Source organism: Streptomyces sp. ITFR-6 (genome assembly GCF_031844725.1).
Taxonomy (GTDB): domain Bacteria; phylum Actinomycetota; class Actinomycetes; order Streptomycetales; family Streptomycetaceae; genus Streptomyces.
Genome location: NZ_CP134612.1, coordinates 3,317,638 through 3,429,436 on the forward strand (window position 1 = coordinate 3,317,638; position 111,799 = coordinate 3,429,436).

Sequence of the window (111,799 nt, forward strand, 5' to 3'; positions counted from 1 at the left end):
CCTGACGCTCCGTACCGGGGGCGACCTCGATCACCAGGCCCCGGTAGTAGTCCTGTTCGTCCGTGCCGGGGAAGATCGCGTGCGGGCTGTCGACCATGCCTTCCTCCAGGCCCGCGAGCAGCTCGTCCTTGGTGTAGATGAGGCTTTCGCGGGTGGTGTTGGCGAGCTCGAACTCGTTGGTCATCGTCAGCGCCCGGGTCGGGCAGGCCTCGATGCACAGTCCGCACAGGATGCAGCGCGCGTAGTTGATCTGGTAGACGCGGCCGTAGCGCTCCCCCGGGGAGTAGCGCTCCTCCTCGGTGTTGTCCGCGCCCTCGACGTAGATCGCGTCCGCCGGACAGGCCCAGGCGCACAGCTCGCAGCCGATGCACTTCTCCAGGCCGTCCGGATGGCGGTTGAGCTGGTGCCGGCCGTGGAAGCGCGGCGCCGTCACCTTCGGCGTCTCCGGATACTGCTCGGTCAGCCGCTTCTTGAACATGGCCTTGAAGGTCACGCCGAAGCCGGCCACCGGATTCTGGAACTTGTCGTCCGAGGACTGCGGGGACTGGGCGGACCCGCCGGCCCCCGAGCCCCCGGGAGCCACGCCCGACCCCGTCGGCCCGGCGGCCTCCGGGGGCCTCTGGGGCTCCCGCGACTCAGGCAGTTCAGACATGGTCGGCCTCCTTTCCGTCACTCGGATTTCCGTCACTCTGAGTATCCACGCCGCCACTGACAACGAGCTCGCGCTCACGGCGCGGCACTCGCCTCGGCACCGGCGGCAGGGCCTGTCCGGGCAGCGGTGGCACCGGGAACCCGCCCGCCATCGGGTCGAACGCCGGTTCCGGCTCCGCCTCCGCCGCGTCGGCCCGGCCCTTGCGGTCGCGGAACATGTCGACGACGAAGGAGATCAGCAGGATCGCGATCACGGCCCCTGCCACGTAGAGCAGGATCTTCGAGTAGTCGTAGCCCTCGTTGCGCAGCGCCCGCACCGTGGCGACCAGCATCAGCCAGACCACGGAGACCGGGATCAGGACCTTCCAGCCCAGCTTCATCAGCTGGTCGTAGCGGACCCGGGGCAGCGTGCCGCGCAGCCAGATGAAGAAGAACAGCAGCAGCTGGACCTTGAGGACGAACCAGAGCATCGGCCACCAGCCGTGGTTCGCGCCCTCCCAGAAGGTGCTGATCGGCCACGGGGCCCGCCAGCCGCCCAGGAACAGGGTGATGGAGACCGCGGAGACGGTGACCATGTTGACGTACTCGGCGAGCATGAACATCGCGAACTTGATGGACGAGTACTCGGTGTTGAAGCCGCCGACCAGGTCGCCCTCCGACTCGGGCATGTCGAACGGGGCACGGTTGGTCTCACCGACCATCGTGATGATGTAGATGATGAACGAGACCGGCAGCAGCAGGATGAACCAGCGGTCCTGCTGCGCCTCCACGATCTTCGAGGTCGACATCGACCCGGAGTAGAGGAACACCGAGGCGAACGCGGCGCCCATCGCGATCTCGTAGCTGATCATCTGCGCGCACGAGCGCAGACCGCCGAGCAGCGGGTACGTCGATCCGGAGGACCAGCCCGCCAGCACGATGCCGTAGATCCCGACCGAGGCGACCGCGAGGATGTAGAGCATCGCGATCGGCAGGTCGGTGAGCTGCATCGCCGTACGGTGCCCGAAGATCGAGACCTCGTTGTCGGACGGGCCGAACGGGATCACCGCGATCGCCATGAACGCCGGTACGGCGGCGACGATCGGGGCGAGGATGTAGACGACCTTGTCCGCCCGCTTGACGACCAGGTCCTCCTTCAGCATCAGCTTGACGCCGTCGGCCAGCGACTGGAGCATGCCCCAGGGTCCGTGCCGGTTGGGGCCGATGCGCAGCTGCATCCAGGCGACGACCTTGCGCTCCCACACGATGGAGAAGAGCACGGTCAGCATCAGGAACGCGAAGCAGAAGACCGCCTTGACGACGACGAGCCACCAGGGATCGGTGCCGAACATCGACAGGTCCTCTGCGGCGAGCACCGCGCCGTGCGGGGCCGCGGCCAGTTGAGCGAGGGCAGTCACGCTCGCACCTCCGGTGTCTCGTCGGGAGTACCCGGTGCGGTGGGGCCGATCCGCACCAGACCGCCGGGCCGGGCACCGGTTGTGGCCGGCACGCCCCGTCCGGTGGAGTTCAGCGGCACCCAGACCACCCGGTCCGGCATGTCGGTCACCTGGAGCGGGAGTTCGACGCTCCCGGCCGGGCCGCTGACGGCCAGCAGATCGCCGTCCTTGACGCCGGTCTCGGCGGCCGTGACGGCGGAGAGCCGGGCGACCGCGGCGTGCCGCGTCCCGGCCAGCGCCGTGTCGCCCTCCTGGAGCCGGCCCAGGTCGAGCAGCATCCGGTGGCCCGCCAGGACCGCCTCGCCGTCACCGGGCCTGGGCAGCGGCTGGGCCGGTTCGCGCGGGTCCGCCGTGTGCGTGCCCTGCCAGCCGCCGAGCCGGTCCAGCTCGCGGCGGACCGACTTCAGGTCCGGCAGCGCGAAGTGGACGTCCAGCGCGTCGGCCAGCATGTGCAGCACCCGGGCGTCGCCCGGCGCGAGGGTCCGGGTCATCTGCTCCGGCTTCAGCGCGGCCTCGAACATCCGCGCCCTGCCCTCCCAGTTGAGGAAGGTGCCGGACTTCTCCGCGACCGCGGCCACCGGGAACACCACGTCGGCGCGGTCCGTGACCTCGCTGGGGCGCAGCTCCAGCGAGACCAGGAAGCCGACCCGGTCCAGGGCCTCCAGGGCCCGGCCGGGCTCCGGCAGGTCGGCGGTCTCGACCCCGGCGACGAGCAGCGCGCCCAGTTCGCCGGAGGCCGCGGCCTCGATGATCTGGCCGGTGTCGCGGCCGAACCGGGACGGGAGTTCGGCGACGCCCCAGAGGGCCGCCACCTCGTCCCGGGCCCGCGGCTCTGTGGCCGGGCGGCCGCCGGGCAGCAGCGACGGGAGAGCGCCCGCCTCCACCGCACCGCGCTCGCCGGCCCGGCGCGGGATCCACACCAGGGTGGCGCCGGTGGCGGTCGCCGTCCGTACCGCGGCGCTCAGCCCGCCCGGCACTCCGGCCAGCCGCTCCCCCACCACGATCAGGGCGCCGTCGCCGCGCAGCGCCTCGGCCGCGGCGGCTCCGTCGCCGTCCAGGCCGACGCCGCCCGCGATCGCGTCCAGCCACTCCGTCTCGGTACCGGGGGCGGCCGGCAGCAGGGTGCCGCCCGCCTTCGTGAGGCCGCGGGTGGCGTGCGAGGCGATCCCGAAGGTCCGCTGGCCGCTCTTGCGGTTGGCCTTGCGCAGCCGCAGGAAGACGCCGGGCGCCTCCTCCTCGGACTCGAAGCCGACCAGCAGCACGGCCGGGGCCTTCTCCAGCGAGGTGTACGTGACCCCGCTGCCGTCCAGGTCGCGGCCGCGCCCGGCGACTCGGGCGGCCAGGAAGTCGCCCTCCTCGCTGCTGTGCACCCGGGCCCGGAAGTCGATGTCGTTGGTGTCCAGGGCGATCCGGGCGAACTTGCTGTAGGCGTACGCGTCCTCGACGGTCAGCCGGCCGCCCGTGAGGACGCCGGCCCTGCCTCGGGCGGCGGCGAGCCCGGCGGCCGCCGCCGCCAGCGCCTCGGGCCAGCTCGCCGGCTCCAGCTCGCCGGACTCGCCCCGTACCAGCGGGGTGGTGAGCCGGTCGCGCTGCTGGGCGTAGCGGAAGCCGAAGCGGCCCTTGTCGCAGAGCCACTCCTCGTTGACCTCGGGGTCGTTGGAGGCGAGGCGTCGCATGACCTTGCCGCGCCGGTGGTCGGTGCGCGTCGCACAGCCGCCTGCGCAGTGCTCGCACACCGAGGGCGAGGACACCAGGTCGAAGGGGCGGGAGCGGAACCGGTAGGCCGCCGAGGTCAGCGCCCCGACCGGGCAGATCTGGATGGTGTTGCCGGAGAAGTACGACTCGAACGGGTCGCCCTCGCCGGTGCCGACCTGCTGGAGCGCGCCGCGCTCGATCAGCTCGATCATCGGGTCGCCCGCCACCTGGTTGGAGAACCGTGTGCAGCGCGCGCAGAGCACGCAGCGCTCACGGTCCAGCAGCACCTGGGCGGAGATCGGGACGGGCTTCTCGAAGGTGCGCTTCTTCCCGTCGAAGCGGGAGTCGGCGCCGCCGTGCGACATCGCCTGGTTCTGCAGGGGGCACTCGCCGCCCTTGTCGCAGACCGGGCAGTCCAGCGGGTGGTTGATGAGCAGGAGCTCCATCACCCCCTTCTGGGCCTTCTCCGCGACGGGCGAGGTGATCTGCGACTTGACGACCATGCCGTCGGTGCAGGTGATGGTGCAGGACGCCATCGGCTTGCGCTGGCCCTCGACCTCGACGATGCACTGGCGGCAGGCGCCGGCCGGGTCGAGGAGCGGGTGGTCGCAGAAGCGCGGGATCTCGATGCCGAGGAGTTCGGCGGCCCGGATGACCAGGGTGCCCTTGGGCACGCTGATCTCGATGCCGTCGATGGTCAGCGTGACGAGGTCCTCGGGCGGGAGAGCCGCCTCGCCGCCCCCGGAGGGCGCACTCGTGGTGACTGTCATGCGTTCACCCCCCGGTGAGCGGTCTTGTCGTCTTTGTCGTCGGCCCAGACGGTCGACTTGGCGGGATCGAAGGGGCAGCCCTGGCCCGTGATGTGCTGCTCGTACTCCTCGCGGAAGTACTTGAGCGAGGAGAAGATCGGTGAGGCGGCGCCGTCACCGAGGGCGCAGAACGACTTGCCGTTGATGTTGTCGGCGATGTCGTTCAGCTTGTCCAGGTCGGACATCTGCCCCTTGCCGGCCTCGATGTCGCGGAGCAACTGGACGAGCCAGTAGGTGCCTTCGCGGCAGGGTGTGCACTTGCCGCAGGACTCGTGGGCGTAGAACTCGGTCCAGCGGGTGACGGCGCGCACGACGCAGGTCGTCTCGTCGAAGCACTGGAGCGCCTTGGTGCCGAGCATGGATCCGGCGGCGCCGACGCCCTCGTAGTCGAGGGGGACGTCGAGGTGCTCCTCGGTGAACATCGGGGTGGAGGAGCCGCCCGGGGTCCAGAACTTGAGCCGGTGGCCGGGGCGCATGCCGCCGCTGATGTCGAGGAGCTGGCGCAGGGTGACGCCGAGCGGGGCCTCGTACTGGCCGGGTCCCGCGACGTGTCCGCTGAGCGAGTAGAGCGTGAAGCCCGGGGACTTCTCGCTGCCCATCGACTTGAACCAGTCCTTGCCCTTGTTCAGGATCGCGGGAACCGAGGCGATGGACTCGACGTTGTTCACCACAGTGGGGCAGGCGTACAGACCGGCGACGGCGGGGAAGGGCGGCCGCAGCCGGGGCTGGCCGCGCCGTCCTTCGAGGGAGTCGAGCAGCGCCGTCTCCTCACCGCAGATGTAGGCGCCGGCACCCGCGTGCACGGTGAGTTCCAGATCGAGACCGGAGCCCAGGATGTCCTTGCCGAGATAGCCCGCCTCGTACGCCTCGCGCACGGCCTCGTGCAGCCGCCGCAGTACGGGGACGACCTCGCCGCGCAGGTAGATGAAGGCGTGCGAGGAGCGGATCGCGTAGCAGGCGATCACGATGCCTTCGATGAGGCTGTGCGGGTTGGCGAAGAGGAGCGGGATGTCCTTGCAGGTCCCCGGCTCCGACTCGTCGGCGTTGACCACCAGGTAGTGCGGTTTGCCGTCGCCCTGCGGGATGAACTGCCACTTCATCCCGGTGGGGAAGCCGGCGCCGCCCCGGCCGCGCAGACCGGAGTCCTTGACGTACGCGATGAGGTCGTCCGGGGGCATGGCGAGGGCCTTGCGCAGTCCCTCGTACCCCTCGTGGCGGCGGTAGGTCTCCAGGGTCCAGGACTCGGGCTCGTCCCAGAAGGCGGACAGGACCGGTGCCAGAAGCTTCTCGGGGCTGGTCCCGTTCTTGTCGATTTCGGCGGCCAACGTCATCACTCCCCCTCCTCGGCGGCGGGACCGGCCGGGTGGTCCGGGTCGGATGCCGAGGTCTCTTGTGGTGCGTCGTGGGAGCTGAGGTGTTCGGCACCCTTCTGCGGTTCGTCGCGCGGTGCTTCACCGCGCGGGCTCACCACGCGGGGCTGCGGCGTGGCCTCGCCCTTGGCCAGCTTCAGGCCGATCAGCGAGGCGGGTCCGGCGCCGCCGGTCGCCTCTACCGCGCCGGGGCGCTCGTCGGGGAAACCGGCCAGGATCCGGGCGGTGTCCTTGTACGAGCACAGCGGGGCGCCGCGGGTCGGCTCGACGGTGCGTCCGGCGATCAGGTCGTCGACGAGCCGGGTCGCGCTCTCTGGCGTCTGGTTGTCGAAGAACTCCCAGTTCACCATCACGACGGGCGCGAAGTCGCAGGCGGCGTTGCACTCGATGTGTTCGAGGGTGACCTTGCCGTCCTCTGTCGTCTCGTCGTTGCCGACGCCGAGGTGCTCCTTGAGCCGGTCGAAGATCGCGTCGCCGCCCATCACCGCGCAGAGCGTGTTGGTGCAGACGCCGACCTGGTAGTCGCCGCTGGGCTTGCGCCGGTACATCGAGTAGAAGGTGGCGACGGCCGTGACCTCGGCGGTGGTGAGACCGAGCTGCTCGGCGCAGAACGCCATGCCCGTACGGGAGACGAACCCCTCCTCCGACTGCACCAGGTGGAGCAATGGCAGCAGCGCGGAGCGGCTGCCGGGGTAGCGGGCGATCACCTCCTTCGCGTCCGCTTCGAGCCGGGCGCGCACCTCGGCCGGGTAGGCGGGGGCGGGGAGCTGCGGCATCCCCAGACTGACTTCGCTGCGTGCTTCGGTCACCGGTCGACGCCTCCCATCACGGGGTCGATGGACGCGACGGCGACGATGACGTCAGCGACCTGGGCGCCCTCGCACATCGCCGCCATGGCCTGGAGGTTGGTGAAGGACGGGTCGCGGAAGTGGACCCGGTAGGGGCGGGTGCCGCCGTCCGAGACGACGTGCACGCCGAGTTCGCCCTTGGGCGATTCGACGGCGGTGTACGCCTGCCCGGCGGGGACCCGGAAACCCTCGGTCACCAGCTTGAAGTGGTGGATCAGGGCCTCCATGGAGGTGCCCATGATCTTCCTGATGTGGTCGAGCGAGTTGCCGAGTCCGTCCGGTCCCAGCGCGAGCTGCGCGGGCCAGGCGATCTTCTTGTCGGCGACCATGACCGGTCCCGGCTCCAGCCGGTCGATGCACTGCTCGATGATCCGCAGCGACTGGCGCATCTCCTCAAGGCGGATGAGGAAGCGGCCGTAGGAGTCGCAGCTGTCGGCCGTGGGGACGTCGAACTCGTAGTTCTCGTACCCGCAGTAGGGATCGGTCTTGCGCAGGTCGTGCGGGAGTCCGGCGGAGCGCAGGACGGGACCGGTGGCGCCGAGCGCCATGCAGCCGGTCAGGTCGAGGTAGCCGACGTCCTGCATACGGGCCTTGAAGATGGGGTTGCCGGTGGCGAGCTTGTCGTACTCCGGCAGGTTCTTCTTCATGGTCTTCACGAACTCGCGCAGGTGGTCGACCGCGCCCGGCGGCAGGTCCTGGGCGAGCCCCCCGGGCCGGACGAACGCGTGGTTCATCCGCAGTCCGGTGATCAGCTCGAAGAGGTCGAGAACGAGTTCACGATCGCGGAAGCCGTAGATCATGATCGTCGTGGCGCCGAGCTCCATGCCGCCGGTGGCGATGCACACCAGGTGCGAGGAGAGCCGGTTGAGCTCCATCAGCAGCACGCGCAGGACGGTCGCCCGGTCGGGGATCTGGTCCTCGATGCCGAGGAGCTTCTCCACCCCAAGGCAGTACGCCGTCTCGTTGAAGAACGGCGTGAGGTAGTCCATGCGCGTGACGAAGGTGGTGCCCTGCGTCCAGTTCCGGAATTCGAGGTTCTTCTCGATGCCGGTGTGGAGGTAGCCGATGCCGCAGCGGGCCTCGGTGACGGTCTCGCCGTCGATCTCCAGGATCAGCCGGAGCACACCGTGGGTGGACGGGTGCTGAGGACCCATGTTGACGATGATGCGCTCGTCGTCCGAGGCGGCCGCCGACTGGACGACCTCGTCCCAGTCGCCGCCGGTGACTGTATATACAGTCCCCTCGGTCGTTGCCCTGGGCGTTGCGTGGGGAGTGGTCATCAGGAGTACGACCTCCGCTGGTCCGGAGCCGGGATCTGGGCGCCCTTGTACTCGATGGCGATGCCGCCGAGCGGGTAGTCCTTGCGCTGCGGGAAGCCCTGCCAGTCGTCCGGCATCATGATCCGGGTGAGGGCGGGATGCCCGTCGAAGACGAGCCCGAAGAAGTCGTACGTCTCGCGCTCGTGCCAGTCGTTGGTCGGGTAGACCGCGACGAGCGACGGGATGTGCGGATCGCTGTCCGGCGCGGACACCTCCAGCCGGATGAGCCGGCCGTGGGTGAGCGAGCGCAGGTGGTAGACGGCGTGCAGCTCGCGTCCCTTGTCACCGAGGAAGTGGACGCCGCTCACCCCCGTACAGAGCTCGAAGCGCAGTGCCGGGTCGTCGCGCAGGGTCTTCGCGACGGTGGGCAGGTGCTCGCGGGCGATGTGGAAGGTGAGCTCGTCGCGGTCCACGACGGTCTTCTCGATGGCGTTGTCCGGGAGGAGGCCCTGTTCCTCCAGGGCTCCTTCGAGCTCGTCGGCCACCTCGTCGAACCAGCCGCCGTACGGGCGCGAGGTGGCGCCCGGCAGCGTGATGGTACGGACGAGCCCGCCGTAGCCGGAGGTGTCGCCGCCGTTGTTGGCGCCGAACATGCCCTTGCGTACGCCGATGACCTCGCCGGTCTCGTCGCGCGGGGAGGGGACGCCGTTGGCGCCGGGCTCCTGGTCGCTCATCGCAGCAGCCCCTTCATCTCGATCAGGGGCAGTGCGTTGAGCGCCGCTTCCTCCGCCTCGCGGGCGGCCTCCTCCGCGTTGACCCCGAGCTTGGAGCCCTGGATCTTCTGGTGGAGCTTGAGGATCGCGTCGATCAGCATCTCGGGACGCGGCGGGCAACCCGGCAAATAGATATCAACCGGCACAATATGATCAACACCCTGAACAATGGCGTAATTATTGAACATCCCGCCCGATGACGCGCAAACCCCCATGGAGATGACCCACTTGGGATTCGGCATCTGGTCGTAGACCTGCCGCAGGACGGGCGCCATCTTCTGGCTGACCCGTCCCGCCACGATCATCAGGTCCGCCTGCCGCGGCGATCCGCGGAAGACCTCCATCCCGAACCGGGCCAGGTCGTAGCGACCGGCCCCGGTCGTCATCATCTCGATGGCGCAGCAGGCGAGGCCGAAGGTGGCCGGGAATACGGAGGACTTCCGTACCCAGCCGGCGGCCTGCTCGACAGTGGTCAGCACGAAGCCGCTGGGCAGCTTCTCTTCGAGTCCCATGGTGTGCCCCTCAGCCCCTCAGTCCCATTCCAGGCCGCCGCGACGCCACACATACGCGTAGGCGACGAAGACGGTGAGCACGAAGAGCAGCATCTCGACGAGCCCGAAGATCCCCAGGGCGTCGAAGGTGACCGCCCAGGGATAGAGGAAGACGATCTCGATGTCGAAGACGATGAAGAGCATCGCCGTCAGGTAGTACTTGATCGGGAAACGGCCGCCTCCGGCTGGAGTGGGGGTGGGTTCGATACCGCACTCGTACGCTTCCTGCTTTGCCCGGTTGTACCGCTTGGGGCCGATAAGCGTGGCGCTGACCACGGAGAAGATCGCAAACCCTGCCCCGAGGGCGCCGAGCACGAGGATGGGCGCGTAGGCATTCACGCTCCTCGCTCCTTCCAGTCGTCCTTGACCGTTGGACCGCATCGGGCGATCTGGCTCGCCACCTCACCAAGATCGTGCACATGTGAGGCAGTTCACAAGCCCGACTGCCCCGCATCCTATGCCCGCCGTCCTGTGATCTGCGACACGGGGTACGACAACGCCTTTGTGATCTCCACCACCTGACGAACGATCATCAAGTCGGATGAGCGGTGATCTTCATACACGAAGCGGCCGAGCGATCACGAGACGTGACATCCAGTGCCGTCATGACTGGTCAAGGAGGTGTTGCCGTATCAAGCGATGGCATCTACAGCCAAATTGGCAATGGACGCGATGCGGTGATATAGGGATCTGCCCCACTCTGCGGCGGGGGCGGGCCGTCAGGGATCGCCAGAGGGGGGGCGGGGGCCGACCCGAGGTGACGCGATGGAGAAAATACCAGCATCCGGACATCAATCTACTTCCGGACGAATGGGCCATCACACGCGGCCAGTTCGACGCCCACACCACGCTTCTCGCGCGAGGTGCCCGTATGCCCATCACACCGAGACCATGCTGTGACCTGCATCACTCCACAGCCACCGTCACATAAGCGGGCTTGGCCAACGGTGTGAACGGATGGTAAGTGGCGGGCAATTCGGGCGTATTGCCGAAAACCCGTGATCACAGCCGTGATCACGCCCGTCCGATTTGCCCGTTACGGCGTCAATAAAGGCCCCGGGAAAGCGGATTCACAGATTCCGGACGTAATTGTGTCGCAACACACGTTTCTTGATGGGACCCCTGGGGCCCTGATAGCGCTAGTACCCATGTCCCACACCGCTCTCATACCCAGCCACCGGAAGCCCCGCCAAAGCGCCTCGAAGACGGCGCTGCGGGCCGGAGTTGCCGGTGGCGTCCTCAGCACCATCGCGGTCGCAGGCGCTGCCGGTCCGGCCCAGGCCGAGCCGGTGACCCAGACCATCGAGATGCCCACCATCACGGCCGGCCTCTCCACCACCGTCGCGGCGTCCGCGGAGGCCACGCAGCAGGTCGCTCTCGACCTGGAGACGCAGGCCAACGAGGACGCGGCAGCCGCCACCGCCGCCAAGGCCGCCAAGAAGGCCAAGGCAGAGGCCGTCCGCAAGGCAGAGGCCAAGAAGAAGGCCGAGGCCGCCGCGAAGGCCAAGGCGGAGGCCGCCGAGCGCGCCTCCCGCTCCGCCGAGCGCACGACGCTCAGCGCCCCCTCGGGCTCCTCCTCGTCCGGCTCCTCCTCGTCCGGCTCCTCCTCGTCCGGCTCCTCCTCGTCCGGCTCCTCCGTGTCGACCGCCTCCGCGCCGGCCTCCTCCTCCGCATCGGGCTCCGCGGCCTCGGTCGTCTCGTTCGTGCAGATGCAGGTGGGTGACGCGTACGTGTCCGGCGGCACCGGCCCCAACTCGTGGGACTGCTCCGGCCTCGTCCAGGCCGCGTTCCGCACGGTGGGCGTCGACCTGCCGCGCGTCTCGCAGAGCCAGTCGACCGCGGGCACCCAGGTCGGGCTCGGCAACCTCCAGCCGGGCGACATCCTCTACTGGGGCGGCGCGGGCAGCGCGTACCACGTCGGGGTCTACGTGGGCGGCGGCCAGTTCGTCGGCGCGCAGAACTCCTCGACCGGCGTGGTGCAGAAGTCCCTGGACTACGACCCGCCGTCGGGCGCGGTCCGCGTCCTCTGATTCACGTCACCTGAGTTCACGGATTCACAAGCGCCTCGGCGCACATCGGATGGCCGTCGCTCCCCCGCTCGGGAGCACGGCCATTCCTCGTTTCCGGGCGCTGTCTCCGACGGGGGCCCGACATCACCCCCGGCGGTCACCGCTGACGTCGCGAACCTGCCGGACTCCGGCCGCGTGCGCTTGTGAACGGAGCGAACAGCCGCTCCACCGAGCACAGGACGGCCCCGTCGTGCCCACCGAACTCATCACCCCCACCAGCAGCACCCCACGCCACACGTCCTCACGCGGCTGGTGGGCCGTGTCCGCCGTGACTCTGGCCCTCTTCGCCATCGTCACCACGGAGATCCTGCCGATCGGTCTCCTCACCCCGGTCGGTGCCGAGTTCGGCGTCACGGACGGCACGGCGGGCCTGATGATGACGATGCCCGGCCTTCCTCGCCGCCGTCGCCGCCCCGACGGTGACCCTCGCGACGGCGCGCGTCGACCGCAGGCTGATGCTCTGCGCCCTGGTCCTGCTGCTCGCGGTGGCCAACTTCCTCACCGCCGCCGCGACGGCCTACTGGCTCGTGCTGGTCGCCCGAGTGCTGGTCGCCCGAGTGCTCGTCGGCATCACCATCGGCGGCTTCTGGTCGATCGGCGTCGGGCTCGCCGCCCGGCTGGCCGGCCCCGCGTCGGCCGGGCGGGCGACGGCGGTCATCTTCGCGGCCGTACCCCTCGGTTCGGTCCTCGGCGTCCCCGCCAGCACGTTCATCGGTGATCTGGCGGGCTGGCGCACCGCGTTCGCGTCGATGGGGCTGCTGAGCACCGGCGCGCTGACCCTGCTGCTCCTGACGCTCCCCGCCCTGCCCCCGGCCGAGGTCACCCGCCCCTCGGTGCTCCGCGCCCTGCTGCGTGGCACGGGCACCCTGTACGCGCTGCTGATGACGTTCCTCATCGTCATCGCGCATTTCGCTACGTACACCTACGTGACCCCCTTTCTCCGACAGACCACCGGCACCGATCCGGCGCGGATCACCGGGTACTTGCTGCTCTACGGCGTCGCCGGGGTGGCCGGCAACTTCATCGGGGGCGCACTGGTCACGCGCGCCCCCCGCCTCGCCTTCGGGACGGCCGCCGCCACGATCGCCACCGCGACCGCCCTGCTCCCCGTCCTGGGCCGCACCGACGCGGGCGCCCTCGCCCTGCTCATCGTCTGGGGACTCGGCTACGGCGCGGTCCCGGTCTGCCCCCCAGACCTGGTTCGCCCGCGCGACCCCACAGCACCCGAGGCCGCCACGGTCCTGTTCACCGCGTCCTTCCAGGTAACACTCGCCGCCGGCGCGCTCACCGGCGGCGCGATCGTCGACCACACCTCGCTCCGGGCGGTCATGTGGTGCGGGGCGAGGGGGGTGGTGCTCGCGGCGGGCGCGAGGCGCGCGGAGCCGCGTACGCCGGGCCGTTGACGACGCGGGTACGTCCGCCGGTTCAGCAGCGGTCCGGGGCGGATTCGACGAGGACGAACCAGACCGTCTTGGCGTTCCGTACCCGCCCGCCGCGCGTCGTGGTCCCCCACCGGTCCGTCAGGCTCTCCACGATGACGAGCCCGCGCCCGCTCTCCGCGTGCGGCGCGACGCCCGGCCTCGGGAGCCGGCCGGGCTCGTCGTCCGTCACGTAGACCATGACCTGCCGCCGGTTCACCGTCACATCGACCCGGATGCGCGCGGACCGCGTATGGCAGTGCGCGTTGGGCACCACCTCGCTCACGCACAACCGGGCGTCGTCGACCAGACCGGGATGCTCGGTGGCCCGCAGCAGCGTGCCTACGAAGTCCCGCGCGACCCGGGGCGCGGTGGGGCTGTTCGGCGCGACGAGCCGGTATCGCTCGCCGCGCTGCGGGAGGTACGGGGCGGGCGGGGGCGGAACGGTTACGGGGGTCATGGCGCGGTCTCCCTACGGGTGCGGGTCTCCGGTACGTCGCCGGACCGTTCCGGTGAACCGTGGCATCGGCCGGGTCCCGGGCAAGGTGAACTCGCTTACGGGTGGCTGCACTTCGGAGCACCGAACCGTTTCCGGTCGATATGCCAGGACACTAGGGCGCAACATTGGGACGGCGTAACAATGGGACGGGCGTAGCACCCATACGAGTGGACCAGCGGCACAGTGGCGCGGCACACTCGTACCCGCACGAAGGGGAGGGCCGATGCCACCAAGGAGCTACCCGACCGCCAGGCAGAAGCGATTGGGCGCGGAGCTTCGCAAGCTGCGCGAGCGCGCCGGAATGTCCGGGAGCGAGGCCGCCGCGTTCCTGGGCGGCGAGCGCGCACAGATCAGCCACATCGAATCCGGTCGCTACGGCGTGAGCGACCAGCGTGTCCGTCGCCTCGCCGCTCATTACTCGGCCGGTACGAAACATCTGGTGGACGCACTCGCGAGTATGGCCGAGGAGCGCACCAAGGGCTGGTGGGAGGAGTACCGGGGGATACTCTCGCCCGGATTCCTGGATTTGGCCGAGCTGGAGCATCACGCCATATACATCCGCACTATTCAGATGCTCTATGTACCCGGCGTGTTCCAGACGGAGGCATACGCGAGAGCGCTCATTCAGGGCGGTCTTGCCGACCTCCCGGCCTCGGAACTGAACACGCGCGTCGAGCACCGAACCAGGCGACGCGAGATCTTCGACCGCCCCCAGCCCACCCCGTTCGAAGCGTTCATCCACGAGGCCGCACTCCGTATGCGGTACTGCGACGCCGACACGATGCGCGAGCAGCTGGATTTTCTGCGCACGGTTTCCACTTGGCCATCCGTGACCGTCCGCATCATCCCGTTCTCCGCGCAGATCACCAGTTCGGTGCACTCGATGCTGTACGCCGGAGCCACTATTCCGGCACTCGACACAGTCCAGATCGACAGCTCGTTCAACTCGGGCTTCCTGGACGCCGAGGCCCAAGTCGCCAAGTATCGCGCACTGCTCGAATCCGTCGGGTCGATCGCCCTCGGCCCGAAGGAATCAGACCAATTCATCCAACGCGTCGCAAAGGAAATGTGAGCCAACGGGCATGACAGAGGCAATCAACTGGCAGAAATCCTCTTTCTCGGGACCGGACGACAACCAGAGCTGCATCGAACTTGCGCCCGTGGACGGCGCGATCAAGATGCGCGAGAGCGATGACCCCGACCTGGTCGTCACGACGAGCGTCGCCAAGCTCCGCGCCTTCGTCCTGGGCGTCAAGGCCGGCGAGTTCGACCACCTGATCTGACCAACATGGCCGAGCGCCCTCCGCCTGAACGCCAGGTGGAGGGTGTTTCGCATGAACCGGCACAACTTTGGGACGTCCCACTGTTGCACCCCGCGCGTCGGTGACGCTACGGTCACCGTACGTCGCCACCTCGGCCGAGCGCACCGCTCACCCGTACTGGGGCGACGCCGTAACTTCCTCTGCTTTCAGACTAGTTGAGGGCCACACTCAACTTCCGCGCGCCCACACGCTGTGATCGGACGGTCGACCATGCGTACGTCACCCCGCCCCACCTCCGTGGAGGCCCGCGTCCAACATGGCTTCCGGTTCGAAGTGCTTCGGTACGGGCCCGCGACCGGCTTCGTCCCGGAACCGGTCGACCCGCGCGTCCTGCCCGGCCCCCGCGAGGCGATCCGCGCCATCCGCCTCCAGCTCCGCGCGCGCCACGTCCTCGGGCTCACCCCCCGCGAGGCGGCGCGGGCGCTCTACTGAGCGGACCAGGGCGGCTGGGTACAGGCGCTCGGCGCGCTCCATCGCGGCGAGCCGTGCGGGTTCACGCTGCTGCTCCGCAAGGGGCGCCACATCGAGTGGCACGTGCGCCCCCTGCTGCACCTGACGCTCACGCCCTCGGCGTCTCCGCCGAGGGCGCACTGATCCGGGGTCAGCCAGGCTCGCGCGTGAGGGCTCTCCACCTCAAAGCCCTTCTGCGGCACCCGTCAGCGGGAAGCTTCCGTCGCCTGCGGGTCTCCCTGTTCGGCCACGCGGCGGTATTCGGCGTTGATGCGCCGGGCCTCTTCGAGCTGGTCTTCGAGGATCACGATGCGGCAGGCGTCTTCGATCTTCGTGCCCTGGTCGACGAGTTCACGGGCTCGGGCGGCGATGCGCAGCTGGTAGCGGGAGTACCGGCGGTGACCACCGTCCGACCGCAGAGGGGTGATCAGCCGGTTCTCGCCGAGGGCACGGAGGAAGGCGGGGGCAGCGCCGAGCATCTCGGCGGCTCGGCCCATGGTGTAGGCGGGGTAGTCGTCATCGTCGAGGTTGTCGGTGGGACGGGGACTGCGAGGGGGCATAGCACCTCATCTTTCGGGGACATGATCGAGGGGCCCGAGCGCCTTGCGGCACCCGGGCCCCGAGCTTTCAACACCATCTACCGGCTGACTGCGCCGGCCTTCTTGTTCCGCTTGTCCGCCTGGGAGGGCAGAGGTGCGGAGATCGCATCTGCGTGACCGGGGACCACCTTCCGTTCCGGGGTCTGCGGTACCCGAGCGGCGCTTCTTCTCACCCGGGCGATCCTGATGGCGTCGGCTCCTTACCTCGTACGAACATCGGCCGTTCCTGCGGTCGCTGCGGGTGCTGCTCGCGACCCCTGGGGTCGCTCGGCCCGGCTGCCAGCGAGGGAGCCCACCACTTCCGGCTCCGCCACTCCACCGCCGTTCCGCACCCTGTTGCGGTCCTGCACACGGCAGTTCGTGTCTGCCGTGCCGTCTTTGCCGTCCTGGTTACGAGGAAAACACTACCCACGCCACCAACCAGATGTCTACTCTCGTCATGACAGTTTTTCTTCGTTGCACAGTCTGCATCTTCTTGCTGTGTCCATGTGAGGGAACTTGCTCCACTGTGGGTGTGAAGTCCGATGGGCCGGGCATGGGCACCTCTCAGCCGTAAAACCGACGCAGTGGGGTGATCGCGTATGAACGGCACGGCGACGACCAGCGCGGCAGCGCCCGCAGCCCTGGTCATCGAGGACGACAGCCCATCCGGCGTGGCTCGCGCCCGCGATGCCACCCGCACCTTCGCGCGCGGGCTCGACCCGGCGCTGGAAGCCGAAGCGGCGGAGACTCTCACCCTGGTGGTGTCCGAACTCGCCACCAACGCGGTGCGCCACGGGGGCGGCAGCTACACCCTCCGACTCGACGCCACCGCCGAGTCGGTGCACGTGGCGGTCAGCGACCCCAGCGCCTCGCCACCGCGCGAACGCGCCCCGGACCTGAGCGGTGGCACGGGGGGCTTCGGCTGGCACATGATCCGCCGTCTCACCGACTCCCTGACCACTGCCCCCGGCCCGGGTCAGGGCAAGACCATCTACGCCCGCCTGAACCGACGCCACGCCGAGGAGGGCGGCGCCGCCACCGCCCAGCTGTCCTGGTGATGCGCGGCCGCTGCCATCCGGCCGACGCGACGGCGACGAGGAAGGCCGGGCGTGAGCCACGTACGGGGACGAGCCCTGCGGGGGTTCACGCTGCTGCTCCGCAGGGGGCGCCACGCCGAGTGGCACCTACGCGCCCTGCTCCACCTGCCGCTCACGCCCTCGGCGCCACCACTCAGTGCGCGATGCCGTCGATCAGCTCACGCGCGCCCTGACGCAGCAGGCTGACGGCGACGGACGTGCCGAGGGTGGCCGGGTCGAGGGGACCCGCCCACTCGTGGGCGTTGAGGACGGTCTTGCCATCGGGGGTGAACACCCCCGCCCGGAGGGAGAGTTCGCCACTGCTTTGGACCTGGGCGTATCCGGCAATCGGGCTGTTGCAGTGCCCTTGCAGGACATGCAGAAGCATCCGCTCGGCGGTCGTCTCGCGATGAGTACTGGCGTCACCCAGCTCGCTGATCACGTCGATCAGGGCCGTGTCGTCCTCGCGGCACTGGAGAGCCAGGACCCCCGCACCGATCGGCGGACACATCAGCTCGGGCGGCAGCACCTCGGTGATCACGTCGGTACGGCCGATGCGTTCGAGCCCGGAGAGCGCCAGCAGCAGCGCATCGGCCTCCCCGGCGGGGGGCTTCTCCAGGCGGCGGTTGGCGTTGCCCCGCATCGGTACGCAGTCCAGGTGCGGGTGCGAGGCGGCCAGCTGGGCGATGCGCCGGACCGACGAGGTGCCGACGCGGGTGCCGGCCGGGAGCTCGTCGAGGCGGAGGCCCTCCGGGTGGATGAGCGCGTCCCGGATGTCGTCCCGGGCGAGGAACGCGGCGAAGACCGTACCGGCGGGCAGCGGCCGGTCGGCGGGGATGTCCTTCACGCAGTGCACCGCGAGATCCGTCTTGCCCGCGAGGAGCGCCTGGTCGACCTCCTTCGTGAACGCGTCCTTCCCCTCGACCGCCGCGAGGTCGCCCATCTACTTGTCGCCGGTCGTCCTGACCGGGACGACCTCGGTGGCGGTGTCCGGGTACCGGGCGGCCAGCAGCGCGCAGACGCGCTCCACCTGGGCGAGGGCCATGGGCGAATCGCGGGAGACGATGCGGATCGGATTCAGTTCAGAGGCGGGTATAGCGCCCACGATAGACCTCGGTCCGGGGTGTGGGGCGTCAGGCCACCGGGTCCATCTCAGCTATGTGGCAAGCGGATTGAGGGCATCGGGCAGCTGTGCCAGAACGTGATCGACGCGCCGCCTCTGCTGGGGTCATCGGGATCGCAGACGGTCGATGAAGTCGGCCACGCCCTCCACCTGTCGGTAGGGCTTGAACGCCGGGGCCAGTTCACGGACGAGGGTGACGCACCGCTCGGCGCCGATCCTGGTGGCGAGGTCCAGCGATTCGGTGGTGACGGCCAGGGCCTGTTCGATGTCGTTGGCCCGGAGGAAACCCTTGGCCTGGTAGGTCAGGAAGATGCCGCGTGTCTTGTCCCTGGCCCTGGGCAGCAGGGCCATGCCCTCGGTCATCTTGGTACGGGCCTCCTCCGCCCGGCCGAGGTCGAGCAGACACTGCCCCGAATCCACCGCCAGGTCCGCCGGACTCATCCACGCGCACCATCCCGGCGCGGGATCGGTGGTCCGCACCGACAACTCGGTCTCGGCCGAGGACAGGTCCCGGTAGCACGCGGTCCGCCGGCCGAGGGCGGCGTAGGCCCTGGCCCGCCGCACGAACAGCAGTGACCGGGCGGTGGGGTGTCTGGTGCCCGAGATCGCATGGCCGAGCTGGTCCACGGAGACGTCCGGCTTGCCGAGCCAGTTCGACTGGTAGGCGAAGTCGGAGAGCACCCCGGCGCCGAAGTCGCGGTCGCCTGCGGCGTGCGAGGAGTGCAGGGCCGCGGTCCAGAGCTTGCCTGCCGCGTAGTGCTTACCCTGGTCGAAGCGGTACCAGCCGCAGGTGGTGGACAGTGCCGCGGCCAGGGAGTGCAGGCGTCTACCGGTCCGTTCGGTGCACCGGCCGCCGTCGATCAGATCGGTGACCGTGGCAAGGTGGGCATCCGCCAACTTGATGGTGTGCTGACGCTGTTCGGTCGGTAAGGCCGTCAGCTTCGCGCTGGTGCCCTCCAGCCAGTCGATGAGTTCGGTATCGACAGCCGTCCGCCCGCTGAGTGCGGCGGTGAGGCGGTCCGTCTCGATCGTGGCCCACTGGGCGGCGAGGCCGGCCAGCGCAGCCGCGCTGTAGGTCATGAAGCTGCGGCGGTCCATGGCGGCTTTCTGTGCGTCTCGAAGTACGTGAACCGTGTGCGCCGTCCCGAGCGGCATAGGGAGATCCCGGCCGGGCAGCCAGTCGGGCCAGCCGCACAACTCCAGTTCCTTCACGGGGACGCCGAAAGCTTCGGCTATCAGGACCTGCGAGTCGGGGCCGGGCTTCTTGCGTCCGTTCTCCCACCGGCTGACGGCTGTCTTGTCGGTACCGGAACGGAGTCCGTGTCTGCGGGCGACCCGGTCGAGTTGCGCGGCCAAGTCACTCTGCGACCACCCGCGCAGTTCGCGGGCGTAGGCGAGGGGGTGCCGGATCGGGTCGTCCACGCGTCAATTCCATCATCGACAGTGACCGCAAGCGTACTGCGAGCGAGGGCTGGACAACCCCGGGACTACAGATTGCGGCTGTCCGGGGCACTTCCTTTCGGCTGTACTCAACACACGCCGACAAGTTCCCGCACGAAGTGGAAGGAGTCTGTCCATGAAACGACGAGCCGCAGCCACCGGCCTCGGACCCACGCCGATCGAGGACCACCCGCTGGGCCTGCTCACAGCGGGCAAAGGGATGAAGGAGACCCCGATGTTGATCGCTGTCCAGCCGTGGGGCGTCAAGCGCCTGGCCCCTTACCCCACCACCGTGCGGTACCCGTTCACCCGGACCGAGGTCGATCCCGAGACGCAGACGACGCGCTACTTCGACGCGGTGGGCCTGACCGTCGACATGACGGCCGGGCACGGCACCAGTCAGTCGACGTCCTCACCGACCTCGACCGGTGCCGACGGCGGGGGCTCGCAGCCGCCCGCCCCCGCAGACTCGGACGCCCTTGAAGACCACGTACCGGACTGACATGACCGACTCGCCGGTTCTCGTCATCACCGCACTCGGTGACGTCACAGCGGATCTGGTGCTGAGTGAGCTGTACGGCCGAGGCGTCCCGGCCGTACGGCTCGACCCCGCCGTCGACTTCCCCGAGCACGCACGCATGAGCGTCCGGGGCGGGGAGGCCCCGTTCACGGGGGACTTGAGCACAGCTTCCAGAAACGTCGGGCTGTCCGCTGTCCGCTCGGTCCACTGGCGGCGTCCCACGCCCTACGGCGACCCGCGGCAGAGCGAGTCGCTCCAACGGCGTTTCGCCCTCGAACAGTCACGCGCCGGATACACGGGGATGCTGACCGCGCTCCCCGAGGTGCCGCACGTCGACCACCCCATCCGCAACCGCGCCGCCGACCACAAGCTCGCCCAGCTCGGCACGGCCGAACGCCTCGGCTTCTCCGTACCCGAGACCCTGATCACGAACGTGCCCCGGGACGCCCGCGCGTTCGCGGCCGAGCACGGGACCGTGATCTACAAACCGGTTCATGGCGTGCACCTCACAGGGGAGGACGGCCGCAACCGGACCATCTGGGTTCGCCCTGTCCACGCCGACGAGCTCGACGACTCGATCGGCCTATGTCCCCACCTGTTCCAAGTCTGTGTTCCGAAGATCGCGGACATCCGGCTCGCCGCTGTCGGTGACAAGTTGTTCGCCACACGGATCGACACCGCCGGCGATCACTTGGACTGGCGGCAGGACCAGCGTCTGATCACCTGCTCGCCCGTACCGGTCCCGTGCCAGGTCCGTGAAGCCGTCGGACGCTTCCTCCGTGCGTTCGGGCTCACGTTCGGCGCGTTCGACTTCGCCCTCGACGAGAGCGGCCGATGGTGGTTCCTCGAATGCAATCCGAACGGTCAGTGGGCATTCGTCGACGAGCCCACGATCCGAGCCATCGCGAGCGCACTCGCTGACATCCTCCAGAAGGGCGCACCCGCATGACACCCGAGCAATCCGCAGCCCTGCGCTGTCGCCTCGTCCAACAGGTCGTCGGCGAGGGCCTGCTGCACAACCCGGACGTGCTCCGCGCGGCCCGGACCGTACCGCGCGAGACGTTCCTCGGTCGCGCGGTCTACCTGCCGAGCGACCCGCCGGGCGTCACCGTGTGGACGCCGACTCGGCGCGCCGACGTCCCGGCCGAGGAGTGGCTGCGCCTCACCTACCGGAACACGACGTGGGTCACGCAGATCGATGGCGTACTCGCGGAGGACGCCGCCGCGCCGATCACCGGCGGCACGCCGACATCGTCCTCGACCCTCCCCGGGCTGATCCTGTGGATGATCGAGCAGGCCCGAGTCTCGGCCGGCGACCGGGTCCTGATCATCGGCGCCGGTACGGGGCTGTCGACCGCGTACGTGTGCGAGATCGCGGGCGGGGGCCGCACCACCGCGATCGAGGCCGACCCCGCCGTCACCGAGCGCGCCCGCGGGGCCCTTGCAGAGGCCGGGTACGCACCGACCCTGATCACGGGCGACGGTCTGCGCGGACACGCCGACCGGGCCCCGTACGACGTCGTCCTCGCGTTCTGCTCCATGCGCCATGTCCCGTACGGCCTGCTTCGGCAGATCGAGGACGGGGGCACCCTGCTCGTCACCCTGGCCGGATGGGGGTTCGGGCACGGACTGGTGCTCCTCACCGCCGGCGGCGAGGGCGGAGCAGCAGGCCGGTTCCTGCCCGGGTACACCTCGTTCATGATGGCCCGCACACATGACCGGCCCCCGCACGGACCCGTCGAACTGCTGCCGGGTGAACAGCGGCGGAGCAGAATCGACCCCGCCCTGCTCGACGACTGGAACGGCCGATACGTCGCCCAGCTCGCCACGCCATCGGCCGAACGGCTCGGCGCGGGACACGAGCAGATCCTGCTCGACGTCGCCACGGGCTCGCAGGCGCGGACCCAGGCGGCCGAGGGCGGCGACGGGTGGACCGTGATCCAGCGTGGCCCGCTCAAGCTGTGGGACGCCGTCGAGGACTCGGTCGCCCTCTGGCAGGCCCATGGTTCGCCGCACCTCTCCGAGTTCGGTATGACGATCACTCCCCGCGCCCAGCAGGTGTGGCTGGGGTCTCCGGACGGTCCCGGCTGGACGCTGCCCGTCTAGGCAGTTCTCGAAGACCCCAGCCCGCCCGCTCAGGCCTTCGGGGCCACCTTGGAGAGGCCGTTGATGATGCGGTCCATCGCGTCGCCGCCCGTCGGGTCGGTGAGGTTGGCGAGCATCTTGAGGGTGAACTTCATCAGCAGCGGGTGCGTCAGGCCGCGCTGGGTGGCGACCTTCATGACCTTCGGGTTGCCGATCAGCTTCACGAAGGCGCGGCCCATCGTGTAGTAGCCGCCGTAGGTCTCCTTGAGCACCTTCGGGTAGTTGTTCAGGGCCAGTTCGCGCTGGGCCGGGGTCGCGCGGGCGTGGGCCTGGACGATGACGTCGGCCGCGATCTGGCCCGACTCCATGGCGTACGCGATGCCTTCGCCGTTGAACGGGTTGACCATGCCGCCCGCGTCACCGACGAGCAGGAGGCCCTTGGTGTAGTGCGGCTGACGGTTGAAGGCCATCGGGAGGGCGGCGCCGCGGATCGGCATCGTCATGTTGTCCGGGGTGTAGCCCCAGTCCTCCGGCATCGACGCGCACCACGCCTTGAGGACCTCGCGCCAGTCCAGCTCCTTGAAGGCGGCGGAGGAGTTGAGGATGCCGAGGCCTACGTTGGAGGTGCCGTCGCCTTCCGAACGAAGGCACCCGGGCCACGGCTCCGCCTTCACTGAACCGCCAAGGCAACGTGCCTCGGAGGAAACTTGCAACACCCCAGGCTTTTGGAACCCGGCGCAACCCCCAGCAACGCTCGCCGGCCCCGAACCTTCCTGCAAGGACGAACCCTAGTGAACCGACCATCAGGCGAACAGGGCGCCGTCACCGAAGAACCGAGGTTGGTGCGGGTTCTGCTTATTCTACGAGGTCCGGAGCTACAAGAACTTGACAGAATCTTTGAGAAATCGAAATAGCTTTTGGAGAATAGTCGCCGACTTACGCCAATCGATTTCCTCAAAAAGACTCGCCTTTGTCACCCCCGCCTCCCCCTCCGGATTATGCGCGGGCGACAAATGGTCCACGGCGATCAGTACGCTAATTCGACCTATGGAAACACCCAAAATCCGAGCAGCCTCACGTTGCGACACCCAATCATCTACGGAAACGTTCGGGACATTTAGCAGGCCCTTCGGGTACCCCTCGCCGACAGCCACCCACCACACCTTCCTCGGTACACCTGTTTAATGGAATCTGCGGAATAGTCAACACCTAATCGATTCAACCCCTCCGACCGTCGAGAAAAAAGACTCGAGGTGCGGAAAAGGAAAACTTTTCCGCACCCCAGATATCTCAACTAGAAAGCGTAATCCCTTATTACCCGAAGGGACACCCTCAGCGCCTCGCGAGGAATCTGTAGTCTCCCCACACCGGCCAGAGGGGTTCCGGCCTTTGGCCCGAAGGTGAGACACCCTCCTGGCCCTCTACCGCAGAGAGCGCCTGCCGCAATCCCCTTGACCTCAGAAACTGCCGTTCTCTTGATAAATTTCGCCCCACCATCAGCCCGCTCGTCAGGGGTGGACACCACCATGTGCGCACCTAGACCGGCTACAAACACTGCCCCAGCACCGACCAAAAACATCCCACCGCCGCACACTACACTCGCAATACAGGCGGCAGTACCAATGGCGGCGATAGCCGTGATCCCAATATCTACGAGCTTGTGATTTCGCCAGCCGGAATCTCCTAGGCTATTGTCCCAGGCAGCGCGGAAATTACCTTTCTTAATATTTCCCCATATGCCATCCTTTTTGCGACGCTCGGCATCCGCTCTGGCATGAGCTGCCGCCTGCGCCTGTTCCGTGGCCGCAGCCACCTTATTTGCATTGTAGTGGTAGACCTTGTAGCTGCTCGGGTTTGCTACGTATGCCTGGTAGCGGGGGCTGAACCAGGACTTGGGTGTCTGGTGCCAGACCCACTTTCCGCTCTTGTAGGTGTACCCCGCGTTCATTCCACGGTCGGCCGCCCAGCGGTCGTCGTTGTACGAAGCGCCGCCGGCCGGGCCGTCCGGGCGGAGGCCGTCCGGGTCGGACTTGGTGAGGGGGCTGTTGTGGGCGTAGCTGTAGGCGTTCATCTGGGCCGGGTCAGCGGTGTCGATGATGGGGTCGACGCCGAGGAAGCGGCCGAGGGTGGGGTCGTATTCGCGGGCGCCGAGGTGGGTGAGGCCGGTGGGGTCGTTGGGTCCGCCGACGAAGCCGCGGGTCCCGAAGGCCGTTGACTGCTGGGATCTGAGCTGACCGAAGGGGAGTTGTTTCCTTCGGGTGATGGCGAGGGGTCCGACAGCGAAGGCGCTCATCGCGGTTCCCTGGTGGTCGCTGATGAGGTAGGAGATGGTTCCGCCGGTGCGGACCGCGACGGTTTCCCCGTTGTGCGTGTAGAAGCGGGTACCGGTATATCGGGTCGTACCCGCATGTCCGCGTCGAGGGCGGTGGTCGGGCGGTGGTCTCGCAGGCTGGGGGCGTGCTGCTGGTCGAGACGGTCCGTAGGGGCTTGCCCGGGACTCCAGGAACTTGCATAAGCCCGCACCCGGATTTGCCTGACAGATCGGGGTACTGACGCTGGAGCAAGTGCCTGAGATCAACGAGAGCACATCACGCTGACAAGAATGAATAACGCGTAAAACGGCCCTTTAGCCTTGATCATTCGTGAGTCCCCGTCAGTTCGCTGATGATTGCTTGGCGTTGGGGTGGTGCAGTCTTTTCGGGTGCGGGGCGGGCCGAGGGCCCGACGGTCGCGTCGGGTGTGCGCCGGGTTCCACTTTCCCGGGTGGTGGTGCGGGTTGTCGGGACGGTCGGGCCAGCTGGTCAGCCGGGGTTCGGGAGGGCTTGGAGCCGGTCGATCGCGTGGGAGATGACCTCGGTCCAGGGCCATCTGGCGGTGAAGCGGAGCCGGCGGCGGCGGCCGGTGTGGATGAGCTGCGCGGCGGCGGAGAACAGGCGGAGCCGGAGTCGTTTGGGTTCCCAGCGCCGGGCGTCGCCGGTCAGGGCGAGCATCGGCATCCAGGCCAGCAGGTCGAGGGCGATGGAGATGATCTCCAGCCAGATCCGGTTCTGTGCGGTGTCGTGCGGGGGCAGGTTGCGCAGGCCGGTGTCGCGGGCGTTTCGGATCCGGTCCTCGCAGCGGGCCCGCCTTCGGTGGCGGAGTTCAAGGTCGGCGAGCTGGCCGCCTTTGGTGTTGGTCGCGAAGCAGGTCAACCGCAGTCCGTCGAGGTCGGTGGAGCGCAACTGGGCGCCGGGGTGAGGCCGTTCCTTGCGGACGATCAGCCGCATCCCCCTCGGCCAGCTGGTCAGGTCGGGCATGTCGGTGATCTCCGCGACCCAGGCGCCGGGCCGCTCCGTGCCGCCGGAGTCGTAGGCCGGCGTCCACGCCTCCTTCGGGATCTTCAGCACCGCCTGGTGGATGGCGTCGGTGATGGTCATGCCGACGGAATACGACAGCCACCGGCCCCGGCGGGTCAGCCAGTCGAGGAAGGCGTGAGTGCCGCTCGGCGGAGTCGGTGCGGATCAGTGTCTGGCGTCCGCGCCGCAGGTTCCTGGGCAGTTGGGCCAGGGCGAGTTGGGTGGTTTCGATGTGATCGCTCGCGGTGTTGGAGCCCGCATTGCCGGGCCGCAGCAGTGCGGCCATGGGCTCTCCGGCCCCGGCCTGGCCGTGGTCGACGAACGCGACGAGGGGGTGATGACCGAAGGTCTTCTTCCAGGTCGCGGTGGCGTCCTGCTTCTCGGAGTGCGCCAGGACCAGCACTCCGTCGATGTCCACGATCACGCTGCCGTCGGCGGCCGGACCGTTGCCCCCGGCCAACTCCCGGACTCCGCAGCGCACTTCCGCTCGGGCCGTGCGGATCGCGGTGAGCGCCTTGGGCCCGGCCGCGGCCAGGGTATCGATGAGGCGAGAGACGGTGGGATCGGAGGCCACCGGGCCGAACACGTCGGGCTCGGCCCTCAGCATGGCGACATCGGCCAGGCAGTCCCCGCCGAGTGCGACGGCCAGGGCCACATCCAGAAGGATCTTGCCCGGATCGTGCACCGCCCGCGGCTTGCTCCACGACGCCAACGCCGCCGATATCGCCTCATCCAGCCCGGACTTGCGGACCGTCTCCACCAACAGCACCGCCCCGGCCTGCGAGACCACCGAGCGGCCACCGCCCTCGACGCGGACAGGCGGATAGGACCCGATAGTCTTCTTCACTTGAGAAGTGCCTCCGGCGATGGCAGGAACAAGGACCTCGACAATCCTCATTCTTGCTGGTCAGAGGCACTTCTCGCTTACGCGGTCACCCATCGGACAGCCCGGTTCATGAAAGCGCGAGGCTAGAGAGGCTGGTGATCCAGCGGTGGCCGCGGTCCCAGTCGCCGCGGCCACCGTCGATCGCCTTCTGCATGGTGCGGCCGAGGCCCAGGGTGTGGTCCGCCTCGTGGAAGTCACGGAAGACTGGAGTCGTGGCGCGCAATGTCTCAACGCGGAACCCTGCTTGTTCGGCGAGGCTGCGTCCGATGGTCGCGTTGTGGACCGCTTCTTCAGTGGTGTAGCGGGTGAAGGCGCGGCTTGTCTCAAGATCCTCAGCGTCGACGATCAAGGTGTCCCAGTCAGGTTCGACAAGGCCGATCCGGGCATCCGGCCGGGTCGCGAGGTAGACCTGTGCAAGAACCTCCGAGGGTTCGGCAACATGCATGAGGACTCGATCGATCTTGGCTCGGTCCACGGTCCCCGCTCGACAGGGAGGTCGTGCGCGTCGCCTTGGCGAATGCCCACGCCCAGGCCGTCCGTGCGCTCGCGGGCCCGGGTGAGCATGGCTTCGTCATGGTCGACGCCGATCACGGTTCCACTGGCACCGACACGTTCCGCCAACGCCGGTAGATCGGTGCCGGGGCCGCATCCCAGGTCCAGGGCGGTCTGGCCCGACTGGATGTCCAACAGGTCAAGTAGCTGCTGCTTGTACGTGCGGGCGGCATCGCTGGCCGCGCCTCGCAGCATGTAGGAAGCCTGGTCAGGTCGGGACCGGACCCACCAAGAGCTGATGACATGCGGTCCAGTCAAGTATGCGCACGCCTGCCTCCGCCCTCGCAGTGCTGTCGAGCACGAGCTCACGTGGAGGACGTGACCGGGGCCCGCAAGCCGAGCCATTGCTCGGCGTCCCAGGCCTCGAACCGCTCGACCTCGGTGAACCCCAGCTTCGCCGCGAGACGCATGGAGGCGTAGTTGGCGCTCTGCGTGGTGAGAACCACCGGCTCGCCGGGAAGGACGCCGTCGAGCCAGCCGAGTGCCGCTGCGCACGCCTCGGCCGCATACCCGAATCCCCACGCCTGAGGCAGGAAGAGATAGCCGAGATCGACCTTCCCCGCGGCAGCCGGGCGACGGTGCCCTGTTGCTCTCCTGAGCAGGATGTGGCCGATCATCGACCCGTCGAGCTCAACGACGAAACTCCCGGGCCACCGCTCGGGCACCTTGGGTATCTCACGCTCAAGTGCGTCACTGGGGCGGGGGCCGCCGAGGTAGGTATGCACCTCTGGCGACGCGAGCAGCTCGATGAACACCGGACGGTCACGGGCCCGGGCTCACGGAGCACAAGCCTCTCGGTCTTGATCGGGGCAGGCGGCCAGGCAAGATCATTTATGCCGACCACTCAATCAGCAGACTCGGCAGCGATCAATGGCCTCACCAACTCGTCGGCCCTCCTGGGACGAGCGCGGTCACCGTCTAAGGACTGCGCCGCCCGCCAGGATAAGGACGATACCGGCGAAGAACCGCTAGCGGTCGTCGTGATCGGGCAGCTGGTGCACGATCTTGCTTGCCGCAGGCAGCCTCCTCCAGGCTGTCAGATTGTCTCAGACAGCTCTGCGAGCCAGGCACCAGCGCTCAGCGGCCACGGTGGATCAACTTCCATACCCAGCTCAGCGAGTGCCAGCACATAGTCGGACTCTCCCAGCGGGAGCGCGAGTAGATCACGCAATTCGCCGGCCAACTGCGCGAGCAGGCCCGGGTCAGTCTCGTTCGTGTAGTCCTGGAGCGCCAGATCATGGTCACCGAACTCGTCCACCATGTCCTGCGAGAACCAGCCGCCGAGAAGCTGCCCCAGCTCGGGGAACCGGGCATGCCATTCCCAGTGGGTGCGGGGGGTCGCGGGCCTCGGGGCCGCTCCGTTGTCGACGCTCTGGCTCAGGCGGTCGGCAAGGGTGAGCAGCCAGACTTGAATCTCCGAGTCAGGAAGCCCCACGTCCGGCACCGGGTAGAACTCCCCCAGGCGCAGCCGCAGTCGTCCCGGGGGAGTCCGAGCGTATTCGCGCAGTTGGTACGCGGCTGTTGCGATAGCCCATGGGCGAGTCCGCCAACTGTGCCGGAGATAGGCCTCCAGAGCTTCCTCGTCATCCGGCGTGCGGCCCAGATGGGCCCGGACTACTTGGTCCAACTCGCCGAACTTCCGGTCGTGTTCAATCGGGCTGAGCGACACGGCGCCCCTAGAGATAGATCGGAAAGGTGGAGTGGACGCTGAATCCGTGCGGACTCTCATCATTCCTCTTGAGCGTGACCCTGGCAGCCCGCACGTCCACGGGGCCTCTGCCTGCAAGCATCATCGCCTGCAATACGACGCGCCCGACGGGTTCCGCACGTGAGGGCCAGGCCGCCTCGACCGTGAGCCGCCGACGGGTGGACTGGGCCAGCCACCGATGGATCAACTGCTCGTTACGTGTGATCACCTGTTGCGTGGCCCACTGGGCCGTTACTCGGTCGGGGTAACTTGCGGCACGGTTCTGCCGAATGGTCACGAGTGCTCTCGCTGCATGTGGTCGTTGACAGTGTCGATGATCTCGTGAAGCCGTTCCCGGGTCGCCCATGAGAGATGCTTCTTCATCCCGTCCGGCCCGGGGAAGATAACGAGGGCGCGCTGCGCCTCAGTGGTGTAGGAAACCGCCCGTTCGGTGCAGTACGGATGCTCATCCGTCACGGACGAACGAATAAGATCCACGAAATCACGATCCCCCTCATCTGTGAGGATGGCACCGAATCCGAACAGGTAAGGGAATGTTTGCAGGAATTCTCTCGACCCCATTGCCAGATCCCCGTACTCCGGAGCACCCTGCCGATCGGCCATACGCACCAGTTCCGCCAAGGTGCCCAGGTACTCCGCCGGATCCATATCACCTGCTACGCGCTGCACCTTTCTTCTAAATTCTGACGGATGCGAGTCCAACATTCCGAGCCGTTCGAGAGAGTCCGAAACAGCATCCAAGACTCCGGACGAAGAATACACCGAGCAATTCCAGTTAGCCACCCAATCGTAACGGATCAAGCGAATGTAGCGTCGAAGTTCTTCGTCGAGAGAAAGCTTTCCATTAGACTCCTGGACCGCGACAGCAATTTCGAGAAGTCTTGACACGGGCCCATCGGAAAGCAATGACGGCGGAAAGATTTGCAAAGGATCAACCTTCCTCAAGGGGCCGCATGCGGCATGGCTGTCAGGACAATAAAGGGCGGCTCCAGCCCTTCCTTGTAGATGAGTCGAACCTGAACCCAATCCCTTTCCTCTGCCGATGCGCTCATTCCGTTCGCATCGTATTCCGCACGCGAAACCGTGCGCCCGACCGATTGCCCGGAAAACTCCAGGTAGAGTGGCGGCTGTATCTCGGATCTGTTCGGGTTGTACCCGGGCCTGTCTCTGACCTTTTTCTCGACGCTATCGATCCAGGCTGCGATCCTGTTCTCGTTGGCGTCATCACGCAAGACATCTTGGGTGTATTTTTGGGCTGACGACAGGTCTGTGAAGGACGACGCATCCGGAACGTTCGGCTGGTCACGCAGGCGCATTATCATTTGGTCGTCAGCCAGTCCCACATGTTTATCGATGGGATGACTCCCGAACATCCCTTCCTGGGCCGCAAGGTCCATCGGATAGTACATATCGTCTGGATCCTGACCCGGAACAGAAAAATGGTGCTCCGGTTTGAACTCGTTCAGTGAGCGGGCTCCGAAGGCCTGGGACCGCGCCTCCTCCGAATGGTAGGTAGGCGCACTACGGTACGCTTCGTCCAGTGCAGGAATAAGCCTGTTGAGATCACTCGTCAAGCCCAGTAATTCACCTTCATATAATGAGACTGCTGCATTGATTGCCCCGGTATCAATTTTGAGGGTGATTCCGATACCGAGCTCACGCCCCAACCCAAGAATTCCTTTTCCGATCTTCTTTACGTCGTTCATGTCGAGGCCGTCCGCGATGTCGGGCAGCGCGTCCCAGACTGCCTCACGGTAGACGCGTGCCACTTCCCTTCCCATCTTCTCGCCGGCTTCTGCGTACGCCCGCATGATCTGACTGACTTCCTGGGTGGTGTCCCACAGCACGGACATGACGGGATGGCTGCCGGCTCCCTGCCCTCCCGCGCTGTCGTGCTTCCACTCATAGCCCGCGGTCGACGTCCCCCATGCAGTGGTGCCCCACAGAGAGCTGGCGAACTGCCGCATCGCCGCCTGCCATTCGCCGTTGTTGGGGTCTGATATGGACCCGATGGTCCAGGTCAGCGTGCTCTCAATCTGGGTGATGGCAAATCCCGGCTTGAGCCAGGCCAGCGCTATCTTGTCCAGCTGCAAGTAGTCTGGCAGCGGCAGGATGTCGCCTGCCTTGCCCCACCTGTAAACGTTGTCAAACAGGTCACGGACGATGTCCATCGCCCAGTCGGGAACGCCCTCCAACAGCCAGGAGATGAGCCCCGAGCTGTAGTCGTCCATGTCGCCCCACTTCGGATCAGGGATCCGCTGGTACCTCGGCGGCGTGTCGATCACCTGAGGCAGGGGGAACTGAACCGGCGGGGCATTACCCGACGGATGACTCGCGGCCTCCGCCATGGAGTAGTTGTTGGCTGTGGTGACGAAGCCGACTGCGACGCCGCCGACGCCGGTCACGGTCTTTGCCCAGACATCGAGGAAGCGATTGCCCACCTTGACGTAGGCGGTCGACACCATCTCCGCAGCTGTCCCGTACCCGCCGCAGTCCATGAACTCGACCAAGTCGTACACCAGGTCGTTGGCCGCCTTGTGCAGCATGCCCTGCTGTAAGGCCACGCTCTTCGCGACTGTGTTGAGTTCCGAAGGCTCGACGTCAAATCCGAGACTAGAGCCGGAGGTGCTGGGTGGCCGGGTCAAGGTCTCGCTCCCCAGCCGCGAAGTACGGCTCGATGCGCCGCGCCGTAGTTCGACTGCCCGGTCGACACGACTTCGTGCAGCCACTTCTGGGCAGCCTGGAGGTCCTGCATCTCTTGGTCCCACCGGTCGAGTTCGTCCACAAAGCTGCTGCGCGCCTGTCCCTCCCAGCTCAGGACTGCCTTCTCGACCCGTGCGTACAGCTCGTCGAGCCGAGCGTTGAGCTGTCGCAAAACGTCCTCCAGCTCTTCCGACAGACTCTGGAGCGTCGCGAAATGAACACCTATATAGTCATCACCCATCAGGGCCGCCCGTCCATATGTCGGCGATGCTGCTAGGTGGCGCCGCCGAACCCGCTCTCAAGCCCTCCGCCTGGAGCTTCTCGGCCTCCGCTGCTACATCCACAGCACTCTGCACCCGACTGAAGCTGCGCAGCTTTTCCAACTCGTCTTCGGTGAAACCGTCTCGGCTCATGCGTATGGCTTGCTCAAGCACCGCGAGAATGCCTCGTATTCGTACGGCGTCCTCGGCGGCTCCACGATGGAGGGCCCGGTATGCCTTCCCGGTCCTACCCTGCCAGCCGGCCTCCACCTGGTCGACGATGCCGTCCATGCGCCGCACCTGTTTGTCCAGATATTCGCGCATGACCCCCATATCCTTGGCCAACTGTGTCAAGTCGTCCTCAGAAAAGGCCAGATCATCATTGATGTTCACGTCCCCCCTCTCGCCCCTCTGATCAACGTACCAAGAGCCCCCTGCATCTCGCTGACGTGGACCGGGACTGTAAAACGTTCGGTGTAACTCCCGATCATGGAAGATGCATCGATGACCAGCAACAACGTGACCGAGGCCGAGACTGTCGAGCCGTCTGAGCCGGTGCCGCCGAAGTCTGTGGATGACCGGCTGATCGACGAGCTCGTGGGCCGGGCTCAGGCCGAGGGCCTGCAGCTGACCGGCGAGGGCGGGCTGCTCCAGCAGCTGACGAAGCGACTCCTGGAGTCCGCTCTCGAGGGTGAGATCACCGACCACCTCGGCTATGACAAGCACGATCCTGCCGGGAAGAACGGCGGCAACAGCCGCAACGGGACCCGAGCCAAGACCGTGCTGACCGACGTCGGCCCGGTGGAGATAACCGTGCCCCGCGACCGCGAGGGTTCCTTCGAGCCGAAGATCGTCAAGAAGCGCCAGAAGCGCCTTTCCGGCGTCGACGAGATGGTCATCTCGCTCGCCGTGAAGGGCCTGACGACCGGTGAGGTCCAGGCCCACCTGTCCGAGGTCTATGGCGCCGAGGTGTCCCGTCAGACGATCTCCACGATCACCGACAAGGTCCTCGAAGGCATGGCCGAATGGCAGAACCGGCCCCTGGACTCAGTCCATCCGGTGGTCTTCATCGACGCTATCCACGTGAAGATCCGCGACGGCGCCGTGGCGAACCGGCCCATCTACGCTGCCCTGGCCGTCACGGCCGAGGGCCGGCGGGACATCCTCGGGCTGTGGGCCGGCGACGGCGGCGAGGGTGCCAAGCACTGGATGCACATCCTCACCGAGATCAAGAACCGCGGAGTGAACGACGTCCTCATGCCCGTCCGCGACGGGCTCAAGGGCCTGCCCGAGGCAGTCGAGGCCGTCTGGCCCCGCACCACCGTCCAGACCTGCGTGGTCCACCTGCTGCGGAACTCCTTCCGCTATGCAGCCCGCCAGGACCGGGACAAGATCGCCAAGGTACTCAAGCCCGTCTACACCGCGGCGACCGAGGAGGCCGCACTCGAGCGGTTCGCGGAGTTCGCCGACACGTGGGGCAAGAAGTATCCAGCGATCGTCCGGCTCTGGGAGAACGCCTGGGAGGAGTTCACTCCCTTCCTCCGCTTCGACACCGAGATCCGACGCATCGTCTGCACCACCAACGCGATCGAGTCCGTGAACGCGCGGATCCGACGGGCGGTGAAAGCCCGCGGCCACTTCCCGAACGAGCAGGCCGCCCTGAAGTGCGTCTACATGGCGATCATGTCGCTGGACCCGACCGGCAAGGGCCAGGCCCGCTGGACCATGCGCTGGAAGACAGCCTTGAACGCCTTCGACATCACCTTCGACGGCCGACTCTCCGCAGCACGCCAGTAACCCTCAACAACCCGAGTTACACCGCTCGTTTGACAGACCCCATCGGTGACGGCGCCTGGGCCAACTACGAGATGGTCGCTCCCGGCGACGTCAACGGCGACGGCAAGGTCGACATGGTCGCCAGACAGAAGTCGGACGGACGGCTCCGTCTCTACACCGGCGCCGGGCCGGCCGGAGAGGGACTGGGCCACACGACCGTCGACCTCAAGGCCAGCGGCTGGGACGCCAAGACGCATCCGTTGATCACGTCAGAGGGTGACAGCAACGGGGACGGCAAACCCGACCTCTTCGTCGCCAGCCACGACACCGACAAGGGCCTCTACTTCTACCCCTCCATCACTCCCACCGGCATCGGCACACCCACCGTGGTCGGCGCCACGGGCTGGCTCAACTTCCAAGCACTGAGCTGAACCAGCCTGACAACGACCTGTGGGCCGCGCCTTCTCGGTGCGGCCCACGGTCTCGTCCGGTTCCTCGCGAGCCGGAAGCTCAGGGCTGTCCCGTGCATTCCTCCGAGCTCGGCAACCCCGCCCCGTCAGGCCTTCGGGGCCACCTTGGAGAGGCCGTTGATGATGCGGTCCATCGCGTCGCCGCCCGTCGGGTCGGTGAGGTTGGCGAGCATCTTGAGGGTGAACTTCATCAGCAGCGGGTGCGTCAGGCCGCGCTGGGTGGCGACCTTCATGACCTTCGGGTTGCCGATCAGCTTCACGAAGGCGCGGCCCATCGTGTAGTAGCCGCCGTAGGTCTCCTTGAGCACCTTCGGGTAGTTGTTCAGGGCCAGTTCGCGCTGGGCCGGGGTCGCTCGGGCGTGGGCCTGGACGATGACGTCGGCCGCGATCTGGCCCGACTCCATGGCGTACGCGATGCCTTCGCCGTTGAACGGGTTGACCATGCCGCCCGCGTCACCGACGAGCAGGAGGCCCTTGGTGTAGTGCGGCTGACGGTTGAAGGCCATCGGGAGGGCGGCGCCGCGGATCGGCATCGTCATGTTGTCCGGGGTGTAGCCCCAGTCCTCCGGCATCGACGCGCACCACGCCTTGAGGACCTCGCGCCAGTCCAGCTCCTTGAAGGCGGCGGAGGAGTTGAGGATGCCGAGGCCTACGTTGGAGGTGCCGTCGCCCATGCCGAAGATCCAGCCGTAGCCGGGCAGCAGGCGGTCCTCGGTGCCCCGGCGGTCCCAGAGTTCCAGCCAGGACTCCAGGTAGTCGTCGTCGTGGCGGGGCGAGGTGAAGTACGTACGGACCGCGACGCCCATCGGGCGGTCCTCGCGGCGGTGCAGGCCCATCGCGAGGGAGAGGCGGGTGGAGTTGCCGTCGGCGGCGACGACGAGCGGGGCGTGGAAGGTGACCGGGGTCTTCTCCTCGCCGAGCTTCGCGTGTACGCCGGTGATCCGGCCGGTGCGGGGGTCGGTGATCGGGGCGCCGACGTTGCAGCGCTCGTACAGCCGGGCGCCGCCCTTCTGCGCCTGGCGGGCCAGCTGCTCGTCGAAGTCGTCGCGCTTGCGGACCAGCCCGTAGTCCGGGTAGGAGGCCAGGTCCGGCCAGTCCAGCTGGAGCCGGACGCCGCCGCCGATGATGCGCAGGCCCTTGTTCCGGAGCCAGCCGGCCTCTTCGGAGATGTCGATGCCCATGGAGACGAGCTGCTTGGTGGCGCGCGGGGTGAGGCCGTCGCCGCAGACCTTCTCGCGGGGGAAGGCGGTCTTCTCCAGGAGGAGGACGTCCAGGCCCGCCTTGGCGAGGTAGTAGGCGGTCGTGGAGCCGGCTGGGCCTGCCCCGACGACGATCACATCCGCGCTGTGTTCGGACAGGGGCTCGGTCACGGTCGGATCTCCCGAAGACTCGAAATCGCGTGCCGCGCGGCACATGTCCCGTGCAGTCTATGGGGGCCCTCCGGTCAACCTCCCGAAGGGCTCCCTCATGTCGACCGCGCCCGGCGCCCCGGCGCCGGGGGCCGTCAGGCGCGCACGCCCCGGTGCAGCGCGACCACGCCGCCCGTGAGGTTGCGCCAGGCGACGTCCGACCAGCCGGCCCGCTGGAGCTTCGCCGCGAGCCCGGCCTGGTCGGGCCAGGCGCGGATCGACTCGGCGAGGTAGACGTACGCGTCGGGGTTGGACGACACCGCGCGCGCGACCGGCGGCAGCGCCCGCATCAGGTACTCGGTGTAGACGGTCCGGAACGGCGTCCAGACCGGCTGGGAGAACTCGCAGATGACGACCCGGCCGCCCGGCTTCGTCACCCGGTACAGCTCGCTCAGCGCCGCGTCCGTGTCCTGGACGTTGCGCAGCCCGAAGGAGATGGTGACCGCGTCGAACGTCTCGTCCCGGAACGGCAGCCGCGTCGCGTCGCCCGCCGTGAACGGGAGCCAGGAGTTGCGCTTCTTGCCCTCCTGGAGCATGCCGATGGAGAAGTCGCACGGCACGACGTACGCCCCGGTCGCGGCGAACGGCAGCGAGGACGTCGCGGTTCCGGCGGCCAGGTCGAGGACCTTCTCCGCTGGGCGGGCGTGGACCGCCTTGGCGACCTCCTTGCGCCACAGCCGGGCCTGGCCGAGCGAGAGCACGTCGTTGGTCAGGTCGTAGTTCGCCGCCACGTCGTCGAACATCGAGGCGACTTCGTGCGGCTGCTTGTCCAGGGAGGCTCGGGTCACGTCTCCCATTCAAGCAGTCCGCCCGTGGAGCGAGGGGGCGGGCCCGCCGTCGGGAGACCGGGGGCTCGGGGCGGCAGCGCGGTGTCCGGCATGTGTCCGGCACGGCGGGCGCCCCGTACCCGGCCCGGCAATGCCTCGCCCCTCTTCGCACCGTCCTGTCCGGGATTCGGACACGAGTTTGGATTCGGCTTCAACCTTTCCGAACCGTGCGCTCTCAGTAACAGGGGAGAGACCACCGACGGACCGTGAAGGGGGCCGGATGAGCGCGGGGCCCAGCCGGGACGCCGGCGACAGCTTCGAGGAGTTCGCGCGGGCGAGCCAGCGCCGGCTGTACCGCACCGCGTACCTGCTGTGCGGCGACGCGGAGGCGGCCCGTGATCTGACCCAGACGACGCTGGCCAAGCTGTTCCAGCACTGGCACCGGGTGAGCGCCGCCGACCATCCGGACGCCTACGCCAGGACCGTGCTGACCCGCACCTACATCGCCGAGCGCCGCAGGCGGCTGCGCGACTTCCGTGCCCATACGCCGATCGCCGCGCACGCACCGGCGGTCGGACCCGAACTGACGGTCACCCTGCTGGCCGCGTTGGCCGAACTGCCGCCCCGCGCACGGGCGATGGTCGTACTGCGCTACTGGGAGGACCTGAGCGTGGAGACCGTGGCCGAACTGCTGCGGTGCAGCCCGTCCACCGTGAAGAGCCAGTGTTCGCGCGCGCTCGCCACCCTGCGTACGCGGCTGGGCGACGCACACCTCTACACCACCCGAAGCTGAGGAGAACCGTCGTGGACATGTCTTCTGACCGCTTTCCCGGCCGGGGCGCGGACGACGGGGCCGAGGCCGCCGCCGAAGCGGAGGTGGCCGAGACCCTGCTGATCAGGGCCGCCATGGAGCAGGCGACCGACGGTGCGCCGACCCTGCCCGACCTGGTGCCCGCCGCCCTGGTCCAGGGCCACCGCCGCCGCACCCGGGCCCGCGCGACCATCGGGGCAGTGGTGACGGGCGTGGTGGTACTCGGCACTCTCGGCGCCGTCCTGCCCCTGTGGAGCGGGAACGGGAACGGGAACGGCGGTACGGAACCGGCCCGGACGTGGTCCGCCGCCGCGCGGCCCACGAGCATCGCGCCGACGCCGAGCCCGGAGAACGTCCCGGCGAACACACCGACGAACGCGCCGTCACCCGTGTCGTCGGACGCGCCCTCGGAGGCGTCGTCGGTCCCGACGTCACCGGTGCCCACGGATGCGCCGGAAGCGTCCACCGTGCACATCGAGCCGTCCCCCGGACAGTCGTCCATGGCCGACCTGCCGGCCGCCGAGCGGGCCCGGCAGCAGAAGTTCCAGCGCCATATCGCGCTATTGCTCAGCGAGTTGCTGCCACGGAAGGTGGGCTCGGTCCATCCGGTGGACCTTGCCGTCAGCCAGTACCAGGCGGGGATCGGCGGCGAGGTCTACCCGGTCGTCCTCTCGGTGCGCCCCGAAAGCGGCCGGAGTGTCGCTCCGCAGGAGGCGCCCTGCCCCCAGTACCCGGACGACCTGCCGCACTGCCGGCGGGCGACGCTTCCCGACGGGACCGAGGCCCAGGCCGTGGCGTCGGTCGCCGGACCTGACGGGTCACCGGCCGCCACGCGCACCCTGGTCCGCTTCACGTACGGCGACAGCGCGGTCGTCCTCTCGGTCGGCGGTGACGACGGCACAGGGGGGCCGTCACCCGTCACCGCCGGTCAACTGCTCGCCGTCGCGGGGGACTCCAGGTTCCTGGAGCTCGTGAAGTACGCGGCGGCACACCCCATGGAATCGAAGGAGTACGCGGATCGTGTCGGCTGAGGTACGGAGACAGCAGGGGCAGCGACGGGGTGGCCGAGGGGCCCGGCGGCGCTCACGGCAGGAACGTCGCCGTCGCGGCCGGATACGGCTGCTGGTCGCGGTCCTCGTGCCGACGGCCGTGATCTGCGTGGCGGTGGCCGCCTCGCCGCTGTGGACCGGCGGGGACGATCTGTCGGCCGTTGCTGCGGCACCCGGATCAGCCAATTCCGGTTCGGGTTCGGGCTCCGTCTCCGGTTCCGGCGACAAGCCGGGGGCCGAGGCCGCCGGTTCCGGTGCGAAGGGCGGGACGGGTACCAAACCCAAGGCGCGTGCCGAGCCGAAGGTGAGCCCGAAGGCAAAGTCCAGCTCCGACACCGGCTCCGGTACCAAGAAGGGCGGCGGCCATCCCGCCATCCCTTCCCACGGCCCCGGCACCTTCACGGTCGCTCGGACGGGCGCGACCTCGGGCGGTGGCAACGCCTACCGGGTCGAGGTGGAGGATGGCACCGGCGTCGAACCGGACGCGGCCGCCACCCAGATCGCCGGGTTCCTCGCCGCGCCGCGCGGCTGGGCGCACGGCGGGAAGCACACGTTCCACCAGGTCACGAAGGGCCCTGCGGGGCTGGTTGTCCGGATCGCCACGGCGGCGACCGTCGACAGGATCTGCGGGAGCAGCGGGCTCAACACCCATGGCGAGGTCAACTGCCGCGTCGGCGTGAACGTCATGGTCAACCTCAAGCGCTGGCAGACCGGTTCACCCGAGTTCAACGGCCCCCTGGCCGAATACCGCGCCCTCATCATCAACCACGAAGTCGGCCACTGGCTCGGCCACGGCCACGAAACCTGCCCCGGCAAGGGCCGGCCCGCCCCCGCCATGATGCAGCAGATCTACGGACTCAAAGGCTGCGTCGCCAACGCCTGGCCCTATGACGTCAAGGGCCAGTACCTGGGCGGCCCGTCGGTGCCGTGAGGCTCCTGCCCGCGGTGCCCGACGTGCTCAGCGCCGCCGGTACACCAGTCGCCCGCCCAGAACGGTGACCAGGCAGGACCCGGCACCCGCCGCGACGAGCGCGGCCTCGTCCGGTACGTCGAACACCGCGAAGTCGGCGCGGGCTCCGGTGACGAGCGGGGCGTGCACGGCGCCCGGCAGGTCACGGCCCCCGGCCAGCGGATCGAGATCCGCCGCCCGGCCGATGGAAACGCTCCCCGGAACACCCTTCTCAGCGCTCTCCGGAACCTCCACCAGACCGGAGCGGGACACCGCCGTCCGCACAGCCGGGTCGCGGAACGGGCCGGTGAGGTGCGTCGTCCCGTACCGCAGCATCTGCTGGAGGCCCCGGCGTACGCTGCCCGCCCACCGGGTCGCGTCCAGCTCCCCCGCCAGCCGTGCGAACGCCTCGCCCGACAGCGGATCGGTCCCGAGTTCGTCCGCCTCGCGCGGGTCGGGGTGGTAGCAGCGGGTCAGCAGCCACTCCGCGTGCCGCTGCCGAAGCCCGGGGGCGATGACGCCCGGCCACTGCCGTACCCGCGCCGCCGGATGAGCGGCGGCGACCGCCTCGTACGGGCCGAGGCCGACGATCCGGTCCCCGTCCACGGCGACCGCGCCCCGCTCGACGGGGGCCGCGCCGACCGGAAGGACCAGCGGCGCGGCGTGGACGGTCAGCACGACGTCGTCAGTTGGCGTTCAGGAGCTTGAGCTCCGGGTGGGCGGTGCCGCCCTCGATCGCGGTGGACGAGATGTGCGAGACGACGCGCTCGTCGACCGGGTCGTTCGCCGGGTCGTCGTGGACGACGAGGTGCTCGTACGTGGTGGCGCGCTGGGCCGGGACCCGGTCGGCCTTGCGGATCAGGTCGATGATCTCCAGCCGGTTGGAGCGGTGCTTGGCACCGGCGGAGGAGACGACGTTCTCCTCCAGCATGATCGAGCCGAGGTCGTCCGCGCCGTAGTGCAGCGACAGCTGGCCGACCTCCTTGCCGGTGGTGAGCCAGGAGCCCTGGATGTGCGCGACGTTGTCCAGGAAGAGCCGGGCGATGGCGATGATCCGCAGGTACTCGAAGAGCGTGGCCTGCGTCTGGCCCTTCAGTTTGTTGTTCTCCGGCTGGTACGTGTACGGGATGAAGGCGCGGAAGCCGCCGGTCCGGTCCTGGACGTCGCGGATCATGCTCAGGTGCTCGATGCGCTCGGCGTTGGTCTCGCCCGTGCCCATCAGCATGGTGGAGGTCGACTCGACACCGAGACCGTGGGCGATCTCCATGATCTCCAGCCAGCGCTCGCCGGACTCCTTGAGCGGGGCGATCGCGGTACGCGGCCGGGCGGGCAGCAGCTCGGCGCCCGCGCCCGCGAAGGAGTCGAGCCCGGCGGCGTGGATGCGGCTGATGGCCTCCTCCGCGGAGACCTTCGAGATCCGGGCCATGTGCTCGATCTCGGAGGCGCCGAGCGAGTGGATGACCAGCTGCGGGAACGCCTTCTTGATCGCGGAGAAGTGCTCCTCGTAGTACTCCACGCCGTAGTCCGGGTGGTGGCCGCCCTGGAACATGATCTGGGTGCCGCCCAGCTCGACGGTCTCCGCGCAGCGGCGCAGGATGTCGTCGAGGTCGCGGGACCAGCCCTTGGCGGTGTCCTTCGGCGCGGCGTAGAAGGCGCAGAACTTGCACGCCGTCACGCACACGTTCGTGTAGTTGATGTTGCGCTCGATGATGTACGTCGCGATGTGCTCCGTACCGGCGTAACGGCGTCGGCGTACGGCGTCGGCGGCCGCGCCCAGCGCGTGCAGCGGGGCGGAGCGGTAGAGGTCGAGCGCCTCCGCCGGAGTGATCCGCCCGCCTTCGGCGGCTCGGTCGAGGATGGGCTGGAGGTCGGCCTTCTCGGTCACCGGGCTGTCACCTTTCGGCGGTTTTTCAACGGATCTACGGACCGGTTCAGCGTACGCCAGCCCTGCCGCAGGTCAGCCGCCGGACCGGTCGAGCGTGCCGTAGGGGAGCCCGGCGCCCCGCTCGTCGGACCGGAAGCGGAGGGTGTCCTCGTCGACGCGGGTGAAGTGGAGGTCCGAGTCGGCGGTCGTGCACAGGCCCGCCGTGCCGGGGCGTTCCGGATCGACGCGCTCCCGGAACATCAGCTCCTTTTCCGTGCCGGAGGTGAAGGACGCGACGCTGTGGCAGCTGATCTCGACGCCGAGGGTGGAGATCGTCGTGCTCGCACGCATCACGTCGGCGCCCTTCTTCCCCTTCCTGATCACCACACTGAGCGTGCCGTGCGGCTGACCGGTCGTCTTCTCGGTGAGCGGCCCCTTCCAGGTGCCGATGAAGCTCTTCGGCACCTCGCTGACCTGGCCGCCCGGGGTGGCGGCGCTGTCACCGGGGCCGGTCGGCCTGGGCGAGGCGGTGGCGCCCGGGGTGCGGTCGGTGCCTCCGTGGTCCGCGGTGTCGCTGCCGCCACCGCCCGGCATCAGGTCGAAGACGTAGGCGCTGCCCACGGTCACCGCGGCGAGCGCACCGGCCACCGCGAGGGCGACGGTGCAGCTCAGCCTGCGCCCCCGGTGCTCGCCCGGCCGGGAGTCGGTGCTCACCCCGACGGTGAACCGGGGGCCGGGCGCGCGCTGCCCCGGCACCCCGTCCGCCCCGGGACCGGGCGGGTACGGCGGCGGGCTCGTCGCCGGTCCGGTCAGGTGGGCCGCCGGTTCGACGGGCGGGCCGAACACCCCGACGGCGGGGCCCCCTTCGAACCCGTGCGAGGCGTTGGTGAACGGCACCGGCCCCGACCGCACCGGGGCGTCCTGCGGTTCCAGGTCCAGCAGCGCGACCGCGGAGCGGCTGACCTCGCGGACCAGGGGTCCGGGCAGCCAGCCCGCCGCCACCCGGGGAGCCGCGCCGCCGGGCGCCAGCCGCTCCGCGAGCCGGGCCGGGCTGGGCCGGTGCGCCGGGTCCTTCGCCAGGCAGGAGGCGACGACCTCGCGCAGCTCGCCCTCCAGATCGCCCAGCTCGGGCTCCTCGTGCACCACCTTGTAGAGCAGTACGGCGGACGAGTCACCCAGGAAAGGCGCGGCACCGGTGGCCGCGTACGCCAGCACCGCACCCAGCGAGAAGACGTCGGCCGCGCCCGAGATCTCCTGGCCCCTGATCTGCTCCGGCGCCATGTAGCCGGGCGAGCCGACCGAGACCCCGGTGGAGGTGAGCGAGGCGGTGGCGTCGATGGCCCTGGCGATGCCGAAGTCGATCAGCCGGGGGCCGTCGAGGGCGAGCAGCACGTTGGAGGGCTTCACGTCCCGGTGGATCAGGCTCTGCTCATGGACCGCGCCGAGCGCCTCTGCCAGCCCCGCGCCCAGGGTGCGTACCGCCTGTTCGGGCAGCGGGCCGTGCTCGGTCACCGCGGTGGAGAGCGGGGGCCCGGCCACGTAGCCGGTCGCGACCCACGGGACGGGGGCGTCGGGATCGGCGTCCAGGACGGGCGCGGTCCATTGCGCGCCGATCCGCCGCGCCGCGTCCACCTCGCGCCGGAACCGGGCGCGGAACTGCTCGTCGAGCGCGAAGTGCGGATGGACCACCTTGACCGCGACGGTGCGGCCGCCGGCGCTGCGCCCCAGGTAGACGCGCCCCATGCCGCCGGCACCGAGTCTGCCGATCAGCCGGTAGGCACCGATGCTCAGTGGTTCGCCGGCTTCCAGCGGCTGCATATGCGGACTCCCCCTGTGGACACCGGCCCGGACCTCCGACCGAAGCCTAGAGGCGGGGGTCTTGAAGTCCCAGGCAAACCATCCGCCGATATCGCCCCCGAGGGAACGAACGGCGCCATTCATCACAAGAAAAGAACGCGAATGTGTCGTTCCCGGGTGACGGACCGATTGACGGAAGCCACCGGGGCGCACTCCCGACGCTTCCCACTAATCGGCCATTCAACGCGTATTCACTCGAATCGATATCCCGAGGGAAGACCGGCCCGAGGGAAGGCCGGAAGGACGGAAGGGCGCGGAAAGGGCGGCGGGTAGGTGGAATGATGCATTCCACCTACCCGCCGCCGCATACCCTCGTGTGCGCTCAGCCGCCGAGCAGCTCCACGTTCACGTCCGCGGCGAAGCCGGTCGTCGGGCCGGTCCGGCGGGCGAACTCCTGGACACCGGCCAGCTGCGCGGGGCCGAAGCGGAAGTCGAGGGTCGTGAAGTAGCGCTCCAGCACCTCCGCGTCGAAGGCCTCCCAGCGCGCGGCCTGCTCCGCGACCTTGGTGACCTCCTCCAGGGAGACGTCCCGCGAGGCCAGGAACGCCTCGTGGACCTTCCGCACCGCGGTGGGCTCGGCCGCCAGATAGTCCTTGCGGGCGGCCCAGACGGCGAAGACGAACGGCAGACCCGTCCACTCCTTCCACATCGCGCCCAGGTCGTGGACCTGGAGGCCGAGGCGGGGCGCGTCGTGCAGGTTGGCGCGCAGCGCGGCGTCACCGATGAGGACGGCGGCGTCCGCCTCCTGCATCATCACGCCGAGGTCGGGCGGGCAGGTGTAGTAGTCCGGGGTCACCCCGTACCGCTCGGCGAGCAGCAGCTGCGCCAGCCGTACGGAGGTGCGGGAGGTCGAGCCGAGCGCCACCCGGGCCCGGTCGAGGTCCTCCAGGGGGCGCTGCGACACGATCACGCACGACATGACGGGCCCGTCGCAGCCGACCGCGATGTCGGGGAAGGCGACCAGGTCGTCGGCGTTGCGCAGGAACTCCACGAGGGTGATGGGGCCGATGTCCAGATCGCCCCTGATCAGCTGCTCGCTGAGCTTCTCCGGGGTGTCCTTCGAGAGCTCCAGGTCGAGCAGGGTCCCGGTCCGTGCCAGCCCCCAGTAGAGGGGAAGGCAGTTGAGGAACTGGATGTGGCCGACGCGCGGCCGGTTGCGACGGTCGTCGCCTGCGACGGTTGAGACGGTTGAATTGTCCACATCGCGAGGCTAGACCTGTCGGCCCCCGACAGCCCCACCGGGGGCGCGCGGCGCCGCGCGATCCCTCTCCCGGACGGCATCGACCCTTCTCCCGGCGGGTCGCCGATCCCTCTCCCGACGGTTGCCGGAATGGCGCCGGAGCCATCCCCCCCGCCCCTGCGGAAGAGGGCTCTCCCAAGGGCTCCCGGCCCTGCTCGAAGAGAGTCCCGGACCGCTCGTGCGCACGGCAATCAAACATTCGCGTCGCGTGATCTTTCCCTCTACCCTTCCGCACATCCTGCGTGCTAGGCTCAACGCCAAGTTGCAGTTTGGTTTCCCTTGCAGTACAGAGCCTGCGGAGCATGTAACCCGCAGGCTTTTGTAGTTTTCAGACTTCTTTGCAGGTTCTGGAGCAGGGCAACCCTTTGGCCCAAGGAGGGCTTATGGCTACCGGAACCGTCAAGTGGTTCAACGCTGAAAAGGGCTTCGGCTTCATCGCCCAGGACGGCGGCGGCCCGGATGTCTTCGTCCATTACTCCGCGATCAACGCGTCCGGGTTCCGCTCCCTTGAGGAGAACCAGGTCGTGAACTTCGACGTCACTCAGGGACCCAAGGGTCCGCAGGCTGAGAACGTCACCCCGGCCTAGTTGCCCGGGTCGGCCGATCGCGGCCGGTAACGCAGTACCCAAGGAGCCCCGCTCCCCCGCCTCGGCGGAGGAACGGGGCTCCTGCCTGTGTGCCCTGCTCCTTAAGGTCTACTTCTTGGGCGTCTCGTCGCGGCTGTCCACGACTCCTCGGTCGAGCACGGCCTGCATCTCGGTGACGGTGCCCTTCTTGCCCAGCTCGGTGTTCTGGACGAGGTAGGCGCGCATGCCCAGGTAGTCGTAGCTGTTGGCGTCGAAGACCAGTTCATTGCGCTCGTGGTCCCTCTCGTCCGTACGGGCAAGTGCCACACCGGGGCGGCCGTCGCCGTCCTGGGCCCTGTCCAGCGCGACGACGCCGGGGATCTTCGCCGCCGCGCGGTAGATCGCGGCGCCGGTCTCGGGCGGCAGGATGTTCTCGTTGATCAGGCCGGCCACGTAGTCGAAGAGGTTCTGATCGGACGAGCCGGAGTACGCGGCGTCCTCACGGAGCTTCTTCAGCAGCGCGTCGGGCTCGGTGGGCAGCTTCTCCAGCGCGGCGTAGGTGTGGTTGCGGTTCCACTCCGCGAGCCGTTCGTCACCGTCGCGCGGCGCCGACCAGATGATGTCGTCGCCCGGCTGCTTGAGGCGGCTCCGCACCTTGTCGGGGTTCTGGGACGTCCACGCCTCCCGGTAGTACGTCTTCAGCTTGAGGGGGCTGCCGTCCTCGGCCTGCATGTTGGAGTAGTGCGAGCGCACGTGGACGAACTGGTTCACGCCGACGCGCGCCGCTGGGCCCTGCGAGGCGCGCTCCGCGACGTTCTCCATCAGCGCGCCGACGCCGTTCGCCGAGCCGACCTCGACCTTGACCACCGGGGCCGCGCTCAGGTGGTACCCGGTGTCGCCGCCGCTTTCGCCGGGGCCCGCCAGGAAGGTGAAGGCGAGCGCACCGGCGGCGACCATGCCCACTGGTACGGCGTACCAGGCGCGGTTGCGGCGCGGCCGTACCGAGGCCGGGGCCTTCTCGCCCCGGACCTCGCCCCGGACCTCGCCCCGGACCTCGCCCCGAGCCTTGTCCCGAGCCTTGTCCTGGACCTGGACCTGGTGGATCTCGTTCATCACATGCTCCCTGAGCAGCCGGTGACGGTCGCCCGGCAGGACCGGTCCGTGCGGCTCGGGCAGCTGCGCCCTGAGCTCCCCCACAACCTTCTCGGCGTCGGCGGTGAGTTCCCTCAGCCGCTTCCGGGCCCGGGAGAGCCTGGAGCGGACGGTTCCGACGGGTACCCCGAGCGCCCGTGCCGTGTCCCGGTAGTCCAGGCCGTCCCAGACGCAGAGCAGGAACACCTCCCGTTCCTTGGGTCTCAGCCGTCGCAGCGCGGCCTGTGCGGCGGCGAGCTGTTCCGCGTCGTGGATGCGGCCCACCAGCTCGTCCGCGAAGTCCGGTACGGCGGGTCTCACCGGCATCCGGGTCAGCGCGGCGTCGTGTCTGCGGGCGGCACGGCGGGTGTTGCGCAGGACGTTGGTCGCGATGCCCAGCAGCCAGGGCCTCAGCTCCTCGTCCGACTCCCGCAGGGTCGCGCGCAGCCGCCACGCCTCCAGGAAGGTGAGCGACACGATGTCCTCCGCACCCGCCCAGTCGCCGGTCGAGCGGACCGCGTACCGGAACACCGTCTGTGCGTAGTCGTCGAAGAGGCCGCCGAACGCGTCCGGGTCGCCCGCCCGTATCCGGGCTCTCAGAGAATGCTCCACGTCATGTCATGTCCCCGGTGGGCGGCAGGTTCCAGTGGCCTGCGTCACACCCGCGCCGGGGCCACGCGATGCTTGACCTTGACACCGTGTGAGGTCGCGCACTGGGAGACACCATGTTCACCATCGGAGACTTCGCCCGCCACGGGCGGGTGTCGGCCCGGATGCTGCGTCATTACGACGCGATCGGGCTGCTGCCCCCCGACAGTACCGACCCCGAAACCGGCTACCGCTACTACGGCGGCGGCCAGCTCGCCCGGCTCAACCGGATCATCGCCCTCAAGGATCTCGGCTTCACGCTCCAGCAGGTGCGGGCCGTCCTCGACGAGGAGGTGGGTCCGGAGGAGCTGCGCGGGATGCTCCGGCTGCGGCGCTCGGAGCTGGCGGAGGCGATGGCCGCGGCGGCGGCACGGCTGGCCCAGGTCGAGGCGAGGCTCCGGTCGATCGAGAGTGAGGGACACATGCCAGGGGACGATGTGGTGGTCAGGAACGTCGCGGCGGTACGGGTCGCGGAGCTGACCGGGGTGGCGGCGGGCTATGGGCCGGAGGACATCACTCCGGTGATCCGCCCCTTGTACGAGCAGCTGTTCCCGCTGCTGGACCGGGCCGGGGTCTCCCCGGCGGGCCCCGGGATCGCGCGCTACGAGGACGCACCGGAGGGCGGCGGCGCGGTCGTCGTCCATGCCGGGGTGACGGTCTCCGCGCCGCCGGGGCCGCTGGGTGACACCGGGGTCACGGTGGTCGAACTGCCCCCGATCGAGGCGGCGACCGTCATCCACCGGGGCTCGCTGGACGGCGTACTGCCGACGTCCCAGACCCTGGCCCGCTGGATCGACGGCTCCGGTTACCGGTCGGCCGGGTACGCCCGCGAGGTCACCCTGGAGTGCCCGCAGGACGAGTCGCAGTGGGTGACGGAGCTCCAGGAGCCGGTCGTCAGGGGAGCCTGACGCGCCGGGGGTCGGGCCGTCTGTACGACGGGCGGCCCGCCCCGGTGGGGTCGGGCCGTCTGTACGGGTGGCCCGCCCCGGTGGCGGGGCGGGCCCTCCGCAGGGGCCGCCCCACCACTCCTACGCGCCGGGGCCCGCCCACAGCCCGTCGTCGGTGAGTCCGAGCAGATCGATCGCGTTGCGGCGCACGATGCGGTCCACCACGTCCGCGTCCAGGTGCCCCATCTGCTCCTCCCCGACCTCGCGGGACTTGGGCCAGGTCGAGTCGGAGTGCGGGTAGTCCGTCTCGTACAGCACGTTGGCGACGCCGATCGCGTCCAGGTTCTTCAGCCCGAAGGCGTCGTCGAAGAAGCAGCCGTAGACGTGCTCGGTGAACAGCTCCGACGGCGGCCGGTGGACCTTGTCCGCGACCCCGCCCCAGCCCCGGTTCTCCTCCCAGACCACGTCGGCGCGTTCCAGGATGTACGGAATCCAGCCGATCTGCCCCTCCGCGTACATGATCCGCAGGTTCGGGAAGCGCTCGAACTTACCGCTCATCAGCCAGTCGACCATCGAGAAGCAGCAGTTGGCGAAGGTGATGGTGGAACCGACGGCGGGCGGGGCGTCGGCCGAGGTGGACGGCATCTTCGAGGACGAGCCGATGTGCATGGCGATCACCGTCCCCGTCTCGTCGCAGGCCCGGAGGAACGGATCCCACTCGTCCGTATGAATGGACGGCAGTCCTAGATGTGGAGGTATTTCGGAGAACGCCACCGCACGCACCCCGCGCGCCGCGTTGCGCCTGACCTCCTCCGCGGCCAGCCGCGCGTCCCAGAGCGGGACCAGGGTGAGCGGGATGAGCCGGCCGTGCGCGTCCGGGCCGCACCACTCGTCGACCATCCAGTCGTTGTACGCGCGCACGCCGAGCAGGCCGAGTTCACGGTCCTTCGCTTCGGTGAAGGTCTGGCCGCAGAAGCGGGGGAAGGTCGGGAAGCAGAGGGCGGACTGCACGTGGTTGATGTCCATGTCGGCGAGCCGCTCGGGCACCGAGAACGAACCGGGGCGCATCTGCTCGTACGTGATGACTTCGAGCTTGATCTCGTCCCTGTCGTAGCCGACGGAGGTGTCGAGGCGGGTGAGCGGGCGGTGCAGGTCCTCGTACACCCACCAGTCACCGATCGGGCCCTCGTCGCCCTTCGCACCCATCACGGGCGCGAACTTTCCGCCCATGAACGTCATTTCCTTGAGCGGTGCCCGGACGATGCGCGGACCGGAGTCCGCGTACTTGGACGGGAGCCGGTCCCGCCAGACATGAGGGGGCTCCACCGTGTGGTCGTCCACCGAGATGATCTTCGGGAAGGTCTCCATGCGTACCACGGTAGCGCTGATCTGACGAACCGTCAGCTATCTGTGCGAGGCTCCGTTCCACAATCGTTGTCGAGGGCTCGTGCAGACAGTCACCCACTGCTGACGTGTCCGCCCTTCACAAGGCAGACTGTTGACGGCGATACGAACGGTATGGAGCAATCCGGATCTCCTCGGCGGTGTCCCGACATGTTCGGTGCGGCACTGGGCAGTGCGCAGAGAGCAGGACAGGAGGCGGCAATGGGCCGTGACGACGGGTCACGGGTGCGTGTTCCGGAACAACGAGCTCCGGAGCGGCAGCCGACGAACGGTACAGAGCTGCGCTTCTCCGTGCTCGGACCGGTACGGGCCAGGCGGGGCGACGAGACGCTGCCGTCCGGTTCGCCGCAGCAACGCGCCCTGCTGTCGGCCCTGCTGCTGCGGGGCGGCCACACCGCGACGGCCAATGAACTCATCGACGCCATCTGGGGCGACGAGCCGCCCTCGCAGGCGCTGGCCGCGGTACGCACGTACGCATCCCGGCTCCGCAAGGTCCTGGGTCCGCAGACCCTGGCGAGCGATTCCGGCGGATACGCGATGCGCACCGGGCCCGAAGCGCTCGATGTGACCGTGGCCGAGGAACTGGCCGCCGACGCGGAGAAGGCCCGCGCCGCGGGTGACCGCTGCCGGGCCCGGGTGCTGTTGAACAAGGCGCTCGCCCTGTGGGACGGCGAGGCGCTGGCCTCTGTGCCCGGACCGTACGCGGAGAACCAGCGCACCCGGCTGGAGGAGTGGCGCCTCCAGCTGACCGAGACCCGCCTCGACCTGGACCTGGAGGTCGGCTGCCACGCGGAGGCGGTCTCCGAACTGACCGCGCTCACCGCCGCGCACCCGCTGCGCGAACGGCTGCGCGAGCTGCTGATGGTGGCCCTGTACCGCAGCGGCCGGCAGGCCGAGGCCCTCGCGGTGTACGCGGACACCCGCCGGCTGCTGGCGGAGGAGCTGGGCGTGGACCCGCGCCCCGAGCTGGCCCAGCTCCAGCAGCGCATCCTCCGGGCCGACGAGGAGCTGGCCCGCCCGGTCGACGAGCCGGTCCAGGCCGCCGCCCCGATGCGCCCGGCCCAGCTCCCGGCCACCGTCCCGGACTTCACCGGCCGCGCCTCCTTCGTCCGCGAGCTGGGCGACCGGCTCGCCACCGCGGAGGGCTCCGTGATGGCCGTCTCCGCCCTCGCCGGCATCGGCGGCGTCGGCAAGACGACCCTGGCCGTGCACGTCGCCCACCAGGCCCGCCCGCACTTCCCGGACGGCCAGCTGTACGTCGACCTGCAGGGCGCGGGCTCCCACACCGCCGAACCGGAGACGGTGCTCGGCGCGTTCCTGCGCGCTCTCGGCACGGCGGACTCCGCGATCCCCGACTCCCTCGACGAACGCGCCGCGCTCTACCGCTCCACGCTGGACGGCCGCCGCATCCTGATCCTCCTGGACAACGCCCACGACGCGGCCCAGATCCGGCCGCTGCTGCCCGGTACGGCGGGCTGCGCGGCGCTGGTCACCAGCCGGGTCCGGATGGTCGACCTGGCGGGCGCGCACCTGGTCGACCTGGACGTGATGTCGCCCGAGGAGGCACTCCAGCTCTTCACCCGCATCGTGGGCGAGGAGCGCATCAACTCCGAGCGCGAGGCCGCCCTCGACGTGGTCGCAGCCTGCGGATTCCTCCCGCTCGCCATCCGCATCGCCGCCTCCCGGCTGGCCGCCCGCCGCACCTGGACGGTCTCGGTCCTGGCCGCCAAGCTCGCGGACGAACGCCGCCGGCTGGACGAACTCCAGGCGGGCGACCTCGCGGTGAAGGCCACCTTCGAACTCGGCTACGGCCAGCTGGAACCCGCCCAGGCCCGCGCCTTCCGCCTCCTGGGCCTCGCGGACGGCCCCGACATCTCCCTCGCCGCCGCGGCCGCCCTGCTGAACCTGGAGCCGCACGCGGCGGAGGACCTCCTGGAGGCCCTGGTCGACACGTCCCTGGTGGAGTCCGCCGCGCCCGGCCGCTACCGCTACCACGACCTGGTCCGCCTCTACGCGCGTTCCTGCGCGGAGCGGGACGAGGAGGCCCCGCAGGAGCGGGAGTCGGCGTTGTCGCGGCTGCTGGACTTCTATCTGGCGACGGCCGCGGGGGTGTACGCGCTGGAGCGGCCGGGAGACCGATTGGTCGCCCATCTGCACGCGACACGGTATCCGGGCCTCGATTTCGATGACCGCCACAGCGCGCTGGACTGGCTCTACGCCGAGGCGAACTGCCTATTGGCCTGCGCGCAACAGTCAATTGGGCCCGACATGCTTCGCAGAGCAGTCGATCTGCTGTGGGCAGCGAAGGATCTGGCGGAGTCCGGCGCGAACTCCAAACAGTACGAGCTGGCGGCTCTGGCAACACGTGACGCAGCCCAAACCTTGGGGGACGCACGCGCGGAGGGGCGGGCGAGGACCACCATCACCAATGTTCATATCGTCGCAGGACGCTTCGACGAAGCTGACGCCGAAGCCAGTAAGGCCATGGAACTCGCCAGCTCGGCCGAGGACCCCGTCCCCAATTGCTGGGCTCCAAATGATCGCGGTGTTATTGCGATCTATCAGGGACGTCACGAAGAGGGCGAGAAGCACCTGCTCCTGGCCATCGAAAACTTCCGGGCCGACAACAATGATGTCGGTCAAGCCAGCGCTCTGTGCAACCTCTCCCGCGTCCACGTCTCCCTCGGACGCATGGCCAGCGCAATAGACCTGGCACAGCAGGGCATTGATATCTACGACCGCATGGGCCTCAGCCTACGCCTGGCCAACGGACGGTACGCCCTGGGCATCGCGCTGACTCAAGCCGGCCGCCTTCCCGAAGCCATGAGCCAGCTCACCGAGGCTCTGGCCCTGTTCCACGACAATCGTCAACCGCTCTGGGAGGGAGTCACCCATTTCCGGTTGGCGGAGGCACACCTTGCCGCGCAGCGCCCCACCCAGGCAGCCGCCCATGCGGAGCAGGCGATTGCACTCCGCGGCATTGGTGGCGAGTGGCGACGTGGCACCGTGCTGACGGTTCTCGGCAAGGCGCTGAACCACATCGGTCAGCCCGATCGCGCCAGAGCTTGCTGGCTGGAGGCTCTGAACATCTACGACCATCTGGGAGCTCCGGAAGCCGAGGAGACGCGCCGGTTGCTGACACCCGCTGCTGCATAGTTTCGGCGTTCATCGTTCGTTTATCGCCGGAGGACACTCTCTACTCATCGAGCCGTCGCGTCGGGGGGCAGACGGATCGACGGGGAGGCCGTGCCCGTAGGGTGAACGGCCCCAGGATGCCCGCCCGGCGATCCACGGGGGAACCGCCGGGCGGGCTGATCGCCGACCTTTGCACGGACTGACTCAGGGAGCTGACGACGATGAGCGAAGCGAAGAAGACTAAGAACGACCTCCTCAAGCCGCAGGACAACCACGCGTCCGACGCCGAGACAGCCACGGTCGTGACGCAGGACAACCACGCCTCGGGCGGGGATATGACCACGCCCGACAATCACGCCTCGGGCGAGGAGATCACCACGCTCGACAACCACGCGTCGGCACCGAGGCCCAGTTAGTCCAACCAGCACGGGGGGGGGCACGGCCGCGGCGGCGCGGAGGGGGAGCCGTCGCGGCCGCGGCATGTCCGCACACCGGTCGGGCAGAGCCCTACACTCCCCGCACCAGCACCCTCGACCCGCACAGTTTGCCCATGCCATCCACATCCGAGGTGAACACCACCGCCCGCCCCCGCTGCCGCCCCGCGATCACCGCGAGAGCCGCAGCGACGGCGTACTGATCACCGTGCAGTCCGGCGGACCTGAGCAGGCGCATCGCCTCCTCGGCAACGCTCCGGGTGACGGGCTCGACCCCGACGCCCGACACGGCCCAGCCCCAGGCGGGCTGTCTGATCTTGCTGTGACAGGCCTCGACCAAGGTCATCGCGCTGGTCACCACGCGAATACCCGAACGGTGGGCGTCCTTCAGGAGGGCCTTCATCCCCGGGTCTCCGAGTGCGACCCGGGCGAGGCCTTCGCCGTCCAGGAGGTACCAGAGGTCGGACATCAGGCCGCCTTCCCGTGCGGTGCCGAGCCCGCGTCCCGCTCCTCGAACCACCGCTCGATCTCACGCCGCTCGGCCTCGACCGCCGACAGATCGGCCTCCGCCACCGGGCCGTACTCGTCCTCCAACCGCTTCACCAGCTCCACCAGCCGGTCGCGCTCGCGTCGGCGCTCGATGGCGCGGGTGACATAGGCGCTGAACGCCCCGGACCCCACCTCGCTCCGGATCTCCTCCGCCAGCTCCTCCGGCAGGGTGACCGTGTACTTCTTTGTTGCCATGCGCGTCACCGTACTGAGACCGACTGGCACCCACCACCGGCTCCACTCCATGGGGTGACAGGACCCCAGCCCCATTGACGCACAATCTCGCCACCCGCCGCACATTCCCCTACCCTGTACGACATGGATAGCGAGCCGCACAGCCACGACACCCGGATCACCGTCCGCGATCTTCAGCGGAACGCCGCGGCGGTCCTCGTGCGGCTGGAGCACGGGGAGACGTTCACCGTCACCCGGCACGGCCGGACCGTCGCGCGGATAGTGCCTCCGGATCCTGCCGAGGAAGCGGTCGACCAGGCCGTCGCGGACGGGCTGATCGATCTCACGGAGCTCAGCCGCGCCCGCACCGCCGCCCAGACGGCACGCGTCCGGACCGCTCCCTCGACTGCCGCCGACGTGCCGCTCACCCAGGCCCTGGAAGAGCTGCGCGACGCCCAGGACGGCGGGGAAGGGCGCTGATGCGTTTCATCTATCTGGACACCTCCGCGGCGCTCAAGCTGTTCAAGGAAGAGTCCGAGTCCGCCGCTCTCAAGGCGTGGCTCTCCACCCAGGGGTCCGCCACCGTCCTGACCTGCGATCTCACGCGGACAGAGGTCCGGCGCGCCCTGCACGCCGCGCAAGCCGGGCCCGATGTCGCCGCCGAAGCCGAGGAATGGCTCGACGAGAGCGCGCTCGTCCGGATGCCGACGCTTCTCTTCGACCGCGCGGGGCAGCTGTCGCCCGGCAACCGGCTCCGCTCCCTGGACGCCCTGCACCTGGCCGCCGCGCAGGGGCTGGGCAGGGCTCTCCTCTCGTTCGTCGTCTACGACAAGAGGCTGGTCGAGTCGGCACGGGAACTGGGTCTGCCCGTCGCGTACCCCGGGGCGGGCTGAGAACGTCAGCGCCCCCGCAGCTCCCCCTTCACCACCTTGCCGCTCGCGTTGCGCGGGAGTTCGAGGACGAACTCCACCGCCCTCGGCACCTTGTAGTTCGCCATCTCGCGCCGTGACCAGGCGATCAGGTCGTCGGCGGTCACCGTCGCGCCCGGACGGCGGACCGCGTAGGCCTTGCCGACCTCGCCCAGGCGGGGGTCGGGGATGCCGATGACCGCGATGTCCGCGACGTCCGGGTGCAGGCCCAGGAGCTGTTCGATCTCCGCGGGGTAGGCGTTGAAGCCGCCGACGATGAACATGTCCTTGATCCGGTCCGTGATCCGCAGGCTGCCGTCCGCGTCCAGGACGCCCACGTCGCCGGTGTGGAGCCAGCCGTCCGGGGTGATCGCGGCGGCGGTGGTCTCCGGGTCCTCGAAGTAGCCCCGCATCACGTTGAAGCCCCGGACCAGGACCTCGCCCGGTTCGCCGGGGGCCGCCAGGACGCGGATCTCGGTGCCGGGGATCGCGCGGCCGGAGGTGGCGGCGATGGTGCGGGCCGGGTCGCCCCGGCGGCACATCGACACGATGCCGCTCGCCTCGGAGAGGCCGTAGGCGGTCAGCACCGTGGCTATGCCGAGTTCGGTGCGCAGCCGCTCCACCAATTGGAGCGGGACCACCGCCGCGCCTGTCACCACGAGCCGGAGCGCCGAGAGGTCGTGGGCGGAGCGGGCCGGGTGGTCCAGGAGCGACTGGTGGAGGGTGGGCGGGCCGGGCAGGACCGAGATGCGCTCGGCGGCGATGTTGGCGAGGACGGTGTCCACGTTGAAGACCGGCTGCGGGATCATCGTCGCGCCCCGCATCAGGCAGGCGATCACGCCCGCCTTGTAGCCGAAGGTGTGGAAGAACGGGTTCACGATCAGATAGCGGTCGCCCTCGCGCAGACCGGCCAGCTCGCTCCAGATCTCGTAGCAGCGCAGGGTCTGGGCGTGGCTGATGACGGCACCCTTGGGGTGTCCCGTGGTGCCCGAGGTGTAGATGATGTCGGAGGGGGCGGACGGGGCGATGGCGTCGGCCCGTTCCCGTACCCGCTCGGGAGAGATCCCCTCGCCGGAGGCCAGGAAGTCCTTCCAGGTGACGTAGTCGGCGGGGGCGGTGTCGGCGAGGACGACCACCGTTTCCAGGTGCGGGAGTCCGATGTCGGCCCGGCGCAGCGAGGCCACGTACGACGTGCCGAGGAAGGTGCCCGTCACGAAGAGCAGCTTGGCCCGGCTGCGCTCCAGGATGTACGCCGCCTCCGTCCCCTTGAAGCGGGTGTTGAGCGGAACCAGGACCGCCCCGGCGGTCACGGCGCCCAGCGCGGAGACGATCCAGTCCAGGGTGTTGGGCGCCCAGACCGCCACCCGGTCCCCCGGTTCCACCCCCGAGGCCATGCACGCGGCGGCGGCCCGTTCCACGCGTTCACCGAGTTCCGTGTACGTGATCCTGGTGCGGCCCTCGGCCACCGCCTCGCGGTCGCCGTAGCGCCGCGCCGCCTCCCGCACCAGGTTCGGGACGGTGGACCATTCCTCGTCGCCGCGCATCTCGTGCCCTCCGTCTCAGTCCGAACGGCCCTGCTGACCACAGTAGCTGACTATCCGTCAGATTAGCTGTAGCCTCCTCCGCTGTCAGCAGTCATGACGGCTTCGGAGGTGGCGGTGGCGACGCTCAAGGACAAGACAGCGATAGCCGGGATAGGGCAGACGCGGTTCGCGAAACACCTGCCCGAATCGGAGAAGACCCTGGCCTGCCGGGCCATCGTCGCGGCCCTCGACGACGCGGGTATCGCCGCGTCCGAGGTGGACGCGTTCGCCTCGTACACGATGGAGGAGACCGACGAGGTCGAGGTCGCCAAGTCCATCGGGGCCGGTGACGTCACCTTCTTCAGCAAGGTGGGGTACGGAGGCGGCGGCTCCTGTGCGACACTCGCGCACCTCGCCGCCGCCGTCGCCACCGGCCAGGCGAGTGTCGGGGTCGCCTGGCGGTCCCGGAAACGCGGCTCCGGGCCCCGGCCCTGGAAGAACACCGCCGTGCAGCTGCCCACCCCCGCCCAGTGGACCCGGCCGTACGGGCTGCTGCGGCCCGCCGACGAGATCGGCATGCTGGCCCGGCGGTACATGCACGAGTACGGGGCGACCCGCGACCACCTCTTCAACGTCGCGCTCGCCTGCCGCAACCGGGCCAACCAGAACCCCGACGCCGTGATGTACGAACGCCCGCTGACCCGCGACATGTATATGACCTCGCGCTGGATCAGCGAACCGCTCTGCCTCTTCGACAACTGCCTGGAGACGGACGGCGCGCTGGCCTGCGTCATCGTCTCCGCGGAACGGGCCCGCGACTGCCGGCAGAAGCCCGTCTACCTCCACTCCGTCGCCCAGGGACTGCCCGCCCAGCACCACGGGATGGTCAACTACTGGAACGAGGACCCGCTCACCGGGCCGGCCTGGGCCGCCGCCCGACAGCTCTGGAAGCAGGCCGACTTCGGCCCGGACGATGTCGATGTCGCCCAGATCTACGACGCGTTCACCCCGCTCATCCCGCTCTCCCTTGAGGGATACGGGTTCTGCGGGCGCGGCGAGGGCGCCTCCTTCACCGAGGGCGGGGCACTGGAGAGCGGCGGTCGGCTCCCGGTCAACACGGGCGGCGGCGGGCTCAGCGAGGGGTACGTGCACGGCTTCAACCTCATCAACGAGGGCGTGAAGCAGCTGCGCGGCGTCTCCACCGCCCAGGTCCCCGACGCCTCGACCTGCCTGGTCACCGCCGGGGAGGGCGTGCCCACGTCCGCCGTACTGCTGAGGAACTGAGGAGCGATTCGAGATGGATGCCATGCTGCTGCCCGTCATCGACGACGACGGCGCGCCCTTCTGGGAGTACGCGGCCCGTGGTGAACTGCGCGTCCAGGCGTGCGCCGCCCCCGACTGCGGACGGCTCCGCTTCCCGCCCAGGCCGTGCTGCCCGCTCTGCCAGTCGTTCGAGAGCGAGTGGCAGGCGATGAGCGGGCGCGGCCGCATCTGGTCGTACGTGCTGCCGCACCCGCCGCTGCTGCCCGCGTACGCCGAGCAGGCCCCGTACAACGCGGTGGTGGTCGAACTGGCCGACGCCCCGGAGATCCGGCTGGTCGGCAACGTGGTCAGCGGGCCCGACGCACCGCTGAACTCCGTCGATCCGGAGCGGCTGCGGATCGGGGCCGGGGTGAAGGCGGTCTTCTGCCCCGTCGCCCCCGAAGTGACCATGGTCCGCTGGCTGCTGGAGCGGTGAGGGGCGATGGCGCTGCGTACGGAGACGGACCGGGAGACCGGGGTGGCGCTGGTCACCCTGGACCGGCCCGAGAAGCTCAACGCGATCGACCTCGCCACGGCCGCCGAACTCGTCGCCGCCTGGCGGGCGTTCCGTTACGACGACGAGGTGCGGGCCGTCGTGCTGACGGGCGCGGGCGACCGGGCGTTCTGCACCGGGATCGACCGGGACGTGGACGTTCTGCAGCCCTCGTCCCCGTACACGATCGACGATCCGCTGATCGCGATCGGGCCGAAGGCCAACGACCTGTGGAAGCCGGTGATCGCGGCCGTGGAGGGGATGGCCTGCGGCGGGGCGTTCTATCTGCTGGGCGAGGCGGAGTTCGTCATCGCGTCGCAGGAGGCGACGTTCTTCGATCCGCACACCACGTACGGCATGGTCAGCGCGTACGAGGCGATCTCGATGGCGCAGCGGATGCCGTTCGGTGAGGTGGCCCGGATGTCCCTGATGGGGACGGCCGAGCGGGTGTCGGCCCGGCGCGCGTACGAGACCGGGCTGGTCAGCGAGGTGACCTCGGCCGGCGGCGCGGTGGCGGCGGCGCTGCGGGCGGCGGCGGTCATCGCCTCGTACCCGACGGCGGCGGTGCAGGGGACGGTCCGGGCCGTCTGGTCGGCCAAGGAGGCGGCGAGGACACAGGCGCTGGCCCATGCCCCGCACCTGATCGCGCTCGGGAACCTGGCACCGGAGCGGCAGGCCGAGCTGTTCGAGGGGCGGGGCAGGGGCGGCGGTGAGCCCCGGATCAGATGAGCGCGGCTTCGGTCAGTACGTGAGTTCTGCGGTGACCGAGCACTTCTTCACCCGGGAGACCCTGCCCGGGTTGTGCATCCGGACGGAGACGGTCTTCGTGTCGCCGCCGTCGGCGTCCACGGTCGCCTCACCCGCGTCGATGGGGTTGCCCCTGGCGTCCAGGAAGCTGACGTCCACCGTGTAGGTGTGGCTGCCGGCCGCGTTCGCGGTGAGCCGCACGGTGGAGGTGGTGACGGCCTTGCGCTTGCCCTTGCGGGGTGCCGCGCAGCGGAAGACGTACGCGCGGGGCGCGTCCGTCGCGGTGGCGGTGGGGGTCGCCGTGTCGTAGGTGGAGCCGCTGGACGAGCTGCCGGACGAGTAGTCGTCATCGTCGTAGCTGGAGTTGGAATCGGTGTCGTGGTAGGTGCCGTTGCTCTTCTTGGAGTTGGAGCACCCACCGCCGCTACTGCTGCTGCTGGACTTCCGGCTCTTGCTGCCGTGTCCGTGGCTGGAGCTGGAGAAGCCGGTCAGCGCGAGCACCACCGCGACCAGGACCACTGTCAGTTTCATGTGCTGCCGCATCATCGATGCCGCCCCCCTTGTGTGGTGATTCAGTTGTTCGGTGCCGTGCCGCCGTCCGGCCCGGGGCCGAACAGCCGCGCGACACCGTAGCGCACAGCATGGCCGGTTTCGATCGGCAGGCCGGTCATGGCCCTGTCACGGTCTCGTCATGGTCCGGCGACGGGCCTGCTCACGGCCGGTCCGTCGCCGTCTGGTGGCGGGGGTCATCCGCCCGGCGTAGCGTCGGGAGGCGAGAGCGATGCTGTTCCGCGCCACCGGCCGGTGGCGCCTCGCGCGTCCCGCTGGAGGCCGGAGATGATCCGTGACGTCCTCGGCTCGATCGTCGCTCTCGCCGGAGCGGCGGCCGCCGTGCTGAGCCCCTTCCGTGACTGGTACGACGGCCGCCTCGGGCGGCACTACCGGATCGACGACCTCTTCACCGGCATCACCGCGACGCACCCCGCCCTGTTCGGTTCGATCCTGCTGCCCTTCGCCTTCGCCGCTGTCGTGACGGTCCTCGGCGTGGTCCTGCGGTCCCGGCCGCTGGTCGTCCTCGCGGGCGTGGTGGTCCTCGGCTTCACCGTGCTGTGGATGGTCCGGCAGGGCCAGGCAGCCGGTGAACTCACGGTCACCGGGGACGGTTCCGGACTCCAGGAGGGGGTCGCTACCGCGGTGGGTGGCGGGGTGCTGCTCCTGCTGAGCGCGGCCCTGATACCGGGGCGGCGCCGGAGCTCGGGGCGGCCTGAGCCGTACGCGCCGCCGGGCTCCGCGGATCCCGACACCTGGCCGCCCACCCGGGAGCCGGGCCCGTCGGTGCAGACGAGCCCCTGGCCGGAACCGGAGACGGACCCGTACGTGGGCCCGGAGCCCGGCCCGCCGCCGAAACCGGGCCCGCCGGCGAAGTCGGGCCCGTCCGGCGAAGTCGGGCCCGTCCGGCGATTGAGGACGAAGCGCCCCGTTCGTCCTACGCGCGCGGCCTGTTGCCCGTCCCCGTGCCCTTCAGCGCGTCCAGCGCGTACACGCAGCGGTCCTTGCTGCACGCGTACACCACCCCGCCCTGCGCGACCGGGGAGCCCGTGATCTCGCCGCCCGTCGCGAGCTTCCAGCGGAGCTGGCCGCCCGCGGCGTCCAGGGTGTAGAGGACATGGTCGGCCGAACCGAAGTGGACCCGGCCGTCCGCGACGACCGGTGAGCCCACCACGTCGCCGCCCGCGGCGAACCGCCACTTCGGGGTGCCGGTGACCGCGTCCAGCGTGTACAGCGCGCTGCCGCTGCCGACGTGCACGTTGCCCGTCGCCACCAGCACCGGTTCGGTCGACTGCCGGGACTCGGTGGCGATGCGCCAGCGGTCCTTGCCGGTCGAGGCGTCCAGCGCGTACACCGTGCCGAGGTAGTCCGCGAGGTACACCCCGCCGCCGGTCACCGCCGGGCCGGGCGCGAACGCCGGCGGCGAGAGGAAGACCGCGGGGGACTCGAAGTGCCAGCGCACCCGGCCCGAGCCGATGTCCAGCGCCAGGACCCGGGTCCCCGCGCTGACGTAGACGTAACCGTCCGGCGCCGGGGTCACCCGGACCGGCACCCCGCCGCAGGAGGCCGCGTCGCCCACCGGGTACGACCAGCGCTCGATGCCCGTCCGGGCGTCGACGGCGCGCAGCCGGGCGTCCTGCCAGAGGTAGACCGTGCCGTCGTGGATCGCGGGCCCGGCCTCCGCCGTCTCGAAGTCGGTCTGCGCCCCGGTGGTCTCCCAGAGCTTCTCCCCGGTGGACGCCTCCCACGCCTGGACGCCGCCGCCCCGGGTGCCGGTGACGACCGTGCCCCGGTCCGCCCTGAGCGAGTACACCCACGCGTCGCTCTGGAGCCGCCATCGCTCGGCGCCGGTGACCGCGTCCAGGGCGTAGAGCGAGGGCCCGTCGGAGGCGTGGATCCGGCCGCCCTCGACGGCCATCGCCCAGGCCACGTCACGGGTCTTGAACTGGCGCCGCCCGTTGCCGGTGTCCAGCGCGTGCACCTCGAAGGAGGTGACGTAGAGGAGCTCGCCGACGACGACCGGTGTTCCCCACACGTCGTTCGACATCCGGAACCGCCAGGGCCGCCAGCGGTCCGGGCCGGAGTCCGGGCCCGGGGGCGCGCTGTCCGGCGCGTGCGCCGGGGTGGTCGGGGCCGTGAGCGAGCCGCTCGGCCCGCCGGGCGGGCGCACCCAGCCGGTCGCCGGAGCCGCCTCCCCCGCGGCGGCGGTGGCCCGCACGTCCTGGGCGCGCGGACCGGGCCCGATCGGCACCTGTGCGCCGGAGAGCCGCACCGGACCGCCCGCGTCGGGCGCCTCCGCGGTCGGGGCCGCGGGTGGTACGGCCGGGGGGCGCGGATCCGTGGCCCCGGGCCGCCGGGCGGTGTCCCGGCCTGCGCCCGGATGCGTGGCGGGCAGCGGCTGCGGCTGCGGGGGTACGGGAGGGGGCGCGGCGATCACGCGTCCGCCGCCCCGGCGCAGCTCGATCATCTCGGTGGCGGAGGCCGGCAGCCAGGCCGACGCCGTACCGCTGTCGTCGCCACCGGAGGCGAAGAGGTGCGGGGCGAGCTGGGACTGGAGCTCGGCGGGGGTGGGCCGGCGCGAGGCATCCATCTGCATGCACGACTCGATCAGCGACCGCAGATCGTCGGGCAGGCCGGCCAGGTCGGGGCCCTCGCGCAGCAGCATGAAAACCGTCTCGACCGGATTGGCCCCGTGGAACGGCGCATGGCCGGTCGCGGCGAAGACGAGCGTCGAGCCGAGCGAGAAGATGTCACTGGCGCCCGTGACGCTGCGCGAGTCCCGCGCCTGCTCCGGCGACATGTACGCGGGCGTGCCGACGGCGACGTTGGTCATGGTCAGCCGGGTGTTGGAGACGCCGGACGCGATGCCGAAGTCGATGACCCGGGGGCCGTCCTCGACGACGAGCACGTTCGACGGCTTCATGTCGCGGTGGACGAGCTTCGCCCCGTGGATGGACTGGAGGGCCTCCGCGATGCCCGCGGCCAGCCAGCGCACCGCCTGGGTCGGCATCGGCCCGCACTCATTCACTATTTCTTCGAGCGAGGGGGCGGGCACATAGGCGGTGGCGAGCCAGGGCACTGCGGCGCGCGGGTCGGCGTCGACGACGGCGGCCGTGTAGAAGCCGCTGACCGCGCGGGCCGCCTCCACCTCGCGCGTGAACCGGACCCGGAACAGCTGGTCCTCGGCCAGTTCCGTGCGCACCGTCTTGATCGCCACCCGCCGGCCCGACGCCGAGCGGGCGAGATAGACCAGCCCCATGCCGCCGGCCCCGAGCCGTCCCAGCACCTCGAACGGGCCGATCCGCCTCGGGTCGTGCTGCGTCAGCTGCTCCATCACTTACCTGCCACCCTCCCCGTACGGGCCCCGGTCGCCCGAGGCCCGCGAAAACCCGCCCTGTGCAGCGTCTCACCACTGGGCGCCACCCGACGGTGCGCACCCCGATTGTTCCTGGCCGAGGCGCCGGTTGCGAACCCGGGGGCAGAACCGGGTGTCGTGGATCACTCCAGGCGGTATCAGGACACCGGTGGCTGAAGTACGGCGAAGACGGCGCCCTGGTCGTCCTGGAGCACCGCCATCCGCCCGTACGGGATGTCGAAGGGCGGTGCGGAGACCCGGCCGCCGAGCCGGACGACGGTGTCGGCAGAGGCGTCGCAGTCCGCCACGGCGAAGTAGTTGAGGAAGTAGCTGGGCATCATCGCGGGGAACGCGTCGGTGATGACGCTGCGCCCGCCGACCGCGGTGTCGGGGCCGGGTTCCGTGCCGGCCGGCGACCACATGCGGAAGTCGACGCGGGACTCGTCGGTGTCCGGGTCGCCCGGTGTGCCGGGGCCGGCCTCGTCCGGAGCGAGGGAGCGGAAGCCGAAGACCTGCTCGTAGAAGGGGTCCACGCGGTCCTTCTGCCGGGTGTAGACCTCGGTCCAGCAGAAGGAGCCCGGCTCGTTCTGCCTCTGGAAGCCCTTGCGTTCACCCGCCTGCCAGAGCCCGAAGACCGCACCGCCGGGGTCGGCGGCCTGGGCGAGCGCCCCCAGCCGGCCGGCCCGCACCGGTTCGGTGATCACCTGCCCGCCGGCCTCCCGGACGCGGGCGACGGAGGCGGTGATGTCGTCGGTGGCGAAGTAGATGCCCCAGGCGGTCGGCATCCGGCCGTCCTGCTTGGCGGCGAGCGCCGCGACCAGGGCCCCGTCTCTGAGGGCGTCGGTGTACGGGCCGTCGCCCGTGCGGAAGGTCCAGCCGAAGAGCTCGCCGTAGAAGCGCTTGCCGGCTTCGAGGTCGGAGAGCTGCACATCCACCCAGCACGGCGCGGACTGCGCGAATGCGGCCATGGGCCCGGATCCTTCCGTCGCGGTGACGCTCGTCAGAGCCAACGTAACCGCGGGTCGCCGCACGCGCGCCCCAGCTCTCCCGCGTTCCGCCCGCATAGAACACGCATCGAACACGCATTCGGGACACAACTCCCGAATCGCCGTCGTCACGGAAAGTTATCCACGGAAGTTATCCACAGGCTGTTAATAACATTAACGCGGCCGTGGGTAACGGGCCCGGACCCGCGGGGCACACCGCGGGGCACATCGGCGGAAACCGCTGCACTCCCCCCACCACGCCTACGCCCCTCCCCATTTGCAGTCGGCCGAATCGCGCTCCGATCACCCGTCGGTAAGCTGACGGCATGACAGGACAAGTACGCACCGTCGACGGCCGCGTGGCCGGCCGACGCGGACAGGCGACGCGGCAGAAGCTGCTCGACTGCCTCAGCGAGATGCTCAGTTCCTCGCCGTACCGGGACGTCAAAGTCATCGACGTCGCCCGGAAGGCGGGGACTTCACCCGCAACCTTCTACCAGTACTTCCCCGACGTCGAGGGCGCCGTCCTTGAGATCGCGGAGGAGATGGCCAAGGAGGGTGCCGGACTGACCGAACTGGTCGCCGGGCGCTCCTGGGTCGGCAAATCGGGCTGGCAGACCGCCGAAGAACTCGTCGAGGGGTTCCTCGACTTCTGGCGGCGCAACGACGCGATCCTTCGCGTGGTCGACCTCGGCGCGGCCGAGGGCGACAAGCGGTTCTACAAGATCCGCATGAAGATCCTCAACTCCGTGACCAACTCCCTTACGGATTCGGTGAAGGAGCTCCAGGCCAAGGGCAAGGTGGACAAGGACGTCAGCCCGGCGGCGATGGCCGGATCGCTGGTCGCGATGCTGGCCGCGGTCGCCTCGCACCAGAAGGGCTTCACCACCTGGGGCGTGAAGCAAGCCGAACTCCGGCCGAACCTCGCGCTGTTGGTGCATCTGGGCATCACCGGCAAGAAGCCGGCCAAGTAGCGCCCGCGCCGGATTCCCGTACTGGGTGACGCGCGGTGATCCCGGGCGCCCCAGGTCCTGTCTCACCGACGGCGGACCACGCATGTGGTCCGCCGTCGGTGTATCCGGACACCTCCGTGGACCCGCGCACCCTCACCCCGGACCGTCGCGCCGCTCCAGCCTGAACAGCCGGATCTCCCGGTCGATCCGCGCCTGGTACGCCGCGTAGGGCGGCCAGAACCTCAGCGCCGCCTCCCACACCTCGGCGCGCTCCGCCCCCGCCAGCAGCCGGGCCCGCACCGGAATGCCGACGCCCTTCCAGCTGATCACCGGAGCCTCCGGGTGCGCCAGCAGGTTCGCCGTCCAGGCGGGATGCCCCGGACGGCCGAAGTTGCTCCCGACCAGCACCCAGCCGCCCGGACCGCCGCTGCCCGAAGCGCTGTCACCCGTACCGCCGTTGCCCGTATCACCGTCACCCGTACCGCTGTCACCCGTACCGCCGTCCCGCGCCACCGGCATGCAGGCCAGCGGGGTCGTCCGGAGCTGCCCGCTGCGCGCCCCCGGCACCGTCAGCACCACCCCCGGGAGCATCTGCGCGCTGAGCAGCACCCTGCCCCGGGTGAGCCGGTGCACCGCGCGGTCCATGGCGGGCACGACGTGGGGGGCGATCCGCGCGAAGGCCCGGGTCGAGGAGACCTTCTGGACGAGCCGCACACCGGGCGCCATCAGACGGCCACCCGTTCGGCCGGTCCGTCGCCGGCCGGTCCATCGCCGCCCGGTCCGCGTTCCCGGTCCCGCTCCCCCGGCGCGCTCCCGAAGAGTCCCGCCCGCTGGGCCGCCTGGTCGCGGAGCCGGTGGACGGGGCCCAGCAGCAGTTCGTCGGCGGCGGCCCGCTTGAAGTACAGCTGCGCCTCGTGCTCCCAGGTGAAGCCGATGCCTCCGTGCAGCTGCACGGCCTCCGCGGTGGTGACGCGCAGGGCCTCCAGCGCCTGGGCGAGGGCGAGCCCGCCGGCCTCCGGGTCCCAGGCCGCGTAGTACGCCGCGGAGCGGGCCGACTGCACCCGCACGTACAGGTCCGCTAGGCGGTGCTTCACGGCCTGGAAGGAGCCGATCGCCCGGCCGAACTGCTCGCGCTCCCCGACGTACGCGACCGTACGTTCCAGCGCGCTCGCGGCCGCCCCCACCGCCTCTGCGGCGAGCGCGGCCGCTGCCGCCCGGCCGGCCACCGCGAGGGCCGCCGTCGCGTCCACCGTGTCGTCGGCGCCGAGGAGTTCGGCTTCGGTGTCGCGCAGCTGGATCCGGGCGAGCGGCCGGGTCTCGTCCAGCGCGGTCTGCCGGGTGCGGACGAGCCCGGCGGGTGGTTGCGGCCCGTCCGTCCTGACCAGGAACAACAGGGTCCGGCTGCGCGGGAAGCCGCCCGTGTGCGCGGCGACCAGGAGCAGTCCGGCACTGTGCCCGTCCAGCACCTGGTCGGCCTCCCCGTACAGCCGCCACCCCGTGCCGTCGCCGCCGGCCGGCCTGGCCTGGACGCCGCCCGCCCGGCCGCCGCCCGCCCAGTTCCCGCCGGTCAGGTCGCCGGTGAGGCCGAGGGCGGTGGAGAGCGAGCCGCCGGGAACGGCCAGCGTCGCGGTGAGCCCGCCCGCCGCGACGGCCGGCAGCAGCGCGGCGCGCTGCTCCTCTGTGCCGAGGGCGGCGATCAGGGGTGCGGCGAGCACGGCGGTGGCGAGCAGCGGGGACGGCAGCAGCGCGCGGCCCGCCTCCTCGCAGACGACGGCGAGCTCGACGGGGCCGCAGCCGGCGCCTCCGTACTCCGGCGGGAGGGCGAGTCCGGGCAGCCCGAGGTCCTGGGCGAGCCGACGCCACAGCTCGGCGTCGTAGCCGTCCCGGGTGGCCACCGCGCTCCTGATGTCCTCGGGGCCACTGTGTCTGGCCAGCAGTTCGCGCACGGTGCGGCGGATCTCGTCCTGTTCCGCGGTGAAGGCGGCATCCATCGTCGGACTCCTTCCCCTCAGAGGCCGACGGCCTCTGATCTGACGGGCCGTCATGCTAGGGCGGATGCTACGAGATTCCCAGAGCCGCGCACCGCGACGGCCCACAAGATCCGGTCGCCACGGGCCGGTTCACCTGATCCGGCTCTGATGTACCGTCAGTTTCATGCCTTCTTCCCACCGCAAGGTCGCTGTCGTCGGCATATCGCTCGCCGACTGCGGACGCGTCGACACAGCGACGCCGTACGCCCTGCACGCCCAGGCCGCCCGCCGGGCGCTCACCGACTCGGGGCTGGACCGGTCCGTCGTCGACGGGTTCGCCTCCGCCGGACTCGGCACGCTCGCCCCGGTCGAGGTCGCGGAGTACCTGGGGCTGAAACCCACCTGGGTGGACTCCACCTCGGTCGGCGGATCGACCTGGGAGGTGATGGCGGCCCACGCGGCGGACGCGATCGCGGCGGGCCGCGCCAACGCCGTCCTGCTGGTCTACGGCTCGACGGCACGGGCGGACATCAAGGCGGGCCGCCGCACGTCCAACCTCTCCTTCGGGGCGCGGGGCCCGCTCCAGTTCGAGGTGCCGTACGGGCACTCGCTGATCGCCAAGTACGCGATGGCCGCCCGCCGCCACATGCACGAGTACGGCACCACCCTGGAGCAACTGGCCGAGGTGGCGGTGCAGGCCCGCGCCAACGCGGCGGCCAACCCGGACGCGATGTTCCGCACCCCGGTCACGGTCGACGAGGTGCTGTCGGGCCCGATGATCGCGGACCCGTTCACCAAGCTGCACTGCTGCATCCGCAGCGACGGCGGCTGCGCGGTGCTGCTGGCCGCCGAGGAGTACGTCCCCGACACGGCGAAGGGCCCGGTCTGGATCCTGGGCACCGGCGAGCACGTGTCGCACTCCGCCATGTCCGAGTGGGACGACTTCACGGTCTCCCCCGCCGCCGTCTCCGGCCGCCTCGCCTTCGAACGGGCGGGGGTGCGCCCGGCCGATATCGACCTGGCCGAGATCTACGACGCCTTCACCTATATGACCCTGGTGACGCTGGAGGACCTGGGCTTCTGCGCGAAGGGCGAGGGCGGCGCGTTCGTGGAGAAGGGCCGCACCGGCCTGACCGGCGAGCTCCCGGTCAACACGGACGGCGGCGGCCTGTCCGCCTGCCACCCCGGCATGCGCGGACTGTTCCTGCTGGTGGAGGCGGTACGCCAGCTGCGCGGCGAGGCGGGGGAACGCCAGGTCCGCAGGGCGGGCGGCCGGCTGCCGGAACTGGCGGTGGCATCCGGAACGGGCGGCTGGTTCTGTTCCTCGGGAACGGTGGTCCTGGGGCGGGAGTGAGGGGGTGCGGGGGTGCGGGTGCTGCGCCCCGGGTCACACAGCGACGACGTCGAGGACGCCTTCCAGCCCCTTGAAGTCGTCCGCATTGCGGGTGAAGAGCGGCAGTCCCCTGACGGAGGCAATGGACGCGATCATCAGGTCCATGCGACGAGGACGGGGGTTACGGCCCGCAGCCACGACAAGGGACACCAAGCTCCCGTACCGGGCAGCCGCCTCGGCGTCGAAGGGGAGCGGCTCGAAGTCGGCCACGGCCGCGCCGAGCTTCTCCATCCGTGCCGCGCGCCCGGCCGCGTCCCCGGCCATCGCGACGCCTTGCTGGAGCTCGGCCATAGTCACGGCGGTGAGCGCCGGATAGGCGGGAAGATCTTCGGCACTCAGCAGGTCGAGGTCGAGGTACGTGCAGGTGTCGAGCACACCCACGCGGTAGCGCTCAGCCACGCGCGCGCTCCCAGGGATCGTCGTCCCCGGCCCGCTCCTCGTCACCGAAGAGCTCGTCCGCCTCGCGACGCATCGACGCAGCGTCCACACGGGGAAGCCGCCGGTGCCGGGCCACCAGCTCCTCCGCACTCAGCCTCCGCTTACGCGTGAGCGGCCGGAGCTCCGCGACCTCTGTCCCGTTGCGGGTGATGTGGAAGATCTCGCCCTCCTCCACAGCGTTCATGACATCCGCGGACCGGTTCCGGAACTCGCGCTGCGTGATGGTCTTCATGCATACAGCGTAGCCTTGCGTGTCTCGCTGTGCTACAGCGTTCTCGATGCGCGGTCCGTGAGGTCCAATGGCCGCATGACCGACGCATCCGCATCCGCCTCCACCGCCCAGCGCGCCTTCCGTGATCTGCTCCACGCCCAGCGCGTGTGGGACATCGAGCTGCCCGCCTTCGACCCCGCCACCGCGCCGCGGGCCCCGCTCCCCCTCTTCCACGCCTGGTTCGCGGAGGCGGTGGCCGCCGGGCAGGCGGAGCCGCACACCATGACCCTGGCCACCGCCGACGCGGACGGGCTGCCCGATGTGCGGACCCTGATGCTGCACGACGCGGACGAGCGCGGCTGGCACTTCGCCACGCACGCGGGAAGCGCGAAGGGCCGCCAGCTCGCCGCCCGCCCGCACGCCGCGCTCGGCTTCTACTGGCCCGCGCAGGGGCGGCAGGTACGGGTACGGGGTCCGGTCACCGCGTGCTCCGCCGCCGAGAGCCGGGCCGATCTGCACGCCCGTTCCACCGGGGCGCTGGCCTCCGCGCTGGTGGGGCGGCAGAGCGAGGTGCTCGGCTCGACGGGCGAGCTCGACCGGGCCTCGGACGCCGCCTGGCAGCGGGCCCAGGCGGAGCCGGAGGCCGAGGTGACGAGCTGGACGCGGTATGCCGTCGAGCCGTACGAGGTCGAGTTCTTCCAGGGCGATGCGCGGCGGCGGCACGTCCGGCTGCGCTACCGCCGGGTGGCGGGGGTGGCGGGAGTGGCGGAGACCACCGGGACCTGGCGGCGGGAGTTGCTCTGGCCCTGACGGCCGCCGGGCAGCGCCCCCCGCCGCCCCTCCCTCAGTTCACCGTGATCGCCTGCACCGGGCAGGCGCGGGCCGCCTCGCCGACCATCGGCCCGCCGAGGGCGTCACCGGGCTCGGGCAGCAGCTCGCTGAACCCGTCGTCGTCCTGGGTGAACACCTTCGGCGCCGCGAGCGCGCACTGACCCGCGCCGATGCACACGTCCCTGTCGATATCGATCTGCATCTCAGCAGGACCTTTCCGATCGAATTCCCTCACCAGTCACCACGCCACCCGGTCACCACGTCACGGGCAGTTCCAGCAGCCCCTGGACCGTGTCCCCCGGTTTGAACGGGACATCCTCCGCGGGCACCGCCAGCCGCAGGCCGGGAAGCCGCTCGAAGAGGGCGGGCAGCGCGATCTCCAGCTCGGCCCGCGCGAGGTTCTGGCCCAGGCACTGGTGGATGCCGAACCCGAACGCCACGTGATTCCGCGCGTTACGGCCGAGGTCCAGCTCGTCGGGCGACGGGTACACGGAGCCGTCCCGGTTGATCACCGCCGTGGACAGGAGGACCCCGTCCCCCGCCCGGACGGTCACCCCGCCCACCTCGATGTCCTCGACGGCCACCCGCGACAGCCCGTCCGCGATGGACAGGAACCGCAGCAGCTCCTCAACCGCGGCGGGCATCCCGCTGCCGGGCTCGTCACCGGTGGAGGCGCCGGCCGCGCGCAGCAGGGCCAGCTGTTCCGGGTGCTGGAGAAGGGTGAAGGTGCCGAGCGAGATCATGTTCGCGGTCGTCTCGTGCCCCGCCACGAGCAGGATCTCGGCCAGCCGCACCAGCTCCTCGGTGTCCACCGCACCGGTCTCCAGCTGCTTGACGATCAGCTCGTCCAGCAGCCCGTCGCCAGGATCGCGTCGCTTGCGCTCGATCAGTACCCGGAAGTACTCGTCGAGAGCCTCCCGCGCGGCTTCGACATCGGAGGCCTCCGGGCCCCGGAGCAGCTTGCGCGACTGCGCCTCGAAGAACTCGTGGTCCCCGTAGGGCACCCCGAGCAGCGCGCAGATGACCATCGAGGGCACCGGCAGCGCGAAGGCGTTGACCAGATCGGCCGGCGGCCCCTGCTCGACCATCGCGTCGAGGAGGCCGTCCACGGTCGCCCGAATCTGCGGCCGCAGGGCCGCCGTCCGCCTGACCGAGAAGCTCGGGATCAGCATCCGGCGCTGGACGTTGTGCTCCGGATCGTCGACGCCGATCAGTTCCACGCGCCGCTGGGTGGCCTCGGCCTGCCGCTTGGCGAACAGCGGGAACTCGGGGTGTTCCCGGTCGGACGACAGCCTGGGGTCCACCAGGAGCGACCTCGCCTCGGCGTGACCGGTCACCAGCCACACCGTCCGGCCGGTGTAGATACGGACGGGGGTCACCGCCTGCTGCCCCCGGGTCTCACTCGGATATCCCGTCGGCGGGTGGTAGGGACAGCTACGGTTCTGCGGAAAGGCGATCGTCGCGGTCTGGGTCTCGGTCTGGGTCTCGGTGCCGGTCTCTGCCATGGAGGACCTCGCAAAGCTATGGGGGAGTCCTGCCGATCACCCACCACTAGATGCCCTAGGCACCTAACTGGGCTAGGCGTTGTTCGGCCAAATACCCCGTACCGGACGCGCCCGCCACGGCTCGTAACGTTCCATCCCGGATGCTCTTATCCGATTTCAACCACCGAGGGGCACTATGGGAAGCAGATGAGGACTGGAGGTCACCCATGACCCGAACCCGTAGCCGGTACGCCTCGGACCGCGGTCTCACCACACGCATGGTCACCACCATGTTCCTGATCGGCCTGCTGTATGTGGTCCTGATCGGCGTGCTGCTCGCCGTGCTGCGCGGTGCCTGGCCGATCATCCTGATCATCACCGGTGGCATGTTCATCGCCCAGTTCTGGTTCAGCGACCGCATCGCCGCGTTCAGCATGGGCGCCCGCGAGGTCACCCCGGAGGAGGCGCCGGAACTGCACGGCGCCATCGACCGTATCTGCGCCCTCGCCGACATGTCCAAGCCCCGGGTGGCGATCTCCCAGAGCGACGTACCGAACGCCTTCGCCACCGGCCGCAGCGAGAAGAGCGCCCTCGTCTGCGCCACTACGGGACTGCTGCGCAGACTGGAGCCCGAGGAGCTGGAGGGCGTACTCGCGCACGAGATGTCGCACGTCGCGCACCGTGACGTCGCCGTCATGACGATCGCCTCGTTCCTCGGCGTGCTCGCGGGCATCATCACCCGGGTGGCTCTCTGGGGCGGCTTCTCCCGCAACAGCCGCAGCAACGACCCCATCGGCATCGCGATCATGCTCATCCCGCTGATCAGCGCCGTGGTGTACGCCCTGAGCTTCCTGCTGACCCGCCTGCTGTCGCGCTACCGCGAGCTGTCCGCCGACCGCACCGCCGCCCTGCTCACCGGCCGCCCCTCGGCCCTGGCCTCCGCCCTCACCAAGGTGAGCGGCCAGATGGCCCGGATCCCGACGGAGGACCTGCGGAAGGCGGAGCCGTACAACGCCTTCTACTTCGTCCCGGCCTTCTCCTCCAAGGAGAGCCTGAGCCGGCTGCTCTCCTCGCACCCGACCCTCGAACAGCGCCTCGACCAGCTCTCCCGCATCTCCGCCGACCTCTCCCGCCCGTAAGGAGCCTCCGTGGGTCTGCTCGATACCATCCTGGGCCGCAGCAAACCGGTCCGCCCCGACCTGGACCAGCTCTTCGCCGTCCCGTCCGCCGCCCTGACCCTCCAGGCGGCGACAGGCTTCGTCCCGACCGGCCTGGGCTCGGTGTGCTTCGCGGGCGTGGAGGGCGGCACGTTCGCCCGTATCCAGCAGGACGTACAGGAGCTGCTGGACGCGGACACCGCGCACGGCGGCATCCCGGTGGAGTTCAGCCGGGACTCCTACGGCTACACCTGGCTGCTCGCCCGCCGGACCGCCGAGGACACCGCCGCCCTGGTCAACGACCTGCACGCGGTCAACACCCTGCTCCAGGACGGCGGCTTCGGCCCCCAGCTGCTCTGCTCCCTGATCGCCTTCCGCGACCCCCGGGGCCGCCCGCTCGCCCTGGTCTACCTCTACAAACGCGGCACTTTCTACCCGTTCGCCCCGGCCCCGAGCGGCGGCGAGAAGCGCGACAACCAACTGGAGTTGCAGGTACGCGCCGCACTCGGCGACGACCTCCGCGTGGAGAAGGACCTCTCGCGGTGGTTTCCGGTGTGGGGGGCGCCGGGGTTGTGAGGGGGACGCGGCACGGGGTGTGGACCGCCCGGCGTACAGGGCTGGAACGGCGCCGAGCGCACGAGGTGTGACACCTCACAAGTGAAATCCCCGTCAAACCCCAGAGGGGATATGGCAGCCAAAAGGCGTGAATCGACACGCCTTTGAAGGAACGAACCAGACTTACAGGGACTTACCGATAGATCAACGTATTTGAAGAGGCCTTAGCGGATGCGTACGCAAGTGAGGCTTCATGACGTGCCGGTGGCCGCATGTGAAGATCCTGCGGTGGTGCAGAGAGGAAACTGCACCGGTGAGGAACACACATGTCATCCCCCTTTCGCAGATCCGTCCGACTCAGACCCGCAGTCTCGGAGCAACCCCTTCTCCCGTTGCCGGCCATGCGTCGGTTGCGTCCGGTAGCCGCCGTGCTGACACTGCTGTTGGCCGTCGAAACCGCTTCGGTGGTCGAGTCCACAGATCAGGCAGTGGCTCTGGGACGCTCGGCCGCGAGTTCAAGGGTGCTCAGTGCGGCGCACGAGGACTTGGGGTCTGCCACCGCTGGTTCAGAGTCCGCGGCGCGGTTGAAGGCCAGGATTCAGAAGCGCAGGATCGAGGTCACCGACGCACGTACGGAAACTTCGACGGCCTACGTGAACCCGGATGGCACGGTCACGGAGGAGGCGTACGCCGGTCCGGTCCGCTTCAAAGGCGACGACGGCCGGTGGCAGGACGTCGACCCGTCGCTGGTGCAGGACGCCGACGGTTCCGTCAAAGCGAAGGGGCACCCGCATGGGTTGACCCTGGCAGGCAGGAAGGCAGCGCCGAAGGGGCTGAAGGCAACTGGTACCGGGGACGTTGCGGCGGTGCCGTTGGTGACAGTCCTGGACCGCGCGGGTCGCCCGCTACAACTCGGCTGGTACGGCACGCTGCCGGAACCGACGATCGAAGGGTCTCAGGACACGATCGCTCGATACAAGCAGGCCCTGCCAGCCACCGACCTGCTCATCGAATCCACGCGGACCGGTTACGAGCAATTCCTTGAGCTGAAGGACCGATCTGCCGTTGGCGCCAACGGGCAGGTGACCTACAGCCTGACGGCCAAGGGGCTGACCGCGAAGGCGTAGGAAGACGGGTCCGTTGCCTTCGTCGATGCCAAGGGCAAGAGCGCGGGGACCCTGCCCTCTCCGATGATGTGGGATGCCCGCATCGACAAGAACTCCGGCGAGCACACGCACACGGCCCGTGTAGGGGTGGAGGTCGCGCAGGATGGCTCCGTCATCTCCATCACCCTGACTCCGGACGCCACGTTCCTGGCAGACGCCGGGACTCAGTTCCCGGTCACCATCGACCCGTCCATCAACGTCGGCACCAGCTTCGACACCTTCGTCCAGGAGGGATATGCCACCGATCAGTCCGCTGCGACCGAGCTGAAGATAGGCAACAACGGATCAGGCCAGAAAACCCGTTCGTTCCTGTCCTTTCCCATGAAGAACATCACCGGGAAGCAGGTCACCGCGGCGAAGCTGAACCTGTATGAATTCCACTCCTGGTCCTGCACGAGCAAGGGCTGGGACGTCTACAGCGCGACGGCCTCCTCGACAGGTACCCGCTGGACCAGCCAACCGAGCTGGGGCACGAAGTACGCCACGAGTACCCAGACCAAGGGCTTCTCCAGCTCCTGCAACGACGGCTGGGTCAGTGCGGATGTGACCTCACTGGCGAAGGCGTGGGCGTCGAACGGCAACGGCAGCAACCATCTCGGCCTGCAGGCTTCGGACGAGTCCGACCCCTATGGCTGGAAGCGGTTCAATTCGGGCAACGCCGCGTCCAACACTCCATACATGTCAGTGACCTATAACTCCATCCCTGACGTCCCGACACTCATAGCGCCGACAGCCGCAGCCGCCACCAACGACACCACGCCGACCCTGTCGGCGAAGGCTCTGGACGGTGACGGCTCACAGGTCACGCTTGGTTTCGAGGTCTGGGCATCCAACGGTACCGCCGCGCTGCGCTCCGGCTCCAGCGCCTCCGTCGCCTCCGGTGCGACCGCGACCTGGACACCGACGGCACTGCCCGAGGGCACCTACAAGTGGCGCTCGCGTTCTGGGGACGGCTCGGCGAACAGCGCCTGGTCAGCCTTCCACTCCCTCACTGTCGACACCACTGCGCCGACGACCACGAAGGTCTCCTCCACCGACTTCCCTGCCGGCCAGTGGTCCGGGACGCCCGATGACAACGGCGACTTCACCGGCACATTTACCTTCACCCCGCCGACCAGCGGCGTGAAGCAAGTCCAGTGGAACCTGGACGGTGGCACGTGGCAGTCCGTAGCCACTACCGGCGCCGCGGTCAGCCGCAAACCAGCCTTTCGTGCGGGCAGGCACTCACTCGGCGTGCGCAGCAAGGACGCGGCGGGCAACGTTTCGGCCACGACGGGCCATGTCTTCTATGCCGGTTCCGGTTCTGCCCTGCTCACGCCCTCTGACGGTGACCGCCCTGCACGTCGTGCGGAGCTGACGGGGCAGGGCAAGGCAAGCGACACCGGTGTCCGCTACCAGTACCGGCGTGGTGAGACCGACACCTGGAAGGACATCCCTGTCCAGGATGTGCGCCGGAAGTCTGACGGTTCCGCCCTGACGGCTTGGCCGGCCAAGGTCACGAGCGGCGATGCCGAGAAGCTGAGCTGGAACGTCACCGACACCTTCAGCGACGACGGGCCGGTGGACGCCCGGACTGTGTTTACCGATGGCACCACCACCGACGCTTCCCCGGCGAGCCGGATCACTGTGGATCGGAATGCAGGTGAGTCGCCCAGTGAGGAGGTCGGCACGGGAAGCGTGAACACGCTCACCGGTGACTTCGGCTTGTCGGCCACCGACGCTTCGGGCTTCGATATGACGGTGACGCGTTCCTTCTCCTCACGGCGTCCGTCCAACGGCACCCAGCAAGAAGGCCAAGCCTCGATCTTCGGTCCGCAGTGGACCGCCGGCACGACTGCGGAGATCTCCGACGGCGACTGGGCGTACGTGCGCAAGACATCGGCGACATCGGTGGCGATCGTAGATGTGGACGGCGAAGAGACGGGGTTCACCGCGGCAAGCGGTGGCGGCTGGAAGCCGGAAACCGGTGCGGAGGACCTGACGCTGACCGGCTCGCTGACCACCTCGTTCACGTTGAAGGACACCGAGGGGACCACCTCGGTCTTCAGCAAGGTCGATCCCACCGCTACCACGTGGCAGCTGGCCACCACGTTTCTGCCGACGGACCAGACCGCCACGAAGGTGATCTCGGAAAAGGTCACGGTGGGCGGCAAGACGCTTGCCCGCCCGAAGTACGTCATTGCCCCGACCTCGGCGGTCACGGCCGAGACGTGTGCGGCCACGCCGGCGGCCAAGGGCTGCCGAGCGCTGCAATATGTGTACGCCGCCTCCACTACCGCGACCTCATCCGCTCTGGGCGACTACAACGGGCAGGTGAAGGAGATCCGCCTGTGGGCCACCGACCCTGGCGCCCCCACTGCCACGGCCACGACTGTCTCCCAGTACGCGTACGACAGCCAGGGCCGTCTGCGTGAACAGTGGGACCCGCGTGTCTCCCCGGCGTTGAAGACGGCCTACGGCTATGACAGCGCGGGCCGTGTCACAGCACTCACGCCACCCGGTGAGCTGCCGTGGACGTTCGAGTACGGCAGGGCCGGCACCAGCACGGTGGCCGGCGACGGCATGCTCCTGTCAGCGTCCCGTCCGACATTGAAGGTCGGCACCAAAGACGAGCAGGACAGAGGCACGGCCACCACTTCTCTCGTCTACGACGTGCCGCTGTCCGGCACCAAGGCTCCCAACCAGGTCTCGGCCGATGACGCCGCGACTTGGGGGCAGAGGGACGCACCCACGGACGCCACCGCGGTCTTCCCCACCGACCAGGTCCCCGCCTCACACACGGGAAGCGGCCTGGGAGCGGCCGACTACGACAAGGCCACCATCACCTATACCAATGCCTCCGGCCGCCAGGTCAACACAGGGCTGCCCGGCCGGCACCTGACCGTCAAGGAGCACGACCGGTTCGGCAACACCGTCTTCGAACTGACGGCAACCAACCGGGAGCTGGCACTCAGCGACGACGAGTACGCCGTCAACACCCAGAGCGAACTCGGAATCTTCTCCGACTCTCCGGCAGAGCGGGCCCATCAGCTCGGCACCGTCACGGCCTACTCGGGCAACGGCAGGCGGGTAGCGGAGGAGTTCGGCCCACTGCACCTGATCGCCCTCACAAGCGACCTCGCAGGCGATACAGACAGCCCGGACCTTGTGGCCGGTGTGCAGGTCGCGGCACGGAAGCACACCGTCAACAGCTACGACGAGGGCCGTCCCACCGATGACACCGCCACGGTCAGCGACCAGGTCACCACGGTCAAGGTGGGGGCATGGATCGACGGCTACCCCACCGATGGCGACGTGCGCTCCAGCACGACCGTCTACGACTGGGCCAAGGGCCTACCCACCAGTGAAACCACCGATCCGGGCGGACTGAAGCTGACCAGGACGACCGGTTACGATGCCCAGGGCCGGGTCATCAAGGCGACACTGCCGAAGTCCACTGGCACGGACGCCGCAGCGACGGTGACCCGCTACTGGTCTGCCACCGGCACCGGTACGTGCGCCGGGCGTCCGGAGTGGGCCGACCTGGCGTGCTCCACGGGGCCGGCCGGTGTGATCACCGGAGGCGGTTCCAACCCCGGTGAACTGCCCACGAAGACAACCGAATACGACCGCTGGGGAAACAGCGCCAAGGTCACGGAGTCTGCGAACGGCGTCACTCGCACCACGACCTCCGTCTACGACTCCTCAGGACGTCTGAAGCAGACCCAGATCACCGGGGGTGTGGGCACGGCTGTGCCGGCCCGAACCACCACGTACGACCCGGCGAGCGGTGTCCTGGCCACCATCTCCACCGGTACGGCCACCGTTCGGCACACCATCGACCTGCTTGGCCGGGAGATCGCCTACGACGACGGCGCGGGCAACGTCACACGCACCGAGTACGACAACCGCGACCGCAAGACCCGCGTCACCGACTCGGCGCCGTCCACCATCACCTACGACTACGACAACCCCGCCGGGCTGCCCACCCACGTCCATGACTCGGTGATGGGCGCCATTGGTGACGTCACCGGCTTCTACGACTCCGACAGCCGCCTGTACAAGCAGAAGCTACCGTGGAACATGGACGTCGAATTCAACCTCGACCCCACCGGCACGGAGACTTCCCGCTACTGGCACTGGGAGTCCGGCTGGACGGTCCAGGGCGAGTCCACGACCCAGTCCATCCACGACCAGATCGTCAACCGCACCGTCTACACCGGGGGCGGCGCCTACCAGCATTACATCTACGATGCCGCAGGCCGCCTGAACAAGGTGGACGACTTCGAGAGCGGCGTCACCACACACCGGGCGTATACCCTCGACAGCAATACCAACCGCACCGCGCTGACCACCACGGTCGACGACGTCGACGGAGGTACGCCCACCAGCAGAACCATCAACTCCGCCTACGACAGCGCCGACCGGCTGATCGCCACCGGCACCGCCTACGACACCTTCGGCCGCACCACCGCTCAGGCCGACGGCACGCAGAACGCCTACTACGCCGACGATCTCGTCCGCCAGATCACCGCCAACGCCAAGCGCACGACGTGGAACGTGGACGCGGTCGGCCGCCTGGCGTCCTGGGCGACCGAGGAACAGGCGGAGAGCGGCGCCTGGGGCACTCCCGCCACCAAGACCAATCACTACGGCGGCGACGGCGACAGCCCGGACTGGACTGCGGACACCAACGGGGTCAGCCGGAGCCTCGAAGACCTGGCCGGCAACTTGGTCGCCACCACCAGCGCTACGGGCGATGTTGTCCTCCAATTGGCCAATCTGCATGGCGATATCAGCACTCAGATTCCACTGTCGGACGACGGCACCCCGGTGGTCAACTCCTACGACGAGTATGGCAACCCGCTGCCAGGAACCGACCCTGCTCGCTATGGCTGGCTCGGCGGCAAACAGCGTTCCACCGAAACCCCGAGCGCGGTGATCCTCATGGGGGTGCGCCTGTACGATCCGGCCGCCGGCCGGTTCCTGTCGGTCGATCCGATCACGGGCGGCAACGCTAACGCCTACGACTACTGCACTGCGGAACCCCTCGGTTGCTATGACCTCGATGGCAAGTGGAGCTGGCCCAAGTTCGGCTGCAGCGCCACCAAGTGTCTATTCTTCAAAAAGTCGAATCGGCACTTCGTCATGCGGGACGGCAGACCCGGCCTGCACTTCAAGAACCACCGAATCCGTTTCGAATGGGATCGGCACAGCAGATGGCACCTCAACGTAGGCAAGAAGCACTACCGCGCACGCAACGCGTGGAGGACTGCTGCCAGATGGGGCAGCCGCTTCCTCCGGGGAGGCCGCTTCTGGGGGCCGCCGATCTGGATACCCAGAGAGGTACGTCGGTACGCTCACCCCTGCGCGAACCATAGCTGCGAAGCATAGCCAGATTTCGCGACTCCTCGGGCCCCTTCTCGCCCAATGAAAGAGTGGAAGGGGCCCGATATCCGGCCAAAGAAGGGAAGCGACACACGTGCGGTACATTGAAGCCGCGAGTCCTCATGACATGGAAGCCTTCATTTCCGGCATCATTCCGGATCTGCTAAGGGTCAAAGCTCAGGTCTTCATTGATCTCTACGTCGATGAGCCCATGGGAGACGAGACTTCTCGGACTTCTTTCCGGGCGATGGTGGACATGGCTCAGACAAAAGGCGGTCTCGCGCGGCGATCACTCTTCTCCGCGCGGCGCGATCTCTTGATGGGCGTGGAAGTCGACCTGCTGCAGAGTGACCAGGCAGAACATTTCTCACGCCTGGCTCACCAGGTGATCAACGCAGAGGCATGGGACCGGGACCGCCAAATCTTCGGCACAGTCGAGTCTCCTGTTCTTGTCTGGGTGGACGTTCCGGCCGAGGTGCTTGAGCGGGCTCTCGAAACGGCGCGAGAGGCTGGGGCTCTCGTTCACACTCGACCTATGCAGTAGTCGGTGCTTGCCGCGCTCAGCCGAATGCGAACCCCGCCCGGCCGATGCGCGGCTCCGGGGCAAACTTGGATCGCTTCGTGTCGGCGTCAGGATGATCCCTTGAGCAGACCGGGCCCCGCACGGCCAGGGGATCGATCACCGCGGTGGTTCAGGCGTGGGTGGTGCCGACCGAGATGCCGAAGCCGGCGGGGATCCGAGCCAGGGCGTCATTCCTGCGCAGGTACACCAGATCGACCAAGCCTTCCTGGACTGAACGAGGTGTGGAGGCCGACGACGATGAGTCGCCAACGGCACGAGCGTGTCAGACAGCGGCAGGGGCCGCACTCACTCCTTGGGCGTGCGGCCCCGGGCGGGCGTCAGCGACGCTGGATCTCTTCCACGTCCGCCGAGCACCGCTCAGGCGGTGACCGTCGCGTGGTTCAGGAAGGCGGTCCAGGCGGCGGGGGCGACGGCGAAAGTGGGGCCGTCGGTGACCTTGGAGTCACGGACGTGCACGGTGTGGGGGCAGGTCGCGACCTCGACGCAGGCCCCACCTTCATTGCCGCTGTAGCTGGACTTGTGCCAGTCGTAGGCGACCTCGATGCATTCGCCACCCTCGTTGTTGCTGTAACTGGACTTGAACCAGAACAGTTCGGGCCCGGTCTTCACAGTTTCGCCGCCTTCTTCTCGATGAGCTCCGCGGATTGCCAGGGCGTCAATGCCTGGGCGCGCAGGGTGCCGAAAAGGTCGAAGAGGTCACTGACCCGTTCGGGCTTGGAGATCAAAGTAGCGCCCCCTTGCCCTTCCTCGTACACAAGGTGACGCCCTTGCTCCGTAGCCATCAGCTTCATCGGCCCGTTCAACCCAGCGTGGGTGTGCTGAGCCGTTGGCATCACTTGCACCGTCAGGTGGTTGAACCGCGCCATGCAGTCGATCACGTGCCGCAGCTGCTCCTTCAGCACCTCGGCCCCGCCAAGCGGACGATCCAGGACCGATTCCTCGATGACGTACCCAACCCTCGGCGGCGGCGTACGCGAAAACACCGCCTGCCGTTCGAGCCTCGCTTCGACGTGCCGGATGATCTCAGTCTCCGAGTACGCCGGAACGCGCGCCCCGTACAGCGCGTATGCGTACCCCTCCGTCTGAAGCAGACCAGGGATCAACATCGTTTCGTACGCGCTGATGACCCGCGCGGCCCGCTCCAGTTTGGCCCAGTCCAGGAACTTGGCAGGGTACTTCTCCTCGTCCACCAGCTCGCAGCACGCCTTCAGGGCACCGCCCGCCCCGAACACCTCATCGGCATCGATCAGCAGGTCACGCGAGGGGATACGCTCTCCGCGCTCGACCGCGCCCATCAGTGACTCCGAGATCAGCAGGCGCTCCGCCGCCTCCTTCTGCGTCAATCCCGCCCGCACCCGATGGATACGGATCAACTCCCCCACCAGCCGCCGCCCGTGCGTGGTCTCGCCACTCGTCCCCACAGCCGTCACCGCCCTCCCCACATCGCCCCGATGTGGACCGTGTCCTCCTGGTGACGCTACGCAACCAGCGGGATGCTCGTAGCCATGACGCAGAAGAAACTCCCCGAATGGGTACCCTCCTCGGGGCTCCAACTCCATCTGACCGGCATCCACTTCGACGCGATCCGGATGCGCGGCGTCCGGGGCGAGGCCGTGGTCCATCATCTGGAGACCCTTACCGACGGCGAGCCGGGGCCCGTGGTGCGGGAGGTCGCGGGCGGGCGGTGGACGTACTTCCTGCTCGAACCGGGGGCGAGCCAGGACTTCGACTGGCCGCCCGGCGCGAAGTGCTTCGGGCCGGCCGCCCGGGACCAGTACGTGGGGATTCCGGCGGCCCACGGCAACACATACCCGCTGAGCTGGCGGTGCGGGGCGCCCGAGGACGGGGACTTCGTGGACGCGGAGCTGCTGCACGGAGTCATGACGGCTCAGCTCGTGGCCGAGGAATAGCCCGGGACACGCGCTCCCGCCGGGCCCGTCCGCGTCCGTATCATCGGGCGCATGACTGCCGAGCCCTCCCGGTCCGCCGACCGCATGCGCGCCTCCGACGCCGACCGCGAAGCCGTGGTGGAACAACTGCGGGAGGCGGCGGCCGAGGGGCGCATCGACCTCGACGAGCTGGACGCCCGCCTGAGCCAGGCCCTCACCGCCAAGACGTACGGCGAACTCGCCCCGCTCACCGACGCCTCGGGCCCGTCGTGCCCGACCCGGGCGAGCCGCTGACCCTCCAGGGCGGTATCCACGGCGCACAGCGGAAGGGCCGCTGGAAGGTGCCGCCGAAGATCGTCGCGTACGGAGGCATGGGCGGCGTCCGCATCGACTTCACACAGGCCGAGTGCCGGCTGCGCGAGATCCAGGTGGAGGTGGACACGCAGATGTCCGGCGTCCAGATCGTGGTCCCGGTGGGCTGGAAGGCGGACACCGACGCGCTGGATCTCGGGTTCGGCGGGCTGAAGGACAAGACCGTCGGCGAACGACTGCCGGGCACGCCCGTGCTCCGGATCACCGGCACCTGCGGCATGGGCGGCGTCCACATCCGTCACCCCAACTTCCGCGAACGCCGCAGGCAGCGCAAGGAACTCTCGCGCTGAGCCCGCCCGCCCTCACACCGGGCGGACCGTGAGGATCTGCTGCGCCTGGCCGATCGCGCCGCGGACGTCGTGCAGGACCGTGCTGGTGACGCCCTGACCGGTGGGGCCGAAGACGACCGTGGTGTCGAGCCCGGTCCAGCGGCCCTCGGGCCGGCGGTGCAGGTGGATGGTCAGATCGACGTTGGGGAACATCCAGTCGGTGGGCTGCTCGCGCACGGCGATGCCGTTGGCGGTGTCCACGAGCGCGGCGTAGGACGCGAGCGCGCTGACGGGCTCGCCCGCGACCAGGTCGAGCGGGGTGGAGATCCAGGCGGTCGTACGGCCGGGCATCGGCGGGGCGAGCGGGCGGACGTCGAGGGACGCGATGTAGCCGCCGGGCCAGAGGTCGGCCATCGGCCAGGACGCGAGCTCCTCGGGCGGGGTGAGCCGGTCCGCCTCGCCGTCGGCGACGGCCTCGGTGTCACCGGCTGCCAGGCACCAGACCCTGGCGCGGACGACCGGGCGGCCTGCGATGAGGGCGACGGCCTCGACCAGTTCGATGGTGCGGCCGGGGCGGACCGTCTCGACCCTGATCTCGCACTCGTCGAGCGCGAGCCGGCCGAGGATGTCGAAGCTGATCCGGGACAGCAGCAGGGCGGCGCCGGGACGGTCGGCGAGATGGCGTTCGACGGCGTGGACGATGAGCCCGCCGAACGGGCTGAAGTGCACCTCGTCCGTGCTCCACGCGCCGCTCGCGTGGGCCGTGGGCTTGTAGCGGTGGTCGTCGATGCGTTCGTAGTAACTGCTGCTGCCGGTGTTCAACGGGCGCTTCCCTCGCTGACGTACGGATCACGGATCATCAGCGTGCCACCGTGCGGATGCGGGGTGGCGCCCGGGTCCTGGGACCGGCGGCTCAGGGGCGGAACACCGCCACCGCCTCGCGGCCCTCCTCCCGCCGGAACGTCACGTTCAGCTCCATCCCGATGGCGAGCGCGCTCTCCTCGCAGTCCACGATCTCCGTCATCATCCGCGGTCCCTCGGCCAGGTCGACGACGGCCGCGACGTACGGCACGCGGGTGCCGAACGGGGGCAGGTCGTTGCGGTGCACGACGGACCATGTGTACAGCGTGGCCCGGCCGCTCGCCCGCTCCCAGTCGACGTCCTCGCTCCAGCAGTGCGGGCAGAACTCGCGCGGGTAGTGGTGCGCCCGGCCGCAGTCCCGGCAGCGGCGCAGCAGCAGGTGCCCCTCTGCGGCGGCATCCCAGTAGGGGCGGGTGGACGCGTCCGGCTCGGGCAGGTCGTAGCGGGGGGCCGGCCGGGGCGGGGGCTCGGCGGGAACGGCGGCGGGGGCGGTGGGGGTGGCAGGCCCGGTGGCTGGGGTGGTTGGTCCGGTGGCTGGGGTGGTTGGTCCGGTGGCGGTCACAGAAAGAGTCCGATCGCGTGGTCGAGGGACCAGGTCTGCCAGGACATCGCGAACAGCGCGACGAGCGAGCTGAGCGCCATCATCGCGTTCTGCCCCTGCTCGGCCCAGTCGTGGATCATCAGCACCAGGTAGAGCAGGTTGAGCAGCAGCCCCGCGATCAGGGCGACGGGGGTCAGCAGGCCGGTCACCAGGCCCAGGCCCAGGGCGAGTTCCGCGTAGACGACGACGTACGCCATCGCCTTCGGGCGCGGCGCGACGATCTTCTCGAAGCCGCTCCTGACCACCGGCCAGCGGTGCTTGCCCGCGACGTCCGCGGCCCAGGCGATGCCGGTGCCGCGCTCGAACCAGCCCTTCTTGTCCTTGTGCCGCCAGCTCTCCAGCCACCACAGGCCGAGGCCTATCCGGAGCACGGCGAGCCACTGGGCTCCGTCGAGCCAGATCGTCCGCATGGGGCCCTCCCGTTCACGTAATCTGACGGTACGTCAGTTCACCTGATGGCGACGGTCTGCGCAAGGGGTGCGCGTCCCCGGCCGATGCCCGGGTGTGGACCCGTGATCAATTCGCAATCGATTCCGGTCTTGACCGAGACCCATCAACAGGGCGCGCGATTACGCTCCAAACCATGCCCGACAGCACATCTGCCCCCGGTAGCCCCATTCCGGCCTCCGTCACCCGCACAGAGGACCGGCCCGTCTACGTCATCGGCGGCGGTCCGGGCGGTCTCGCCGTCGCGGCGGCCCTGCGCGCAGAGGGCCAACGGGCCGTCGTGCTGGAGAAGTCCACGGATGTCGGCGCGTCCTGGCGGCGCCACTACGACCGGCTGCACCTGCACACCACCCGGCGCTGGTCGGCCCTGCCGGGGCTGCCCATGCCCCGCCGGTTCGGCCGCTGGGTGTCCCGCGACAACGTGGTGCGCTACCTGGAGAAGTACGCCGAGCACCACGAGCTGGAGGTGGTGACCGGCGTCGAGGTCTCCCGCATCGACCGGGCGCCGGACGGCACCGGGTGGCGGCTGACCGCGACCGGCGGGCGCGAGCTGACCGGGCGGGCCGTCGTCGTGGCCACCGGCTTCAACCACACCCCGCGCATCCCCGACTGGCCCGGACGCGACGGGTTCACCGGCGACCTCGCGCACGCCGCCGACTACCGCAACCCGGCCCCCTACGCAGGCAAGGACGTCCTCGTCGTGGGCGTCGGCAACACCGGCGCCGAGATCGCCGTCGACCTGGTGGAGGGCGGGGCGGCCCGGGTGCGGCTGGCGGTGCGCACCGCTCCTCACATCCTGCGCCGCTCCACGGCGGGCTGGCCCGCCCAGGGCACCGGCATCCTGGTGCGTCGGCTGCCGGTCACGCTCGTCGACCGGGCCGGGGGCCTGCTGACGCGGGTCTCGATGCCCGATCTCGCCGGACACGGGCTGCCCCGCCCGGACACCGGCCTGTATTCGCGGGTCAAGGACGGGGCCATCCCGGTCCAGGACGTGGGGCTGATCAAGGCGGTGAAGGACGGCCGCGTGGTGCCGGTGGCGGCCGTCGAGTCGTTCGACGAGGACGCGGTGGTGCTGGCCGACGGGTCCCGGATCACCCCGGACGCCGTCATCGCCGCGACCGGCTACCTCCGCTCCCTGGAGGGGCTGGTCGGCCACCTCGGGGTGCTGGACGCCCGTGGCCGGCCGGTGGTGCACGGCGGCCGTACGCCGAAGCAGGCCCCCGGGCTGTACTTCACCGGCTTCACCAACCCGATCAGCGGCATGCTCCGCGAGCTGGCCCGGGACGCGGAGAAGATCGCCAAGAAGCTCGCCCGCAAGGGCTGAGCCGGGGGGCGACCGGGGCTTGGACCTGCCCCACCCCCTGGGCGCGGGATCGGACCTGCCCCACCCCCTGGGCGCGGGATCGGACCTGCCCCACCCCCTGGGCGCGGGGCCGCCTGGGCGCCGCCCTGCCCTCAAGCGCCCTGCGGGGACTCCCCTGCACGACCCCCGGGTCGGCCGTCGGGCGTCATGCGGGGAGGGGTGGGGTAGGGACGGGCGTCCGGGCCTGTGGAACCGCCACTCTCAGCCTTTGCCTGCACACCCATTCCTGACGGGCCGTCAGTTCAGTAACCTGACAGAGCGTCAGCTTATGGCGCCGGCCGGGCTGCGCGAGCGCCGGGGACCTTCGAGCAGGAGTGGGCGGAACGCGATGCTTGGATCGACTCACGGCACCCTCACCACCGACTTCCGCGCCAGGGTGGTGGCCTGCGGCGAGGAGCCGCACGCCGCCGTCCACAGCATGACGGCGGCCGCCGCGGAAGGCGGTCTCGACGTCAGCGGTCGTCCGCTGCACGCGGCCGTCCCGGATCTGGACCGGTTCTTCCGGCCGGAGTCCGTGGCTGTCATCGGCGCGTCCGACACCGACGGCCGGCCCAATACCGGCATCACCCGGCAGCTGATCGCCTGGGCCGAGCGGGTCGGGGCGCGGCTGTATCCCGTACACCCCACGCGGGAGTCCGTCTTCGGGCGGGCCTGCTCTCCTTCCGTGTCCGAACTGCCGGAACAGGTCGATCTGGCGGTACTGCTGGTCGGTGACCCGCTCCCGGTGATCGAGGGACTCGCGCACGCCAAGGTCAAGTTCGCCGTCGCCTTCGCGTCCGGATTCGCGGAGACCGGAGCGGAGGGCGCCGCCGCGCAGGCCCGGCTGGCCGCGGCGGTGGAGCGGTCGGGGCTGCGGCTGCTCGGGCCGAACACCAACCTCAACGCCTTCGAGGAGTTCCGGGACGACCTGGAGGGGCCGGCGATCGCACTGATCACCCAGTCCGGCCACCAGGGGCGACCCGTCTACACCCTCCAGGAGCTGGGCGTGCGGCTCTCGCACTGGGCGCCCACGGGCAACGAGGCGGATCTGGAGACCGCCGACTTCATCTCGTACTTCTCCCAGCGGCCCGAGGTCGGGGCCATCGCCTGCTACGTGGAGGGGCTCAAGGACGGGCGCTCCTTTCTGCTCGCCGCCGACCGGGCAGCACGTGCCGGGGTCCCGGTGGTGGCGGTCAAGGTCGGGCGGACGGAGACGGGGGCCAGGATGGCCGCGTCACACACCGGCAAGCTGACCGGCGCCGACCAGGTCGTCGACGCGGCGATGCGGCAGTTCGGCGTGATCCGGGTGGACGGCCTCGACGAACTCCAGGACACTGCCGCCCTCCTGGCGCGGGCCCGCAAGCCCTTGGCCGACGGGGTCGTGGTGTATTCGATCTCGGGCGGCACGGGCGCGCACTTCTCGGACCTGGCGACCGCGGCGGGCCTGGACATCCCGGTCCTGTCCGAGGAGAAGCAGGCCGAGCTGCACACGTGGATACCCGACTACCTGAACGTGGCGAACCCGGTCGACAACGGCGGACACCCGGTCGGTGACTGGCGCGGCCGGAAGATCATCGACGCGATACTCGCGGACCCCTCGGTCGGGGTGCTGATCTGTCCGATCACCGGCCCCTTCCCGCCGATGAGCGACAAACTGGCGCAGGACCTGGTGGACGCGGCCGAGGCCACGGACAAGCTGGTGTGCGTGGTGTGGGGTTCGCCGGTCGGCACCGAGGACGCCTACCGCACGACGCTGCTCGGCTCCTCGCGCGTCGCCACCTTCCGCACCTTCGGCAACTGCATCACCGCCGTCAAGGCCTATCTGGACCACCACCGCTTCGCCGCCTCCTACCGCTCCCCCTTCGACGAGGCGCCGCGCACGCCGTCGCCCTCCTTCCGCAAGGCGCAGGCACTGATGCGTCCGGGCCACCAGCTGAGCGAGCACGCGGCGAAGCAGCTGCTGCGGGCGTACGGAATCCGGGTGCCCCGCGAGCAGTTGGTGACCAGCGCCGCGGCGGCCGTCCGGGCGGCCGGGCTCGTCGGCTACCCCGTCGTCATGAAGGCGTCCGGGGCGCAGCTGGCCCACAAGACCGAACTGGGCCTGGTCAAGGTCGGGCTCACCTCCGCCAGCCAGGTGCGGGACGCCTACCGCGAACTGACCGACATCGCGCGCTACGAGGACATCGAGCTGGACGGAATCCTGGTCTGCCAGATGATCGAGCGGGGCGTCGAGATGATGGTCGGCGTCACGCAGGACGCGCTGTTCGGCCCGACCGTGACCGTCGGGCTCGGCGGCGTACTGGTCGAGGTGCTGCACGACGCGGCGGTGCGGGTGCCGCCCTTCGGTGAGGACCAGGCGCGGGCGATGCTCGGTGAACTGCGCGGCCGGGCCCTGCTGGAGGGGGTGCGCGGCGGGGCGCCGGTGGATGTGGACGCGCTCGTCGAAGTGGTGCTGCGGGTGCAGCGGATGGCGCTGGAACTGGGCGACGACCTGTCCGAGCTGGACATCAACCCGCTGATGGTGCTGGGCCGCGGGCAGGGCGCGGTGGCGCTGGACGCGCTCGCGGTCTGCCGCTGACCGACGCGCCGACGCACGCCGTCGCCGCGCCCGCCACCAACTCCTCCCGCTGCTCCGCCACCTGCTCAGGAGCTGCCTCATGCCGTCCTCCCCCGAAGACACCACCGACCACACCGGCCTACCCGACCCGTCCGGATCGCCTGATTCATTGATACTCCACGCCACTGACAACGGCGTCTCGACGATCACCCTCAACCGCCCGGAGGCGATGAACGCCGTCACCTGGGACCAGCGCGAACGCGTCATCGCGCTGCTCGCACAGGCCTCCGCGGACCCCGGGATCCGGGCGGTCGTCCTGACCGCCACCGGCCGGGGTTTCTGCGCCGGAGCCGATCTGCGGGGCGCGCCGGCGACCGGCGACCGGGTGCCGGGCGATGTCGCCCGGACGATCCGGCTCGGCGCCCAGCGGCTGATCGCCGCCGTCCTGGACTGCGAGAAGCCCGTCATCGCCGCGGTCAACGGAACGGCGGCCGGGATCGGCGCCCATCTCGCGTTCGCCTGCGATCTGGTGCTGGCCGCCGAGTCCGCGAAGTTCATCGAGGTGTTCGTGCGCCGCGGCCTCGTACCGGACGGCGGTGGCGCGTACCTGCTGCCCCGGCTGGTCGGGCCGCAGCGCGCCAAGGAGCTGATGTTCTTCGGGGACTCGCTCCCGGCCCGGGACGCGGAGCGCCTGGGGCTCGTCAACCGGACCGTGCCGGACGAGGAACTGGCGGCGATCGCGCGGACCTGGGCCCAGCGGCTGGCCGAGGGGCCCACCCGTTCGATCGCCCTCACCAAGCAGCTGGTCAACGCCTCGCTGGACGCCGACCGCGCCACGGCGTTCGCCGCGGAGGCGATGGCCCAGGAGATCAACATGACCACGCAGGACGCCAACGAGGGCGTGGCGAGCTTCGTTGAGCGGCGGGCACCGAAGTACCAAGGGATCTAGCCGTACTTCCGCTGCCTCCGCTCGCGCCTCACCTCGATGCCGGCCCGCACGTGTCTCACCCCGATGCCAGCCCGCTCGTGTCCAGGTCCAGGCCGAACGGGTCCGGCAGCCGCAGAACCGCTCCGAAGAGGTGTGGGCCGTCCACCCGGGTGCAGCCCAGGTGCCCCGGCTCGGAGAACAGCGTCACGCTGCCCTCGATCCGGTCGACGAGGAGGTACAACGGCGCCCGGTACTCCGCGTACCGGCGGCGCTTCACGACGCGGTCGGTCTCCGCGTCCGACTCGGACGTGACCTCCACGACGAGGAGCGTCTGGTCGGGGAGCAGCGCCCCGCCGCCCTTGGCGAGCGCCTCGGGGACCACGGCGATGTCGGGGACGTACCAGTTCGAGGAACCGGGCAGGTCCAGGTTTCCGGAGCCTTCGACACACCCCAGCTCATCGACACGGTCCTCGATCTGCCGACGGACCACTCGGGCCGCACGTTCGTGGTCCCAGGTCGGTGACACCGGCTCGATGATCCCCTCGATGATCTGGACGCGGTCCCCGCGGATCCGCTGCACGGCGAACTTCAGGGCACGCTCGGAGTCGATGCCCTGGCCGTGGTCGGGCGCACTCGTCATCGCGCCGCCTCCCGCTCGATCGATCCTTGACGACTCAGCGTAGCCGTCCCTGAACCACGTGTCGTCGCGGAGGCGGACGTCGAAATACCCGGGAACCCGACTTTCGGCAGTGTCGGCTCCTCCTCCAACTGCGTACGGTCGTGCGGGTGTGCAGAGCGATGATGAGGATCAGCGGAGCGGCCCGGCGGGCCGTCGCGCCGGAGGGGCTCGCGATCGTGGCCACCGTGGCCTGTGTCGTGCTGAGCACCATCAGCCCGTGGTGGGTTCTGCCCGCGGCGGTGGCGGCGTTCCTCGCCGGGCGGGAGCCGGGAAGGACCGGTCCGGCGGTTCTCGCGCTCGTCGCGGTGGTGACCGGTGGGATGGTGGCGGTGGCCCTGATGCCGTCCTGGCCGCTGATGGCGGGGCGGTTCTCCGCAGTGGTGGCGGTGGGCGCGATGCTGCCGTGGTTCGCGGGGCGCTTCTGGCGCCAGTACCAGGAGCTCGTACGGGCGGGCTGGGAGCGGGCGGCGCGGCTGGAGCGCGAACAGCGGCTCGTCGCGGAACAGGCCCGGTCCCGCGAACGGGCCCGGATCGCCCAGGACATGCACGACCTCCTCGGGCACGACCTCAGCCTCATCGCCCTCTCGGCGGGCGCCCTCAAGCTCGCACCGGGTCTCGACGCGTCCCACCGGGCGGCGGCCGGCGAGATCCGCGCCCGCGCCGCCGCGTCGGTCGAGCGGCTCGGAGAGGTGATCGGCCTGCTGCGCGAGGAGGTCGACGACGAACCGCCACAAGCGCCCGGCAACGGCATTCCCCGGCTCATCGAGGAGGCCGCGGCGGCCGGTCTCCCGGTCAGTCTGCGGATCGAGGGCGACACCGAAGGGATGCCGCCCTCGGCCGCGCGGGCCGCCCACCGGGTCGTCCAGGAATCGCTGACCAACGCCGCCAAGCACGCGCCCCTGGCCCGGGTGAGCGTGCTGCTGACCCACACGGCGGGGGAGACGGCGGTCCGGGTGGAGAACGCACCCGCGCAGCAGTGCCCCGGGGCTGTTCCAGGGACCGGGCGGGGGCTCATCGGGCTGGACGAACGGGTGCGGCAGACGGGCGGCTCGTTCTCGTACGGTCCGTACGGAGGCGGCTTCGCGGTCGCCGCACTGATACCGCACCGCCGGCCCGTGCACCCGCCGTCCGCCCGCCTCGCGTCGCCGTCCCCCGCCGTGCCCGCCATCGCGTTGCCCACGGAGCACCGGAACGCCCGCAGCCGGGTCCGCCGCGCATTGGCCGTCGCGGTCGTGCTGCCCCTGGCGGTGTGGGCGGTACTGAGCGCCGCACTGATGGGCTGGGACATACGCTCGGCCCGGCAGTCCGTCCTGGACCCGGGCGACTACGCCGGGCTGCGGGTGGGCCAGGACCGGGACTCGGCCCAACGGCTGCTGCCCGACCGCGAGACCACGCGGAGAGCGGTGGCCGGGGAACCGGAGGGCGCCGGCATCACCTGCGCGTACTACGCGATGACGGCGGACCGCTTCGACGACCGGTCCGGGGACGCGTACCGGCTCTGCTTCCGGGCCGGACGGTTGATGTCCAAAGAGGCCCTCGCACCATGAACGGCCGATAACAGTGAACCGACCCCATGTACCCACTCCATGAACGGAATTCCTTGCCCATGATCCGGGTCCTCATCGCCGACGACGAGCCGATGATCCGCGCGGGCGTGCGCTCCGTGCTGTCCACCGATCCGGGCATCGATGTCGTGGCCGAGGCGGCCGACGGGCACGGAGCGGTGGAGCTGACGCGCCGACACCGCCCGGCCGTCGCCGTGCTCGACATCCGGATGCCCGGGATGAACGGCATCGAGGCCGCCGCCGAGATCCGGCGCACCGTGCCCGGGACCGGAGTGGTGATGCTGACGACCTTCGGTGAGGACGACTACATCCTCCAGGCCCTCGGCGGCGGCGCCGCGGGTTTCCTGATCAAGTCGGGTGAGCCCGAGGAGCTCATCGCGGGAGTACGCGCGGTGGCCGACGGCGCCGCCTACCTGTCACCGAAGGTCGCGGCTCGGGTCGTCGCCCACCTCTCGGCGACGGGAGCGGGTGCGCTGGCCGGGCGCCGCGCCGCCGCCGGGGAACGGGTCCGCTCGCTCACCGGCCGGGAACGCGACGTACTGGCCTTCCTCGGCAGCGGCCTGTCCAACGGGCAGATCGGCCGTCGGCTCCACCTGGTGGAGGGGACGGTCAAGGCGCACGTGAGCTCCATCCTGGCCAGGCTGGGTGTGGACAACCGGGCCGCCGCGGCGGTCGTCGCCCATGAGGCCGGCATCGTCGCCCCCACGGAGCCGGCCGAGCCGCCTCGCGAGCGCTGACGCCGCCACCCGGGCGAGCGGCAGGAACGCGATCAGCACCGCCGCGGTCACCGCGCCCCCGAGAGCCGCCCCTGCCAGCACGTCGTGCGGGTAGTGGACCCCCGCCACGACCCGCAGGAGCGCCGTCGCGCCTGCCATCGGCAGAGCAACCGCGGCGAGGCGCGGCCGGAGCACCGCAAGGCCCACCGCGATACCGGCCGCCAGGGTGGCGTGGTTGCTCGGGAAGGACCAGTCGCCGGGCTGCGGGCACTCGGCGACCACCGCCGCGCCATGGCGCAGGACCCGGCAGGGGCGTTCCTCGTCCACCACCAGCTTCACGGCCTCGCTGGTCGCGTAGGCCAGTACGGTTCCGGCACCGACGAGCACGGCACCGGCGGACAGCCGCGTGTCCGCACGGCGTACCGCGCGCCACCAGGTCCACGCCAGAAGCAGGCCGAGGGCCAGCAGTGCCCCGTCCGTGGCCACTTCCAGCAGCGGGCCCGTCCAGGAGGGCGCGCCGGCAACCGCCCCGGTCACCGAGCGGTACGCCGACGCCGACGCACCGCCCGACACTTCCACGGTCTCCGCAGTCCCCCATCCACCCGGCGCGAGTCCTACGACGGCGGCCGCCCCCGCGCCCAGGACGCCGACCGCGAGCAGCGGCCTCCAGGCCCCGATGCGACCTCCGGTCTCCCGCCCCGCTTTTCGTCTCGTTCGTCCTTGTCGCCTCATGGGAAACGAACGTAGAAGCGGAAGGGGCCGGGAACCCGCCCCGAAAGGCAGGGCCGACCCCTGACGAAGGTCGGGGAGGGCCCGCACCCCTTCCCATCTGACGCCTCGTCAGCTCTAATCGAAGAGTGATGGGACACGCAGGCATGGCCGCAACCGCCGTCCGCTACCTCAGGTCCGTCGGCGCCGCGACGGCCGTCGCTCCGGTGCCGGTCGATCCACTGCCGCGTCCGGCCCTTCGGGCCGTCGCCGACGATGAGCGGCTGCCCGTGGATCCGGGCGAGTTCCGCCGGGTACTGGGGCACTTCGCGAGCGGGGTCACCATCGTCACCGCGCACGATCCGGACGGCGTCGGCGGCACCGGTAGCACCGGTAGCACCGACGGGACCGGTGCCACCGCCGGTCCGGCGGGTTTCGCCTGCCAGTCGTTCGCCTCGCTCTCGCTGGACCCGCCGCTGGTCACGTTCATGGTCGCCCGTACGTCGACGACCTGGCCGCGCATCGCCCGCGCCGGGGCCTTCTGCGTGAACATCCTGGGGGCGGAACAGGGCGCGCTGTGCCGGTCGTTCGCGGTGAGTGGGGCCGACAAGTTCGCCGGGGTGACGTACTCCGCCGCCCCCGCGACCGGGTCGCCGCTGCTGGACTCCGTGCCCGCCTGGGTCGACTGCCGCATCCAGGCCGTCCACACGGGCGGCGACCACCTGATCGTGGTCGGCCGGGTGGAGGCGCTGGGGGCGGCGGACGGGGGCGGGGACGGGCCGCTGCTCTTCCACCAGGGGGCGTTCGGGCGCTTCAGCCGCTGAATGCACCCGGTCACAGGACGGCGGCGGACGCCGAACCACGACGGATCACCAGTGCCATCAGCGCCGCCGTCGCGCACATCGCCCCGGACGCGTACCAGACCATGTCGTACGAGCCGAAGTGGTCGCGCGCGACCCCGCCGAGGAACGCCACCAGGGCGGCGCCCACCTGATGGGAGGCCAGGACCCAGCCGAAGACGATCGCACTGTCCTCGCCGTACTGCTCCCGGCACAGGGCCAGCGTCGGCGGGACCGTGGCGACCCAGTCCAGTCCGTAGAACACGATGAAGAAGACCATCGACGGGTGCACGGTCGGCGCCATCAGCATCGGCAGGAACAGCAGCGAGATCCCGCGCAGCGCGTAGTAGACGGCCAGCAGCCGGCGGGCTTCGAAGCGGTCGGTGAGCCAGCCGGAGAAGATCGTGCCGATGATGTCGAAGATCCCGATGACGGCCAGCAGCGAGGCGGCGGCGGTGATGGGCATGCCGTGGTCGTGCGCCGAGGGCACGAAGTGCGTACGGATCAGGCCGTTGGTCGTGGCGCCGCAGATCGCGAAGGTCCCGGCCAGCAGCCAGAACGGCCCGGTGCGGGCGGCGTCGAACAGGACGCGCAGGGTCCGGCTCGCCACACCCCTGGCGGGTGCGGGCTTGTCCGCGTACTCCCCGCCGTACGGGGCAAGGCCCACATCGGCCGGGTGGTCGCGCAGCAGGAGCCAGACGAACGGGACGACGGCCAGGGCGGCGAGCGCGACGGTCACCGAGGCCGGGCGCCAGCCGTGCCGGTCGATGATCCAGGCGCAGAGCGGCAGGAACACCAGCTGGCCGGAGGCGCCCGCCGCGGTGAGGATGCCGGTGACCAGGCCCCGGCGGGCGACGAACCAGCGGTTGGTGACCGTCGCGGAGAAGGCCATCGCCATCGAGCCGCTGCCGAGGCCGACGAGCACGCCCCAATAGATCATCAGCTGCCAGGCCGCCGTCATCCAGACGCCGGCCAGCGCCCCGGCGGCGACCGCGCTGAGCGCGACGACCACGACCCGGCGGATGCCGAACCGGTCCATCAGCGCCGCCGCGAACGGCGCGGTCAGCCCGTACAGCGCCATGTCGACGGAGACCGCGAGGCCGATTTCCCCGCGCGACCAGTCGAACTCCGTGTGGAGCGGGTCGATGAGCAGCCCGGGGAGGGAGTTGAAGGCCGCGCCGCCGATGATCGTCACGAAGGTGACGGCGGCGACGATCCACGCGCGGTGGATGCGCGGCCGGGGCCGCGCCTCGGAGGCGGTCCGCCGGCGGGCGTCCGGGGCGGGAGATTTCGTTGTCTGGGGCACGTCACTCAGCATCCGGCCACCGCCACCTCCCTCACGAGTGGCCCGAGGGACACTGTTCGCAGGAATCGGGCCACGCCGCTCAACCGGAACGCGTACGCTCTCCAGCTCCGGCGGCCCGTACGCGCGTACGAAACCGAGCCGCTCCCGTCCATGCCCTCGGGGGCCTCATGTACTGGGTCGCACGCCAGAGATTCCACCACCGTTCCGCGCTGATGCAGGGGTGGGGTGTGGCGCTGCTGCTGGCCGCCTCCGCGTTGTGGGTGTGGCTGGCGTTTCTGCTGGCGGACCAGCGGGACGCGTACTGCTATCGCACGGTGTCCAACTGCGAGCTGATCACCGCCTGGCCCCAGCAGCTCACCCTGCTGGCCGTGTCCGTGCCGCTGTCCCTGCTCGGGACGGCGCTGCTCGTCGGCGGGAGCGTGCGCCGGCAGACCAGCGCCCACATCCTCCAGGTCATCGAGATGCAGAAGTCCGAGGACCGGGCCCGCTCCGGAAAGAAGTAGCCGCCGCCAGGACAGCCCAGACGGCCGCCGCGCCCACCGCGTACCAGAGCAGATCCGGCGCGTTGAACGTCGAGCCCAGCACCAGCCGCGCCACCCCGCTCCGGCGGGACAGCTCCGCGGGTGCCCCGGTCAGCTGGAGCAGCTCGACGGCCCAGCTGACCGCCAGCCCCGTGCCCGCCACCACGACCGGCCGGGCGCGGGGGGCGCACAGTGCGACGAGGGCGCAGATCAGGACCGTGTAGAGCGCGTCCCCGGCGTACTTGGCGAGATCCCCGTCCGCGACGGTACGGACGCCGAGCCCGGCCGCGACCGTGACCACGGCCGCCCCCGCCGCCACGGCCCGCGCCGGAACGCGGCCCCTCATCTGATCCGCTCCAGTCGCCTGATCGGCCGGGCCGCCAGCAGCACGCCCACCGCCAGCACGTTGATCACGGCCCCGGCCAGCAGCACTTCCGGCGCGCCCACCCGGTCCGCGACCGGCCCCGCCAGTGCCCGGCCCGCCGCCAGCATCAGCAGCGATCCGGCCACGTCGTACGCGTGCAGCCGGTTCAGCGCCTCCGGCGGCACCTGCGTCTGGACGGTCGTCGACCACATCACCAGCCAGAACGCGAACGCCGCGCCCGCGATGAACTGACCCGCCCCCAGCGCGAACACGGGCAGCCCGAGCCCCAGCGCCAGCAGGTTCACGCACACCCCGGTCAGCGCCGTGGCCCCCGCCGCCAGCGGGCGGCGCGGCCGCAGCCGCAGGGCGAGCAGGCCGCCGACGACACTGCCCGCGCCGTTGACCGCCATCATCGCGCCATACGTCCCCGAGCCGTGCGCCTCGGTCACCTCGACGGCGGTCAGCGGGAGCATCGGGCCGAGCACGGCGAAGCCGTAGACCGTCCAGATCGCGATCACACCCCACAGCCAGCTGCGGGCCCTGAACTCACGCCAGCCGTCGACCAGTTCGGCCACGAAGGTGCCGCGCCGCGCATCGTCGGACGGGGCCGGGACCAGCCGCAGCAGGAAGAGGCAGACGCCGGAGACCAGGAACGTCGACGCGTTCGCCGCGTAGACCGCCCCGGCGCTCGCGAGACCGACGAGGGCGCCCGCGAACGCCGGGCCCGCCATGGTCATCAGCGCTTCCGAGACCCGGAGCACGGCGTTGGCGCGCTGCACGTCGCAGGAGACCCGGGGCACGGTCGAGGCGACCCCCGGCTGGAAGAGCGCCGCGCCCACACCGGCCACCGCGCTCAGTGAGTACACCGCCCACAGCGGCGGGTTGCCGACCGCGAAGGAGACCGCGAGCGCGGAGGCGCCGATCAGCCGCAGCGTGTCGGCGATGATCATCATCCGGCGCGGTGTGAACCGGTCCGCCAGTACGCCGCCGAAGAGCACGAACAGCGCCAGCGGCCCCATCCAGGCCGCCAGCGCGTACCCCACGGAGGAGTGCGGGCGCCCCGCGCCCAGCAGGCCCGCCGTGAGCGCCACCGGGATCATTCCGTCCCCGAAGAGCGCCGCGGTCCGGGCGACGAAGAAGAGCCGGAAGTTACGGTTCCACAGCCGGTCGGGCCCGATGGCCAGGGACGGAAGAGGGGGCGCCGGGGGCAGCGAGGACAGCGGAGCCAATGGGGATACAGGGGATGAACCACGCATAACGCTCTCGCTGTTCACGGCGGGAATGCGTGCGTGGTCTGCTGACTTTTCCTTCACACCGATGACATGTATCAGCTTATGGTCTATACCAGCTAGTGGTGAAGGGAGTCCGCAGTGCCGCACCGAGTCGTCGTTCTCGCCCTCGATGGCGTGCTTCCGTTCGAACTGGGCATCGCGCAAAGGATATTCGGCCGTTCACTCGGAATCGAGCCGCGCGACCGGGGCGCGAAACTCTACGACGTCACCACCTGCTCGGTCCGCCCGCCCGGCCCGGTGGCCACCGACGCGGACTTCACGATCGCGGTCGAGCACGGACCGGAGGCCCTCGCCACCGCCGACACGGTGGTGATCCCCGCCAGCTACGAACTCGGCCCCGTCTACTCCGAGGGCCGGCTCACCGACGAACTCGCGGCCGCCTTCGCGTACATCAGACCGGGCACCCGGATGGTCTCGATCTGCACCGGCGGCTACGTCCTCGCCGCCGCCGGGTACCTCGACGGGCGTCCCGCCACCACCCACTGGTCCTCCGCCGAGCACTTCCAGGCGCTGTTCCCGGCGGTCCGGGTCGACCCCGACGTCCTGTTCATCGACGACGGCGACGTCCTGACATCCGCCGGGGTCGCCGCCGGGATCGACCTCTGCCTGCACATCGTGCGCCGCGACCACGGCACCGCCGTCGCCAACGACGTCGCCCGGCGCACCGTCGTACCGCCGCACCGCGACGGCGGCCAGGCGCAGTACATCCAGCGCCCGGTCCCCGACGCGCAGCTCGCCGGCACGACCACCGCGCGGGCCTGGGCGCTGGGGCAGCTGGAACGGCCGATCCTGCTGCGCGACATGGCGCAGCAGGAGTCGATGAGCGTACGGACGTTCACCCGGCGGTTCCGTGAGGAGGTCGGGATCAGCCCGGTCCAGTGGCTGACCCAGCAGCGGGTGGAGCGGGCCCGCCAGCTGCTGGAGTCCACCGACCTGTCGATCGACCAGGTAGCCCGGAAAGCCGGTTTCGGCACGCCCACCTCGCTGCGGCAGCACCTCCAGGCGGCGCTGGGGGTGTCCCCGACGGGGTACCGGCGGACGTTCCGGGCGACGGCGGGAGACCGCTGCTGAGCGGCCTCCCCGCCTCAGGACGCTCTTACTTAGAACACCAGCACCCCGCGTGCCACCCGCCCGTGGTGCGCGTCGTCCGCCGCCTTGGCGAAGTCCTCCACCGGGTAGGTCTCGGTGACGAGTTCGTCCAGCAGCAGCCGGCCCTCCCGGTACAGCTCCGCGTACAGGGCGATGTCGCGCTGCGGGCGCGAGGAGCCGTAGCGGCAGCCCAGGATCGACTTGTCCAGGTACATCGACGAGACGAGGAACGACGCCTCGGCCGTCGCCGCCGGTACGCCCAGCAGGATCGCCTGGCCGTGCCGGTCGAGCAGGTCGATGGCGGTACGGATCAGCTCGGTGCGGCCCACGCACTCGAAGGCGTGGTCGGCGCCGTGCGGCAGGATCTCCTTGACGCCCTCGGCCGACGTCAGGAAGTGGGTGGCGCCGAACTGCCGGGCCACCGCCTCCTTCGCCGGGTTGGAGTCGACGGCGACGATGGTCAGCGCCCCGGCGATCCTGGCGCCCTGGATCACGTTGAGCCCGATGCCGCCGGTGCCGATCACGACGACGCTCTCGCCCCGGTCGACCTCGGCCCTGTTCAGTACGGCTCCGACTCCCGTCAGCACTCCGCAGCCGATCAGGGCCGCAGAGGTCAGGGGCAGGTCCGCCGGGATCTTCACCGCCTGCACGGCCTTGACCAGGGTCCGTTCGGCGAACGCCGAGTTGGACGCGAACTGGTACAGCGGCTTCCCGCCCCGGGAGAACGGCTTGCCCGGCATCCCGATCGCCTTGCGGCACATCGTGGGGCGGCCCCGGTCGCACTGGGCGCAGGCGCCGCAGCTGGCGAGCGTGGACAGGGACACGTGGTCGCCGGGCGCCACATGGCTCACCCCGGCCCCGACCGCCTCGACCACGCCCGCGCCCTCGTGCCCGAGCACCACGGGCAGCGGGAACGGGATCGTCCCGTCGATCACCGACAGGTCGCTGTGGCAGAGCCCCGCCGCGGCCACCGCGACCAGCACCTCGCCGGGGCCCGGATCACGTATCTCCAGATCGTCGACGACCTCGGTCCGCTTGCCGTCGAAGACGACGCCTCTCATCTCGGCTCCCTCGGTAGGCCGAGCACGCGCTCGGCGATGATGTTCCGCTGGATCTCGTCCGAGCCGCCGTAGATGGTGTCGGACCGGGTGAACAGGAACAGGCGCTGTGCCTCGTCGATCTCGTACGGTGCGCCGGGCGACCAGTCGTGCGGGCCGACGGCTCCGGCCGCGCCCCTGATCTGCACGGCGAGTTCGCCCAGGCACTTGTGCCAGCCGCCCCAGAGGAGTTTCGCGACGCTGGGGGCGCCGGGGTCGCCGGTGGTGCCGAGGGTGCGCAGGGCGTTCCAGCGCATGGTCCTCAGCTCGGCCCACTGGCGGACGAGCCGTTCGCGCAGGACCGGGTCAGCGGTGGCGCCGCTCTCGACGGCCGCCCGGACCACCCGGTCCAGCTCCGCGGCGAACCCGATCTGCTGGACGAGCGTGGAGACACCGCGCTCCAGGGCCAGCAGCCCCATGGCGACGGCCCAGCCGTTGCCCTCGCCGCCGACCACCTCCGCCGCGTGCGCCCCGTCGAGGAAGACCTCGTTGAACTCGCTGGTCCCCGACATCTGCCGGATCGGCCGCACCTCGATCCGGCCCGGCTGGTCCATCGGCACCAGCAGGAACGACAGCCCGTGGTGGCGCCGCGAACCGGGCTCGGTACGGGCCAGTACGAAGCACCAGTCGGCCTCCCGGGCGAGCGACGTCCAGACCTTCTGCCCGGTCACGCGGTAGCCGCCGCGCTCCGGATCGCGTACGGCGGCCGTCCGCACCCCCGCCAGGTCCGAACCCGCGCCCGGCTCGCTGTACCCCTGGCACCACAGGGCCTCGCCGCGCGCGATGGGCGGCAGGAAACGGCGGCGCTGCTCCGGGCTGCCGTGGGCGATGAGGGTCGGGGCGAGCAGGTTCTCCCCGATGTGGCCGACGCGGGCGGGTGCCCGGAGGCGGGCGTACTCCTCCGCCCAGACGACCTGCTGGGTGAGGGTGGCGGTGCGGTTGCCGTACGCCCCGCCGCCCGAGCCGTCCCCGTCCCCCTCCCAGCCGAGGCCGATCCAGCCGCCCCGGCCGAGCTCGCGCTCCCAGGCGCGGCGGACCGCGATGCCCTCGTGCTCGCTCCCCGGACCGCCGGTGCCGATGCCCGCCGCGTACGCGTCGACGAGATGGTCCTCCAGCCAGCCGCGGGCCTCCTCGCGGAACGCGGCGTCGTCGGGGCCGAAGGTGAAGTCCACGGTGTCCTCCTTCCGGTACGGGGAGCGTGCGCGTGGGGCGGTGCGCCCGACATTTCAAGCCGTCCGGGCTCGAAAGAAGCGCACTCGTCTACGAATTCGGCCGCTTCGCGGCCCGCGCCGCCTCCGCCATCGCCTCCAGCTGCGCCAGCATCGGCATCGGGTCCGTGCCCACCGTCCCGGGCAGGAAGTCCGCGATGCGTTCCGGGGTCCAGGCCGCGCCCTCCGCGTACCCCGCGCGCAGCTCCCTCGGCTGGGCCCAGACCGCGATCTTGGGGCCCGCGATGGTGTACACCTGCCCGGTGATGCTCTCCGCGCGGGCCCGGTCGCTGAGGAGGTAGACGACGAGCGCGGCCACGTCCTCCGGCTCACCGATCTCCTTGAGCTCCATGGGTACGTTGGCGGACATCCGGGTCCGCGCCACCGGGGCGACCGCGTTGGCCGTGACGCCGTACTTGTGCAGGCCCAGCGCCGCGCTGCGGACCAGCGAGATGATCCCGCCCTTCGCCGCGCTGTAGTTCGCCTGGGCCACGCTGCCCTGGTGGTTGCCGCTGGTGAAGCCGATCAGGGTGCCCGCGCCCTCCTGCTTGCGCATCACCGCGGACGCGGCCCGGAAGACGGTGAAGGTGCCTTTGAGGTGGGTGGCGACCACGGGGTCCCACTCCTCCTCCGACATGTTGAACAGCATCCGTTCGCGCAGGATGCCGGCCACGCACACCACCCCGTCGATGCGCCCGAACCGGTCCAGCGCGGTGTCCACGACCCGTTGACCGCCGGCCATGGTGGAGATGTCGTCGGCCACCGCGACCGCCTCGCCGCCCGCCGCCACGATCTCCTTGACGACGGACTCGGCTATCTCGCTGGCGGGTTCGCCGCCCTCGATGGAGACGCCGTAGTCGTTGACGACGACTCTCGCCCCCTCGGCCGCCGCGGCGACCGCGACGGCCCGCCCGATGCCTCGTCCGGCACCCGTGACGGCCACCACTTTGCCTGCCAAGAAGTTCCCCATGCCCGGCCCCTTCCCGCGGTTTCTGACGGACCGTTAGATTCTATGGGTCATCAGGTTCACCGGCACAAGCCCCAGGAGGCTCCATGTCACTACCGGACGAGTTCCACGACATCGCCAAGCGCGTGAACAACTGGGGCCGCTGGGGCGCGGACGACGAGATCGGGACGCTCAACCTGATCACCGACGAGGTGGTCCGGGAGGCGGCGGCCACCGTGCGCACCGGGCGACGGGTGCCGCTCGCGCTGCCGCTCAAGCAGGACGGCGTGCAGAGCGGGCTGATCCAGGGACGGATCAACCCGCTGCACACCATGGTCCAGATCAACCAGGAGCTGTTCGGCCCCGGCACCGTCGCGACCAGCGACGACACCGCGGTCCTGAGCCTCCAGACCGCCACCCACTGGGACGCCCTCACGCACGTCTCGCACTCCGGGAAGATCTACAACGGCCGCCCGGCCGACAGCATCACCCCGCACGAGGGAGCCAGGTTCAGCGGCATCGAGAAGGCCCCGCACATCGTCTCGCGCGGGGTGCTGCTCGACGTGGCCCGCGCCCATGGGGTGGACAGGCTGCCCGGCGACCACGCCGTCACCCCGGAGGACCTGGACGCGGCGGAGGAACTGGCCGGGGTGCGGGTGCGGTCCGGGGACATCGTGCTCGTACGGACGGGGCAGGTGCAGGTGTATCTGGCCGGGGACAGGAACGGGTACGGCTATCCGTCGCCGGGGCTCTCGATCCGGACGCCCGAGTGGTTCCGGGCCCGGGATGCGGCCGCGGTCGCCGATGACACGCTGACCTTCGAGATCTTCCCGCCGGAGATCGACGATCTGTGGCTGGGCGTGCACGCGCTGGATCTGGTCGAGATGGGCATGCTCCAGGGCCAGAACTGGAATCTGGAGCAGTTGTCCACAGCCTGTGCGGAGTCGAAGCGCTACGGCTTCCTGCTCTCCGCGATGCCGGAGCCCTTCGTCGGCGCCACCGGCACTCCGGTGGCCCCGGTCGCGGTCTTCTGAGCAGCGGCCACCGAGGCGCCGGGCCGGGCGCGGGGCGAAGCCCCGCGCCGACAGGACACGACAGCCGCGGCGGCGAACCTATGCGCGATGGGTGACCGCGCGCGACGGCTCGTACGCGACACCGCCACCGACACCGACACCGCCACCGCAGTCGGCCGCCCCGCACACCTCGGCACCGTGCGCACCGGCTCCATGGGCGCAGGGCTGCATCTGGACCTGGATCACCGGAATGCCCCGGTCCACCTCGCACCAGATGCGCTTGCCGGCGCCCTCGGGCTGCCAGCCCCAGCGGTCGGCCAGTCCGTCGACCAGCTCCAGGCCCCGGCCGCCGGTGTCCTCGCCCTCCGCGTGCCGCTGCCGCGGCGGGCGGCAGCTGGTGTCGGCCACCTCGACCCGTACGGTCCCGGCGTTACCCGGCGCCCCCGTCGAGCCGAACAGCATGCGCAGCACGGCCGGGCAGCCGGTGTGCACGACCGCGTTGGTGACGAGCTCCGAGATCAGCAGAATCAGCGTCTCGGCCAGCGGCTCGTCGTCTCTTATCCCGGACCCGAGCAGTCTCGAACGCGCCCATCTGCGGGCCCGCCCGACCTCTGCGGGGTCGGCCCCGACCTCCAACTGAACCTGAAGCACCTGCACCGCTCACACCATCCGAACCGGCGGACACATCGCCTCGCGCCTCCTCAGGGTCACGGAACGTGATTCCCTTACGAGACAGCATGGTTGACGTACAGTCACCGCAACAAGCGCTTCGGGCATATTCCAGCGCGAAGGAGTACGCGTGGTGCATACTGTGCGACGCACGCTGCGGAGAGTCGAACAGAGGCGCCCGGCGGCCACGAAAACCCCGGGAAACGTTTCCCCGGCAGGCCCGGCCCCTCTGAGTGGATCACGAGCAGGGCACCTCTCCCGGACCGGAGCAGCCGCACAGGCCACATCCGGATCGCCAGGTTCCAGAACCACTCGCATCCAACGGAGCGTACCCGAGCCGGGCGGCGACTCCACCCCGTGACGAATCACGCAAAGGACACAAGCCGGTATCGGTGCATACCGACTGCGCTGCGTCACCGCTCAGCGTGAACCTCAGGGGTCCGTCACGTCACCCGCACACGGCGGGCGCCCGGCCGCCCCGGATCAGCCCAGATCGGCGGCCAGCGCCTCCTCCGCGTCCGCCGCCGTCAGCCACTGCCCGGCCCGCAGCCAGGCCCGCTTCAGGTGCAGGTGGACATCCGCCTCCCAGGTGAAGCCCATACCGCCGTGCACCTGGAGGCAGTCGCGGGCGTTGCCGACGGCCGCCTCGTCGGCCAGCAGCTTGGCCCCGGCGATCTCCACCGGGTCCGCCGTCACGGCGGCTGCGTAGACGGCGGTACGGGCCGTCTCGGCGCGCACGAGCATTCCGGCACACAGATGCTTGACCGCCTGGAAGGAACCGATGGGCGCCCCGAACTGTTCACGTTGACCGGCGTGTTGAACCGCCGCCTCCAGGCTGCGGGCGGCGCTGCCGAGCTGCTCGGCGGCGGCCAGCAGGGCGCCCTCACGGCGCAGCCGCGCCCCGTCGGGCAGCGGCTCGCCCTCGTACGCCGACAGATCCCCCACCCGCCAGAGCGGCGTACCCGGGTCGAGCGACCGTACGGGCTCGGCCTCCCCCGCGAGCCGCCGCAGCGCCCCGCCGCTCAGCACCCGGGCCGAGTCCCCGTCGAGGACCAGCAGCGCGTCGGCCGCCGCCAGGTGCCCCACCGGCCGACCGGCCTCCGCCAGGGCCACCACCGCCGCGCCCTCCGCCGCCCCCTTCTCCGCTCCGGCGGCCAGCTGGGTGGCGATCAGCGGTCCGGGCAGCAGACACCGCCCCACCTCATCGAACACGAGTACGGATTCGGGCAGCCCGAGCCCGACGCCGCCAGCCGTCTCCGGCAGCCGCAGCGCGAAGAGCCCGGCCGCGCCCAGCTCCCGCCACAGCTCACCGCCGACACCCCCGCCCCCGCCCCCGTCCAGCGCGGCCCGCATCCGGTCCCTGCCGAACCGCCCGGCGAGCAGTTCCCGCATCCCCGTCCGCAGGGCCCGCTGGTCGTCCGAGAGCTGGAAGTCCACTGTCCGCTCACCGCCCCTTCGGCAGGCCGAGAATCCGCTCGGCGACGATGTTGTGCTGGATCTGCGAGGTACCGGCCGCGATCGTGTACGAGAGCGAGGAGAGCCGGTCCAGCACCCATTCCCGGTCCAGGTCGAGGGCGTCGCCCGCACCCAGCACCTCGGCCGCCGCCTCGTACAGCTCCTGGCGGGCGTGCGAGTACCGCAGCTTGAAGACCGAGCCGCCCACCCCGGGCACTCCGCCACTGGCCTGCGCCTCGCTGACGTTCCACTGGGTGAGCCGCCACAGCGCCCGGAACTCGGCGTTCAGCCTGCCCAGCCGCCGCCGCAGCACCGCGTCGTCCCACCGCCCGCTCCTGCGCGCCTCCGCCGCCAGCGCGTCCAGCGTCCGGCGGCAGGCGACGACCTCCCCCACGAACGCCGTGCCGCGCTCGAAGGAGAGCGTGACCATGGTGACCCGCCAGCCGTCGTTCTCCGCCCCGACGCGGTGCGAGACGGGCACCCGCACCTCGTCGAGGAACATCTCCGCGAACTCCGTGGACCCGGCCAGCGTGCGCAGCGGCCGGACGGTGACGCCGGGGGCGTCCATCCGCATGGCGAGCCAGCTGATGCCCCGGTGCTTCGGCGCCTCCGTATCCGTCCTCACCAGCAGCTCGCACCAGTCCGCGACCTCCGCGTGCGAGGTCCAGATCTTGCTGCCGCTCACCACGTAGTCGTCGCCGTCACGCACCGCGCGGGTCCGCAGTGAGGCCAGGTCGGAGCCCGCCTCCGGCTCGCTGAACCCCTGGCACCAGATCTCGTCGCCGCGCAGCACCGGCGGCAGCCAGCGGGCCCGCTGCTCCGCGGTGCCCTCTGCGGCGATGGTGGGCCCGGCGTGCAGCAGCCCGACGAAGTTGGCCCCGACGTAGGGCGCCCCGGCCCGCTCCGTCTCCTCCAGGAAGATCAGGTGCTGGGTCGGTGTGGCGCCCCTGCCGCCCGCGTCGGCGGGCCAGTGCAGGCCCGCGTACCCGGCGTCGTACAGCAGCCGCTGCCAGCCGGCGTCGTACGCCCTGCGTCCCGGCCAGTCACCGGGATCCGGCTTCGGCGGCAGCCCCGGGAGCACCGAGCCCAGCCACTCCCGCAGCCGGGCCCGGAAGGCTTCCTCTTCCTCCGTGTACGAGAGGTCCATGACGCACGCGCCTACTTGTCGAGGTCGAGGCCGAGCATCCGGATCGCGTTCCCGCGCATCAGTTTGTAGACGGTCTCGTCGTCCAGCCCCTTGACGTGGTCGAGCGCGACCTCCTTGGTGTGCGGGAAGGTCGAGTCGACGTGCGGGTAGTCGGTCTCGAAGGTCGCGTTGTCCCGCCCCACGACATCCAGCGACGCCACTCCGTGCTTGTCGCGGAAGAAGCAGCAGAACATCTGCCGGTAGTAGTACGTGGACGGCGGCTCGGGGATCAGATCGCGCACCCCGCCCCAGGCCCGGTGCTCCTCCCAGACGTCGTCCGCGCGCTCCAGGGCGTACGGGATCCAGCCCATCTGCCCCTCGCTGTAGGCGAGCTTGAGCTGCGGGAACTTCACCAGCACCCCGCTGAACAGGAAGTCCATCATCGAGGCCATCGCGTTGTTGAAGGACAGCGAGGCCTGGACGGCGGGCGGCGCGTCGGGCGAGGCGGCGGGCATCTGCGAACTGGACCCGATGTGCATGTTCACGACCGTGCCGGTCTCCTGGCAGACGGCGAAGAACGGGTCCCAGTACCCCGTGTGGATCGACGGCAGCCCCAGATAGGTCGGGATCTCCGAGAAGGTGACCGCCCGCACCCCGCGCGCCGCGTTCCGCCTGATCTCCGCGACGGCGAGATCGATGTCCCAGAGCGGGATGATGCACAGCGGGATCAGCCGGCCGCCGCTGTCCCCGCACCACTCCTCGACCATCCAGTCGTTGTAGGCGCGCACGCACGCCAGCGCGACCTCCTTGTCATGGGCCTCCGCGAAGGTCTGCCCGCAGAACCGGGGGAAGGTGGGGAAGCAGAGGCTCGCCTCGACGTGGTTGAGGTCCATGTCCTTCAGCCGCTCGACGGGGTCCCAGCACCCACGCCGCATCTCGGCCCGGGTGATCCCCTCCAGCGTCATGTCGTCCCGGTCGAAGCCGACGGCGGCGATGTTGCGCTTGTACGGGAACTTGAGGTCCTCGTAGATCCACCAGTCGGTGGGCGGACCGTCCGGGTCCATCGTGATGACGTACTTGCCGCCGGTGTACTCCAGCTCACCGATGCCCGCCGTCAGCGGCTGCGGACCGCGCTCGCGGTACTTGGCCGGCAGCCAGGCCGAGAACAGGTGCGGCGGCTCGATCACATGGTCGTCGACGCTGACGATCCGAGGCAGTTCCGTCATGGTGTCCCCTTCGGCGCACGCATTTCTGATGACCCGTCAGATTGACGTCGCCCTCAGGCTAGCCCCGCACCCCTGGACCGACAAGGCACAGCGCTCTACGCTCTCCGCACGATCTGACTACCCGTCAGCTATGAGGGATTCGCCGTGAACGAGACCGCACATGCCCTGGGAACATCGGGCACCTTCTGGGAGCTCATCGAACGCCGGGCCGCCCTGACGCCGGAGGGGCCCTTCCTCATCCAGGACGACCGCACACTCACCTTCGGCGAGCTGCGCAGCCGCGCGGAGCGGGTGGCGGCGGGCCTGTACGACATGGGGGTACGCCCCGGAACCGTCGTCGCCTGGCAGCTGCCGACCCGGCTGGAAACGGCGCTGCTGTCCTTCGCGCTGGCCCGGATCGGGGCGGTGCAGACCCCGCTCATCCCCTTCTACCGCGACCGCGAGACCGGCTACGCGCTGCGCGAGTCGAAGGCCGGGTTCTTCGCGGTGCCCGGCACCTGGCGGGGCTTCGACCATGCGGCGATGGCCGCCCGCCTCTCGGCGGGACTCAGGCACCCGCCCCGGGTCTTCGAGGCGTACGACACGCTCCCGGACGGCGACCCGGCGGTCCTTCCCCCGCCCCCCGCCGACGGCACGTCCGTGCGCTGGATCTACTGGACCTCGGGTACCACCTCCGACCCGAAGGGCGTCCTGCACACCGACCGCGGCCTGATCGCGGCCGGCTCCTGCCTGGCCCACGCGCTGCACCTCTCGGCGGACGACGTCGGCTCGATGGCCTTCCCGTTCGCCCATGTCGCGGGCCCGGACTACTCGGTGATGCTCCTCCTGTACGGCTTCCCCGCCGTGCTGTTCGAGCACTTCGCGATGGAGGACGCGCTGGCGGGCTACCGGCGGCACGGGGTGACGGTCGCGGGCGGCTCCACCGCGTTCTACTCCATGTTCCTCACGGAGCAGCGCAAGGCCCCGGCCACCCCGCTCATCCCCACCCTCCGCCTCCTCGCGGGCGGCGGCGCCCCGAAACCCCCGGAGATCTACCACGCGGTGGTCCGCGAGATGGGCGTCCAGCTCACCCACGGCTACGGCATGACCGAGGTCCCCATGATCACGATGGGCGCCCCCGACGACACGGTGGAACACCTGGCCGGAACGGAGGGCCGCCCGCCCGAGGGCATGGAGATCCGGATCACCGACGAGGACGGCAAGCCGCTGCCGTACGACACGGACGGCGAGGTACGGCTACGCGGCGAAGCCGTCTGCAAGGGCTACCTCGCCGCCGCGGACCCGTTCGACGCCGACGGCTTCCTGATCACGGGCGATGTCGGCCACCTCCGGCCGAGCGGCCACCTCGTCCTCACCGGGCGGCTGAAGGACATCATCATCCGCAAGGGCGAGAACATCTCGGCCAAGGAGATAGAGGACCTCCTCGCCCGCCACCCCGGCGTGGGCGACGCGGCGGTGATCGGCCTGCCGGACGAATCGCGCGGCGAACGAGTCTGCGCGGTGCTCGAACAGCCGCCGGGCGCCGCGCCCCTCACCCTCGCCGACGTGACGGCCTACCTCCGCGACGAGGGCCTGTCGGTCCACAAACTCCCGGAACAACTGGAGATCCTGGACGCCCTCCCCCGCAACGAAACGCTCCGCAAGGTCCTCAAGTACCAGCTGCGGGAGCGGTTCGCGTGACTTCCCCGGTCCGGGGCACGAGGTTCCGTCCTCAATCGCCGGACGGGCGTGATCGTGCGGGTGCGGCTTGGTCGTGGGGTGCGCCTGCCCGGTGGGTGGGGGGTGGTGCCCCTCCGGGCCAGGGCGCACCCCGCGGGGCACCCGCACCACCCAAGCCCGTCCGGCGCTTGAGGACGGAACCCCGCACCAAGGAGACCGGCGCACAAATCCCGCGCGCCCCCGGCCGAGGGCTACGCGTCGGGTTCGATCACCGTGAAGTACGCGGAGAACGCCGCCACCGCGTCCGCCTCCGCGACCCGTCCGTCGTGGTCGGCGTCCAGGCTCTGCGCGCCGAACGCCGCCGCGTCCGGGCTCGCGCCGAGCACGCGTAGCGCCCGCTCCACGGCCGGTACCGCGGCTCCGCCGTCCTCGCCCTGGGCGGCTACGGCGAGCGCCGCGCGGAGGAAGGGGCGGGCGATCTCCGCGAACCGCTCGGGGTTGTCGCGGAGCCGTTTCACCGCGCCGCCGACGAACTCCGCACGGCTGACGCGCTGGTCCCCGTCCACGTCCGCGATGCCCGCCATGCCCTGCCAGAAGGCCTCGGCCCCGCTGTAGAGCGCCTGGCCCTTGTCGCAGCGGGCCGTCGTACCGAACTCGGTGAGCAGACGGGCCGCGGCGGCGTCGAAATCCGCGCGATCGATGTATCCGTTCCCGTCCTGGTCGAAGGCGGCGAAGCGGAATGCGATCTTGCGCTCATACTCTGCGCTGTCCATGCGGGGAGCGTACGACGCCCACGGCGTTCACGTGTCATTTACCGGCGTCAGCGGTGTGACAGGACGGGCGGCGGCGGCGCCGGACGGACCGTTTCAGGCCGAGAGCGGCTGGGCCGCGTCGTCCACGGCGGAGTCCCAGTCGGGGTAGACCTCGAACAGCCGGCGTACTCCGAGCGCCGCGAGCACCCGGTTGACGTGGGAGCCGTCCTCCGCGCCCCGGGCGGGCAGGATCAGCCGCAGCCGGCCCCCGCAGGAGCGCATCAGGCGGCGGGAGGCGATCAGCACGCCGACACCGCTGGAGTCGCAGAAGAAGACCTCGGAAAGGTCGAGCACGACGTCGTGGCGGCCCACGGCCACCGCGTCGTGGACGGACTGGCGGACCGCCGGCGAGGTGACCAGGTCCAGCTCACCGCGTATGTGCAGTACGGTCCAGCCGCTCTGCTCGCTCTCGGCCACGCTCAGTGGCTTGCGGGAACGTTCCGGGGCGAGCCAGGCCGCGTGGTTCGTGGCAGCCGGAAGGCCGTTTCCAGGAGGGGATGGCTTTGTCACGCGACTGGGCCTCTCGTTCCGGGGATTCCGGGGAATTCGCGATCCGGAAGTTTGCGTTCCTCCTCGCGGCTGCCCCGGGGCACACTCCATGAAACACCGCCTCCCCCATGAAGGCCCAGCAGGGTTTCAGGCAGACATGATCACTTCAGGTCTGATTCCGTCGCTACGGGGGCCGCATTCCCTACCATCCAGGGCGTTCGCGCGGGCGGAGTTGCCGCAAAGGTCGTGCATGATCCAGGCGGCCGACTACATTCGGTGTGACAAGGGGTACAGAGTCACGGGCACAGGGCTGGGGGTCTCATGGCCAATAACGCACCACCCCGCTGGGACCGCAAGATGCAGCAGCGGCTGACCCGCGGAGAGGCCGCCGCCCTCGGGGAGCTCTACGACCGGTTCGCCGCGCTGGTGCACAGCCAGGCCCACCGGATGCTCGACGACGAGAGCGCCGCGGACCTGGTGACCAGGGAGGTCTTCGGGTACGTGTGGGAGAACCCCGACGCCTACGACCCCAAGCAGGGCTCGATGCGGTCCTGGGTCGCCCGGCTCACCCACCGCCAGTCCGTGCGCCGGCTCCGCAGCACCGCCGACGCGGCGGCCCGCGAGGACGCGGAGGACGGCGAGGCCCGCGCGGATCCGGCCGAGCTTGAGGAGCGGGTGCGCCGGGCCACCGCGGCGGCCCGTGCCGACTACATCGTCGCGTCCATGCCCGCCCCGCTGCGGGCGGCGCTGGAGCTCGCGTACATACAGCGCCGGGACTACCGGCAGACCGCGGCCGACCTCGGGGTCACGGAGGACGAGGCGCGGCGCCGGCTCCGACTCGGGCTCCAGCTGCTCTCCACCGCCCATACCCGGCCCCTTGAGGACACCTCGCCGCCCGGATACGGGCGGCGGCTGTGACCGGCGACGGAGAAGGGCCGGCCGGTGACGGGCGCGAGCACGGCGGACGGGACGACGAGGTGCGCGGCGCCCGTCGGATACCGGGCCCGCGGGCCGCGGCGGACGACTTCGACATGGATCACGTGACGCCACCACCCGTACCCCAGCCGGAATCCGTACCGCCGCAGCCGGAACCGGATCGGTCCGCCACCCGGCCGGCCCTGGTGCTGCCGCACCGGGTGCTGAAGGCGCTCCTCGGCGCGTGGGCGCTGGCCGCCTGCTCCACCGAGGAGACCGAGGCCGTGGAGGAGCACCTCACGAAGTGCGCACCCTGTGCGGACGAGGCGCTGCGGCTGCGCGACGCGGTCGGGCTGCTGCACACCGACGGCAGCCTGGATCTCGATCCGCTGCTCAGGACGCGGGTGCTGGACAACTGCCTGAGCCGTCGGCCGGCCGAGATCCCGGTGCCCGACTGGGCGGCGCCGTACGACGCGGAGACCGCCCGTCTCGACGCGCTGCTGCGTGACATCGGCACCTCCGAGTGGCACGCCCCGGTGCTGCTGAAGTGGTTCGAGGGCGAGCGCATGGCCCACCGCAAGACGACGGTCGCCGGGGTGATCGGCCACCTCCTGACGGTCGACGGGCTGGTCAGCACCGCTCTCGGCCTCGACGACCCGCTCGCCGACAGTGTTCCGGGCGTTCCGCGCCGGGGCCCGGGACCGGTCCTCGCGCCGACCGCCCGTACCGAGACGTACTGGTCGGCGGCGCGACGGCCGCCGACCCGTGCCATCCGTGAGCCGTGGCGCGAGCAGAGCCACACCCTCATCCGCACGGTGTCGTTCGCGGGCCGAGGCGTATCGGATCTCTCGGTCTCCTACGGCGATTTCGCGCTGCCGTTGCAGGACGCCCTGGTGGACCGCGCGTTCGAGTGCTGGGTGCACGGCGGCGATATCGCGAGGGCGGTGGACTATCCGTACGAGACGCCCTCGGCGGCCCATCTCAACCGGATGATCGACCTGGCCGCCCGGATGCTGCCCGCCGCTCTGGCCGGGCGGCGGCGGGCCGGTCTCGCGGGTCCGGCCCGCGATCTGGTGACGGCCGGTTCCCCGGGCCGCTCGCTCCATCTGGAGGTCGAGGGCCTGGGCGGCGGTGACTGGTACATCCCGCTGGACTCACCTGCGGCGGTCGGCTCCCCGGACCACGCGGTGGCGCAGGTCGCGCTGGACGGCACCGAGTTCTGCGAGCTGCTCGCGGGCCATGTGCCGCCCGTGGAGACGGCGGCCGGTCAGCGCGGTGACCGCGAGGCGATCGAGGACGTGCTCTACGCGGCGGCCTCGCTCAGCAGGCTGTGAGCCAGGCCGGCCGTTGAGCGAAGGCCCTACGGGAAGACCACCGTGCGGCGGCCGTTGAGCAGGATCCGCCGCTCCGCGTGCCACTTCACGGCGCGCGCCAGGGCCCGGCACTCCACATCGCGCCCGATGGCGACCAGCTGGTCCGGCGTGACGCCGTGGCTCACCCGCTCCACCTCCTGCTCGATGATCGGGCCCTCGTCGAGGTCGGCCGTCACGTAGTGCGCGGTGGCGCCGATCAGCTTCACGCCACGGGCGTGCGCCTGGTGGTACGGCTTGGCGCCCTTGAAGCTCGGCAGGAAGGAGTGGTGGATGTTGATGATCCGGCCGCTCAGCTGCTTGCAGAGGTCGTCGGAGAGGACCTGCATGTAGCGGGCCAGCACGACCAGCTCCACGTCCTCCTCGCGGACCAGCTCCAGCAGCCGCGCCTCGGCCTCCGCCTTGTTGTCCCTGGTCACCGGGGCGTGCCGGAAGGGGATGTCGTACGAGGCGACCAGCTCGGCGAAGTCCGTGTGGTTGGAGACGACCGCCGCGATCTCGACCGGCAGTGCCCCGGTCCGGGAACGGAACAGCAGGTCGTTCAGGCAGTGGCCGAACTTGCTGACCATGAGCACGATCCGCATCCGGTCGGAGGAGCGGTGGATCTGCCACTCCATCCGGAAGGAGTCACCGATCGCGGCGAAGCTCGCCCGCAGCTTCTCCGCGGTCACCGGGCTGTCCGCGGAGAAGTGGACCCGCATGAAGAACAGACCGGTGTCGTGGTCCCCGAACTGCTGGCTGTCCTCGATATTGCAGCCGGTCATGAAGAGATAGCTCGACACGGCGTGCACGATGCCCTTTTTGTCGGGGCACGAGAGCGTGAGGACGTACTGCTCGGGGACGGTGTCAGCGGGCTGCGGCGCGGTCATCCCCGTAGGGTGCCACACCGCCCGGGTCTCAGGCCGTTCTGGTCATGATGCGGAGCACGTCCAGCGAGCGCGGCGGTACGTCCGGGTCCT

At 70.0% G+C, this 111,799-nt stretch carries 107 protein-coding genes and 8 pseudogenes (2 of these 115 running past the window's edge); 47 read left to right on the forward strand and 68 right to left on the reverse strand.

The genetic code is table 11. The features are described from left to right. The 9 genes in view from nuoI to RLT59_RS14915 are tightly spaced (at most 29 nt apart) and all read right to left on the reverse strand, a layout consistent with a single transcriptional unit that may run on beyond the window. A protein-coding gene (gene nuoI / locus RLT59_RS14875; RefSeq protein WP_311303841.1) for an NADH-quinone oxidoreductase subunit NuoI crosses the window boundary here: on the reverse strand, positions 1-652 show its 5' portion. Its footprint begins 71 nt before the window's first position; 652 of the gene's 723 nt are visible here — the first part of the coding sequence; its start codon is at positions 650-652; its stop codon lies off the left edge, out of view. Then, positions 645-2,048 (reverse strand): NADH-quinone oxidoreductase subunit NuoH, encoded by a 1,404-nt coding sequence (nuoH, locus tag RLT59_RS14880; RefSeq protein ID WP_311303842.1) that lies wholly within the window; start codon positions 2,046-2,048, stop codon positions 645-647. The genes nuoI and nuoH overlap by 8 nt, the downstream gene beginning before the upstream one ends. Beyond that, complete coding sequence (locus RLT59_RS14885) at positions 2,045-4,552, reverse strand: NADH-quinone oxidoreductase subunit G (protein WP_311303843.1); 2,508 nt, start codon at positions 4,550-4,552, stop codon at positions 2,045-2,047. The genes nuoH and RLT59_RS14885 overlap by 4 nt, the downstream gene beginning before the upstream one ends. After that, on the reverse strand, positions 4,549-5,922 hold the full coding sequence (gene nuoF / locus RLT59_RS14890) for an NADH-quinone oxidoreductase subunit NuoF (RefSeq protein WP_311303844.1): 1,374 nt from the start codon (positions 5,920-5,922) through the stop codon (positions 4,549-4,551). Before nuoF ends, RLT59_RS14885 begins: the two co-directional genes overlap by 4 nt. Further along, complete coding sequence (gene nuoE, locus RLT59_RS14895; protein WP_311307728.1) at positions 5,922-6,737, reverse strand: NADH-quinone oxidoreductase subunit NuoE; 816 nt, start codon at positions 6,735-6,737, stop codon at positions 5,922-5,924. The genes nuoF and nuoE overlap by 1 nt, the downstream gene beginning before the upstream one ends. Before the next feature lie 29 nt (positions 6,738-6,766). After that, positions 6,767-8,089, reverse strand: a complete 1,323-nt coding sequence (locus RLT59_RS14900; RefSeq protein ID WP_311303845.1) for an NADH-quinone oxidoreductase subunit D — start codon at positions 8,087-8,089, stop codon at positions 6,767-6,769. Then, positions 8,089-8,802, reverse strand: coding sequence for an NADH-quinone oxidoreductase subunit C (locus tag RLT59_RS14905; protein ID WP_311303846.1), 714 nt, complete (start codon positions 8,800-8,802; stop codon positions 8,089-8,091). The genes RLT59_RS14900 and RLT59_RS14905 overlap by 1 nt, the downstream gene beginning before the upstream one ends. Next, a complete protein-coding gene (locus RLT59_RS14910) occupies positions 8,799-9,353 on the reverse strand; it encodes a NuoB/complex I 20 kDa subunit family protein (RefSeq protein WP_024491742.1) in 555 nt (184 codons plus the stop codon). Before RLT59_RS14910 ends, RLT59_RS14905 begins: the two co-directional genes overlap by 4 nt. An 18-nt stretch (positions 9,354-9,371) precedes the next feature. Continuing rightward, positions 9,372-9,731: an NADH-quinone oxidoreductase subunit A gene (locus RLT59_RS14915; RefSeq protein WP_024491741.1), complete on the reverse strand. Its 360-nt coding sequence runs from the start codon at positions 9,729-9,731 to the stop codon at positions 9,372-9,374. An 809-nt stretch (positions 9,732-10,540) separates the two neighbouring features. Here RLT59_RS14915 and RLT59_RS14920 point away from each other — a divergent pair. Beyond that, positions 10,541-11,422, forward strand: a complete 882-nt coding sequence (locus tag RLT59_RS14920; protein ID WP_311303847.1) for a C40 family peptidase — start codon at positions 10,541-10,543, stop codon at positions 11,420-11,422. Positions 11,423-11,880: 458 nt separating this feature from the next. Next, a complete protein-coding gene (locus RLT59_RS14925; protein ID WP_399125448.1) occupies positions 11,881-12,864 on the forward strand; it encodes an MFS transporter in 984 nt (327 codons plus the stop codon). A gap of 22 nt (positions 12,865-12,886) precedes the next feature. Here the strand turns inward: RLT59_RS14925 and RLT59_RS14930 are convergent, their stop codons facing one another. After that, positions 12,887-13,339: an ATP-binding protein gene (locus RLT59_RS14930; RefSeq protein WP_311303848.1), complete on the reverse strand. Its 453-nt coding sequence runs from the start codon at positions 13,337-13,339 to the stop codon at positions 12,887-12,889. Between the two features lie 262 nt (positions 13,340-13,601). Between RLT59_RS14930 and RLT59_RS14935 the strand changes: the two genes are divergently transcribed. The 3 genes from RLT59_RS14935 (at position 13,602) to RLT59_RS14945 (ending at position 15,132) form a co-directional block, all read left to right on the forward strand. Then, positions 13,602-14,450 carry a helix-turn-helix domain-containing protein gene (locus RLT59_RS14935; RefSeq protein ID WP_311303849.1) on the forward strand — a complete coding sequence of 283 codons (849 nt, stop codon included), beginning with the start codon at positions 13,602-13,604 and terminating at the stop codon, positions 14,448-14,450. A 10-nt stretch (positions 14,451-14,460) separates the two neighbouring features. Continuing rightward, entirely contained in the window at positions 14,461-14,661 is a 201-nt protein-coding gene (locus RLT59_RS14940) for a DUF397 domain-containing protein (protein WP_311303850.1), read from the forward strand. A 249-nt stretch (positions 14,662-14,910) separates the two neighbouring features. Then, positions 14,911-15,132, forward strand: a complete 222-nt coding sequence (locus tag RLT59_RS14945) for a hypothetical protein (protein WP_311303851.1) — start codon at positions 14,911-14,913, stop codon at positions 15,130-15,132. A 224-nt stretch (positions 15,133-15,356) separates the two neighbouring features. Here RLT59_RS14945 and RLT59_RS14950 read toward each other — a convergent pair whose 3' ends face one another. After that, a complete protein-coding gene (locus tag RLT59_RS14950) occupies positions 15,357-15,710 on the reverse strand; it encodes a MerR family transcriptional regulator (protein WP_311303852.1) in 354 nt (117 codons plus the stop codon). A gap of 620 nt (positions 15,711-16,330) precedes the next feature. On the opposite strand from RLT59_RS14950, the gene RLT59_RS14955 reads away from it, so the two are divergent. Beyond that, a complete protein-coding gene (locus RLT59_RS14955; RefSeq protein ID WP_311303853.1) occupies positions 16,331-16,789 on the forward strand; it encodes an ATP-binding protein in 459 nt (152 codons plus the stop codon). A 172-nt stretch (positions 16,790-16,961) separates the two neighbouring features. On the opposite strand, the pseudogene hemC reads toward RLT59_RS14955, so the two are convergent. After that, positions 16,962-17,903: pseudogene (hemC, locus tag RLT59_RS14960) on the reverse strand (hydroxymethylbilane synthase). A 132-nt stretch (positions 17,904-18,035) separates the two neighbouring features. Beyond that, a complete protein-coding gene (locus tag RLT59_RS14965; protein ID WP_311303854.1) occupies positions 18,036-19,352 on the reverse strand; it encodes a helix-turn-helix transcriptional regulator in 1,317 nt (438 codons plus the stop codon). A 154-nt stretch (positions 19,353-19,506) separates the two neighbouring features. Here RLT59_RS14965 and tgmA point away from each other — a divergent pair, with 154 nt between their 5' ends. The 3 genes from tgmA to RLT59_RS14980 are packed head-to-tail and all read left to right on the forward strand — an operon-like array spanning position 19,507 to position 21,996. Next, positions 19,507-19,872 carry a putative ATP-grasp-modified RiPP gene (gene tgmA / locus RLT59_RS14970; protein ID WP_311303855.1) on the forward strand — a complete coding sequence of 122 codons (366 nt, stop codon included), beginning with the start codon at positions 19,507-19,509 and terminating at the stop codon, positions 19,870-19,872. Between the two features lies 1 nt (position 19,873). Beyond that, a complete protein-coding gene (gene tgmB / locus RLT59_RS14975; RefSeq protein ID WP_311303856.1) occupies positions 19,874-20,839 on the forward strand; it encodes an ATP-grasp ribosomal peptide maturase in 966 nt (321 codons plus the stop codon). Then, on the forward strand, positions 20,836-21,996 hold the full coding sequence (locus RLT59_RS14980) for a methyltransferase domain-containing protein (RefSeq protein WP_311303857.1): 1,161 nt from the start codon (positions 20,836-20,838) through the stop codon (positions 21,994-21,996). Before tgmB ends, RLT59_RS14980 begins: the two co-directional genes overlap by 4 nt. Positions 21,997-22,025: 29 nt before the next feature. On the opposite strand, the pseudogene RLT59_RS14985 reads toward RLT59_RS14980, so the two are convergent. The 12 genes and pseudogenes from RLT59_RS14985 to RLT59_RS15040 all read right to left on the reverse strand — a co-directional run. Then, positions 22,026-22,613 (reverse strand): annotated as a pseudogene (locus RLT59_RS14985) (FAD-dependent oxidoreductase); the annotation flags it as partial. Positions 22,614-23,269: 656 nt separating this feature from the next. After that, positions 23,270-24,268 carry an RHS repeat-associated core domain-containing protein gene (locus RLT59_RS14990; RefSeq protein WP_311303858.1) on the reverse strand — a complete coding sequence of 333 codons (999 nt, stop codon included), beginning with the start codon at positions 24,266-24,268 and terminating at the stop codon, positions 23,270-23,272. 508 nt (positions 24,269-24,776) lie between these two features. Beyond that, a pseudogene (locus tag RLT59_RS14995) lies at positions 24,777-26,157 on the reverse strand (IS1380 family transposase). Positions 26,158-26,263: 106 nt separating this feature from the next. Then, entirely contained in the window at positions 26,264-26,671 is a 408-nt protein-coding gene (locus RLT59_RS15000) for a methyltransferase domain-containing protein (protein WP_311307999.1), read from the reverse strand. After that, positions 26,671-27,093, reverse strand: a pseudogene (locus RLT59_RS15005) (methyltransferase domain-containing protein); the annotation flags it as partial. The gene RLT59_RS15000 and the pseudogene RLT59_RS15005, both read right to left, overlap by 1 nt. After that, a pseudogene (locus RLT59_RS15010) lies at positions 27,054-27,592 on the reverse strand (GNAT family N-acetyltransferase). The pseudogenes RLT59_RS15010 and RLT59_RS15005, both read right to left, overlap by 40 nt. Positions 27,593-27,784: 192 nt before the next feature. Further along, positions 27,785-28,417 carry a contact-dependent growth inhibition system immunity protein gene (locus tag RLT59_RS15015; RefSeq protein WP_311303859.1) on the reverse strand — a complete coding sequence of 211 codons (633 nt, stop codon included), beginning with the start codon at positions 28,415-28,417 and terminating at the stop codon, positions 27,785-27,787. 7 nt (positions 28,418-28,424) lie between these two features. Continuing rightward, positions 28,425-28,733, reverse strand: a complete 309-nt coding sequence (locus RLT59_RS15020; RefSeq protein ID WP_311303860.1) for an RNase A-like domain-containing protein — start codon at positions 28,731-28,733, stop codon at positions 28,425-28,427. Beyond that, a complete protein-coding gene (locus RLT59_RS15025) occupies positions 28,730-29,344 on the reverse strand; it encodes a hypothetical protein (RefSeq protein ID WP_311303861.1) in 615 nt (204 codons plus the stop codon). Before RLT59_RS15025 ends, RLT59_RS15020 begins: the two co-directional genes overlap by 4 nt. Before the next feature lie 53 nt (positions 29,345-29,397). Continuing rightward, entirely contained in the window at positions 29,398-31,101 is a 1,704-nt protein-coding gene (locus RLT59_RS15030) for an RNase A-like domain-containing protein (protein ID WP_311303862.1), read from the reverse strand. Beyond that, positions 31,098-31,400 carry a WXG100 family type VII secretion target gene (locus tag RLT59_RS15035; protein ID WP_311303863.1) on the reverse strand — a complete coding sequence of 101 codons (303 nt, stop codon included), beginning with the start codon at positions 31,398-31,400 and terminating at the stop codon, positions 31,098-31,100. Before RLT59_RS15035 ends, RLT59_RS15030 begins: the two co-directional genes overlap by 4 nt. Further along, entirely contained in the window at positions 31,393-31,812 is a 420-nt protein-coding gene (locus tag RLT59_RS15040; protein WP_311303864.1) for a WXG100 family type VII secretion target, read from the reverse strand. Before RLT59_RS15040 ends, RLT59_RS15035 begins: the two co-directional genes overlap by 8 nt. Before the next feature lie 111 nt (positions 31,813-31,923). Here RLT59_RS15040 and RLT59_RS15045 point away from each other — a divergent pair, with 111 nt between their 5' ends. Next, positions 31,924-33,216 (forward strand): IS256 family transposase, encoded by a 1,293-nt coding sequence (locus RLT59_RS15045; protein WP_311303865.1) that lies wholly within the window; start codon positions 31,924-31,926, stop codon positions 33,214-33,216. 29 nt (positions 33,217-33,245) lie between these two features. Continuing rightward, the gene (locus tag RLT59_RS15050; RefSeq protein ID WP_311303866.1) at positions 33,246-33,626 is read left to right on the forward strand and encodes an FG-GAP repeat domain-containing protein; all 381 of its coding nucleotides are present in this window, start codon (positions 33,246-33,248) and stop codon (positions 33,624-33,626) included. A gap of 125 nt (positions 33,627-33,751) precedes the next feature. On the opposite strand, the gene RLT59_RS15055 is transcribed toward RLT59_RS15050, so the two are convergent. Then, positions 33,752-35,035: a geranylgeranyl reductase family protein gene (locus RLT59_RS15055; protein WP_311303867.1), complete on the reverse strand. Its 1,284-nt coding sequence runs from the start codon at positions 35,033-35,035 to the stop codon at positions 33,752-33,754. Positions 35,036-35,169: 134 nt separating this feature from the next. After that, complete coding sequence (locus RLT59_RS15060) at positions 35,170-35,862, reverse strand: demethylmenaquinone methyltransferase (protein WP_073733152.1); 693 nt, start codon at positions 35,860-35,862, stop codon at positions 35,170-35,172. A gap of 259 nt (positions 35,863-36,121) precedes the next feature. Between RLT59_RS15060 and RLT59_RS15065 the strand changes: the two genes are divergently transcribed. The 3 genes from RLT59_RS15065 to RLT59_RS15075 are packed head-to-tail and all read left to right on the forward strand — an operon-like array spanning position 36,122 to position 38,632. Next, positions 36,122-36,634, forward strand: coding sequence for a SigE family RNA polymerase sigma factor (locus tag RLT59_RS15065; protein ID WP_311303868.1), 513 nt, complete (start codon positions 36,122-36,124; stop codon positions 36,632-36,634). A 17-nt stretch (positions 36,635-36,651) separates the two neighbouring features. Continuing rightward, the gene (locus RLT59_RS15070; RefSeq protein WP_311307729.1) at positions 36,652-37,683 is read left to right on the forward strand and encodes a hypothetical protein; all 1,032 of its coding nucleotides are present in this window, start codon (positions 36,652-36,654) and stop codon (positions 37,681-37,683) included. After that, on the forward strand, positions 37,673-38,632 hold the full coding sequence (locus tag RLT59_RS15075; protein ID WP_311303869.1) for a DUF3152 domain-containing protein: 960 nt from the start codon (positions 37,673-37,675) through the stop codon (positions 38,630-38,632). Before RLT59_RS15070 ends, RLT59_RS15075 begins: the two co-directional genes overlap by 11 nt. A 27-nt stretch (positions 38,633-38,659) precedes the next feature. On the opposite strand, the gene RLT59_RS15080 is transcribed toward RLT59_RS15075, so the two are convergent. From RLT59_RS15080 to RLT59_RS15095, 4 genes are all read right to left on the reverse strand, one after another. Continuing rightward, positions 38,660-39,328 (reverse strand): imidazolonepropionase-like domain-containing protein, encoded by a 669-nt coding sequence (locus RLT59_RS15080; protein WP_311303870.1) that lies wholly within the window; start codon positions 39,326-39,328, stop codon positions 38,660-38,662. A 7-nt stretch (positions 39,329-39,335) separates the two neighbouring features. After that, complete coding sequence (gene mqnC, locus RLT59_RS15085) at positions 39,336-40,535, reverse strand: cyclic dehypoxanthinyl futalosine synthase (RefSeq protein ID WP_073732770.1); 1,200 nt, start codon at positions 40,533-40,535, stop codon at positions 39,336-39,338. 72 nt (positions 40,536-40,607) lie between these two features. Continuing rightward, entirely contained in the window at positions 40,608-42,332 is a 1,725-nt protein-coding gene (locus RLT59_RS15090) for a serine/threonine-protein kinase (RefSeq protein ID WP_311303871.1), read from the reverse strand. A gap of 361 nt (positions 42,333-42,693) precedes the next feature. Then, a complete protein-coding gene (locus RLT59_RS15095) occupies positions 42,694-43,572 on the reverse strand; it encodes a menaquinone biosynthetic enzyme MqnA/MqnD family protein (RefSeq protein WP_311303872.1) in 879 nt (292 codons plus the stop codon). A gap of 422 nt (positions 43,573-43,994) precedes the next feature. Here RLT59_RS15095 and RLT59_RS15100 point away from each other — a divergent pair, with 422 nt between their 5' ends. Further along, the gene (locus RLT59_RS15100) at positions 43,995-44,198 is read left to right on the forward strand and encodes a cold-shock protein (protein WP_003967102.1); all 204 of its coding nucleotides are present in this window, start codon (positions 43,995-43,997) and stop codon (positions 44,196-44,198) included. Positions 44,199-44,306: 108 nt separating this feature from the next. On the opposite strand, the gene RLT59_RS15105 is transcribed toward RLT59_RS15100, so the two are convergent. After that, positions 44,307-45,290: a CU044_5270 family protein gene (locus RLT59_RS15105; protein ID WP_399126899.1), complete on the reverse strand. Its 984-nt coding sequence runs from the start codon at positions 45,288-45,290 to the stop codon at positions 44,307-44,309. A gap of 24 nt (positions 45,291-45,314) precedes the next feature. Further along, positions 45,315-45,920 (reverse strand): annotated as a pseudogene (locus RLT59_RS15110) (RNA polymerase sigma factor); the annotation flags it as partial. A gap of 113 nt (positions 45,921-46,033) precedes the next feature. Here RLT59_RS15110 and RLT59_RS15115 point away from each other — a divergent pair. Further along, positions 46,034-46,864, forward strand: coding sequence for a MerR family transcriptional regulator (locus RLT59_RS15115; protein ID WP_311303873.1), 831 nt, complete (start codon positions 46,034-46,036; stop codon positions 46,862-46,864). Between the two features lie 120 nt (positions 46,865-46,984). Here RLT59_RS15115 and RLT59_RS15120 read toward each other — a convergent pair whose 3' ends face one another. Further along, positions 46,985-48,211, reverse strand: coding sequence for an amidohydrolase family protein (locus RLT59_RS15120; protein ID WP_311303874.1), 1,227 nt, complete (start codon positions 48,209-48,211; stop codon positions 46,985-46,987). Between the two features lie 237 nt (positions 48,212-48,448). On the opposite strand from RLT59_RS15120, the gene RLT59_RS15125 reads away from it, so the two are divergent. Then, complete coding sequence (locus RLT59_RS15125; RefSeq protein WP_311303875.1) at positions 48,449-51,403, forward strand: SARP-family global regulator AfsR; 2,955 nt, start codon at positions 48,449-48,451, stop codon at positions 51,401-51,403. Positions 51,404-51,603: 200 nt separating this feature from the next. Beyond that, positions 51,604-51,798 carry a co-regulatory small protein AfsS gene (locus tag RLT59_RS15130; RefSeq protein ID WP_311303876.1) on the forward strand — a complete coding sequence of 65 codons (195 nt, stop codon included), beginning with the start codon at positions 51,604-51,606 and terminating at the stop codon, positions 51,796-51,798. 91 nt (positions 51,799-51,889) lie between these two features. Here the strand turns inward: RLT59_RS15130 and RLT59_RS15135 are convergent, their stop codons facing one another. Beyond that, positions 51,890-52,285, reverse strand: coding sequence for a hypothetical protein (locus RLT59_RS15135; RefSeq protein ID WP_311303877.1), 396 nt, complete (start codon positions 52,283-52,285; stop codon positions 51,890-51,892). Next, positions 52,285-52,560, reverse strand: a complete 276-nt coding sequence (locus RLT59_RS15140; RefSeq protein ID WP_311303878.1) for a hypothetical protein — start codon at positions 52,558-52,560, stop codon at positions 52,285-52,287. The genes RLT59_RS15135 and RLT59_RS15140 overlap by 1 nt, the downstream gene beginning before the upstream one ends. A 123-nt stretch (positions 52,561-52,683) precedes the next feature. Here RLT59_RS15140 and RLT59_RS15145 point away from each other — a divergent pair, with 123 nt between their 5' ends. Both RLT59_RS15145 and RLT59_RS15150 read left to right on the forward strand, forming a co-directional pair. Then, positions 52,684-53,019 (forward strand): type II toxin-antitoxin system Phd/YefM family antitoxin, encoded by a 336-nt coding sequence (locus RLT59_RS15145; RefSeq protein ID WP_311303879.1) that lies wholly within the window; start codon positions 52,684-52,686, stop codon positions 53,017-53,019. Then, a complete protein-coding gene (locus RLT59_RS15150; RefSeq protein ID WP_311303880.1) occupies positions 53,019-53,432 on the forward strand; it encodes a type II toxin-antitoxin system VapC family toxin in 414 nt (137 codons plus the stop codon). The genes RLT59_RS15145 and RLT59_RS15150 overlap by 1 nt, the downstream gene beginning before the upstream one ends. 5 nt (positions 53,433-53,437) lie before the next feature. On the opposite strand, the gene RLT59_RS15155 is transcribed toward RLT59_RS15150, so the two are convergent. Beyond that, positions 53,438-54,991 (reverse strand): FadD3 family acyl-CoA ligase, encoded by a 1,554-nt coding sequence (locus RLT59_RS15155; protein WP_311303881.1) that lies wholly within the window; start codon positions 54,989-54,991, stop codon positions 53,438-53,440. A 93-nt stretch (positions 54,992-55,084) separates the two neighbouring features. On the opposite strand from RLT59_RS15155, the gene RLT59_RS15160 reads away from it, so the two are divergent. The 3 genes from RLT59_RS15160 to RLT59_RS15170 are packed head-to-tail and all read left to right on the forward strand — an operon-like array spanning position 55,085 to position 57,494. Then, positions 55,085-56,254 (forward strand): lipid-transfer protein, encoded by a 1,170-nt coding sequence (locus RLT59_RS15160; protein WP_399125461.1) that lies wholly within the window; start codon positions 55,085-55,087, stop codon positions 56,252-56,254. A gap of 13 nt (positions 56,255-56,267) precedes the next feature. Next, a complete protein-coding gene (locus RLT59_RS15165) occupies positions 56,268-56,708 on the forward strand; it encodes a Zn-ribbon domain-containing OB-fold protein (protein ID WP_311303882.1) in 441 nt (146 codons plus the stop codon). A gap of 6 nt (positions 56,709-56,714) precedes the next feature. Continuing rightward, positions 56,715-57,494, forward strand: coding sequence for an enoyl-CoA hydratase/isomerase family protein (locus RLT59_RS15170; RefSeq protein ID WP_311303883.1), 780 nt, complete (start codon positions 56,715-56,717; stop codon positions 57,492-57,494). A gap of 12 nt (positions 57,495-57,506) precedes the next feature. Here the strand turns inward: RLT59_RS15170 and RLT59_RS15175 are convergent, their stop codons facing one another. Then, positions 57,507-58,058 (reverse strand): hypothetical protein, encoded by a 552-nt coding sequence (locus RLT59_RS15175; protein WP_311303884.1) that lies wholly within the window; start codon positions 58,056-58,058, stop codon positions 57,507-57,509. A 291-nt stretch (positions 58,059-58,349) separates the two neighbouring features. Here RLT59_RS15175 and RLT59_RS15180 point away from each other — a divergent pair, with 291 nt between their 5' ends. Then, positions 58,350-59,114 carry a hypothetical protein gene (locus tag RLT59_RS15180; RefSeq protein ID WP_311303885.1) on the forward strand — a complete coding sequence of 255 codons (765 nt, stop codon included), beginning with the start codon at positions 58,350-58,352 and terminating at the stop codon, positions 59,112-59,114. Here RLT59_RS15180 and RLT59_RS15185 read toward each other — a convergent pair. Both RLT59_RS15185 and RLT59_RS15190 read right to left on the reverse strand, forming a co-directional pair. Then, a complete protein-coding gene (locus RLT59_RS15185) occupies positions 58,999-61,395 on the reverse strand; it encodes a protein serine/threonine kinase AfsK (RefSeq protein ID WP_311303886.1) in 2,397 nt (798 codons plus the stop codon). The two genes, RLT59_RS15180 and RLT59_RS15185, sit on opposite strands and share 116 nt — an antisense overlap. A 179-nt stretch (positions 61,396-61,574) precedes the next feature. Beyond that, on the reverse strand, positions 61,575-62,384 hold the full coding sequence (locus RLT59_RS15190; RefSeq protein ID WP_311303887.1) for a VOC family protein: 810 nt from the start codon (positions 62,382-62,384) through the stop codon (positions 61,575-61,577). Between the two features lie 344 nt (positions 62,385-62,728). Here RLT59_RS15190 and RLT59_RS15195 point away from each other — a divergent pair, with 344 nt between their 5' ends. Then, entirely contained in the window at positions 62,729-63,376 is a 648-nt protein-coding gene (locus RLT59_RS15195; RefSeq protein ID WP_037779609.1) for a TetR family transcriptional regulator, read from the forward strand. Between the two features lie 132 nt (positions 63,377-63,508). Here the strand turns inward: RLT59_RS15195 and RLT59_RS15200 are convergent, their stop codons facing one another. Both RLT59_RS15200 and RLT59_RS15205 read right to left on the reverse strand, forming a co-directional pair. After that, entirely contained in the window at positions 63,509-64,081 is a 573-nt protein-coding gene (locus RLT59_RS15200) for a nitroreductase family deazaflavin-dependent oxidoreductase (RefSeq protein WP_311303888.1), read from the reverse strand. After that, on the reverse strand, positions 64,081-65,346 hold the full coding sequence (locus tag RLT59_RS15205) for an acyl-CoA dehydrogenase family protein (RefSeq protein WP_311303889.1): 1,266 nt from the start codon (positions 65,344-65,346) through the stop codon (positions 64,081-64,083). The genes RLT59_RS15200 and RLT59_RS15205 overlap by 1 nt, the downstream gene beginning before the upstream one ends. 163 nt (positions 65,347-65,509) lie before the next feature. On the opposite strand from RLT59_RS15205, the gene RLT59_RS15210 reads away from it, so the two are divergent. Further along, complete coding sequence (locus tag RLT59_RS15210) at positions 65,510-66,679, forward strand: thiolase C-terminal domain-containing protein (protein ID WP_311303890.1); 1,170 nt, start codon at positions 65,510-65,512, stop codon at positions 66,677-66,679. Between the two features lie 33 nt (positions 66,680-66,712). On the opposite strand, the gene RLT59_RS15215 is transcribed toward RLT59_RS15210, so the two are convergent. Beyond that, complete coding sequence (locus tag RLT59_RS15215; protein ID WP_311303891.1) at positions 66,713-67,117, reverse strand: type II toxin-antitoxin system VapC family toxin; 405 nt, start codon at positions 67,115-67,117, stop codon at positions 66,713-66,715. Then, positions 67,110-67,388 carry a type II toxin-antitoxin system Phd/YefM family antitoxin gene (locus RLT59_RS15220; RefSeq protein WP_311303892.1) on the reverse strand — a complete coding sequence of 93 codons (279 nt, stop codon included), beginning with the start codon at positions 67,386-67,388 and terminating at the stop codon, positions 67,110-67,112. The genes RLT59_RS15215 and RLT59_RS15220 overlap by 8 nt, the downstream gene beginning before the upstream one ends. Before the next feature lie 75 nt (positions 67,389-67,463). Between RLT59_RS15220 and RLT59_RS15225 the strand changes: the two genes are divergently transcribed. Then, entirely contained in the window at positions 67,464-68,177 is a 714-nt protein-coding gene (locus RLT59_RS15225) for a pyridoxine/pyridoxamine 5'-phosphate oxidase (RefSeq protein WP_311303893.1), read from the forward strand. Between the two features lie 34 nt (positions 68,178-68,211). Here the strand turns inward: RLT59_RS15225 and RLT59_RS15230 are convergent, their stop codons facing one another. Both RLT59_RS15230 and RLT59_RS15235 read right to left on the reverse strand, forming a co-directional pair. Then, positions 68,212-68,400 carry a ferredoxin gene (locus tag RLT59_RS15230; RefSeq protein ID WP_024492071.1) on the reverse strand — a complete coding sequence of 63 codons (189 nt, stop codon included), beginning with the start codon at positions 68,398-68,400 and terminating at the stop codon, positions 68,212-68,214. Positions 68,401-68,452: 52 nt separating this feature from the next. Continuing rightward, positions 68,453-69,703, reverse strand: coding sequence for a cytochrome P450 (locus RLT59_RS15235; protein ID WP_311303894.1), 1,251 nt, complete (start codon positions 69,701-69,703; stop codon positions 68,453-68,455). A gap of 206 nt (positions 69,704-69,909) precedes the next feature. On the opposite strand from RLT59_RS15235, the gene htpX reads away from it, so the two are divergent. From htpX to RLT59_RS15260, 5 genes are all read left to right on the forward strand, one after another. Then, a complete protein-coding gene (gene htpX / locus RLT59_RS15240; RefSeq protein ID WP_311303895.1) occupies positions 69,910-70,821 on the forward strand; it encodes a zinc metalloprotease HtpX in 912 nt (303 codons plus the stop codon). A gap of 9 nt (positions 70,822-70,830) precedes the next feature. Next, entirely contained in the window at positions 70,831-71,415 is a 585-nt protein-coding gene (locus RLT59_RS15245; RefSeq protein WP_311303896.1) for a PspA-associated protein PspAB, read from the forward strand. 407 nt (positions 71,416-71,822) lie between these two features. After that, complete coding sequence (locus RLT59_RS15250; RefSeq protein ID WP_311303897.1) at positions 71,823-72,521, forward strand: hypothetical protein; 699 nt, start codon at positions 71,823-71,825, stop codon at positions 72,519-72,521. A gap of 63 nt (positions 72,522-72,584) precedes the next feature. Further along, positions 72,585-77,933, forward strand: a complete 5,349-nt coding sequence (locus RLT59_RS15255; RefSeq protein ID WP_311303898.1) for a DNRLRE domain-containing protein — start codon at positions 72,585-72,587, stop codon at positions 77,931-77,933. Between the two features lie 88 nt (positions 77,934-78,021). Continuing rightward, positions 78,022-78,471, forward strand: a complete 450-nt coding sequence (locus RLT59_RS15260) for a hypothetical protein (protein WP_311303899.1) — start codon at positions 78,022-78,024, stop codon at positions 78,469-78,471. 151 nt (positions 78,472-78,622) lie between these two features. Here RLT59_RS15260 and RLT59_RS15265 read toward each other — a convergent pair. From RLT59_RS15265 to RLT59_RS15275, 3 genes and pseudogenes are all read right to left on the reverse strand, one after another. Beyond that, a pseudogene (locus RLT59_RS15265) lies at positions 78,623-78,718 on the reverse strand (IS5/IS1182 family transposase); the annotation flags it as partial. Positions 78,719-78,867: 149 nt separating this feature from the next. Then, positions 78,868-79,119 carry a DUF397 domain-containing protein gene (locus tag RLT59_RS15270; protein WP_311303900.1) on the reverse strand — a complete coding sequence of 84 codons (252 nt, stop codon included), beginning with the start codon at positions 79,117-79,119 and terminating at the stop codon, positions 78,868-78,870. After that, the gene (locus RLT59_RS15275; protein ID WP_311303901.1) at positions 79,116-79,940 is read right to left on the reverse strand and encodes a helix-turn-helix domain-containing protein; all 825 of its coding nucleotides are present in this window, start codon (positions 79,938-79,940) and stop codon (positions 79,116-79,118) included. Before RLT59_RS15275 ends, RLT59_RS15270 begins: the two co-directional genes overlap by 4 nt. Positions 79,941-80,015: 75 nt before the next feature. Here RLT59_RS15275 and RLT59_RS15280 point away from each other — a divergent pair, with 75 nt between their 5' ends. Genes RLT59_RS15280 through RLT59_RS15285 form a run of 3 tightly spaced genes read left to right on the forward strand, consistent with a single transcriptional unit; the run spans position 80,016 to position 81,061 of the window. Further along, positions 80,016-80,420: a hypothetical protein gene (locus RLT59_RS15280; protein ID WP_311303902.1), complete on the forward strand. Its 405-nt coding sequence runs from the start codon at positions 80,016-80,018 to the stop codon at positions 80,418-80,420. A 51-nt stretch (positions 80,421-80,471) separates the two neighbouring features. After that, positions 80,472-80,693: a DUF1707 SHOCT-like domain-containing protein gene (locus tag RLT59_RS39360; protein WP_399125469.1), complete on the forward strand. Its 222-nt coding sequence runs from the start codon at positions 80,472-80,474 to the stop codon at positions 80,691-80,693. After that, entirely contained in the window at positions 80,669-81,061 is a 393-nt protein-coding gene (locus RLT59_RS15285; RefSeq protein WP_399125471.1) for a hypothetical protein, read from the forward strand. The genes RLT59_RS39360 and RLT59_RS15285 overlap by 25 nt, the downstream gene beginning before the upstream one ends. A gap of 12 nt (positions 81,062-81,073) precedes the next feature. On the opposite strand, the gene RLT59_RS15290 is transcribed toward RLT59_RS15285, so the two are convergent. The 3 genes from RLT59_RS15290 to RLT59_RS15300 all read right to left on the reverse strand — a co-directional run bounded on the left by RLT59_RS15290 (position 81,074) and on the right by RLT59_RS15300 (position 82,912). Then, on the reverse strand, positions 81,074-81,862 hold the full coding sequence (locus tag RLT59_RS15290) for a thioesterase family protein (protein WP_311303903.1): 789 nt from the start codon (positions 81,860-81,862) through the stop codon (positions 81,074-81,076). A 91-nt stretch (positions 81,863-81,953) separates the two neighbouring features. Beyond that, positions 81,954-82,337 (reverse strand): Zn-ribbon domain-containing OB-fold protein, encoded by a 384-nt coding sequence (locus RLT59_RS15295; RefSeq protein WP_311307732.1) that lies wholly within the window; start codon positions 82,335-82,337, stop codon positions 81,954-81,956. A 122-nt stretch (positions 82,338-82,459) separates the two neighbouring features. Continuing rightward, positions 82,460-82,912, reverse strand: a complete 453-nt coding sequence (locus RLT59_RS15300; protein ID WP_311303904.1) for a DoxX family protein — start codon at positions 82,910-82,912, stop codon at positions 82,460-82,462. Between the two features lie 173 nt (positions 82,913-83,085). On the opposite strand from RLT59_RS15300, the gene RLT59_RS15305 reads away from it, so the two are divergent. The 3 genes from RLT59_RS15305 to RLT59_RS15315 all read left to right on the forward strand — a co-directional run bounded on the left by RLT59_RS15305 (position 83,086) and on the right by RLT59_RS15315 (position 87,797). Further along, positions 83,086-84,273, forward strand: a complete 1,188-nt coding sequence (locus tag RLT59_RS15305) for a flavin-containing monooxygenase (protein WP_311303905.1) — start codon at positions 83,086-83,088, stop codon at positions 84,271-84,273. A 367-nt stretch (positions 84,274-84,640) separates the two neighbouring features. Continuing rightward, complete coding sequence (locus tag RLT59_RS15310) at positions 84,641-86,869, forward strand: acetate--CoA ligase family protein (RefSeq protein ID WP_311303906.1); 2,229 nt, start codon at positions 84,641-84,643, stop codon at positions 86,867-86,869. Positions 86,870-86,948: 79 nt separating this feature from the next. Next, the gene (locus RLT59_RS15315) at positions 86,949-87,797 is read left to right on the forward strand and encodes an enoyl-CoA hydratase/isomerase family protein (RefSeq protein WP_311303907.1); all 849 of its coding nucleotides are present in this window, start codon (positions 86,949-86,951) and stop codon (positions 87,795-87,797) included. A 55-nt stretch (positions 87,798-87,852) separates the two neighbouring features. Here the strand turns inward: RLT59_RS15315 and RLT59_RS15320 are convergent, their stop codons facing one another. After that, on the reverse strand, positions 87,853-88,416 hold the full coding sequence (locus RLT59_RS15320) for a Uma2 family endonuclease (RefSeq protein ID WP_311303908.1): 564 nt from the start codon (positions 88,414-88,416) through the stop codon (positions 87,853-87,855). A gap of 146 nt (positions 88,417-88,562) precedes the next feature. On the opposite strand from RLT59_RS15320, the gene RLT59_RS15325 reads away from it, so the two are divergent. Continuing rightward, the gene (locus RLT59_RS15325) at positions 88,563-90,002 is read left to right on the forward strand and encodes a sensor histidine kinase (protein WP_311303909.1); all 1,440 of its coding nucleotides are present in this window, start codon (positions 88,563-88,565) and stop codon (positions 90,000-90,002) included. 59 nt (positions 90,003-90,061) lie between these two features. Then, positions 90,062-90,757, forward strand: a complete 696-nt coding sequence (locus RLT59_RS15330; protein WP_311303910.1) for a response regulator — start codon at positions 90,062-90,064, stop codon at positions 90,755-90,757. A 90-nt stretch (positions 90,758-90,847) separates the two neighbouring features. Here the strand turns inward: RLT59_RS15330 and RLT59_RS15335 are convergent. Next, positions 90,848-91,468, reverse strand: a pseudogene (locus tag RLT59_RS15335) (phosphatase PAP2 family protein); the annotation flags it as partial. A 143-nt stretch (positions 91,469-91,611) separates the two neighbouring features. On the opposite strand from RLT59_RS15335, the gene RLT59_RS15340 reads away from it, so the two are divergent. Then, positions 91,612-92,268: a flavin reductase family protein gene (locus RLT59_RS15340; RefSeq protein ID WP_311303911.1), complete on the forward strand. Its 657-nt coding sequence runs from the start codon at positions 91,612-91,614 to the stop codon at positions 92,266-92,268. Between the two features lie 10 nt (positions 92,269-92,278). Here the strand turns inward: RLT59_RS15340 and RLT59_RS15345 are convergent, their stop codons facing one another. Then, positions 92,279-93,601, reverse strand: coding sequence for an MFS transporter (locus RLT59_RS15345; RefSeq protein WP_399125476.1), 1,323 nt, complete (start codon positions 93,599-93,601; stop codon positions 92,279-92,281). Between the two features lie 155 nt (positions 93,602-93,756). On the opposite strand from RLT59_RS15345, the gene RLT59_RS15350 reads away from it, so the two are divergent. Then, positions 93,757-94,092, forward strand: a complete 336-nt coding sequence (locus tag RLT59_RS15350) for a hypothetical protein (RefSeq protein ID WP_311303913.1) — start codon at positions 93,757-93,759, stop codon at positions 94,090-94,092. Here RLT59_RS15350 and RLT59_RS15355 read toward each other — a convergent pair. After that, complete coding sequence (locus RLT59_RS15355) at positions 94,043-94,456, reverse strand: ribosomal maturation YjgA family protein (protein WP_311303914.1); 414 nt, start codon at positions 94,454-94,456, stop codon at positions 94,043-94,045. The two genes, RLT59_RS15350 and RLT59_RS15355, sit on opposite strands and share 50 nt — an antisense overlap. Then, positions 94,453-95,730, reverse strand: a complete 1,278-nt coding sequence (locus tag RLT59_RS15360) for an MFS transporter (protein ID WP_311303915.1) — start codon at positions 95,728-95,730, stop codon at positions 94,453-94,455. The genes RLT59_RS15355 and RLT59_RS15360 overlap by 4 nt, the downstream gene beginning before the upstream one ends. A gap of 114 nt (positions 95,731-95,844) precedes the next feature. On the opposite strand from RLT59_RS15360, the gene RLT59_RS15365 reads away from it, so the two are divergent. Further along, positions 95,845-96,837: a GlxA family transcriptional regulator gene (locus RLT59_RS15365; protein ID WP_311303916.1), complete on the forward strand. Its 993-nt coding sequence runs from the start codon at positions 95,845-95,847 to the stop codon at positions 96,835-96,837. Positions 96,838-96,866: 29 nt separating this feature from the next. Here RLT59_RS15365 and RLT59_RS15370 read toward each other — a convergent pair whose 3' ends face one another. The 3 genes from RLT59_RS15370 to RLT59_RS15380 all read right to left on the reverse strand — a co-directional run bounded on the left by RLT59_RS15370 (position 96,867) and on the right by RLT59_RS15380 (position 100,130). Beyond that, positions 96,867-97,916 (reverse strand): Zn-dependent alcohol dehydrogenase, encoded by a 1,050-nt coding sequence (locus RLT59_RS15370; RefSeq protein ID WP_311303917.1) that lies wholly within the window; start codon positions 97,914-97,916, stop codon positions 96,867-96,869. Continuing rightward, complete coding sequence (locus RLT59_RS15375; RefSeq protein ID WP_311303918.1) at positions 97,913-99,124, reverse strand: acyl-CoA dehydrogenase family protein; 1,212 nt, start codon at positions 99,122-99,124, stop codon at positions 97,913-97,915. Before RLT59_RS15375 ends, RLT59_RS15370 begins: the two co-directional genes overlap by 4 nt. Before the next feature lie 88 nt (positions 99,125-99,212). Continuing rightward, positions 99,213-100,130: an SDR family oxidoreductase gene (locus RLT59_RS15380; protein WP_311303919.1), complete on the reverse strand. Its 918-nt coding sequence runs from the start codon at positions 100,128-100,130 to the stop codon at positions 99,213-99,215. Between the two features lie 83 nt (positions 100,131-100,213). On the opposite strand from RLT59_RS15380, the gene RLT59_RS15385 reads away from it, so the two are divergent. After that, on the forward strand, positions 100,214-101,140 hold the full coding sequence (locus RLT59_RS15385; protein WP_311303920.1) for a cyclase family protein: 927 nt from the start codon (positions 100,214-100,216) through the stop codon (positions 101,138-101,140). Positions 101,141-101,218: 78 nt separating this feature from the next. Here RLT59_RS15385 and RLT59_RS15390 read toward each other — a convergent pair whose 3' ends face one another. From RLT59_RS15390 to RLT59_RS15405, 4 genes are all read right to left on the reverse strand, one after another. Further along, positions 101,219-101,776 carry an ATP-binding protein gene (locus RLT59_RS15390; RefSeq protein WP_311303921.1) on the reverse strand — a complete coding sequence of 186 codons (558 nt, stop codon included), beginning with the start codon at positions 101,774-101,776 and terminating at the stop codon, positions 101,219-101,221. A gap of 495 nt (positions 101,777-102,271) precedes the next feature. Continuing rightward, the gene (locus RLT59_RS15395) at positions 102,272-103,225 is read right to left on the reverse strand and encodes an acyl-CoA dehydrogenase family protein (protein WP_311303922.1); all 954 of its coding nucleotides are present in this window, start codon (positions 103,223-103,225) and stop codon (positions 102,272-102,274) included. A 7-nt stretch (positions 103,226-103,232) separates the two neighbouring features. Next, the gene (locus RLT59_RS15400; RefSeq protein WP_311303923.1) at positions 103,233-104,390 is read right to left on the reverse strand and encodes an acyl-CoA dehydrogenase family protein; all 1,158 of its coding nucleotides are present in this window, start codon (positions 104,388-104,390) and stop codon (positions 103,233-103,235) included. 11 nt (positions 104,391-104,401) lie between these two features. Beyond that, positions 104,402-105,595: an amidohydrolase family protein gene (locus RLT59_RS15405; protein WP_311303924.1), complete on the reverse strand. Its 1,194-nt coding sequence runs from the start codon at positions 105,593-105,595 to the stop codon at positions 104,402-104,404. Positions 105,596-105,739: 144 nt separating this feature from the next. Here RLT59_RS15405 and RLT59_RS15410 point away from each other — a divergent pair, with 144 nt between their 5' ends. Further along, positions 105,740-107,275, forward strand: coding sequence for a class I adenylate-forming enzyme family protein (locus RLT59_RS15410; protein WP_311303925.1), 1,536 nt, complete (start codon positions 105,740-105,742; stop codon positions 107,273-107,275). 230 nt (positions 107,276-107,505) lie between these two features. On the opposite strand, the gene RLT59_RS15415 is transcribed toward RLT59_RS15410, so the two are convergent. Both RLT59_RS15415 and RLT59_RS15420 read right to left on the reverse strand, forming a co-directional pair. Beyond that, positions 107,506-108,027 carry an EF-hand domain-containing protein gene (locus tag RLT59_RS15415; protein ID WP_311303926.1) on the reverse strand — a complete coding sequence of 174 codons (522 nt, stop codon included), beginning with the start codon at positions 108,025-108,027 and terminating at the stop codon, positions 107,506-107,508. A 93-nt stretch (positions 108,028-108,120) separates the two neighbouring features. Beyond that, positions 108,121-108,489, reverse strand: a complete 369-nt coding sequence (locus RLT59_RS15420) for an STAS domain-containing protein (RefSeq protein WP_073733163.1) — start codon at positions 108,487-108,489, stop codon at positions 108,121-108,123. A gap of 387 nt (positions 108,490-108,876) precedes the next feature. Between RLT59_RS15420 and RLT59_RS15425 the strand changes: the two genes are divergently transcribed. Continuing rightward, on the forward strand, positions 108,877-109,473 hold the full coding sequence (locus RLT59_RS15425) for an RNA polymerase sigma factor (RefSeq protein WP_311303927.1): 597 nt from the start codon (positions 108,877-108,879) through the stop codon (positions 109,471-109,473). Next, positions 109,470-110,804 carry a maleylpyruvate isomerase N-terminal domain-containing protein gene (locus tag RLT59_RS15430; protein ID WP_311303928.1) on the forward strand — a complete coding sequence of 445 codons (1,335 nt, stop codon included), beginning with the start codon at positions 109,470-109,472 and terminating at the stop codon, positions 110,802-110,804. Before RLT59_RS15425 ends, RLT59_RS15430 begins: the two co-directional genes overlap by 4 nt. A gap of 26 nt (positions 110,805-110,830) precedes the next feature. On the opposite strand, the gene purU is transcribed toward RLT59_RS15430, so the two are convergent. Together purU and RLT59_RS15440 are read right to left on the reverse strand one after the other, a co-directional pair. Then, positions 110,831-111,709, reverse strand: a complete 879-nt coding sequence (gene purU / locus RLT59_RS15435; protein ID WP_311303929.1) for a formyltetrahydrofolate deformylase — start codon at positions 111,707-111,709, stop codon at positions 110,831-110,833. 28 nt (positions 111,710-111,737) lie between these two features. Next, positions 111,738-111,799 carry the end of an SCO4402 family protein gene (locus tag RLT59_RS15440; protein WP_267008006.1) on the reverse strand. It continues 385 nt past the right edge of the window, so only the last 62 of its 447 coding nucleotides appear in the window; the start codon falls outside the window, past its right edge — the gene reads right to left on this strand; the stop codon is at positions 111,738-111,740.

Excerpts from the sequence above, each read along its gene's own strand:
- RLT59_RS14885 (WP_311303843.1), bottom strand. The coding sequence starts at position 4,552 with ATGACAGTCACCACGAGTGCGCCCTCCGGGGGCGGCGAGGCGGCTCTC.
- nuoF (WP_311303844.1), bottom strand. The coding sequence starts at position 5,922 with ATGACGTTGGCCGCCGAAATCGACAAGAACGGGACCAGCCCCGAGAAG.
- nuoE (WP_311307728.1), bottom strand. The coding sequence starts at position 6,737 with ATGCCGCAGCTCCCCGCCCCCGCCTACCCGGCCGAGGTGCGCGCCCGG.
- RLT59_RS14900 (WP_311303845.1), bottom strand. The coding sequence starts at position 8,089 with ATGACCACTCCCCACGCAACGCCCAGGGCAACGACCGAGGGGACTGTA.
- RLT59_RS14905 (WP_311303846.1), bottom strand. The coding sequence starts at position 8,802 with ATGAGCGACCAGGAGCCCGGCGCCAACGGCGTCCCCTCCCCGCGCGAC.
- RLT59_RS14910 (WP_024491742.1), bottom strand. The coding sequence starts at position 9,353 with ATGGGACTCGAAGAGAAGCTGCCCAGCGGCTTCGTGCTGACCACTGTC.
- RLT59_RS14920 (WP_311303847.1), top strand. The coding sequence starts at position 10,541 with ATGTCCCACACCGCTCTCATACCCAGCCACCGGAAGCCCCGCCAAAGC.
- RLT59_RS14930 (WP_311303848.1), bottom strand. The coding sequence starts at position 13,339 with ATGACCCCCGTAACCGTTCCGCCCCCGCCCGCCCCGTACCTCCCGCAG.
- RLT59_RS14935 (WP_311303849.1), top strand. The coding sequence starts at position 13,602 with ATGCCACCAAGGAGCTACCCGACCGCCAGGCAGAAGCGATTGGGCGCG.
- RLT59_RS14940 (WP_311303850.1), top strand. The coding sequence starts at position 14,461 with ATGACAGAGGCAATCAACTGGCAGAAATCCTCTTTCTCGGGACCGGAC.
- RLT59_RS14945 (WP_311303851.1), top strand. The coding sequence starts at position 14,911 with ATGCGTACGTCACCCCGCCCCACCTCCGTGGAGGCCCGCGTCCAACAT.
- RLT59_RS14950 (WP_311303852.1), bottom strand. The coding sequence starts at position 15,710 with ATGCCCCCTCGCAGTCCCCGTCCCACCGACAACCTCGACGATGACGAC.
- RLT59_RS14955 (WP_311303853.1), top strand. The coding sequence starts at position 16,331 with ATGAACGGCACGGCGACGACCAGCGCGGCAGCGCCCGCAGCCCTGGTC.
- tgmA (WP_311303855.1), top strand. The coding sequence starts at position 19,507 with ATGAAACGACGAGCCGCAGCCACCGGCCTCGGACCCACGCCGATCGAG.
- tgmB (WP_311303856.1), top strand. The coding sequence starts at position 19,874 with ATGACCGACTCGCCGGTTCTCGTCATCACCGCACTCGGTGACGTCACA.
- RLT59_RS14980 (WP_311303857.1), top strand. The coding sequence starts at position 20,836 with ATGACACCCGAGCAATCCGCAGCCCTGCGCTGTCGCCTCGTCCAACAG.
- RLT59_RS14990 (WP_311303858.1), bottom strand. The coding sequence starts at position 24,268 with ATGAGCGCCTTCGCTGTCGGACCCCTCGCCATCACCCGAAGGAAACAA.
- RLT59_RS15035 (WP_311303863.1), bottom strand. The coding sequence starts at position 31,400 with ATGGGTGATGACTATATAGGTGTTCATTTCGCGACGCTCCAGAGTCTG.
- RLT59_RS15045 (WP_311303865.1), top strand. The coding sequence starts at position 31,924 with ATGACCAGCAACAACGTGACCGAGGCCGAGACTGTCGAGCCGTCTGAG.
- RLT59_RS15065 (WP_311303868.1), top strand. The coding sequence starts at position 36,122 with ATGAGCGCGGGGCCCAGCCGGGACGCCGGCGACAGCTTCGAGGAGTTC.
- RLT59_RS15070 (WP_311307729.1), top strand. The coding sequence starts at position 36,652 with ATGTCTTCTGACCGCTTTCCCGGCCGGGGCGCGGACGACGGGGCCGAG.
- RLT59_RS15090 (WP_311303871.1), bottom strand. The coding sequence starts at position 42,332 with ATGCAGCCGCTGGAAGCCGGCGAACCACTGAGCATCGGTGCCTACCGG.
- RLT59_RS15100 (WP_003967102.1), top strand. The coding sequence starts at position 43,995 with ATGGCTACCGGAACCGTCAAGTGGTTCAACGCTGAAAAGGGCTTCGGC.
- RLT59_RS15105 (WP_399126899.1), bottom strand. The coding sequence starts at position 45,290 with ATGAACGAGATCCACCAGGTCCAGGTCCAGGACAAGGCTCGGGACAAG.
- RLT59_RS15115 (WP_311303873.1), top strand. The coding sequence starts at position 46,034 with ATGTTCACCATCGGAGACTTCGCCCGCCACGGGCGGGTGTCGGCCCGG.
- RLT59_RS15120 (WP_311303874.1), bottom strand. The coding sequence starts at position 48,211 with ATGGAGACCTTCCCGAAGATCATCTCGGTGGACGACCACACGGTGGAG.
- RLT59_RS15125 (WP_311303875.1), top strand. The coding sequence starts at position 48,449 with ATGGGCCGTGACGACGGGTCACGGGTGCGTGTTCCGGAACAACGAGCT.
- RLT59_RS15130 (WP_311303876.1), top strand. The coding sequence starts at position 51,604 with ATGAGCGAAGCGAAGAAGACTAAGAACGACCTCCTCAAGCCGCAGGAC.
- RLT59_RS15135 (WP_311303877.1), bottom strand. The coding sequence starts at position 52,285 with ATGTCCGACCTCTGGTACCTCCTGGACGGCGAAGGCCTCGCCCGGGTC.
- RLT59_RS15140 (WP_311303878.1), bottom strand. The coding sequence starts at position 52,560 with ATGGCAACAAAGAAGTACACGGTCACCCTGCCGGAGGAGCTGGCGGAG.
- RLT59_RS15145 (WP_311303879.1), top strand. The coding sequence starts at position 52,684 with ATGGATAGCGAGCCGCACAGCCACGACACCCGGATCACCGTCCGCGAT.
- RLT59_RS15150 (WP_311303880.1), top strand. The coding sequence starts at position 53,019 with ATGCGTTTCATCTATCTGGACACCTCCGCGGCGCTCAAGCTGTTCAAG.
- RLT59_RS15155 (WP_311303881.1), bottom strand. The coding sequence starts at position 54,991 with ATGCGCGGCGACGAGGAATGGTCCACCGTCCCGAACCTGGTGCGGGAG.
- RLT59_RS15160 (WP_399125461.1), top strand. The coding sequence starts at position 55,085 with ATGACGGCTTCGGAGGTGGCGGTGGCGACGCTCAAGGACAAGACAGCG.
- RLT59_RS15165 (WP_311303882.1), top strand. The coding sequence starts at position 56,268 with ATGGATGCCATGCTGCTGCCCGTCATCGACGACGACGGCGCGCCCTTC.
- RLT59_RS15170 (WP_311303883.1), top strand. The coding sequence starts at position 56,715 with ATGGCGCTGCGTACGGAGACGGACCGGGAGACCGGGGTGGCGCTGGTC.
- RLT59_RS15175 (WP_311303884.1), bottom strand. The coding sequence starts at position 58,058 with ATGATGCGGCAGCACATGAAACTGACAGTGGTCCTGGTCGCGGTGGTG.
- RLT59_RS15180 (WP_311303885.1), top strand. The coding sequence starts at position 58,350 with ATGATCCGTGACGTCCTCGGCTCGATCGTCGCTCTCGCCGGAGCGGCG.
- RLT59_RS15185 (WP_311303886.1), bottom strand. The coding sequence starts at position 61,395 with ATGGAGCAGCTGACGCAGCACGACCCGAGGCGGATCGGCCCGTTCGAG.
- RLT59_RS15190 (WP_311303887.1), bottom strand. The coding sequence starts at position 62,384 with ATGGCCGCATTCGCGCAGTCCGCGCCGTGCTGGGTGGATGTGCAGCTC.
- RLT59_RS15195 (WP_037779609.1), top strand. The coding sequence starts at position 62,729 with ATGACAGGACAAGTACGCACCGTCGACGGCCGCGTGGCCGGCCGACGC.
- RLT59_RS15200 (WP_311303888.1), bottom strand. The coding sequence starts at position 64,081 with ATGGCGCCCGGTGTGCGGCTCGTCCAGAAGGTCTCCTCGACCCGGGCC.
- RLT59_RS15205 (WP_311303889.1), bottom strand. The coding sequence starts at position 65,346 with ATGGATGCCGCCTTCACCGCGGAACAGGACGAGATCCGCCGCACCGTG.
- RLT59_RS15210 (WP_311303890.1), top strand. The coding sequence starts at position 65,510 with ATGCCTTCTTCCCACCGCAAGGTCGCTGTCGTCGGCATATCGCTCGCC.
- RLT59_RS15220 (WP_311303892.1), bottom strand. The coding sequence starts at position 67,388 with ATGAAGACCATCACGCAGCGCGAGTTCCGGAACCGGTCCGCGGATGTC.
- RLT59_RS15225 (WP_311303893.1), top strand. The coding sequence starts at position 67,464 with ATGACCGACGCATCCGCATCCGCCTCCACCGCCCAGCGCGCCTTCCGT.
- RLT59_RS15230 (WP_024492071.1), bottom strand. The coding sequence starts at position 68,400 with ATGCAGATCGATATCGACAGGGACGTGTGCATCGGCGCGGGTCAGTGC.
- RLT59_RS15235 (WP_311303894.1), bottom strand. The coding sequence starts at position 69,703 with ATGGCAGAGACCGGCACCGAGACCCAGACCGAGACCCAGACCGCGACG.
- htpX (WP_311303895.1), top strand. The coding sequence starts at position 69,910 with ATGACCCGAACCCGTAGCCGGTACGCCTCGGACCGCGGTCTCACCACA.
- RLT59_RS15255 (WP_311303898.1), top strand. The coding sequence starts at position 72,585 with ATGATGTGGGATGCCCGCATCGACAAGAACTCCGGCGAGCACACGCAC.
- RLT59_RS15280 (WP_311303902.1), top strand. The coding sequence starts at position 80,016 with ATGACGCAGAAGAAACTCCCCGAATGGGTACCCTCCTCGGGGCTCCAA.
- RLT59_RS39360 (WP_399125469.1), top strand. The coding sequence starts at position 80,472 with ATGACTGCCGAGCCCTCCCGGTCCGCCGACCGCATGCGCGCCTCCGAC.
- RLT59_RS15300 (WP_311303904.1), bottom strand. The coding sequence starts at position 82,912 with ATGCGGACGATCTGGCTCGACGGAGCCCAGTGGCTCGCCGTGCTCCGG.
- RLT59_RS15305 (WP_311303905.1), top strand. The coding sequence starts at position 83,086 with ATGCCCGACAGCACATCTGCCCCCGGTAGCCCCATTCCGGCCTCCGTC.
- RLT59_RS15310 (WP_311303906.1), top strand. The coding sequence starts at position 84,641 with ATGCTTGGATCGACTCACGGCACCCTCACCACCGACTTCCGCGCCAGG.
- RLT59_RS15315 (WP_311303907.1), top strand. The coding sequence starts at position 86,949 with ATGCCGTCCTCCCCCGAAGACACCACCGACCACACCGGCCTACCCGAC.
- RLT59_RS15320 (WP_311303908.1), bottom strand. The coding sequence starts at position 88,416 with ATGACGAGTGCGCCCGACCACGGCCAGGGCATCGACTCCGAGCGTGCC.
- RLT59_RS15330 (WP_311303910.1), top strand. The coding sequence starts at position 90,062 with ATGATCCGGGTCCTCATCGCCGACGACGAGCCGATGATCCGCGCGGGC.
- RLT59_RS15340 (WP_311303911.1), top strand. The coding sequence starts at position 91,612 with ATGGCCGCAACCGCCGTCCGCTACCTCAGGTCCGTCGGCGCCGCGACG.
- RLT59_RS15345 (WP_399125476.1), bottom strand. The coding sequence starts at position 93,601 with ATGCTGAGTGACGTGCCCCAGACAACGAAATCTCCCGCCCCGGACGCC.
- RLT59_RS15350 (WP_311303913.1), top strand. The coding sequence starts at position 93,757 with ATGTACTGGGTCGCACGCCAGAGATTCCACCACCGTTCCGCGCTGATG.
- RLT59_RS15355 (WP_311303914.1), bottom strand. The coding sequence starts at position 94,456 with ATGAGGGGCCGCGTTCCGGCGCGGGCCGTGGCGGCGGGGGCGGCCGTG.
- RLT59_RS15360 (WP_311303915.1), bottom strand. The coding sequence starts at position 95,730 with ATGCGTGGTTCATCCCCTGTATCCCCATTGGCTCCGCTGTCCTCGCTG.
- RLT59_RS15370 (WP_311303917.1), bottom strand. The coding sequence starts at position 97,916 with ATGAGAGGCGTCGTCTTCGACGGCAAGCGGACCGAGGTCGTCGACGAT.
- RLT59_RS15380 (WP_311303919.1), bottom strand. The coding sequence starts at position 100,130 with ATGGGGAACTTCTTGGCAGGCAAAGTGGTGGCCGTCACGGGTGCCGGA.
- RLT59_RS15385 (WP_311303920.1), top strand. The coding sequence starts at position 100,214 with ATGTCACTACCGGACGAGTTCCACGACATCGCCAAGCGCGTGAACAAC.
- RLT59_RS15400 (WP_311303923.1), bottom strand. The coding sequence starts at position 104,390 with ATGGACCTCTCGTACACGGAGGAAGAGGAAGCCTTCCGGGCCCGGCTG.
- RLT59_RS15405 (WP_311303924.1), bottom strand. The coding sequence starts at position 105,595 with ATGACGGAACTGCCTCGGATCGTCAGCGTCGACGACCATGTGATCGAG.
- RLT59_RS15415 (WP_311303926.1), bottom strand. The coding sequence starts at position 108,027 with ATGGACAGCGCAGAGTATGAGCGCAAGATCGCATTCCGCTTCGCCGCC.
- RLT59_RS15425 (WP_311303927.1), top strand. The coding sequence starts at position 108,877 with ATGGCCAATAACGCACCACCCCGCTGGGACCGCAAGATGCAGCAGCGG.
- purU (WP_311303929.1), bottom strand. The coding sequence starts at position 111,709 with ATGACCGCGCCGCAGCCCGCTGACACCGTCCCCGAGCAGTACGTCCTC.